This is a genomic window from Butyrivibrio sp. MC2021 (assembly GCF_000621605.1).
Lineage (GTDB): Bacteria > Bacillota > Clostridia > Lachnospirales > Lachnospiraceae > Butyrivibrio.
In genome coordinates, this window is the sequence record NZ_JHXX01000001.1 from 461371 (window position 1) to 576713 (window position 115343).

Genomic DNA, 115343 nt, shown 5'->3' on the forward strand with positions numbered 1-115343 from the left:
ACTGACGATAGTCTGGGAAATATCAAGAATATTGATTTTGGAATCTGCAAGATAACTGCAAACCTTTGCAATAATACCAACTGTGTCTTTACCAACAACTGTAATGATAGTCTTGTTCATAATTCCTCCCTATATAAAAACCTTTTGACTACAAAGTTAACAACTTATAAGGCAAAAGTCAATCGGATTATTTCTTATTTAATCGTGATTCCTTACAATCTGTCTGGAAAAGAAATATGTGTACAATAAAAAAAGAGCCCCCTTTTATCGGGGGCCCTGTAGTTTTATGAATAGCCGTTAAGTATAAGTCTGAGTCTGTATCCTGTTTTATTCTGAAATGCCTGCTGCAGATTGTCAATCTGTCCATCCATGAAAATTATTCGATTATCCTCATCGCTCTTGGATACAAGATTGCCGTTCTCATCATAGGTTGCTGCACTGGTAAAGTCCATAACTATCTCATTAGCTTTGACATTGCCTTCTCCGTAAATGGAAGGAAACAGAACATAGCTGAGTCTGTCATCATTCTTGTCATACATCAGCACATCGGGAAGGTAAGAAACAGCAAAATCCCTTGCTCTGTCCAAAAGTCTCTGGTCATCAGGATTCTCAAGAGCATTTTTCAGTTCATTTTTAACAGTATCATTCAGTCTGTCAATTCTGACGCAGGATCTTAAGAAAAAGTATTTGTATTCCATAAGATCAGTCTTTTGGAAATAACTCTTCCTATCTTCTTTTACTTCGAGGATGCCCATCTCATTCATCTTATTCTCGGTATCCTCAAAAACTCCCAGCTTGTGGAAATAGTCTCTCAGCAAAAATCTGTAAAACTGAGAAAGCTGCATATATTCTTCATCCAGCAGTTCCTCCGGAACGCCGCTTTTCTTATAAGCCTCTTTAAATTCATCCAGGCCTTTTACCTTAAATTTCTCTTCCAGTTCTATTCTCATTTTTTATTCCCTGTTAAATCCGCTTATTTTTTCCAGTTCCTGCAGTAAATCAGCGATTGAAGCATAGTCTACAAGATGATTGTCAATATAGACTGTGTTATCGTGGGTAAGGTCAATAGTATAGAGTCCGGCGCCGTTCTTGTCATATAAAGAAATCCTGTACCAGAGTTCTCCGGTTTGTTCGGAATTATCCAAGAATTTTACTGAGGAAATACCCTTTTTGATAACATCCAGGTCACTTCCCTTAAAATCATATGAAACACCCTGTACAAAATTATTCTCGGTAGCCTCTCTGAAATCAGCTTTGGCTGTCTCTGAAGCCATTGAAAGATATTGGGCCCCCGGAGTTCTGTGATATCCTGACACATATCCGTGGTCCTGTTCCAGCTTTTTGCAAAAGCTCTTAAGACCTTCAGTACACTCTAAATAAACCTCATCCTTAATGTTGAGGTTGTAGGATGAATCAACCAAAAACTCGTATGCAGCATTGCCGTCAGCATCATAGCAAACCAGCTTGTAATTGCAGTGCATTCCTGTATTTCCCGGCTTCTGCTTAAGCTCTGGAAGTATTCCCATAAGCGAGCTGACCTCATTAATACTGAGCATTTCATTAAGTTCATCCGCATACATCCCGGAAACACAGTCCTCAAGACATACGCTATCTATTTTCCCTCTGTCAATCATTACACCCTTATTCTTAACACCACATGAAATCATAAATGCCATCAATACACCAATAGAAAGAATAACTAAAAACTTTTTCATTTATTTGGAATCCTTTATATCATACTTAAAGTATGCGTAGTCAAACTTGCATCCTGATTCATTGGGATCGATATAATACTTCTTTCCCCATGATGAAACGATGATAAGTCCATCATCCGTAAATCCTGTAACAGTCATAGCATGTTCGCCTGTGGGATCCTTAAGAGGATTGCCTGTTGCAGGGTCAATAAGATGGAAGTTACCGGTCTGCAAAATAATATGTCCATCATCATAATTATGGAAGTTCTCAGGAGTGATCTGTACAGAATTATCAACCTTGACACTTACACCCTTATCCCTGAGGTACAGCTCTGTTCTGTACTTTCTCATAGCCTCAGTGGTTCCCCAGCCCTGAGTAGCCGATGAGTCCTCACCGGGTTTATAAGTATCGATTCCGAAGAACCAGCTCGCATTGTGGTTATCTGTGGAAGCGTAAATATCAGTGATAAGCATGTTGTAATTCAGAGTTCCGTCAGGTTTATACATATCAAAACCGAATTTCTGTTTGAAAAGATCCTCTTTTCCCTTGAACTCCTCAAAAATAGTATTGGCAATGGCAACGTAGCCACAGCCCTCACTGTTAAGCTTGGTAAGATAGTCAGCCACCTGCTGATCTGTGGTCAGTTCAGGATGATATTTTCTGACAAGATCATAAAGATCATCCTTCTCATCTCCGGTAGCATTCATGGGACCATGCTGTTTGCCGCCATACTGCTCGCCGGTCTCAACGTCAAAGGGGCCGGGATTTGGTGAACATGCACCGCCTGCGCCGGTTCCGTTGCCGTTTCCGTTACCGGTTGTATAACCTTTTCCGTCAGCCTTACTAATATTCCCCATAATATTCTGCTCGGCTTTGGAATAGGTGTTACAGATAATTACAAGCTGATTGCCAAGATTCTGAGTTTCAACAGCTCTTTTCAGTGTCAGATCCGCACAGGCCTTGAGAGCCACATCAATAGCTGCACTTGTCAAAATGCCGGTGGCAATCTGTCCCCTGAGGCTTTCAATCTCAGCACTGTAATTTCTAAGTTCGTTTTGAGCATTGTCAAATATCATTGCATTGCTCTTACATTTAGTCGGTTCAATCGAAAACATATGCACTCTCCCATCCAATACTAGTTTTTTACTTACTAATATTTTTAGCATATTTTCTGATAAAAATGCTGATTTTCTGACGAAATGCACTTGAAATCGGACGAATGACATGTTTAGTAGCAAAAAAGCGTGAATCAGAACTCCAAAACAGGAGATAATTCAGATCTGTTTGCAACTATGAGAGGGAAATCATTTCCTCTGTAGGGATTGTCTCCCATTTCAATTTCCACACGAACAGTTTCATATGCAAGCTCAGGAAGATTATTTTCTTTGGATAAATGTCCCAGAAATATACCCTGCATCTTATCGTTAAGGAGTCTGCAAAGAAGCTCTCCGCTCTTATCATTGGAAAGATGGCCCTTGTCACCCAAAATACGTCTCTTAAGCTGATATGGATAGGGGCCTGTCTGGAGCATTCTCACATCATGGTTTGCCTCCAGCAAAAGGGCGTCGCAATCCTTCAGACAGTCCACAGTATACTCGGTATAGCACCCAAGGTCTGTGGCCACGCCCACCTTTTTGTCTCCGCAATAAATCCTGTATCCGCAGGGGTCCAGAGCATCATGAGATATCTTCATAGGATTGATGATCATATCTCCCACACTTACCTGTTTGTCTGCGATAACAGGAATAAAACGAGATTCTGTCATCTCATTTTTCTTATCGCTGCAGCGAATACCCTCAATGGTTCCTGCTGTGGCATAGATCGGAATATCATATTTTTTCAAAATGGTATGAAGCGCAGAAATGTGGTCCACATGCTCGTGGGTCACAAAGATAGCGCTGATATCTGAAAGGCCCAGATCAAGGCCCTTAAGTCCTTCTTCAATTCTCTTTTTGCTGACTCCCGCATCAACTAAAATGTGGGTGTTATCGGAACCCACGTAGGTGCAGTTACCACTGCTACCGCTGGCAATACTTGTAAAACGCATAAAAAAATAACTCCCTTAAAACAAAACTCAATTCATAATAACATAAAGAATCGGTCTGTGGTTTAAAATATTAACCACAGACCGCCCTATTGGTTAAATCATCTTACTTCCAGTATACTTCTATCTTATCTCCCTCATGGATCGGCTCCATGTAGTCCGGTGTAGCACCATTTAATATGGTCACTATGCTTCTTCCTTCCGGCTTGGACAGGTCAAAATCGATGGCATCAAATATATCCACAAATACATAATTGGCCTTGCCATGAAGGGTTACCGCATCATTATTGACTATCAGGTGAAGATCATGGGCCAAAATATTCTTTACCGGCTCCTGTTCTTCCTTCTCATAAACATTATCTTCATCGGGAAGCTCATCAAAGGTAACCTGACCTGCTTCATTTGTCTTGATCTTGAGGCTCTCATCAAGATCCTCATAGGATTCCTCGTTTTCCTGGCTGATGGCAACTTCATCGGCGGTCTGGAAATCCTTATAGTAGTCCATAATGGCCTCTTCAGGATCCTTGAACTCAACCTTGAAGTTCTCATATACAGGAGTTCCGGCATCTCCACGCTCATTGTTTACTATGATCACGGTGTCCTCAGTCAGCTCAATATCCATAAGCTCAGCTATCTGGGCTGCGGTATTGTAATCAAGGACCTTGACCTCATCACCGGGTTTGATATTGTAAAATCCGGTCTGAGCCTCGCCGTTAACCGTGGCATATCTGGAAGCTTCCACATTTTTGCCGTTAACATTGACGTTAAACTTGGTCTTAAACTCCGGAATACTCTCTATAGTAGCCTTGCCCGGTGCTCCCGCTGTAGAAGGAGTCACGTTAATGATATCGTTGGCATGGATTTTGGAATGAATATCCGCAGGCTTTCCGTTAAGCTTGATAACAGCGGCTTCTCCCGGCTCTCCTCTGGAGGTTCTCTCTTTTCCGTTGACGGTGAACTTCAGCTCCTCGCCTCTCTTAGGGAAAAGATCTTCATTTGGGAATGCCATCTGCATGGCAGCATCCACGATCTGCAGCTTGCCGTTGTCGTAGAGCTTGGTCTGGGTTCCGTTAAAGGATACGAAGATAAAGTTGTTGGCCTCTTCGTAATAACTTATACAGATACCAAGAGGTGTAACAAGAAGGGAATCCCTCTCTATTCCGTCGTTATTAAGGAAGGTTATATTCTTCATAACCTCTTCGCCTCTCAAGGCTACACGCTCTTCAGGAATGTTCATATCCTTGGCAATAGCCTGGGTATAACCCGGAACACATCCGCCACCGCCAACTACGAATACAGCGCTGACCGCCTTATCGCCGTTGAGCTTCATGATTTCATCAGTGGCTCTCTGAGCCATCTCATCCACCTTGGGCTTTATTATCCTGGAAATCTCTTCAGCTGTGATAATCTTCTGAAGTCCCATGATATCGGTATATTCAACCTGATCACTGTGGCTGGCTTTTATCTTGATCTCATCAGCGGAGTTAAAATCCACCAGACAGTGCTGGGCAATGATCTCTGTTATATCGTCTCCGGCTATGGGAAGCATTCCGTAGGCTGTGATGGAACCGTTATCTGTAACACAGATATCAGATGTTCCGGCGCCCACGTCAACCAGAGCAAGATTCAGCATCCTGAATCTGTCGGGAATAGCAACCATCATTGCGGCAATAGGCTCGAGAGTTAAGTTCGCAACATTAAGATCAGCTCTCTCGCAGGCCTTGTAAAGACCGTCAACACAGTCGTCAGGAAGGAAGGTTGCAATAAGCTCAACGCTAACCTGACCGGCTTTATGTCCCTCAAGATTGGCTATCTGATAGCCATCCAGGTAATAGTGCATTACAGAATATCCAACCAGATAAAACTTAAGGTTGGAGGTGTTTTTTTCAAGGAATTCAGCGTAGGCTTTTTCCACGGCAGAAGAATCAAGATTGTAGATATCCTCATCAGTTATGGTATGTCCCTCAGGATATTCATAGTCATAGCTGATCCTGACAGTGCGAAGCACACGGCCCGCTGCTGCTATACATACATCAGTCAGATGAATGTCTGTCATCTGCTCAAGCTTTTCCTTGACCACTCTGACAGTGGCACCGACTTTTCCGATGTCATGAATCTGTCCGTCAAGCATGGCTCTGGTCTGATGCGTCTCAACAGCCTGCGCGATTACATTGAACTTATTGTCGTTCATATAACCCACAGTACCAACAACACTTCTTGTTCCGATATCCAGTCCGAATACTATTTTCTGATCTGCCTGTTCCAAACTAGCCATCACACTCTCCAATCCCCAATTTTTTTGTCTATCTGCCCTGCGGCTAAAGAGAGATCGCCGCTGTTGTCAATTACGAATTCGCAGTGTTTCCTGAAAGTTTCATCATCAAGCTGTTTTCCAAAGATGTCAGTAATCTTCTCGTCCGAATAGCCTCTGGAATCTTTAAGTCTCTGCCTCCTTGCATCCTCAGATGCATATACATACCAGAGCTCATCGGCTATCCGGTCATATCCGTTCTCTATAAGGAGCGCCGCTTCTACAAAAACAAAATCGTGCTCCTGCTTTTCTTTTTCACTCTCTATAATATTAATAATAAAGGTATTTACTGCAGGATGCAAAATATTATTTACTGTTTTTAGTTTATTTTCATCATTAAAAATAGCAGATGCCATTTTTGCCTTATCGATCTCGCCGTCATCCCCCAGAATTCCTTCTCCCAGGAAAGCCACCAGCTCGTCATAGGCGGGATATCCCTTTTTCTTGATATCATTGGCAACATCATCCGAAAATATCACGACACAGTTGTAATTCCTGCTGATATAGTCAAGAACCGTGCTCTTCCCCGCACCGATTCCTCCTGTAATACCTATAATGTTTGTTTTTCCCTTAGTCAGCACTTTTTCATCCCCTATTATTTAGCTTCATACCAGTCGGTGCCTGTATGGCATTCAACCTCAAGGGGCACTGACAGCCTTGCTGCGTTCTCCATCTCCTGCTGCAAAAGAGCTGTAACCACATCCTTCTCATCAGGAGATGTCTCTATAACAAGTTCATCATGAATCTGCAGAATAAGCCTTGATTTAAGCTGTTCCTTCCTGAGTCTGAAAAAGACATTGATCATGGCAATCTTCATGATGTCTGCAGCGGTACCCTGAATAGGCGCATTCATGGCAACTCGCTCTCCAAACTGTCTCATATTGAAATTGCTCATCTTAAGCTCAGGGATAGGTCTTCTCCTGCCATATAAAGTGATGCTGTAGCCGGTGTTCTTGGCATCCTGGATGACCTTCTCCTGATATGCCTTAACTCCCGGATAGGTCTCAAAATACTTATCCATATATTCCTTGGCTTCAGACCTTGAAATGGAAAGATCCTGGGAAAGGCCGAAGGAACTGATTCCGTATACAATACCGAAGTTAACTGCCTTGGCGTTTCTCCTCTGAAGAGGTGTAACCTCATTAAGGGGCACATGGAACACCTTGGAAGCAGTAATGCTGTGGATATCCTCACCTTCATGGTATGCGCTGATAAGTCCATGATCCTCAGACATATGAGCAAGAATACGAAGCTCGATCTGTGAATAGTCAGCATCTGCAAATACATATCCATCCTTCGGAACAAAGACCTTGCGGATAAGTCTTCCAAGCTCTGTTCTCATGGGTATGTTCTGGAGATTGGGCTCAGTGGAGCTGATTCTTCCGGTAGCGGTAATTGTCTGATTAAAGCTGGTGTGTATCCTTCCGTCTTCTTCAATGAAGGCTGCCAGTCCATCGGCATAGGTGGATTTAAGCTTGGCAAGCCCTCGGTATTCCAGCACATCTGCCACAATGGGATAATCCGGAGCCAGCTTATCAAGAACATCCGCCGCTGTAGAATATCCGGACTTGGTCTTCTTCTCGGCAGGAAGTCCCAGTCTCTCAAAAAGTATCTCTCCCAGCTGCTTGGGTGAATTGATGTTGAACTCACAGCCTGCTGATTCATAAATCTTCTTTTCAAGCTCGGTAATTCTCACCTGGAGCTTGTCACCGTAGGCCTTAAGCTCATCTCTTCTTGCAATGATTCCCTCTTTCTCCATGGCAAAAAGGATGTATGAAAGGGGCATCTCTATCTCATAGAAAAGTCTGTCCATGCCTGTCTTAACCAGCTTCTTCCTGATAAGGGGCGCTGCCAAAAAGCAGGTGTAGGCCGCCTTGCAGGCATATTCGGAAAGAGCCTTTTCATCCGCATCTCTCAAGGGTTCCTTGCCAAAATAGTCCTCTTTTTTCTTAAGGGTGAGCTTGAGATATTCTGCGGAAATATCCTCTATTCTGTAGTCATTCTTAATGGGATTGTTTACATAGGCACCGATCAAAGTATCAAAGCATCTTGCTCCGTCAGTAATACTCTCGTCAGAAGTGTATCCAGCGGTTCTGGAACTGATCTCACAGGGCTCGAAAAATCTGTAACTCTCCTTGATATCAAAGGTTGCCAGGGGCGCCTCTTTACTTAATTCTGCAAGTTTTGTGCCAAGGTAGTTCTCAGTGATAAATCCCTGAACCGGAATAAAATACGCGCTTTCCTTGTCAAAACAAAGGGCAAGGCCAAGAAGTTCCTTATCCTTGGAACCGGTTTGTTTGTATTCTGTAATGGGAAAATAACCTGTAAAATTCTCAGATCCTCCACGGCCGTATTCCAATGCCTTAGAGAATATCTTTTCAACCTCATTAAGATCTGAGGTGATTTCAATCTTAAGATTAAAAGAAATGCCGCTCTTAACATTCCCCATAGGTGAGATATCAGAAAGCACTGCTGTAAGTCTCTCTTTAAGTTCATCGGAAACAGGCGCACCCTCTGCCTCAGCATCGGTTCCTGCAAGGCTCTCATCAACTTTCTTTAAAGCGGCCAATAGTCCTTCAGCCTGGCGCTTGATATCTGTGACCTCTTCTTTTTCATTTTCACAAAAGCTGATATATACGGTATCGTACTCTCCGGAGCCTATCATTCCCGATAGTTTAAACAAAGCACCGTAAAGCCCGTTAATTGCATTGCCTTCGCTGTCACAAAACACAGGCAGCGCGTAATAAGCATCTCTTATAAGTTTGGTTCCGTCTGTTACAAGTTTTCTTTCTGCCATAATTCCTCGATCATCAAGTAGTTTTTAATATAGTGCCACTGTCAGAATAACAGTAGCCACTGTCATTGCTGCCACCAAAAGTTCCAAAAGAAGGCTCACCGCCACCAGATATTTTCTGACTTTGAGCTTTTTCCTGGCATCCCTTAGCATATTATCCAGTTCTTCTTTCAGATTGAAAGTATTGCCGTCCTCAAGTCTCTTCATACCAACCAGTACAAGAAACTGGATGGTCAGCTCCTCTTTGCACTCCGGACATCTGTCCATATGCTTAAGAAACTCCGCAAGATCTCTGTTATCCAGATCATCCTCCAGAAACGGCGATATCATCTTTTCAGCATCTTTACAATTCATATAGGAAATCCCAATATATTGTGTATTAAAAAGTAATTAAAGTATCTATTTCTACAACATATAGAATACTACAAAAAGTGTACATTTACAATGAAAAACAGGAGGTTGAAGCAGTATCAAACCTCCTGTTACAGCCCATATTTACTTGATTTATGAAGCGAAGCTGTCCTTGATCCAGGCCTTGATGTCAGATACGCCGTGAAGCTTCTTAAAGCCATCACCGCTAGCGATTACAAGGGTAGGCGCCTGCATGATTCCAAACTTCTCCACAAGATCCGGATTCTCATTGGCATCCAGGGCCTTGTAGATAACACCTGCCTTATCAAGCATTGTTCCTGCTATAACACAGTTAGGACAGGTCTGGGTCTTAAAGAGCATTACAGTGTCAGCTGTAAGATTGTCAAGACTCTCACCGGCTTCCTTGTTGGACTTCTTAACAGCAGCCTCTACAAAGCTCTCTGTCTTGGGGCCCTGATGGGTAAGCTGTGACTTGCCGATATTGTAAACCTTTCTGTCCTTATATTCCTGAGCCTTGCCGTCATTCCAGTTGGCAACCGGTCTGTAATAACCTGTGATTCGGCTGTAAACCTCAGTCTTCTGTCCGCAGTGAGGACATACTGCCTGCTCACCATTAAGATAACCGTGTTCCTTACATACGGAATACGTAGGTGACATGGTGTAGTAAGGGAGCTTGTAATTCTCAGCTATCTTCTTTACAAGGCTTGCAGCAGCCTTCCAATCCGGAAGCTTCTCTCCCAGGAACGCATGGAATACAGTTCCTGAAGTATAAAGAGTCTGGAGCTCATCCTGAATATCAAGGGCTGAGAAAATATCCTCAGTGTAGCCAACAGGAAGGTGTGATGAATTTGTATAGTAAGGTGTTCCGTTCATGTTGGCTGTGATGATCTCAGGGAACTCCTCCTTGTCATGTTTGGCAAATCTGTAGGTGGTGGACTCAGCAGGGGTTGCCTCCAGGTTGTAGAGGTCGCCGTACTTCTCCTGATAATCGGAGAGGCGCTCTCTCATATGATTCAGCACATCCTTGGTAAACTGCTGGGTTCTTATATCGGTCATGTCTGCGCCGATCCACTTGGCATTAAGTCCAACCTCGTTCATACCGATAAGGCCGATGGTTGAAAAATGGTTGGCGAAGGTTCCCAGGTATCTCTTGGTGTAAGGGTAAAGTCCCTGATCCAGGAGCTTGGTGATAACCTGTCTCTTGGTGTGAAGGCTTCGTGCAGCGATGTCCATAAGATGGTCAAGTCTTGCATAGAAGTCCTTCTCATCTTCTGCCTGATAAGCAATCCTTGGCATGTTTATGGTAACAACACCGATAGATCCTGTGGACTCTCCGGAGCCGAAGAAGCCGCCGGATTTCTTGCGGAGCTCTCTAAGGTCGAGACGAAGTCTGCAGCACATGGAACGAACGTCTGAGGGCTCCATGTCTGAATTGATATAGTTTGAAAAATACGGTGTGCCGTACTTAGCTGTCATTTCGAACAAAAGCTTGTTGTTCTCTGTCTCACTCCAGTCAAAATCACTGGTAATGGAGTATGTGGGAATAGGATACTGGAAGCCTCTTCCGTTGGCATCGCCCTCGATCATGATCTCGATGAAGGCCTTGTTGACCATATCCATTTCCTTCTGGCAGTCGCCGTAGGTGAAGTCTACTTCCTTGCCACCTACGATGGCATTGAGGTTCTTAAGGTCATTAGGCACTGTCCAGTCAAGGGTTATGTTGGAGAAAGGTGCCTGTGTGCCCCAGCGGCTGGGGGTATTAACGCCATATACAAAGGACTGGATGCACTGCTTAACCTCGTGCTGATCCAGATTGTCAATCTTAACAAAAGGCGCAAGATAAGTGTCGAAGGATGAAAAAGCCTGTGCTCCTGCCCACTCATTCTGCATGATTCCCAGGAAGTTAACCATCTGGTTGCAAAGGGTTGAAAGATGGCATGCCGGGGATGATGTGATCTTGCCGGGGATTCCGCCCAGTCCTTCCTGAATAAGCTGCTTAAGACTCCAGCCTGCGCAGTAGCCTGTGAGCATTGAAAGATCATGGATGTGGATAGCTGCGCTTCTGTGGGCAGCTGCTATCTCCTCATCATATACTTCTGAAAGCCAGTAATTAGCTGTGATAGCTCCTGAATTAGACAGAATAAGTCCGCCTACAGAGTATGTAACTGTGGAGTTCTCCTTAACTCTCCAGTCATTGATCTTGAGATAGTCGTCCACAAGATCCTTGTAATTAAGAAGGGCAGAGTTAACGTTACGAACCTTCTCTCTCTGCTTACGATAGAGAATATAGGCCTTGGCAACGTCAGCATAGCCGGACTCGGAGAGAACCTTCTCCACGCTGTCCTGTATCTGTTCAACTGTGATTTTTCCATTAGAGATTTTGCTCTCGAAATCTGATGCAACACGGAGAGCAACAAGATCTATAACGCTTGAATGATAGTCTTTATCCAAAGCAACGAAAGCCTTGGTTATAGCCGCAGAAATCTTGCTGATGTCAAAGTCAGCGACCTTGCCATCACGTTTTACAACCTGATACATATGAACCCCCTTATTTAGAAAAAACAACACATTTCTTTCTCAATTATTTTGTTACAAATAGGGTAACATTAATACGGCGAATCGTCAATATATAGTAAATAAATAAATACAAAATACTATATATTGTGTTTTAGCATTAAAAAAGCGGCCCATAAAGCCGCTTAATTAACAGATAATGATGTCTCAAACGCCCCTGAGTCGGGCATTTGGCACATTTTTGGAAAGAACCACAAGATATTGTTTCAGCTCCTCTTTAGATGGCGGATTTAGCGTTTGGTCGGGCACGGTATCACGACAAGTGTACTGTTGGAGGAAATATTTTTTTGCTCCCCGGATCATCTCGCCTATTTCTTCAAAATCTTTTTCATCATGAAACTCTTTTACGACTGTGGTCCTGAACTCGTAGTCCCTGTCGCTGTTCATGAGGATATCGATACTTCTTCTGACAGGCTCTGTATCAAGTTTTGGAACTCCCACAGTGATTCCGTATTTTGTAAAAGAGTTCTTGATGTCCATGGCCACGTAGTCCACCAGGTGCTCTTCTATGAGGCTTAACAGCATCTCGGGATGATAGCCGTTGGTATCCAGCTTTACAAGAAATCCCATGGCTCTGATCCTTCTGATAAAATCAGGCAGTTCCCTATGAAGGCAGGGTTCTCCGCCGCTTATGGCAATGCCGTCCAGGATGCCCTTTCTTTTTCCCAAAAATGAAAAGAACTCCTCCTCTTCCATCAAAGGCCGGGCTGTGCCATCCACCAGCTCAAAATTATGGCAATAGGGGCACTTAAAATCACAGCCATTTAAAAATACTGTGGCCGCCACATGTTCCGGATAATCAAGGAGTGTCATTTTCTGTAAACCATAGATTTGCATATCAAACCTCTTCATTTACTTTTTTCTCTATAATTAATACTTTACCAAACAAAAAGGCGCTCCGTAAAGGAACGCCTTAAAAGGATCATAATAATCAGATCTCTTCGCTGCCCTTGAGCTCTTTGATTCTGCCAAGGAGCTTCTTCTCGTTATAAGCAAAGAATAAAACAGCACCGATGAAGCAGGTGATAAGAGCAACAACAGCAGTTGTTCTGTAGCTTGCCTTGGTCTGAGATACTGTGATGGATGTGAATACAACCATGGCAATAGCCTGTCCCATCTTGAAAGCAAAGGTACGAGCTGCAAAGAACATTCCGGATCTGTCCTCTCCGGTCTCAAGTCTTGTGCACTCAGCCACGTCAGCAACGCAGGCCTGAGGAAGGATACCAAGGATAGCCATAGGAACAGCTGCTACAACAGCTACGATAAAGCCCCAGTAAAGCCCCTTTCCGCAGATAGCTGTGATAAGGAATACAACGCAGTATCCAAAGAAACCGATGATAATAAGAGGCTTCTTGCCAAGTCTCTTGGCAAATACATTAACAAAAGGATAGAGACAAACGCTGACAAATGTCATTGTAGCTGTAAGTACAAAGGTCCATGAATCCTCAATCTCCATAAGCTGTGTCTCGTAGAATGCAAGACCTGTCTGGAAAAGAGTAAGCGCAAAGAAGTAAATAACGTCACTGTATACAAAGCGTCTGAACTGTCCGTTGGAGAAGGTGCTGATAAGTGACTTGAAAGGCTGTGTCTGGCTGGGCTTACTGTCAATATAATCGCGCTCATTGATATAGAAAGCAGGGAAAAGCATAGCAAGGCATGCGATACCGGCCATAATAGCTACAGCCATTCTGATTCCGCCGGCCTGTCCGAAGCTTCCTTCAAGAGCACCTGCAACGTTGGGAAGAAGGAATGAAATACTCTGACCAACGATGAATGTAAAGGAAATAAATGTTGATACATTGATCCTGTGCTGCTGTGTATCACCAAGCTCTGCGATAAGTGCGTTATAAGGCGTGCAGAACATGGTCATGAACAGATAAAATACCATCAGAAGGATGAATAAAAGTGTATCGTTAAGCATGATGTTCATGGTCTGAGGCACTGTGAAAAGAGCTATTGTGCAAAGAGCAAAAGGAATAGCCATAACACGCATGAAAGGAATTCTTCTGCCGCCCTTATAGTTCGCTCTGTCAGACCAGCCTGCGATAAGAGGATCTGTGATTGCATCAAAGATACGACCGCATGCAAGAACAAGTCCAAAAAGTGTCAGTTTAAATACAATAGGATGCTGAGTAATACCGTTTGCAAAAATACCGGTATTGGGATTAAGCTCACTGGGAGCTCCTGTGTAATAGTAAACCATCCAGTTGGATACGATACCTGAAAGAAGGCTCCATCCAAACTGTCCCAAAGCAAAGATCCACAGTAATTTGTTAGTAATAGGTTTAAGCTGCTTCATTAGTTCTTTTCCTCCTTGAGCTTCATCGCAAGCTCGATTACTTTTTTCGCCCCGTCATAAATACCTGATTTCTTGTTCTCTACAATTGCTTCACACATCTCGTCCAAAAGTCTTGTCTCAAGGAACTGATCAAGCATCTGAACAGTATGTGGAATATCCCTGCACTCCAGGGTTCCGTCGCCAATCTCTGCAGAGTGGATAGCTCCCCACATTTCATGCTTTCCTACTCTCTTGATAAAGAGCTTGGGAACAGGGTAAAATGCCAATTCGCTGGGCTTGGTCACCAGAACATCGGCACTTCTCATAAGAAGGTTGGTGGCATATACAGCCTCAAAGATGTTCTTATGATAGAAGCCATGAATTCCTGTAACTTCAGTATCCTCCAAAAGAGCGTTTTTTGCAAACTTAAGTGTATCATCCCAGTTGTCCATATGCTCTGTTTTAAGTGATGCCATTTCAGGAATTTCCTTAATAAGCTCATCCCATACGTTTCTGTAGTCTCCTACATTGACATAGAGAGCTGCCTTCTTATCCTTGATAAAAGGAATAAGGTGTCTGATGATCTCAGCAAAGATCTCCTTCTGAGCACCGGCTCCTCCGATGGTAAGAAGGAATCTCATGGGCTTACCGTTCTTCTTGCGGTTAAGTCTTGCCTCGCAGTCCTTCTCAATGTTGCTGACCAGTTCGTAGTCGATGTAATGGCCGGTATAAACAAGATCATCCTGAGGCATAGGCTTGCACACATTCTTCTTGTCCATTCCGTTGAGGATACGATATCCCATATATGCATTTCTGCACTGGATGGTATGAAGTGATCCTTCGGAGAGGTGAAGCGCCATTGGCCAGTTATCCGGGATTGCATTTATAACGTACTTCATGCCGGCATGAATAGCTGCCTGGGCAGGCCATACGTGGGTTGCAACCACAGGAATATCCTTGGGAACATTCTTGTAAACCGGTGCCATAAGCTCAGCGTTCTTCTGATCTTTGGCATTATATGAAAGAGCCCTGAAGCCCTCATAATTCGTGGGCTCCCATACCAATTTGTTAAAAATCGGATTCTTTGAGAGCCTTGAACCTAAAGAATAAAGATCATTCTGATGTCCTATAACCTTGGTACAGGTTGTCTCCGGATAGGAATTAAGATCCATCCAGTAAGGAGTATATCCAAGATGATGTGCATAGGAAGCAATTGCCATGGATATGCGGTAATGGCCAAAGCCCATGCGAATATTACCAACGATAATGCCCTTATCTCTGTCCATCTCTCCCTCAGAAGATTTCGTAGACACATGAACATTCTTAACACCCATAATCGGACCGATAACATCATTATCAGTAACATTTATCTTGTAATCTGCACCAGAATCATCCCCAAACTTTTTTATATAACTCTTCTTGGATTTAATAGCAGCCTTGTAATCCTTGTCCTTAACTATATTTCCAAAAATCACTTTTGCCCTCTCTGTCATTTCCCCATCCTTATCTGCCGGCAAAACGCCGAATCCAAACATTTACAATAAATAAAATAGCGCTTGGAAACTCACTTTATTTTTTCAAGTTTCCACGCTCTCATAATATATTAGAATGCACGAAAAAACAAGAAACGCTTTTTACAATTTTCGTTTCCTCAATTTGTGCATTTTTACTTTTTATGGGCTTTTCAGACGATTGCAACTATAGACAGCTTCTTTTCAGCGGCAAGATCCACGAACTTATCTCCGCATTTGACCATAGGCCTTGAAAGATGCTCGGGATTAATAAAGACAATATCTCCCGTCTTGCCGTTGCTTAAAAGGACTCTGTTAGCTATGAAAGTATTTACGATATTAGTAAGAAATGTCATGATCGCATTGGGTTCGAATTTATACAGACCTTCTTCCTCAAACTGCGCTATGACATCAAAAGGACACATGCCCTCTCTGTAATTTCTCTTGGAAGTCATGTCGTCATAGATATTTGCCACCGTTACGATGGATGATATTTCATCTATCTGCTTATTTTTAAGATGTAAAGGATATCCTGATCCATCCCTGAGCTCATGGTGCATCAGAATAGTCTTTTTTATATGATCGTCAATTTCCAGATTTTTGACCAGCTGATATCCCTTGGTCACGTGCTCTCTCATGGCCCGCTGCTCATACTCTGTAAGCTCCTTCCTTTTATTCAGGATTTCTTCCGGCACATACATCTTTCCTATATCATGAAGAAGTCCCGCTGCAGTGGCCACCTGGATCTTATCCTCGGGAAGCCTCATCCAGGTCGCAAGGGTATTGCTTATAAGCGCCACATTAAGGGAATGAACATAAACTGCGTCACTGTTGTCCCTCAGATTGTGGAGCATGTCAAAAATGCCCGCAGTTCCGCCAGCCTCAACGAAAAGATGATAGACAGGCTCTGTAAGCTTATCCACATCAAGAACTGAGGTGTCGTTGACGATCATCTTGAAGGATTCTTCAAGTTTATCCGCGTATTCTTCAAGGTTTTCTTTGAATCTGATGAATTCCTCAGAGCTTTTAACTCTCTCGGCATAGGATGGAGTAGCTCCGGAAGCACTCTTTGGTTTCTCGGGTGCTTCCTTCTTCTGATCCTCCACAAAGATGTTATAAAGAGAATAGGCCTTTATCCTTGATATATCCTTATCATCAAGGACAGTTCCCTTAGGCAGAACAAGTCTGTCATCAATAGTATAAATATTTTCCGAGGCCACCATCCCCGGCTCTAACTTATCTACAGATACCAGTCTCATATTCGCCACCTAAAAACAGTCAGTATATAATGCTCCAACTATATTATAGCACCATTTTGACGTTTTTGCGTGCATTAGTCCACTGTGAACTTCCAATAGATGCCATAGCTTTCTTTATACTGATTATAGTGGGTAGTAAATGTAAGGGGCATGGATACACCGCTCATGTGAAACTCCATGGCATCATCTCTTTTTACAAGATACTGATCTATTTTTTCTATATAGTCTCTCACCGACTTTTCGTTTAACACCTTCAGAACATCTGATTCCACGGACTTAACTGCAGCAACAGACACAGCAACTCCATGGGATGTCTCTTTTATTTTGGTGTTCCCCAGCCTTGCCGAAAGTACAAAGGGGCCATAGCAGAACCCGTAGGTATTCTCTCCATCCTGAAGATTATGAGCTGTGATTCCCATGGGCAGCGTCAAAAGGATCTCCGCTCCATTCTCTATAGTTTCGGAGGAAATCACAAAAAAGCCTTCCACATCCTTAACTTCAGTTTCAAAGCCATTTAAACAAATCTGTGGTTTTCCCTTCAACCACTGAGGCTTTCTAAGATACAGATCGTCAGAAACCTTTTTCCCCTCAAAAGGTGTAATTACCAGCTTCACCTTATCAGATACAGCAAAATCGCAGGCCATAGATATCCTATATTCATCAGAACAATATTCCGATGCAAGGTACAAACCTATAAGAAGCGTTTTCCCGGACTTAAAATATATCCCCCTCTGAAGTTTGGTGAAATTCTCATAGCCTGTTCCTGTGCAGCACCAGAAGTTTCCTTCCAGGGTATTGAAAACCTTCTGATAGCCGGTGGCCATGGGCTGGAAATATGTGGTAAATCCCGTGTCATGATTAAAGGAAGCAACAATCGCATTTATAAAGGTATTGGCAGCATAATCCAGGTATCTCTTTTCCCCTGTTACGGCAAAAAGTCTTCTGGCCAGCTTCAGCATATTGTAGGTATTACAGGTCTCGTTGTTGACGTTGGTCCTTTCCTTATCAAGGATATTGTCAGGGCCGAAATGTTCATCTTCACTGTTGCCGCCGGTAATATAGGTGTGCCTTTGAACCACGTTATCAAAAAACGCCTTGGCATATTCAAGATATCTGTCACGGGATCTGTCGGCTTCATACCCGGCAAGAGCTCCGAGAAACTTAGGTATTGTGGTATTGGCGTGAACATTGTCAAATAAGTTATCGCCCCCCTGAAGCACCTTTTCAAATAAAGGCTCTTCATCAAAGCTGTGGGCGGCAGCCAGTATCCTTTCGGGATATTCCAGAGCAAGAGGACTGCCCTTTTGGGACAACTCTTTGTTTATTACATAAAGCTCATAGAGGCAGTCATTCATGCCGCCATATTCGATTCCAAGTACAGTTTTTCTGACCTCTTCATTCCAGCTCTCACATCTTTTGGCGATCCAAAGCCCCAGCATATTGTCCACCTTAAGAGCCTTCTCATTTCCAGCAAACCTGTAGGCGCTGTTCAATCCGCTCACTATCTTGTGCATGGTATACCACGGAACCCAGGCCTGGGTAAAAATCTCCCCAAGTCCCTTTTCCACATTATCAAACTGGAGGGTAGGATTCTTCCTGAAGTCCTCCGTTGGCAGTGTGGCAGCAAAGATAAAGCCCTCTTCTCCTGTCCCTTCTATCTTTTCCTGACACTCATACAGAGAATCGATAATATAATCAAGTCTTTCCCCAACCTTATCCTTAAGCTCCTTGGGAATCCCGGGATAGGCAAAGCCCTGGGAAAGAGCCGTGATATAGTGGCCCATGGTATGACCTCCTATAAGGCCATCCTCCCACATACCTCCGTAGCGTTCCTTTTTCTTCATAAAAAGAGAGATCTCATCTTCATCCATTTTCGCAATTCTTCCGGCAGTCTCGCGAAATCCCGCAAGAAGCCTGTCAGCGTCAAGAAAAAGGAGATTTTTTATCTCAGTCAAAAAGGCTTCCTCATAGTATTTATCAGTTACCTTTGCTCTGAAAAAGCCGTCATCGATCCAGTCATTCTTCATACTGTTCACCCCTGCAATAAAGTATTTATCACTACTGCTTTAGCATAGCATTACAAAATAAATATTTGGATGTTGTAAAGTTTGATACGGTATCATTTTGGCAGATGTTGCATAAAAAACGGGACAGCTGTCATGCTGCCCCGCCAAAGGATCAAATATTAAAATTGCTTGATGACCGAAATATTTACCTGGCCGCCCTTGATTGAAATCTTGATATCATCAGCCAGTTTGCGGAGAATGGACTGTTCATAGCGATCCCACTCATTATCCTCTACATATTTTCCGACAAAATCAGCGCTGTCTAAATCCACGCTATAATTACTTGTATCTGCTTCTGCCAGCATTGCCTCCTCAAAAGCATCTCTGAGCATTCCCAGGAAAGTCTTGGCTGCTTCATTCTTTCTTGAGCTGGCTGCTCCAAGAAGAAGATTTCTTTTCTCCTTGTCCATTACGGTTTGTGTAGACATATTGAGACAAAAAGTATCATCTTCACACTCAACCCAGTAAGAAGCATCCACTTCGCCTGTGATACTGCGTGCCATACTAAGAAGCTCTTCAGTGCATAACTGCAGATGTAATGAATCCTTTTCGTTCAGTCCTTTGAACTGCGCAATAGCTTTGGTTGCCTCTACTGCATCATTAAATCCCTTACCTTTATTATCAATGATAACAACATCAGATTTCATCTAAGGCACCCCTTTCTATTAATCACTCAACATCCAAAAGGTCTACGAAACCTGTAACATCAAATACTTCCTTAACAATAGAATTGGCATTTATTACCTTGACTGTTCCCTTATTATGGAGCTCTCTCTTAGCCACAAGAAGGGTACGAAGTCCTGCTGATGAAATATATTCAAGGCCTGCCATATCAAAAATAAGCACCTTGACACCGTCAAGTCCCCCATCCTTGATCTCTTTTTCAAGCTCCGGAGCAGATAAAGTATCCAGTCTGCCTTCCAAAGCGATACAAAGCTGCTCACCTTCAAGTTTTTTTGTAATGTTCATGTTGATCCTCCTCATAAAATGCGAAACAACAAATAAATAAAGTATTGTACTTTATTATAGCACAGAATTGTGCGCTATTTTGTAATATTATAATAAATTATTCTCTTTGCGTAAGATAACCTTCAGTGGCACTGGCCCAGGAATAAGAGCTCATGTACTCCCCTCTGAAGCTCTTTATGGCATTTTCCACCATAGGCTGAATGGTAAGGGGAGGAATAAGGAAATCATCATCCTCTATCTCATAATCAATTCAGAGCAAATAAAGTTTGTGTATTCGGATCAGCTTATATACTTTTTTCATCAGAGGATCCTGATATCCGTAAGGGCGCATCTGTCCCCGGTCAGCGCCACGTAAACCTTATCCGGAATTTCTTTCATGGTGGTAATGTTTTCAATGACAATTCCAAGGTTCTCCGTTGTAGTTATGACGCGGCCGCCTTTTCTTTCAAAGGTCATCTCGCAGTCAATTCCCGCTTTATTCTTCTCCTTCCATACTTCCCATCCGGGGAAGATGTCCTTTCTCTTCATGTAGAAGTTATTGTCTGCATGATCATACTTGTTTTCCAACTCTCCGTTTAACTTGATCAGTGCATAGCCTTTATAATTTCTGCCAAGAACCCTTCCGTTATCGGAGCTGAATATCACAGCATAAGGGCAATGCCAGACAAAATGTGCCACGGGAAGACTGGCAGCATGGAAGCTAAGCTCCAGTTTACCGTCTATTTCAATTCCCTCTGTAAAAACAGAGCAGGTCTGGTTAATCTGAATATTTGGTATATCGGATTCAAAGTGATCAATATAGCTGATCTCTTCAGATATTCTTGGAATATATGAGGCATCCACCACCTGATCGGTCTGTTCTGCAGCTATCTCAGTGATCACGCAGTGTTCGCCGGTGATTCCGATATAAACTGCAGTAGAACCGTCTGACAGAGCCACAATGACCTCTTTGGTATTTTCCGGACTTGTCATTATAAGTTTCAGATGGTCGTCATATTTGGCGGCGCTTATCTCATATACTTTTTCTTCGGAAGCGCCTTCCTCTCTGGCCATGATGGTTTCCACAATTTTTCTGGCTGCAGTGGTGATACTATGGTTATCGAACCAGACCTCGCCATACTCAAGATAATGATATGCATCAATGGCCTTCCGGTCGTCATGAACACGTCTGTCAAAGGAATCAAATAAAACGATTGAAGGGGCACTGTACTCACCCTCAAGAAGCTCTCCTTCTTCGCATTTAAAGGTGATCTTCGTTATCTTTTCATTTACAGGAATACCAAGGGATACATTTTCTCTGTATTTGCCACAGGTAATATCCTTTTCAACAAGGGACAGATCATCACGGATCCTCTCTCTGCTCTCCTCATCGATGATCCTAACCATCAGGTCCGCATACCGGGGATCAAATTCCGCCCCGCCGCCCTTTACAAGGGCTTCACGGGCAACGAAATCAGGCTTGGCCTCCCTGTATCTCTTAGGCATGGTCATGGTTACATAGGCATCTGCCACGGCAACGATCCTGGCAATCTCCGGGATCTCTTCGCCTTTAAGACCTTCAGGATAACCGGTTCCGTTGTATCTTTCGTGGCTGTACTCCGCTCCGATACTAAGAAATGGATATTCCGTGATATTAGACAGAATTTCCTTACCGATAAGAGGCTTTTGCCTCATAAGCTCATAATCCTGCTGGCTGGGGTTGGCATTGTTTTGGATGACGGAATCGGGGACACCGATAAGTCCTATATCATGAAGGAGGGCTGTGTAATAGATATTGTCGCAGAAGCTCTCATCTTTTCCTGCAAGTCTTGCCAGCTTTCTGGCATATTCCGCAACCTTAACTGATTTGTCCTCGGAAAAGACATCCTTTTTTTCAACAGCGGAAACAAAGGCCTTGGCAGTCTGGTCAAAGATCCTCTTCATACGCCTCTGCTCGCCCTGCATATTCTGTATCTCTATCTCGTGGGCATGCTCCACTGTGATATTGATATCCAAATAGTTAAAAACATAAAGACTGATTGAAACCGCCACCATTGCCATGTTCACAATAGAGATTCCATAGGCAAATATCTGAATTACTCCGCATATAATAGGCACATAGATATACAAAACCAGGGAAATATAAATAAGCCTTGAAATGAGCTTTCTGTACTTCCTCATGGCAGTGTACTGAACTATAGGGCATATAACAGGAATGATATAGGCAATTAGAAATCCATTTCCTCTGTGATAAACATTGTTGTCATCAAAATAGTAGTAAAGTCCCGTAAAGGCAGACACGATAGCAAGGAACATTCCCATCAGGGAAATGATGCCCACAGCCTTAAGCCTTATGGGCACCTCGGGCAGATGTCCTTCATGGGTTAGATAATCCGAAAGATACACATTGAAACACAGCACAACCGCAGAGGTAAGGAAGAACACAAGAAAATTACTGATCCTCACCATGAAAAAAGCGGTTCTTCCGGTATTACCGGCGTAAAGGTATGCTGTCCTGTCAAACCACAACAAGAAGAATGCCACTATTTCCATAAGGATCAGGGCATACTTTCTGCTCTTGGACAGGAACCTGGTGATACACAGAAGAAAAGTCAGTATTGCGCAGGCGCCGCACAAAAGAAGCATTATATTCAGTTGGTTATCTCGGATCCAGTCATACATAATAGCCTTTCCGTGGTTACTGTTACTTGTGCAGAATAAAGAATTCCTTCAGCTGTTTAAGGAGCTCCTCCTTCTGTATGGTCTTAAGGAAATACCCTTCAGGTTTAAGGGATACCACCGCCATAACGCTCTCTTTATCACTTTTTCCCGTAAGGAACATAACCGGTATAGTTCTGGTTTCATCGTCGCTTCTCAGCATTTCAAGAACCTGGGGGCCACTGGTGACAGGCATCTCATGATCAAGAAGAATAAGATCCACGGAATTCTTTCCGAGCCATTTAATAGCCTGAAGTCCGGAGCTCACCATGAATACCTTGTACTCATCCTTGAGCCACTCCCTTACAAGTCCCAGATAGTTGGGATCGTCATCCACCACCAGTATGCTTTTCTTAAATTCGCCCAGATTAAGCTTTTTGATATATTCACTAATTGTGGAGATATAGTTGGCATTGTCTACCGGGCGGGAAAAGACTGCGTATATCAACTCTTCCGGAATATGATTTCCAATTCTCTGAAGGTCTCGCTGTTCGCCAATGACAATCATTTCCATACCCTTTTCGTCCATTTTGTCCGTAAGGAAATGGATCACATCCTCCGGAGGCAGGGAATCATCTTCCATATAGAGGGTGATAAGGGAAGTACCCTCCAGCTTCTTATCGATCTCATTAACCTTAAAAGGCACATACTCACAGTTTATACCTGCATCCTGAGCCTTTCCGATAAGAACCCGGACAATAAATGATTCTTTTTCTCCAATAACAATCATTCGGTTATCTGACATCTCATTTCTCCTTGATCAATGTCTCCATTGATTCCCAGTCAAAGGTCTTAAGTAATCTTCCAAGCTCCGCAAAAACTTCCGCGTCCTCCTTTGGAAGCGAATATCCCTTGATCTCATTAAGGATAAGGTCGACAGCATCATAATCCATCTGAGGGATCACATCCTTAAGAGCCCCATAGGCATCCTTAAGCTCATCTGCGGATATTTCCTTTTTATTCTCCTGAGGCGCCTGCTCCTCTTCACCAAGTGGAGCAAGTTTCTCCTTATAACTATTATATATCGATAAAAGTTCATCTGTATGCAGATCAATAAACTCTTTATCATGTTTATTACCCGCATCCTCTAGACTGGCTGCCAGTTTCGAGAGCTCCTGGGCTCCGATTATCCTGGCAGAGCTCTTCAGGGCATGGACCTTAATGGTATAAAGCCTTATATCATCTGCCTCATAGGCATCACTGATTACCTTGGAATTGCCGTCAATGGTATCAAGGAACAGCTTGAGGGAGAAAATAAAGGATGAAATACCTCCTGAATTCTTTATTCCCTCTTCCACTGATATTCCCTGGGTCTCATTTATCCAGTCAAGATCCTTCGGCATAGTCTCAAGCTCAGGAACTGAATCCTCCTTCTCAGGCTTAAATACTATCTCCTCAGGAAGATGCTTCAAAATAGCCTTTTCCAGAGACTCGGAGTCGATGGGCTTGGTAAGATAACCGGTAAATCCCTTGGATAAATAGAAATCCTCTCCTACGGAGGTGTTGGCTGTCAGGGCATAAACCGGTATCTCTGTATCAGTCTCACGGATCTTCGCCACAGTCTCAACGCCGTCCATGCCGGGCATCATGTGATCCAGCAGCACCACGTTAAACCTGGTGGTCTTCATCTTCTCAAGACATTCCTCACCGCTTCCGGCTGTTGTGACAAATATCCTGGTGGCCTTCAGAAGTCCCTTGATAACATTCAGATTCATAGGATTGTCATCCACCACCAGAACATCAGCATCCGGTGCGATGAACTGCGGCACATAAGGTCCCTTTGCATTGGAATCGTCATGCTCCATAAACAGACCTATAGGTGTCTCATCCACTATTTTCTGCTTAATTGCCAGAATAAACTCAGAGCCTTCACCGTATACACTTTCGCAGGTGAGGCTTCCGCCCAAAAGCTCAGCAAATCTTCTTGATATATCAAGTCCCAGTCCTGTTCCCTGAATCGCGCTATTCTTCTGCTCATCAAGTCTTTCGTAGGCGGTAAAGAGCTTATCCATATCCTCTGCCTTTACGCCTATACCGGTGTCCTTAACGGAAAAACTGATTCCCGCCAAGTCATTATTTCTCTCATTCAGGGAAACGCTTAATACAAAGCCTCCCTTTTCTGTATATTTAACAGCATTGGTCAAAAGATTAAGAACTACCTGCTTGATCTTTCCGGCATCGCCGTAGAGCTTCACAGGCATGATCTCATCAACTACCACGTCAAAAATAAGCTCTTTTTCAGTACTCTTTACCCTGATCATGGAAACGATGGACCTAAGAAGCTCTGCCACATCATATTCCTGCTCCACCAGGTGCATTTTTCCTGATTCGATCTTGGAAATATCAAGAAGGTCATTGATAAGCCCCAGAAGGGACTCTGCGGCATTCTTGATATCAAAGGCATAGTTCATCATGGACATGAAATAGCCCTTGGGCACATTGGTGGCGTCCTCTCTCATGATCATCTCATCCATTCCCAGAATGGTATTGATGGGAGTCCTAATTTCATGAGAAATATTGGCAAGGAATCTTGTCTTGGCGGTGTTGGCTCTCTCGGCGTCGTCTCTTGCCTGTTTAATCTGATCATACTGCTTTCTGATAACAGTGCTCTTCATCACGAGCCATACGCCAAGTCCGGTAATGGCAGCGATAAGCACGAATCCCATGATCCTGAACCAGATAAGTTCTGAAATCTTGGGCTGCTTGACTATCACATAGGTCTCATCAACAATAGCCTGTGTATTGGTACCGGCAAGAACCTGAATATGCAGGTTGTAATTACCATGCTTCATGCCGGTATATTCCATGGCTGTCAGGTTACTCTTGGTGACCAGTGCCGCATCGTCCTCGTTGCCTTCCATAAAGACATGGACATAAGGGGCCACCAGAGTATAGTCAAGAACCGCTGTGTTTATCCTTACGCGGGCATCTTCAGGCGGAAGAACATAGCGCCCCTGTTCATCGGGAATTATCTTCTCATCACCAAAGTAAACGGATTTAAGAGTTGCCCTCATGTCCAGTTTTTCTTCAAAAAAGTGGTCAAGGTCAACCTTACTTACTCCATGCCTTCCTGAAATATATAGGATACCTTTATCATCAACAACGTTGTACGAATAAGATGTTGGTGTACTTACAACGCCGTTGGCCAGGGAAAAGAGTCTATAATCGTTGACTTCATTATTAAGCATCTGTTCCCTGTTGACCATACATACGCCATAAGGGGACAGCACCCATACATTATCATTATTGTCAAAGCAAAGATCATAGTTATTGTTATAAGGGAAACTGCTTACAGGGGAAATAACTCCCTTCCTCAGGTATTCGATGGAATTGGAGGTGATGATCCAGGTGATGTTCTCCTGGTTGTCATTTTTCACCCTGGTAACAACGTCACTGGTAAGGCCATGCTTTCTTCCTAACCGTTTTATCTGCCCCTTTTCCATGACAAATAGTCCGTCCCCGTCAGTGCCAGCCAGAACTACTCCGCTGGCGCTTTCTTCCAGGGTAAGGATTACCGCATTGTTTATTTCACTGCCTTCTTCAGCTATCCTTGTTACTACTCCATCTTTGATCACAGCAAGACCCTGGTTGGTTCCCACATAGATAGAGCCATCCATAGTTTCAAGGGTACATCTCACCTCATTGCTGGGAAGTCCCTCAAACATGGTATAATTTGTGATCTTTCCGGATCTTTCATAGCATACGACCCCCAGTCCATGGGTAAAGGTTGAAATCCACAGATTACCCATTCTGTCCTGCATAAGACATCTGACTCTGGCATTGGCTATATACTTGGTAAGGGCATTATCCAGCAGTTTTTCATTAACAACTATGTATAAACCGTTGTCAGTTCCAACATATAAAATGTTTCCGACCTTGCAGACAGAATTGGTGAGTTCCTTGGGGATTCCCACCTTGGCTGCGTAATCCACAAAGTTAGTGGATACTATCTTCATGACACCCTGGTTAGATGAGGCAAACCAGATATTCCCCTGATAATCAGAGGTCATCATCTCAATGCCACTATCCATGGCAAGGTTATTGAGAAAATGGAATTTATTGTTTCCATCCAGATATCCAACCATGCTGGTGGAAGCAACCCAGATTCTGCCGCACTCATAGGTCATCCAGTGAATATCCTGCAAAGGATTGACAGGTATTCGCTTCATTCCGTTGGTTCTGCTTCCGAATCTGCCGTAATAAAGCACATTGTCATTAGTTCCGAAATAGACATAATTACTGTTTTCCGGATCCGGAAAAATAGTTGTGATCTTACCAATTCCCAGGTCACTGCTATCAAAAAACTGATGGATCTTTCTGTTCTTTATGGAAAAGACCTTTCCTTCCTTGGTTGATCCGTAAATTGTGCCGTCTCTGCTGCGGATCAGCCTAAGTATCCTTTCTCCGTTAAGTCTTTCATCATCAACGTTTTGAATCTTCAACTCCGGATCTGCATAGCATAATCCTTCCGTTGTACCTATAAATACATTACCGTCGTGATCCTCGGCAAATACACGTATGGAAGAAGTCAGAAGGCCCTCCTTGTAGGTCAGCCAGGTTGCCTTTTCTCCTTCTATTACCACGACTCCGTTGTCATTGGTGCCAACCCAGATTCTGCCTTTGTTGTCCTCAAAGAGGCCCCTGGCATTGGTGAGGCCCTCCGAATAATCAATTTTGTCAAAAACAGTTCCGTCATATCTGAATACACCACTGTAATTTCCAACCCATATATAGCCCTTTTTATCCGAAAGAATATAGTTGGCATCTGAGGTAATAAGACCATTGCTCTCATCGTACAGGATTGAAGTATATCCCATGGATCCCGACTGTCCGGTAGCCGCATAACCGCCACCGGCAGACACCGCATTGATACTGTCCACGGACATCTTTGAGGCTATACCACCGCCCTTCTGTTCTCCCGCCAGGGCAGACTCTCCCCACAGAATAAAAATGATCAGTGCAAAGCAAAGAAACGCTGCTATTTTATTCAATTTTCTCAAACTTCGCAGCATGCTTCTTCTCCTTTACATGTTGTTATACTTCTTAAGGATAACCTTGACCTCAGGCAGTGATTCAAGGAATACTTCAACGCACTTGGGGTCAAACTGTTTTCCCGATTCCTCAGTTATGATGGCCAGGGCCTTATCCAGGGGGAATGCCGGTTTATATACTCTCGGCGAAGTCAATGCATCAAAAACGTCCGCTACTGCCATTATTCTGGCTGAAAGCGGAATAACCTCTCCGTGAAGTCCTTCGGGATAGCCATTTCCATCCCAGCGCTCATGATGATAGGCCGCCATATTTCTTGCTTCCTTCAGGTAATTTTCACCCTGTACGGTACTGATGGCATCCTCCATGATCTTTTTTCCTGCAGTGGCATGAGTCTTCATTATCTCAAACTCTTCCGGAGTAAGTTTGCCGGGTTTATTCAGGATCTCATCAGGAATATTGATCTTTCCTATGTCATGAAGAGGTGCTGATCTGACAACATCCGACATAAACTTTGGAGTTATCTTGCCTGCGTAGTAGCCTTTTCTCTGAAGACCCTCCACAATGATCTTCACATAAAGAGCTGTCTTCTGGATATGCTCACCGGTGTCGGAATCTCTTCTTTCAACCATATCCGCCATGGTGATGATAAGACCGTCCTGCATTTTGGCTGTTACTTCTGACAGACGGCGAAGGTCCCTCATCTGCTCCGCCAGATTCAGTGTCATTCTGCATATTGATTTATAAAGTTTTTCCAGCTCATCCTCGGTTTTGATCTCAAGGCTTCTGATACTCCTTACGTTCTGATCCAGCTGCTCCTGTTCATAACCAAGGTTGGAGAAATCATCCACGCACTTTGACAGACTTCTTATGGGATAAACCATAAGGGAATTGGTATACCACATATACAGGGCCATAACCAGAACAAAAAAGCCCATCAGAATCAGTATTGACCTGATCATGAAATCTTCCATGTAGTCAGCCATATATGTAACTGAAATATCCGCCACCACATAGCAGATAAGATTGCCGTTAGAGTCCTTAAGGGGCCTGAATACCGAGCGAACCCAGCTGTATATATCCCCATGTTCCACGGGAGGAATTTCTTCTCCTGCAAGAAGATCAGGAATAAAGGGAGTAATATTTTCATCATACTGTGCTGTGGCCATTTTCTTGATCAGAGGTTTATCTGATTTGGTCAGGGAAAAAACAGGCCTTGCTTCCTTTCCTGTAAAGCGGACCAGAGCCAGATTCTCAATGGACTCACTGTTTTCCATTATCATCTGAAGCATTGCTTCAGTTTTTTCATATTCTTCTCCTGAATAACCGTTGGCAATAAAACCTCTGATTTCCTCAGGGTCCACCAGCTCAGAAACCATCCTTGTAACATTGTAGGCATCAGTGGTCTTGCTTTCCTTGATTTTGGCAAAGTAAAGCCGGATTCCACTCCAGCCTGTAACCAGAACCAGAAGCACTGAGGTTGTGATTATCATAAGGGTGGTCCTTCGGCGCATGGAGTGCTTAAGGTCATTACCCCAGGAATTAAGCACAGAAATTTCCTCTGAATTAAGAGGGCGCTGTCTCCAGTTACCAACCTCAATATCATCAAGAACCTTTTGAGGCGTAAAGCAAATAACAAGCCATGCCACCAGCACCGCCACACCTTTGTCCAGAATATTTATCAAAATGTTGAAGGAAAAATAGGACCAGAACAGAGAAAGTCCCGTGGATGTTTCAATCAGTATTACAGTTTCAGAATTGGCCGCAGCCTCAGCTCCGTTGAGCAAAAACCACTTTATCAGGGTGCTTACGGAACCTGTAAACACTGCAAGAATGGCTATAAAAGCCAGAATATTCAGGACCTTCTTAAATGAATGTCTGCGAATAAACCAGGAAGTAAGAATCGCCACAATGGCATTCATAAAGCCAAAATATATGGCATACACGTCAAAAAGCGCACAAATAGCGTTGGTAGCAACAGCAGTCAGGATACCGGGAAAAAGACCGGTAATAGCAGAGACTGCCACTGTTCCTATAGTATCAAGGAACAGTGATAATCCCAACTTATTCATCACAAACGCCAAGGCTACATTGACTATGATTCCTAATACGGAAGTCAATATGCGTAGTATCATACTACTCTTTACAAATTTATGTGATCTATTTACGCCCATGATCCACCATAGAAATAAAATACGTTTTGTCGCATAAATATTTATGATATCACACTCGTAATTTTAATCACATTAAAAGAAAATAAACAAATTGTTTTCAGTGGTGAGAATAAGTTCCCGGATTAGGGAGAACGATCAGAAAAAAGAATAGTGCCGGCAGTGGGACTTGAACCCACACGTGGTTACCCACAACAGATTTTGAGTCTGCATCGTCTGCCATTCCGACATGCCGGCAAAAACTGTATTTAATGAAATACAGCTTTTTAAGTTTAGCATAGGCATCCGGTATATTCAAGTAGAAAATTTTCTTCAAACCTTATCACTGATTTCTATGTTTATACAGGAAATACGCCAACATATGGATTGTCTGCTTAAAGTCTCCATGGTAAATGCGATTTACAAGTTCCTGTTCGCTTACAAGCTCAACATTCAAAAACTCTGTATCATCAAGCTCCTGCCCTGTAACCTTATGGCAATTTTGAGCCAAGTAAATATGCACGTTGCTATTTAAAAGCGTTGCATTTGATGGAGTAGTTAAAAGATGTTCCCATTCATCTGAAACGTATCCTGTCTCTTCCTGTAATTCACGCTTGGCAGCTTCAAATGCCTCATCCTCAGTGGCAATCACATTTTCAAAAGTGATATAAGGGACATCACTTTTTTGCTTGTATTCTATTGCACCTGCAGGAAATTCCGTTGTTACATCGTCGATTCCATGTCTGTACTGACGAACGCAGATAAATTTACCATTTTCATCTGTAGCAACAACTACAGAAAAGCTATGCTTGGAGAAATTGTAAACAGGACCTATCACCTCGCCATTTGGCAGCTCATAGTCACAGGCCCTGAAATCTATCCATTCATCCTGAGCTAAATGTTTAGCTCTGATTAATTTCCATGTCAGATCTTTATTATCCAAAGTAATTCTCCGATTCCGATTTATTTATTGATTCCTAAAATGTCCTTGATCACTTCTCCGGCAATGGTAAGTCCTGCCACAGAAGGCACAAAGGATACGCTTCCCGGAGGAAGTTTCTTTCTTCCGGTGGTGTTGTCATCCTCTTCTTCTGAGCTGTCACCCTGGAAAGAATAGTCCGGCTTAAGGGCCTCTTCCTTGGAATATACCACCTTAAGCTTTTTTACTCCTCTCTTTTTCAGCTCTCTTCTCATAACCTTGGCAAGAGGATCCATCTCGGTCTTATATATGTCTGTGACCTGGATCTGAGTGGGATCCAGTTTATTGCCGGTTCCCATGGAACTGATGACAGGAACACCTTTTTCGATGCATTTAACAATGATGTCTATCTTGGCGGTCACCGTATCTATGGCATCTATAACGTAGTCATAGTCCTCAAAGACAAACTCATTACTGTTTTCCGGCAGGTAAAAGCACTTAAATACCTTCACACTGCAATCCGGGTTGATATCAAGGATCCTGTTTTTGCAGGCATCCACCTTGTCCATATCAAGAGTGCTGTGGAGGGCAATGATCTGTCTGTTGAGGTTGGATAAGCAGACTGTGTCGTTGTCCACAATATCTATCCTGCCAACGCCTGCTCTGGCGAGGCCTTCCACCACAAAGCCTCCTACTCCGCCCACTCCAAAAACAAGCACCTTGGCATCAGAGAGCTTTTTTACACCCTCTGCGCCAAGGAGCATAGCTGTTCGTGAAAACTGTTCATTCATAATAAACTCTTTCCAACTCATTTTCTTCCAGGACCTCTGTGTCATTGAACTCGCAGCCCGTGATCACATAGTCCGTTCCCTTAGCTCCCAGCATTCTTCTGCCATAGAGCATGAGATGTACTTTTTTATCCTCAGTCATGTACTCCTCTGACACTTCATCAGCGGAGCCTGACTTCTCCAATACAGATTTAAAATCCCCAAGAAAAGCCGGGATGATAACAGTTCCGATACCCTGGCCATACTTAGGTCCATATACCCCCATAATTTCGTGAAGAAGAATTTTCCGTAGTTCTTCCATACACTTTTACCTCTCATAATAATTGGATGAAGTTCTGCTCTCATCTTCGAAGAGCCAGAACAAAGTAGATTACTTTTATTGTTGGATAGTTTCAACTATTGCAGGAAGCAGCTGCTTCTTGCGGGAAACAACTCCTGCAAGCCTTGCGCTTCCACCACTAACTGTTGTTCCAAAGGCACTGTTTAAGGTATGCTCTGCCTTTGCTCCGGCGTAGACCACCTCTGAGGCCTCTTCGATAATATTGGTAAGCATAAAGAAAAGCATATCCAGTCCGTCATCGGAGGCAACCTTGGAAAGTTCCGGAGAAATCTTCTCCTTGATCTCCACCAGCTCCTCGGCACTCATGGAATTGATCTGTCCGATTCCTATGGTCATATCATCAACAGTAAATTTCTTGAAGTCCTGATGGAGGATCTCCTTGGCTGTCTTGCCGCTGAGGTTGGAGCCCGCATGGAACATCTCCTTGGCAAAGGCTTCAAAATCTATCTCTGCGATGCTTGCCAGTTCCTCTCCTGCCTTCTTGTCTATCTTGGTGCAGGTAGGCGATCTGAACATAAGAGTATCGGAAAGAATAGCCGCCAGTAACAGTCCTGCTATGGTCTTATCTATCTCGACTCCGTATTCCTTGTACATCAGATAAATGATGGTACAGGTGGAGCCAAGAGGCTGATTCCTGAAGAATACAGGGCCAGCGGTCTCAATGGTGCGAAGTCTGTGATGATCAATGATCTCCAGAATCTCCGCTCCGTCGGCGCCGTTAACAGCCTGGTTCTTCTCGTTGTGATCCACAAGAATAAGCTGTTTCTTCTTGGCACCCAGGAAATTTCTTCGGCTGATCATTCCGATATAATTATCATTCTTATCAAGAACCGGGAAGTATCTGTGCCTCATGGAAGCCATTACTTCCTGAATATCTTCAATAAAATCATCCATGTGGAAGCTCACAAGATTATCTGTCTTCATGATGTGTTCCACTGGCATACTCTGGTTTATAAGTCTCGCTACAACGAAGGTGTCATGAGGAGTCATGATGATCTTACAGCCATGCTCCTGAGCCTGGATCTGTATGGTCTTGGCAACGCTTGCTCCCTCGCAGACTATAATGCATCCGGCATTCATCTCAATGGCACAGAGCTGCATATCATATCTGTTTCCGAGAATTACCACATCTCCCTCTTCAATGACATTTTCCATCATATCGGGATTGGCTGCAGCAATTACAACCTTTCCTCTGGTGAGGACATCCTCCACATCTCCCACGATAAGTTCACCGTCCAGGGTCTCTACGATGTTCTTATAGCAAGTGCCTGCCTCTGAAAGAATCTTAGGATCTATAACATCCATATATGTCTCAACTATGTCATTGGTGGTTATAATACCTGACAGCTGATTTCCTTCTGTAACACAGAGGGTCACAACATTGGCATCCCTCATCTTAGCCCAGGCATTTTTAAGGGAAAGATTGGCTGAAGTACCCTCCAGCATACGAATCTCCATGTCCCTTACCTGAGTTCTAACGTCCTTAATATATGCAGGAACTTCCACCCCGAAATGAGAAAGCACGAACTGTGTCTCCTCATTGAGATGCCCGGCTCTGGCTGCAATGTAATCGCCGCCTGTGATCTCCCGCTTGAGATTGGCATAGGTAATGGCCGCGCATATGGAATCCGTATCAGGGTTCTTGTGCCCCATTACCAGAACTGGTCTGTTATTATCCATTTTATATCCCATTCTTAGTCCTCTTCGGTAAAATTAGTTCTCATTCCATCTTAACGCATTTAAACACACTTTATCTACAGTTTTCAATTTTTTTATATTACCATTCACAGTTTTTTCATGCGAACTGGCTGTTGTACAGTTCGTAGTAGAAGCCCTTCTTCTCAAGAAGCTCTCCGTGATTGCCCTGCTCCAGGATATGTCCGTCCTTCATAACCAGGATAACATCAGCTTCTCTGATGGTTGAAAGCCTGTGGGCTACGATAAAGCTGGTTCTGCCCTTCATCATCCTGTTAAAGGCCTTCTGGATCCTGATCTCAGTGCTGGTATCAATGGAGGAAGTAGCCTCATCAAGGATCAGCATAGGAGGAATGTCCAGCATAACCCTGGTGATGCAAAGAAGCTGCTTCTGTCCCTGAGACAGATTGCCTCCGTTCTCGGTGATAACGGTATCATAACCGTCGGGAAGTCTCTTGATAAAGCTATGGGCATGGGATGCCTTGGCAGCCTCTATTATCTGTTCATCGGTATAGCCCTCTCTTCCAAGAGTGATGTTATCACGAACGGTTCCGTTTCTGAGCCAGGTCTCCTGCAGCACCATTCCGTAGCAGTCCCTGATATCTCTTCTCTTGATATCTCTTATGTCGCGTCCGTCTACACTGATGGCACCCTTATCCACATCATAGAATCTCATCAAAAGATTGATAAGAGTGGTCTTTCCGCTACCTGTGGGACCGACAATGGCAACTCTCTGGCCCTTTTTGACCTTGAGGTTCAACTCTTTGATAAGCTCTTTTGTCTTATCATAGGAGAACTCCACGTTGTCAAAAGAAACCTCTCCTTCTGGAGTAAAGTTCTCCGGAGCGCTCTCTTTATCTGCTGTTTCAGGCTTTTCTTCTATGATTGCAAATACTCTCTCTGCGCAGGCGAGAGCATTCTGAAGCTCAGTTACAACGCCTGAAATCTCATTAAAGGGCTTGGTATACTGATTGGCGTAGCTAAGGAAAATGGTAAGTCCGCCCACAGTCATGCCCCCGGCGATACAAACAAATGCTCCGAACAGAGCAACCGCAGCATAAACAAGGTTGTTGACACATCTTGTGCTGGGATTGGTAAGGGAAGAAATGAAAGTTGCCTTAATACTGGTCTTTCTGAGTCTTTCATTTATTTCCCCGAAGGTCTCAAGATTCTCATCCTCATGGGCAAAGGCTTTGACAATTGAAAGATTGCCAACCATCTCATCAACAAAGGCTGTCTGATCAGCCCTGGACTGGCTCTGTTCCTTGAACAGCTTAAAGGATCTGTCAGCAATGAACTTGGCGATAAAAAGTGACAACGGTGTGAGTACCACCACCACTATTGCTATCTTAAAGTTCAGATAAAACATGAAAACCAGGGTTCCGACTATGGTCACAATTCCTGTAAAAAGCTGGGAAAATCCCATGAGAAGACCGTCAGCAAAAAGGTCTACATCTGAGATTATCCTGCTTACGATATCTCCGGTTTGTTTGGAATCCAGATATTCAAAGGGCAAGATCTGAAGCTTGTCAAATGCCTCTTTTCTAACATCTCTTACAACCTGGAAGGTTATCTTGTTGTTGGACTGATTCATGATCCACTGGCATATTGAAATAATGGCAATGGCAATGACCATTCTTATAATTATCGCTGCTATCCTGCCAAAATCCACAGCTCCGGGACCAACGATGCAATCAATGGCATCACCGGCCAGAATAGGTACATACAGCGAAAGAAGTGCTGTAACCACAGCCAGTGTCAAGGATACAAATATCAGAAAGCGATATTTTCCGGCATATTTAAGTACTTTTTTAAGGGTTCCCTTTTTCATACCGCTCCCTCCTTCTTATACTGTGAATCATAAATTTCTCTGTAGAGCTCGCATTCCGCCATCAGTTCTTCGTGAGTTCCGATGCCGGCTGCCTTTCCGTTATCAAGAACAATGATCTTGTCACAGTTAATTACAGAGGATGCACGCTGGGATACGATAAAGGTTGTAGGGGCATTGTCCATTTTAGCAATGGCCTCCCTGAGGTTCTTATCAGTCAGATAATCCAGTGCTGAGGCGCTGTCATCAAGGATAAGGATCTCAGGCTTTCTCACAAGGGCTCTTGCTATGGTAAGGCGCTGCTTCTGACCTCCGGAGAAATTCTTTCCTCCCTGAGCCACAACGTAGTCCAGCTCGTTCTCCTTGCCCTTCACAATTTCCTCAGCCTGGGCAATTCTGAGAGCCTCATAAATTTCTTCATCAGTGGCATCATTTTTGCCCCATTTTATATTGTCTCTTATAGTCCCATGGAAAAGAACAGCCTTCTGAGGCACAATGCCTATCCTCTCCCTGAGGGCTTCAAGGCTGTATTCCTTAACATCTTTACCGTCCAGTATCACACTGCCCTTAGAGGCATCATAAAATCTGGGAATAAGATTGATAAAGGTGGTTTTACCGCTGCCGGTTCCACCGATAACGCCGATCCTGTCTCCTCTTTTTACAGTGATGCTGATGTCTTCAAGGGAGTCCTCACTGTCTCCCTGATATCTCATGCTCACCTTATCAAATACAACATGATCTTCAGTCTTATCAAAGCTCTTTACGGTACCATCCTCCATGGATGACTTAAGCTCAAGAAGCTCCTGTACACGGTTACCGGAGGCAATGGCCTTGGTCACGGTAAGCACCAGATTGGCAAACTTGATAAGCTCCACCAGGATCTGAGACATGTAGTTATAAAGAGCAACTATCTGTCCCTGAGAAAGCTGTCCTTCGTGAACATAGATAGCGCCGCGGTAGATAAGGAAAACCAGCGCCATATTGAGTATTGCATAGGTCACAGGATTCATCAATGCAGTGACAGATCCTACAAACTCCTGAAGATTGAGAAGGGAATTGTTCTTTTCATGGAAGTTCTTTTTCTCCTTATCTTCAAGACCGAAGGCTCTTATAACCCTGACACCGGTGTGATTTTCTCTGGTGAGGCCCAAAAGAACGTCAAGACCGCTCTGGATCTTGCCATATCTTGGGATACTCCAGGTCATGATAAATCCCACAACAGCAAAAAGAAGAATTATTGTAAAAAGAAAAATAAGAGCCTGGCGGGCATCAATGGTAAAAGCCATCACCATAGCGCCAAATACAACGAAGGGCGATCTAAGGAGCAGTCTTATGGTGAGATTGACACCCTGCTGAACCTGATTGACATCGCTGCTCATTCTGGTGATCATGGTTGAGGTTCCAACCTTGTCCATATCTGCAAATGACAGCTTCTGAATATTCTCAAAAAGCGCCTTTTTTACCTTGGCTGCAAAGCCTGCGGCTGCCTTAGCTGCAAAAAACTGTGCTGTGATGGCACTGACGAATCCCACGAAGCAAAGGAGCACCAGTATAAGGCACATATGTATAACATGGGACTTGTCGCCGTTGGCAATTCCCTTATCTATAAGGGATGCGATAACCAGCGGAACCATCAACTCAAAGGAAGCCTCCAGGAGCTTGAACAGCGGTCCCAATATCGTTTCTTTTTTATAACCCTTCAAAAATACCAATAATTTTTTCATATTTTCCTCAATTACTCAAAGTCTGTATATAATAAATATTCCCTGCGCTTTTGCTTAAAGGTGCTTAGTTCATCGGCCCAGGCAGCCTTTATTTCTTCGGAAGAACGCCCTTCTTCTATCATAAGTCTGACAGAATCAGTGCCCATAAGATAATCGATCCAGTAGTGGCCGTCATTATACCTGCTTCCCCAGAATGAAACACTGCTGTCCATTGCGAAAACAGAACGATAAGCATCTATCAGATAATCAAGCTGAATCCCTTCATTTTGGATATCACTTAAGGATAATTCTCTCAGATCTTTTCCAAAGCAAGTTTTATCCTGATACATAGGACTAACGGCACCTTCCATGGACACCGGTGTAAAATTATAATCGTATTCCGGCATATCAGCAAGGTATGGACTTCCATAGGTCTCAAAGGGATTCTCTGTTCCTCTTCCCACAGATACCACAGTATTTTCAAAAAGGCAGGTAGACGGATACAGATACACAGCTCTCATGTCCTTAAGATTGGGTGATGGAGCCTTTATCAGATTATGTCTGGTGTTATGGTCATAGCCAAGGCATGGGATCACAGTCAGGTCACAGGAATCCTTGCCTGATCTGAGCCAGCCTTCGCCGTTTATCATCTGTGCCAGTTCTCCCAGGGTCATACCATGGGCAACCGGAATAGGAAGTTTACCCACATTGGAAATATACTCATCACGAAGAATGGGCCCATCAACAAAAAAGCCGTTGGGATTGGGCCTGTCCAGAATAATCACTGCCTTCCCCTGCTCTGCACAGGCATCCATAAGATCAAACATGGTGATATAGTAGGTGTAAAATCTAAGTCCCACATCCTGAATATCAACCACTAGAACATCAAATTTGTCCAAAGTCTCGTCGGAAACAGCCTTACTGCGGTTATCTTCATAGAGAGAAAGAAGCGGAACACCGGTCTTTGGGTCAATTGAGTCATCCACTCCTTCACCGGCATCCTTGGTTCCTCTAAAGCCATGCTCGGGAGATAAAACGCAGGCTACATCCACGTCCTGTCTGATAAGGGCATCCAGCTCATGTTCGCCGTAGGTCACATCCCCGCCCTGATCATCCTTGCCAAAGTGAATGAGATCAGTCCCCTCCCCGGCAGCATCATAATCAAAGGAACACTCATCCCCCACAATACCGGACTGATTTGAGAAAAGAGCTACTCTCTTGCCTTCAAGAAGAGGAAGGTATTCCTCAAAACGCTCATCCCCAAGAGTCAGAGCTTCTTCGATATTGTCATTATTATTTTCTTCCGCAGATACGTTGTCTGAAGCTTCATCAGCCGCAGATTCCGAAGCTTCTGAAATTTCAGTCGGAGCATCTTCTATGTTTTCAAAAACGCTGCCGGTATCAGCCTCATAAGAAACATTACTTACTTCAGATTCCCCACAGGCAGCGAAAGTTCCTGCGGCAATTATTGAAGCTAAGATAACACCTAGTTTTTTAGAGTATCCTCTTATCATAAATTGATCCTCAGTCCCTTAGGGTAATGGTTCTTGAGCATGCCTCCTGCGGCCTTGGCCCAGCCTATGCTGTAGCCATCCACAAGAATAAGACGCCAGCCCTTTTCCTTTTTATCAAGGCCTCGAAGGGTCTGTCCGTTTAAAAAGGCATCTATCTCAGAGGAGTCTCCCTCAAAGTCCACAGCTGCCTGTACCTCTTCTTTCTTAAGAGCCAGTGCCAGGGCATGGGAAGGTTCAAATCTATCCTTCTTGATGGTTCCCAAATGAAGTCCCGGTCTCATAACCTTGAGGCCATTGGGTGATGGCATGTTCTCCGGAGCCAGATACATCTGATCTCCGAACATAAAGATTGTTCCCTTGAGACTGTCAGAGTCCTTCAAAGTCTCTTTTGCAAACTCTTCAAAAACCTTCTTCTCTGAGTTGGAGGCCTCTTTCACCCTGCCTCCGGGCACGTATCTGTTGTGATCCGAGGAAGGAAGCTTGCCCTCTCTCTTAAGAACACATAAAAAATGACCTTCACCCTTTACCTTATGGGGCCAGAGTCTTACAGTCTTCGAAATCTCTTTAGATAAAGTCTCACCGGCATCAGTCCAGGAAGGTCTTCCGGCCTCCATGCCGCCCACAAGCTGAAGCTGTTCCACATGGAAGTCAGGATGCTTTTTCAAAAACTCAAGGATAGAATTCTCATTCTCATCCACAGAGAAGGTACAGGTTGAATAACAAAGAGTTCCTCCCGGAAGCAGCATTTTCTCTGCACAGTCCAGGATTTCAGCCTGCCTCTCGGCGCAGAGCTTCACATTTTCAGGGCTCCACTCTCCGAAAGCCACCTCATTTTTCCTGAACATACCCTCTCCGGAGCAGGGGGCATCCACCAGAATCTTGTCAAAATATCCATGAAAAACCTCTGAAAGATGCTGAGGTGTCTCATTGGTCACCAGGGCATTCTTTATCCCCAGCCTCTCTATATTGAGGGAAAGAATCTTGGCCCTGTCACGATTTATCTCATTGGTCACCAGGATTCCCTCGCCCTTCATGGCAACTGCTATCTGAGTTGACTTACCCCCGGGTGCCGCACAAAGGTCAAGTATCTTCTCTCCTGGCTGGGGATCAAGGAAATGCACCGGCGCCATGGCACTGGGTTCCTGAATATAATAAAGCCCCGCCTCATGATATGGGTGCTTGCCGGGAGTATCACTGTTTTCATAGTAGTAGCCGTTCTCCTCCCAGGGCACCTGCTCACTACAGGATGGGAACTTCTCTGTAACAGACTTATCAGCCTTAAGAGTGTTGATACGCAAAGCATGATATCTGGCATCATCCCCAAAGCTGTCTATAAACTCATCATATTCTTCATTAGACAGAGAATTTCTCATTCTCTCCTTAAACAATTCCGGTAACATATATCCTCTTTCCATAACTAAAAATCGACGAAAACACTTCTATTAGTATAACACTCTCCCCATAGAAAACGCCACCGCGTGAGCAGTGGCGCACATAAGCAATATTCAGTTTTACTTTTCTTCATGTTCCTTTATATACTTCTTGATTCCCTTAAAGGTCTCATGACTAATGATGTGCTCAATCCTGCAGGCATCTGCCTCAGCGATCTTCTCATTGACACCTGTAGTCATCATAAGGAACTTGGTGATGTTGGTGTGTTTGGCATAAACAGCCTTGGCAGTCTTAAGTCCCTCATCTGTAAGGTTAAGAGAGCCGTCATCCTCCATGACAATAAGTCCGTTTTCCTTGAGAATGCCTACAGCTCTTGAAACACTGGGTCTTGAAAAGCCCAGCTCTGTGGCAACATCTATAGAACGGACAACGCCCTTCTTTTTCTTAAGAAGGTAAATGGTCTCGATATAGTCTTCACCTGATTCGTGCATAACATACCCCCGTACATTATTCTTATTATTCTAATTGTATTGTACGCAACCCAAATATGCAAGAGTTTAATCAGATAAAATATATCACACTTCACATAAGCTATGATTGCTTTTAAGCCAAATCATAATTCATACCAGACACATCTCACCGAATAAATTCTGTTACTATACTCTTTTAATGTAGTATACGTATCTTTAAGCGGGTCCATACAGATATATTCCCCATTTTCAGCGCCTATGATCAGCACAAAATGATGGTAACTAAAAAGAGATTTTCTATGAATCTTCACTATTGGATACCTTCCCTTGGACAGGCATTCGTCTATGTATCCAGCATCTAGGCCGCTATATACTTCCGCATTAAATCCCGGCAACTGATCAATTGCTCCCCACTGCATATTCCCGGCAGCATCAAACACACCGTTTTCAGATAAATAGGTAACCAGTCCTCCTGGAGATAATGGATTGCTGCTACCGGAAATAGCTGAGGCTATACATGTTGTTATACACCCAGACGACTCCATAGTATATTTGGAGTCTCCCAAATGTAATTTTCTCCATCTGTCATCATCCTGTCGGTAATGAACCATTATTTCCGGCACTGGATAATCCACTTCACATTTCACATTAAGGCCACCGCGGTTCTTCACAACCTGTGATATATATACCAACATAAAAATTGCCAAGACTATTCCGCATACAATAATTATTTTTTTACGCATATCCTGTTAGTCCTTCTCCTCGTTGTAACAATCCCCAGAACCTAAAAGAGGCTATCCTTACGGATAGCCTCTCCACTACATTTTCATTTTAATGTGATGCAGCCTGATTACTTTGCATAATCTGTTGCTCTGCTCTCTCTGATAATATTGACCTTGATCTGTCCGGGATATTCCATCTCGTCCTCGATCTTCTTGGCAATATCGCGAGCCATAAGCACCATATCTGCATCTGAAACCTGCTCAGGAACAACCATTACTCTGACTTCTCTGCCGGCCTGAATAGCAAATGAGTGATCAACACCCTTAAAGCTATTAGTAATGTCCTCGAGTTCTTTAAGTCTGGATGTGTAAGTCTCAAGTGTCTCTCTTCTTGCTCCGGGTCTAGCTGATGAAATTGTGTCAGCAGCCTGTACCAGAACTGCAATAAGAGACTGGGGTTCAACGTCACCGTGGTGAGCTTCTACCGCATTGATAACAGTCTGTGATTCTTTATACTTCTTACATATTTCAACACCAAGCTGAATATGTGATCCTTCAAGTTCATGGTCTACAGCTTTTCCAATATCATGTAAGAGACCTGCTCTCTTAGCAACTCTAACATCAAGTCCAAGTTCTGATGCCAGGAGTCCGCAAAGCTGAGCAACCTCAACAGAATGCTTAAGGCAGTTCTGTCCATAACTGGTTCTGAATTTCATTCGTCCAAGAATCTTAACAACTTCCGGATGAAGTCCGTGAACACCTGCCTCAATAGCAGCATTTTCACCTTCCTCTTTGATCTTGGCAGCTACTTCTTTCTGCGCCTTCTCAACCATCTCTTCGATTCTAGCCGGATGAATACGTCCGTCTACAATAAGCTTCTCAAGAGCTATACGGGCAACTTCACGGCGGATAGGATCAAATCCGGAAATAACCACAGCTTCCGGTGTGTCATCGATTATAAGATCAACACCGGTCATTGTCTCAAGGGTTCTGATGTTTCTTCCCTCTCTACCAATGATTCGACCTTTCATCTCATCATTTGGCAGCTGTACTACAGATATTGTTGTCTCGGAAACGTGATCTGCTGCACAACGCTGAATTGCGTTTACAACGATTTCCTTGGCTCTCTTATCTGCTTCTTCCTTTGCCTCAGCTTCCATGTTTTTGATCATGAGAGCTGATTCATGCTTAACATCATCTTCTACGATCTTTAAAAGATACTCTTTTGCCTGCTCGGAGGTTAAGCCAGAGATTTTCTCAAGTTCCTGTACTCTCTGTTCGTTTAGTTTCGCAACCTCTTCACTCTTCTTGTTGATTGCCTCTTCACGGGCATTCAAACTCTGCTCTTTTCGCTCAATCGCTTCGGATCTCTTCTCGACGTTTTCCTCTTTCTGCTGAACTCTTCTTTCAGAACGCTGAACCTCATTTCTTCGGTCTTTGACTTCCTTCTCAAGATCGTTACGAGTTTTCAGTGCCTCTTCCTTTACTTCAAGAAGTTTCTCTCTCTTCGTATCTTCAGCAGTCTTGAGTGCTTCGTCAATAATCTTTCTTGCCCTCTCCTCAGCGCTACCGATCTTACCCTCAGTTACCTTTTTCTGGTAAGCAGTGGATAAAAACCATGTCACACATGCAGTCAGGAGAAGGGTTACTACTACTGCAATAACAGTACCGATCATTACAGGAGCACCTCCTTATTCAATTTTCATTGTACAATATTTTGTATATCAAGCATTGAAAATGCCTAGTCATATACAATTTTACAACATATAAATTTTACCTTTTCTATGATGTAGTGTCAAGGTAGCACTTCACAATTTCGTCATAATTTAGGCTTCTATATTAAGGGTTATGACAAATTGAAAAATAACCACAGGAAATTTTATCCTTCTCAGATTTAAACTTTCATTTTCAAATCAATTTGGCATTATTTTCTATTCCCACCAAAAACTCATTATGATATAAATATCACTAACGTAAAAACGTTTTATGAAGGGAGAGATAATATTGTCAGCAACAGATAGCAACGCACTGCTTTCACAGGCAGAAATAGATAAGCTCATCAAGCAGATGGAGGAAGAAAAGAAAGCTCAGTGAAACGGCTGATCCTTTTCACATCCTGTCCATTTCATGCCTGATGGCATCCATTGAATAGCCACGTCTCAAGAGAAAAGCCATCACCTTCTGCTTTTCCTTGAAATCCATATTTTTGTCAAAATGCTTTTTTATGAGGAGCTTCTGAATCTGAACCGACTCCACATCCTCCTCAGACTCCTCATAAATCTCAAGCATCAATTTCTCACAGAGATCCTTACTGATTCCCTTACCGCTTAAATCCTGAATAATTCGCTGTCTGCTGCGAAGTTCCATATGATAGGTTATGTAATCCCTGGCAAAACGCTCATCATCCAAATATCTGTAGGACTTCACATATTCAATTGCTGCGTCCATACACTCTGAGGAGTACATACCCTCTGAGAGCTTGTCCCGGAGCTGTTTTTCAGTATAATCTTTCTTCTGTAACAGATTCATAGCCCTCTTGGTGGCACGCTTGGGAAGTAGGTCCTCAGTGATGATCCTATAAGTAGCCGGATCCAGTTCCTGATCGGCCTTGATCTTATATTCTCGAAGCTCGGTGTTATAGAGAACAAAGGCAAATTCTCCATCAATAAATACCTTACTTCTCTTTTTGTCCAATGCTGAAATATCTGTAACTATCATAGTTCACCTATATTTTGTGATATTAGTATAATCCCCCGGCCAGCCAAAGCTTCCGGGGGTAATTTGCCGAGTACTGATTATTTAGATTTCTTCTTAGGTGCCTCTGTTGCTTCATCAGCAGCTGCAGATGAGCCACCCTGTACAGGAAGTCCGTAATGCTCTCTGACTCTCGCATCGATGTCAGCCAGGATAGCCGGATTGTTCTCGAGATAAAGCTTGGCATTCTCACGTCCCTGGCCAATCTTCTCTCCGTTGTACTGATACCATGCACCGCTCTTGTTAACGATATCGCAGTTAGCTGCAAGGTCCAGGATATCTCCGGTTGCTGAGATTCCCTTACCGAACATGATATCGAACTCAGCCTCCTTGAAAGGAGGAGCAATCTTGTTCTTAACAACCTTAACCCTTGTACGGTTACCGATGTTCTCACCGTTCTGCTTGATAGCCTCGATTCTGCGGACATCCATACGAACTGATGAATAGAACTTCAGAGCACGACCACCGGTAGTTGTCTCAGGGTTACCGAACATAACACCAACCTTCTCTCTGAGCTGGTTGATGAAGATAACAGTACAGTTGGACTTGCTGATAACTGCTGTAAGCTTACGAAGAGCCTGGGACATAAGTCTCGCCTGAAGACCTACATGTGAATCGCCCATGTCTCCATCGATCTCAGCCTTGGGAACAAGAGCTGCTACAGAGTCAACAACTACGATATCAATAGCTCCGGAGCGAACCATGGTCTCTGTGATCTCCAGAGCCTGCTCACCGCTGTCAGGCTGTGAAATGTAAAGGTTGTCTACATCTACGCCGATGTTCTTGGCATATACAGGGTCAAGAGCATGCTCAGCATCGATAAATCCTGCGATGCCGCCTCTCTTCTGAACTTCTGCAATCATGTGAAGAGTAACTGTGGTCTTACCACTACTCTCAGGTCCATATATTTCAACAATACGTCCCTTAGGGATACCGCCAAGTCCAAGGGCAATATCAAGGCTAAGAGATCCTGTGGGAATAGTCTCAATGTTCATGGTGTCTGATGAATCACCAAGTTTCATCACAGCACCCTTTCCGAACTGCTTCTCAATCTGTCCAAGTGCTGCTTCAAGTGCTTTTTGTTTTTCTTCTCTTTCCATACTTTTCTCCTTTTAAGAACGCCTGTTCGTTATAATAAAATAATAAAACAGATGTTCGGTTGTGTCAACATAAATTTTTCATATTTTTTCAAACAAAAATACAATTTGAAAATTCCGGCAGAAACGCCGATAAAATCGCTGCTCCCCGGCAGCTGAAAAGACAAAAACGATTAAAACATACATGAGTCATTGTCCAAGGATATGAACAATGACTCGTATACATTATCATATATAATTCTGATTTGCAAGCTGTGTCAGTTGATCATGCCCATGTTGTACTGCCTGCAAAGATCATCATATTCCTGATTGATAAGTCTCACCATCTCGGCATCTCCACAGATATTGTCCGGATGGAACATCTTCATAAGATCCTTATATCTCTTTTTGATGGCCAGTGGATTGTCAGCTCCTCTGAAGAGAAGATCCATGGCATCATACTCGTTCTCACGCTGGTATGATTTCTCTCTTTCGAGTCTTCTGAACTCGGCATCGATTCTCTTCCTGTCGCTGGTAAGCTGATCAAATCCGTTGTTCAGAATAGCAAGTCTCTGGTCAAATAATGCCTTGTCGTTGTTAAGCTTCTTGTTTGCAGTCTCAAGTTTGCGCTCAGCAGCATCCATTCTGTTCTTGAAGGCTATCTCATCAGCCTCAAGTCTGGCATATCTCTCAGCCAGAGAACTCTCCATATTTTCAAGACGAACACTCTCCTTAAACAGCCAGAGGCGAAGCTCCGCCAGTTCGTCCATACTCCCATTTGCAATTACTTCTTCAATCTTTCTCATATCTTCCATAAGGAACCCCCGCCTTCTGGACCTGAAACAGTATTACTCTTCTTCCTTCTTTTCCTCAGGAAAAGCGATATCTACCGCAGCCTCATCATCCATAAGGTTTTCTTTCTTGGCTGTAAAACGATCGGCAATATCAGGCACCAGATCAAGGATCTTGGTCACTGCATCCTGATTCTTGATATTAACAAGCTTGGTTGAACCATTCTTGATAACAAGAACCGCACTTGGTGACATCTTGGCACCAAAGCCGCCTACTCCGCCATTCTTTTTCTCTGCAACGCTTGATCCTGCACCTACGCCAAAAGACACATCCACAAGAGGAAGGATGATAGTATCACCAACCTGTGTTGCCTCTCCCACAACAGTCTTAGATGCCAGTACAGAATTCATTCCTTTAAGTAAAGACTCTACAACGCCGTTAAAATTGTTCTCTCCCATCATAGCCTCCAAAAACATTGTTTATCAGGTACTCAATATCTTCTTAAATCGCCTGATTACCTTCATAACATCCTTCTTAAGGTAACATATGAGCACGCTGTACAGAATAGTGAACACCGTCACATGCCCCTTGACCCGGGCTCTCACCATTACCACCTGCCGTTCGAAATCAGGCTCCACTATGACATTATCCATAGTAAGAGGATAAATAATGCCAAAGGCGGCCATAACTTCTGCTGTGGTGGCCGGATCCCCCAGCCCGTAAAGGATTTCTGCCTTGTATTTGTCAGGCAGGATCATTTTTATTACTTTGATAAGTCTGCCCTTTACCTGTGCATAAGCACGCTTGAAAATCTCACTTTCCAGGGTAGTTTTAATCATTTTTATCTTACCACAAACTCTAGATATTGTATATTGTGTTTTTTCAAACACATCTTGTGGCGTTTTTAGAATATTCTCAATCTTTTCGATAATATCCTGAATTATTTCTATAAGAGCTTTGCCTTCCTCTTCTTCCTCTTCGACCTCCATAGAATCCGAGGTGTCATTTTCCTGTGAAGAAGTATCATCCTGAGGAGCCTCCTCTGCAGGCTGGTTATTCTCAAGCTCCTGCATGTCGCTCATCTCTATTACGCCGCTCTCTTCTTTTTCAGTATTTTCTGTATTTTCTTCTTCAGCAGATTCCTCACTCTTTTTATCGGCATTTTCCTTCTCAGGGTTTTGCTTTCTCGGAAAAACTTTTATTCCGAAGACCTTTGCATAAAACTCCTTGTTATCAGGAAAATCGATTCCTCCGCTGATAATATGAAACAGCCAGGAATAACGCGCTGAAAACTGTATTTTTTCTGTATCAAAGCCCTTATCAAATTCTGTCTCAGGTATATAGAGGTTCGCCTTGTATCTCACCGGTACAAAAAGGATCAAAGCAAGAAGCAAAAGCAGAACCGCCAATATCACCAGAAGAACAATTCCAATGATCTTTAAAACTCCCAAAACTCCCGCCAACATAATCGCTCCAAAATAGTATTGTTAAGGTCAGCCCACAGATTCAAGGTACTCAAGAAGCTTGCCGCTCTTGCCGGCGATTGAAGCCTCCTGGGATATACGAAGTACGATATCCATTGCCTCCTGGTAGCCACCTGCAATTCCGTAAATATATACCGGGTGATATCTGAAATACGGCTGTTTCAAGTAAGCAGAGTTGATGATATCCAGCTGATCGACTCCATTGGTAGCCCTGGTAACACAAAAGATCCCGAACTGTCCGCTGCCGTGATACAGCTTCCACTTAACAACTGTGTGCTTCTTGACAGATTCTCCCCAATATAGCTTTTTATAAAACTCGCAAAAGCCCTTTTTACCCAAAATAATACTCCCCGTTAATAAATCCAAATCCGAAAAATCATAATATATTTTACCATATACCCATTTGTTATGGAATTGATACAGCTATCACTCCACTCCGAAATAAGCGTCAAAAATCCTCTTGGCAATAGGCACCGCATAGCTTCCGCCGCTGCCTGCGTTCTCAACGATTATGGTCACGCTGATCTCAGGATCTTCAGCCGGTGCAAAGCCTGTAAACCATGCGTGAGAATCTGATGTAAATGTATTGAACTCCGCAGAGCCGGTCTTACCTGCCGCTGTATAGGAAAGACCTTTTAGCTTGGTGGCGGTACCGTTTTCTACAACCTGTACCATCATTTTAGTCAGGATCTCAGCTTCTTCCTCGGTCATGAGTTTCTTTGACTTCTCCGGAGAATAGCTTTTTACCACCTTACCGTCCGCAGCCTTGATCTCTGTGACCAGATAAGGCTTCATAAGAACTCCCCCGTTGGCAACCGCATTGGTGATAAGGTTCATATGGATAGGTGAAACACCTGTTGTGCCCTGTCCAATGGAGAGCTGCATAACAGATGCCGATGTGGTGTCCTTGTTGTACTCAGCGCTGCTCTTGGAATGGGACAGGCTCACGGGAATGTCCTTGTTAAACATAAGGTCATCCAGGGTCCTGTTAAAGGTCTCCCTGCTGATATTCAGGCCCATATTGGCATAGGAAGAATTGCAGGACTTGGCAAAAGAGCTGTAGAAATCCACACTTCCGTGATTTTCCCCGTGGAAACAGGAAATGGATTCCCCGTCGTAGGTGAATCTGCCGTTGCAGCTGTATCTGTACTTCTCTATCTCATCGGGATGTTCCCTGAGATAAGCCAATGATGTGACGATCTTGAAGGTTGATCCGGGAGGATAAAGCCCCTGGGTTGCCCTGTTTACCAGCATGGCATTGCCGGAATTATCATTGATAAGGCTCTCCCACTGCTCCTGAATCATATTAGGATCAAAATCAGGCTTGGAAACCATGGCAAGTATCTGTCCTGTCTTAGGGTCAGAAACCACAATGGCTCCCTTCCTTGCTGACAGAGCATTGAAAGCCACCTCCTGGAGCTTAACGTCAAGAGATGTTATGACATTGTCACCGGGATATTTTTTACCCTCAAGGTCATATTCCACCTTCTCCGACAGCTCTGCGCTGGTGTTTATCAGGTAGTAGTTGGTAAGCGCCTCCAGTCCTGATTTTCCGTTGGAAGCATAGCCCACAACATGGGCAAATTCCTCCTTGTAGGGATAGATTCTTACATCCTTGCCATCCTCACCCTGTTGGGAATAAGCCAGCACATCGCCATCCCTTGAAAGGATGCTGCCTCTGGTGTTCTGCTTGGCCAGGATCTGCTGTCTTGTATTGTAATTGTTATTTAAAAGAACCTGCTTATTCTTGCTGGAATAGTTGCAGATATATACAAGCATGGAACCGAACAAAACCACATAAAATACCGTCAGAACAACTATTGGATAGGATCTGATCTTTTTAACTTTTTTCTTTTTCGGCTCCCTGTCCTTTTCCTCTTTTATTATTTCTTCACTCATAAACAGCTATATACTCCCCATGATCGAGATTTAATTCTTATCCGCAATGGCAGCCTTCTTTTGAGCTGCCTTTCTTCTCTGCATTCTCTCAATGGCTTCATAGCGCTCATCGGTTCTGATCATGCAGATTCCCTCAACTATCATCATCATTATGATCGTCACGAATACAGAGGTTCCGCCGTAGCTGACCAGCGGCAGTGTAACACCGGTCAGCGGAATGAACTTACAGCCTCCTCCGATCGTAAGGAAGGTCTGGAAAATATAGGCAACTCCGATTCCGCAAACCACCAGTCTGTAGAACTTATCCTTCAGAAAATATCCCTCCTGCATAATGGCAATAAAGGTGCTGACACAGATAAGGGCCATAAGAATGCCGAAAACAATACCCAGCTCCTCAGCAATGGCAGAGAAAATAAAGTCCTGCTCAACAAAGGGGATGGACTGTGGCGCTCCGCCGTAGAGTCCAAGGCCGAACCAGCTTCCGCAGCTGATTCCGAACAGGGACTGTGACAGCTGATATCCTGTGGACTCAATATCCGCAAAGGGATCGATCCAGGCCTGTACACGAACCTGAATATGTGAAAAAAGTCTGTATCCGATGGCGCTGGCCAAAGCTCCAAAACCTAGGCCTATAGCCAGATATCCGATATTCTCTGTGGCGATGTAGATCATTGCCAGATAGATGACAAAAAAGATAAGGGCGCTGCCCAGGTCTTTTGACAAAACAAGAATGATTACGTGAGCGGCGGCGATAATGGAATTGATCAGCAGCATCCAGATATTGTCACTCTCATATAGGGCTCCCGCCATAAAGAACAGAAATACTATCTTGACCACCTCGGAAGGCTGGAAAGTGATGCCCGCCAGAGTATAGGTAATCTTGGAGCCGTTGGTAACCGCACTGAAAAGCAGCACCACGCCTATGGCCAGAATACCAATTGCCGCGAAGATATAGGTCATCTTCTTGACGAAATTGAACCTGAACACCGCCTCAGGCACGAAAAATCCGATTACAAAGGATGCCGTGATGATAAAGAACTGCTTAACGGCCTTATCATAGGAAAGCCTTGTAAGAATGATCATTCCTATCATCAAAAGCATACAGGAATTGTTGATTATAAGCCTGTTCCCCTCCGGGTAAATGAAATAAAACAGCATCAGCACCGAGGCGAAAACAATTATCTGGAAGGCAAAAAAGAACAGGTACGCAGCCTTGCCCGTTCGGGCAATTATCTGCACGAAGCAGGCTATCTGCACCGCAAACATAAATATTATCTGTCTGATGTAAATGCCTTTTCTCTTTTTCTCGGTTTTGAATCTGAAGGCCATAAAGGCTTCCAGCGTGTAAAGAAAAAGAAAAGCGGCAATCACATATTTTGAAATCTCAGTAACGTATAGCTTCATCAGAGTTTACTCTACTCCCCGTTTATAATGTCCTGCAGTATAGCTGATCCTGTCAAAAATATCATCCTTGTCCGGACTTCCTTTTGCAAAGGCTTCATATACAGCCCCGGCAGTCTCCCCATCCTCAGTGGAAAAATCTATTCTGAGGCGATTAAATATCTCTAAATTCCTGATATTGTCATATTTCTTGTGAAGGGCTGTTGGATGCGCATTCCAGATCACGTTATAGCAATTGCGGCAGTTGGTGGTAATAACCAGCTCATTGTCCATTCGATCGACAATGGTCATCCTCTCGCTGTGATGGTTGTTCATCTTTCCTGAGCAATTGTCAGTGGTCTTCTTAACGCAGCCCGCACTTACCATCATGGGCACCTTGCCGTAGATGCTGTAAGAGACAGGAATTCCGGAGTTTTTTCTAACCTCTTTTACCAGTTCCTTAGCTTCGTGAATGGTCAGTTCCAGTGGAACGGATATCTCGGAAATACTACATTCAAGCAAAAGCTTAACCGCTTCGGCGTTCCAGTTATATACACCGTAATCAAGAATCAATCTGCCCTCAAAACCGGTCTTTTTATAGAATCCCAGCTGCTCCAGATTGCGGATAAGAACGCCGTCAAAGCCGCATTCCTTATATGTTTCCTGTATAAGTTCCAGATCCTTGGTGGCATCAAAGGTCTCTGACCTGGTGACATAAGGAAGGGCTACTATCAGCTCAGCATTTTCAAAGCTGCCCTTAAAACTCATTGCTCTGCTTTTTGCTTCTTCCTTGGCAGAAAAAAGCAGGTTGCTGTCCACATATATCCTTCCTGGGGCCTTAACATTCCCGGCAACCTCCAGGACGGCATCGAGCTGATCCAAAGTCATTACAAAAACATCCAGGACATTGATCGCATCCCCCGAACCGGTATCCATGTCCTTATAGTCCTGAACTTCATCAGAAAAAGTTCTGACAGCTGCAGCATTGGTATTTCCGTCAGCCTCCTCATTTACCTCCATAAGGGCCTGAACCTTCTCGCAGAGCTGTCTTCTGAGTTCATTGAGCTCGCTTACGGGGATAAAGATTCCGTTGCCGCTTCCGCCATCATTTATTTCGATATTGATATTCTCTGCTTCAAAAGGTGTATTACCAAGTCTGTCCAGCTGCTTAAGGACACTGTCTCTGTCCATAGGGCGCTTGGAAGCTGCCTCCACAACTTTGCCGGTGACAGATTCATATATGGTCCTGTCGCCCAGGTAGGCTGTCATGGATATAACTGCTTCTTCTCCCAGGGTAAGCCTGCAGTCGATATCACATTTCGTCTTGAGCTCATGGCCCAGATACTTCTCTTTTACCTGCTCAAGAACCTTGTCGGAGGTTCCGTTGTAGGCAGGGGAATCCAGAGTTACCATGTCTTTTCCGTTATGTTTGTGATAATATCCCTGACTTATGCCGGTCCTTAAGTACAGAGATTTCAGTATTTCCATATCTTCCTTTGAAATCTCATGCTTCTTGCCGGGCTCCTGATAATACAGATCGATATATTTTCTGTAAAGAGATGTTACTCCCGCGGAGTACTCGGGCTTTTTCATTCTGCCCTCAATCTTGAAGGAATCGATTCCTGCCTCGATAAGTTCAGGTATCATATCCACGGTGCACATATCCTTAAGACTCAAAGGATACTGCTCTCTGCCTGACTTATCTCCCAAAAGTCTGTAGGGAAGTCTGCAGGGCTGAGCACATCTTCCGCGATTACCGCTACGACCGCCCACCATACTGCTAAAAAGACATACTCCGGAGTAGCAATAGCACATAGCTCCATGGATAAAAGCCTCAACCTCTATATCCGCCTCTGTTCTTATTTTCTTCATTTCCTCAAGACTGAGCTCTCTTGCAGGAACAACTCTGCAGCATCCAAGCTCCTTTAAAAGCCTTGCTCCGTTGACACCGGTAACAGTCTGCTGAGTGCTGGCATGAAGCTCCACATTGGGAAACTCACGCCTGATAAGCCTCATTACGCCGTAGTCCTGCACGATGACTCCGTCCAGATTTTTCTCCGCAAAGGGGAGCATAAAATCATAGAGCTCACCGAACTCCCTCTCTTTAACCAGGGTGTTGACGGTCATATATATCTTTTTTCCATTGATATGAGCATAGGATATGGCGTCCAGAACCTGATCCCTGTCGAAGTTATCGGCATAGGCCCTTGCTCCGAACCTGCTTCCGCCAAGGTACACCGCATCCGCTCCGGCGTTAAACGCCCCTACCATGGTCTCATAATTTCCCGCAGGAGATAATAATTCTACTTTCTTCATATATCACCACTTATACTGCTCTAAAAAAAGAGGCTGAACATGCAGCCTCTTAATAATTATTTCTTACTTGCCTTGGCCTGTGCCTCAAGCTGAATGATCTTCTTGGATGACTCATCAAGCTTGGTCTGAAGGCTCTTGCCGTTCTTTTCACTGTTTTCGTACTTCATCTGGGTTGCTATGAGTTCATGCTTAATATCATAGAGCTCCTTCTCCTTCTCGGAGAGCTGCTCCTCCATGATCTCTATCTGCTTCTTGGCCTTGAAATAATCGTCTGCGATATTAAGCTGAAGAAGAACATTCTGTGTATCGATGGGCTGTTTCTTGAAGCCGTCTATCTTGTTGTATTCCGCTATCTTATTGTTGATATAAGATGCTACCTTCTGAAGGTATTCCTCGCTCTCATATCCGCTTAATGTAAATACTTTGCCGCCGATTATTACTTCGGTATCAGTTTTAGAAGCCATATTTTTCCCCCACTAAAGTTCGTTTTTTTGTATAAAAAACATTAAAACATAACATGATTATATATCGCCATCCCCGGGCATTTCAAGCCCCAAATGATGATAAGCATCCGCAGTAACCACGCGGCCCCTTGGGGTTCTGTTAATGAAGCCGTTCTTGATAAGATAGGGCTCATAAACGTCCTCAATGGTTCCGGAATCCTCTCCTATAGCTGCAGCCAGAGTATCCAGGCCCACCGGACCTCCGCCGAATTTGCCGATCATGGTCATAAGAAGGTTCCTGTCGGTATGATCAAGTCCCATCTTGTCTACATCCATAAGATCAAGAGCAGTCACTGCCACATCCTCTGTGATGACACCGTCATACTTAACCTGGGCAAAGTCCCTGACTCTCTTAAGGATCCTGTTGGCAAGTCTCGGGGTTCCGCGGCTTCTCTTGGCCATCTCCGCAGCACCCTTCTCGTCAACCTCCACATCAAGAACCTTGGCGGACTGCATAATAATCTCGCAAAGCTCATCTGTGTCGTAGTACTCCATCCTGTGGATCATTCCGAACCTGTCACGAAGAGGTGCAGAAAGCATTCCGGCCCTGGTGGTGGCACCGATAAGAGTAAACCTGGGAAGATCAAGTCTGATGGACCTGGCTGTAGGCCCCTTGCCGATCATGATATCAATGGCGTAATCCTCCATGGCAGGATAAAGAACCTCCTCCACCTGCCTGTTAAGGCGATGTATCTCATCTACAAAAAGCACATCCCCCTGTTGAAGGTTATTCAGAATAGCAGCCATATCACCGGGCTTCTCAATAGCCGGTCCGCTGGTGATCTTGATATTCACTCCCATCTCATTGGCAATGATTCCCGCCAATGTGGTCTTTCCAAGTCCGGGAGGGCCGTAAAAAAGCAGGTGATCAAGGCTGTCGCCCCTCTTTTTTGCCGCTTCTATATAGATCTTAAGGCTTTCCTTTATCTTTTTTTGACCGATGTAATTATCAAGGCTCTTGGGGCGAAGGGATCCTTCAATTCTGGAATCCTCGGGATTCTCCTGGGTATCCACGCTCCTGGCCGTTGTGTTTATCTTTCTTTTTTCCATAAGTTTCCCACCAACAATTATTTGTTAAAACATTTCCTTCAGCGCAAGCTTAAGAAGAAGCTCTGTATCCTCAGCTGCGGAAGGATTATTTGCAATGGCCTTCCTGACTGCTTTCATGGCATCGGATGAATTGTATCCGAGAGCCACCAGCGCTGCCACTGCCTCTCCCTTAGAAGAATCGCCGTCTCCGGCTGCCTCGTCCATGGAAACTGCGCCACCTCCACCAAGAAGCGTATCCTCTGTAGCCTTTATCTTATCACGAAGCTCCAGAGTTATCCTCTCAGCAGTCTTTTTGCCGATGCCGGGAGCCTTACTCAGGGACTTGCTGTCTCCTGCGATTATGGCAAATCTTAAGTCATCCGGTGACATAACGGAAAGAATGGCCAGGCCGCCCTTGGGACCTATGCCGTTTACCGTAATAAGAAGTTTAAAAAGATTAAGCTCATCCCTGGATAAAAAGCCGAACAGGGTGAAAGCGTCCTCTTTTACGTTAGTGTACGTATAGAGCTTGACCGCCTCTCCTATCCCCGGCATTCTGTCCATGGTGGAGCCTGAAATATTCACATTGTAGCCAACGCCGTTAACGTCTACAACGGCATTGCCCTCTTCAATACTCTCCAAAATACCATTTACATAAGCTATCAAATTTCTACCTCCCAACTAAAACCTTTAATATTTTATCACAACCGGCGGCTCAAAGGGATAGGAAACGGCATTTTGAATTGATAGTTTCCTAAAATTCACATATAATTCAAACTTTTATGCCACAGCATTGTTGGAGTTTCTAAATTGTTCTGATAAAATCTAAGATTGTAGCACTAAAAAGAAAGATTGTTGAGGAGATATCACATGTCATTCGAAGTAAAGCATTTGCAGAAAAAATTTGGGGACAAGCAGGCAGTTGAAGACCTTTCCTTCGAGCTGAGAGAGCCCGGAGTTTATGCACTTCTTGGAACCAACGGTGCAGGTAAATCCACTTCTATCCGCATGATACTGGGCATCCTTGCCAAGGATCACGGTGAAGTACTTTTAAACGGAGAGAATTTTGACACCCGCAAGGTAAATGTGGGATACCTTGCTGAGGAAAGAGGCTTATACCCTAAATATCCCATCATGGATCAGCTTTTATATTTCGCGGCTCTTAAAGGCTTATCCGCAGATGTTGCCATGGAACGCATCAAATATTGGGGCGACAGACTCAAAGTTACAGAATATCTTTTCCCTGAGAGAAAAAAGGGAAAGAAATTTAAGCCAACTCTGGCAGATCAGATGTCCAAAGGAAATCAGCAGAAGATCCAGCTTATGGCCGCTCTTATCTCAGAGCCTGAATTCCTTATTCTGGACGAACCTCTTTCAGGTCTTGATCCTGTAAATACAGATCTTTTCAAAAGCGTAATCCGCGAAGAAATCGACAAGAAAAAATATATCATCATGTCATCTCATCAGATGCCTGTAATTGAGGAATTCTGTGAAGATATTACTATTCTGAACAGAGGTAAGGCTGTTGTTCAGGGCAATCTCAATGAGATCAAAAAGTCCTACGGCCGCGTTAACCTCTTTGTTAAATGCGACGAGGATATCTCAGATACCATCAGCACTCTGGGCATCAAGGTTGTCAACGACACCCCCGCCGGAGTACAGCTAAAGGTTGGCAGCGAGGCTGAAGCCAAGAATCTCTTAAAGCAGCTCAGCGATGCCAATAAGACCATCGTGCGCTTCGAACTCAGAGAGCCTTCACTTCACGAGATTTTCATCGAAAGCGTAGGCGGAAGCCCCGAGGATAACACCCAGGATAATACAAAAAACAAGGCGGAGGAAAAATAAGTGAATAAAAGTGAATTCAGAGGCTTTAAACAAGTCTTTATGTTTGAGTTCATGACAGGCGTTAAAAAGCCGGCATTTGTCTGGTTTCTGATAATAATATGCTGCATTGCCTTTTTATCCACACCTCTCATGCTCATTATAGGAAACTCACAAAGCGACGATGAGACCTCCTCTGACGTGCCTCAAAAATCAGTTATAGAAACAGTATATGTTTACAACGAAACCGGTCTTTCCATAGACCATAACAATCTCAAGTCTTCAGAGAAATATTCAGAGGTTTCTTTTGTTACAGATAACACCGGTTCATATGACGATGCAGTGGAATCTCTCAAGAGCAATTCAGGCAGCAAAGACCTGGTCCTGAAGGAAGAATATGACGAGAAAAAGGGCTTCGAGATCACCATTGTTAGTTCCGGCAAATCCGGCATCAAGGATGCTGCTATCAAGAGCTTTAAGGAAGACTATACCGAGTTCTCCAGAGAAGAAACCCTCAAGAACCTTAATGTAAGCAGCGAAGACTACGACTACATGTCCAAGGACATCAATATCGCGATCATGGAAGAAAAAAAGGACGGCTCTTTCACAGCAGATGAAGGCTCTATTTCAGCCACTGATTACACCGTTCTTTTGGGCGGTCTTATGATATTATTCCTTTTCATAAATATGTCCGCAGGCAACGTCTCTACCTCAATCGCAACCGAGAAATCCTCCAGAGTTATCGAGTATCTGCTTACAGGCACAAGGCCTATGGCATTACTGTCAGGTAAGATTGCAGCAAGACTTGTGGAAACAGTTATCACAGCCGTTGCCAGTTTCTCCAGCTACTACCTGTCACAGGTTGTATGTCTGTTCTTCACAGTGGACAGAACTGCGGCAGCAAGCTCTTCCGACAATGTGGTTATGGTTTCATCAGTATGGGAAACAATCACTCTTCCCAAACTTTCCATTGCCATTGTGTACTTTCTTTTAGGACTTGCTCTTTTCTCTATACTTGGAGCTCTGGCAGGAGCAAGCGTATCCAAGCTGGATGAGCTGCAGGACGCATACAAGCTCTTTACCTTCATCATGATATTCAGCGTTTATGCAGACATGTTCCTTATCATCATGATGCTGAGCGCCAACGCCTCCGATGCTATGCGAAATTTCTTCACTATCTTCCCTTTCACCGGTGCCTTCCTTACTCCGGCCCTGATTCTGACAGGAAAGATAAGTACACTGACAGGAATAATTGCTCTGATAGTCATGATCATAGCAGCCGGCCTGATGTTTGTCCTGGCCGGTGCAATCTATGAGTCCATGCTTCTTTTCCAGGGCAAAAGACTACAGATAAAAGATATAATTGCACTTATGAAAAAGCAGGTGGTGGAATGAATAACTGGCTTAAAATATTAAAATTCACATTAAAACAGAACCTTCGAAGCAAAAAATTCTTAGGTTCCACAGTACTGGTTGGTATCGTCATCCTGGTAGGAACACTTATTACAAACATGCTTATATCAGGTGCCTTCAGCAAGGATACTCAGGTCAATAATCTTAAAGCCGTATATCTGGTTAACGAAACCGATCTTGATCTGGATACAGACTCATTTAAAACAAAAAATCAGAAGGATTATCCGGAACTTTTTATTTCCGAGCTTACAGGCATGACCGCTGAGAAAGCCGCATCTGATTCAAGCATCCTCGGTGAAAAAGAAGCCTACTCCATAGTTCTGGAGATCACAGAAAGCGAAGAAGGATGCGTTCTCACCGCTTTCATCCCTGGAAACAGTACTATCAGCGGCAATGAGAGCTACAAATTTGCAAGAAGATTCTCCGAGGCAATCAAAAACGCCAAAATTAAAAGCACCGGCGTATCCGAAGACAATCTTAAAATGGCCATCAGCGACATTAACATCACAGAAATCAAGGCAGAAGAATCCGATGAAGTCGAAGACGATTCTCTTTTGACAGGCTTTGCTCCGCTGATAATTATGATGTTCCTTTACTTCATGCTGATCTTCTACGGTCAGAGTATCGGTTCCATCATTAGCTCAGAAAAGACATCCAAGCTCATGGAATATATGCTTACACTGTCAGGCCCCACAGGCATTATTTTCGGTAAAGTAACCGCAGTCTTTTGCGAGGCTCTTTTCCAGATAATCATTTGGATCGCCTGTGGTTTCTGCGGACTCAGACTGAGCAACGTTTTTATCACAGAGCTCACCGGGGGAACAGGCAAAGATATCATTGCTCTTTTTGCTGAGTTATTGCCGGAGGGAGGCTTATCAAATAACTTCACAATCCTCTTTATCCTCTCTGTCATCGCTCTGCTGGTAGCATTCCTGTTCTACAGCTTTGTTTCAGCCCTGTTTGCTTCCTTTGCGGCAACAGCTGAGGAACTGACCCAGACCAATGCCATGTCCCTGATGACTATGATGGCAGGCTTTATCGCATCTTTGTATATACCTCTGTTCACTGACAATTCTCCCATAGGATTACTGATCGTTAAGGTTATTCCCTTCACAGCAGCCTTTGCTCTTCCGGGAGATGTATTGTGCGGCAGACTTAGCGTTATCGAATTTATACTGTATACAGGGCTTCTGCTGATCTTCACTGTTTTACTGGCAGTCCTCACAGGAAGGGTTTACAAGAACAGATTATTTAAGAGAGGCACAAAGGGAATCTTTGATGAAATCCTTTTTGCCATTACAGGAAAAGTTTCATCTAAAGCCAAAAACAATAACGAAGAAGAAATCAAAACTTCCGACAATGTACCGGACATGAACAGTTATGAAAACCATGACAGCGCAAAAAAGACTTATACTATCGTAGGCTTCGGTCTCCTTGCACTGATCCTGGGAGCCAACGCCATCGGAGGCGGTCTTATATCCGGTGTGGTTGCCAGTTTCATGGCTGCAAGGTCTCACGTAAGTCTTACTGAAGTGTATTCAGATGTGAATTTCCTTGCCACAGCCAATATCATTTCCATGTATCTGCTGGCATGCCCTGCCTGCGCACTGGTAATGCAGTTGGCCAACGATTCAAAGGTTAAGATCAAGGGACATATATCCATGAATCAGTATATACGATCTATTTTTATGATGTTCCCTATAGCTTTCGGACTTAATTACCTCAGTACTCTCCTGGCGTCTGCTTTATCAGGAGGTGAAGCAGAGAACTCAATAGGCCAGCTTCTTGGCGGTGATAACATTGCCGCAATGATCATGGTGGCAGTACTTGCGCCGATATTTGAAGAGCTGGTATTCAGAAAGCTTATTATCGACAGAACTATTCGCTACGGTGAGCTTATGTCAATCGTATTCTCATCCCTGGCCTTTGGATTATTCCACTGCAATCTCTACCAGGTATTCTATGCATTTGTACTGGGACTTATCCTGGGATATGTATATGTAAGAACCGGCAATATTATCCTGACCATAATAATGCATATGTGCGTAAATGCCTCATCCTCGGTTCTGGCGCCTTTGGCTCCTCAGGTTTATGAGTACTTCTTCTACGCCATGATAGGTCTTGGTATAGTTTCAATTCTCTATACCCTCATTAAAAGAGATGTAAAGATTGAAAAAGTAAACCATGAGCTGCCTTCAAAAGAGCTTTCCGGCATAGCATTTGCAAACGTTGGTACAATTCTCTTTACAGCAGTTTGCATTCTTATGATGATCTACGGGTTGTTTGTATCAACTCTCACATGATATTGAAAAGAGGCTGGATACTTTATTAAGTATCCAGCCCCTTTTTTGTCTACATAAATATCACAGAGGTTATTAAGTTATTAAACTATCTCGTCTGTAGTTCCATCCTTTCTTACTACTTCAAGCTTGCATCCAAGTCCGAAGGCTGCTACGGAACCTGCGATAAGTGCCCAGGGAGCTGTTGCAAGTCCAAGAACTCCACCAACGATTCCTACATTAACAGGAACGCTTAAAACAATCTGGTTGTCCTTGCGGATCTGAATCCTGTCAACATTTCCTTCCTTAACTTTCTTTTTAAGCTTATCTACCAATGACTTAACTTCTTCTCCGATATCAACAGTGTCAGGGCAAATAAGCTTAATTGCCTCATCAACGTTTCCGTCTGTCTTAGTAAGAGCATCCTTGGCAACCTTGTAATCAACACCTGTCTGCTCCATTACCTTTTCTACTGCTTCTAATGTGATTTCCATAATACTTTTTCCCCTTTCCTTAATGTTATGGCTTATATATGTAATTCAGTTTGATTAACTGATAAGAAGATTATAGATGTACGTTATATAGAATTATATACTATCTGCCGCATAATAGACGCTCATATTTCTCCTTTTAGTAAAAAAAGGCATAAAAAAAGCTCCTCAAGGGAGTCTGGTGAAAGGAGGAGACTACCTGCCCGCCTGAGCAGGTAGCCTGTAATTATGAAAAAGTTGTTTATCACTTACTTGTCTATATATACAATATAGACTCCTCCTTTGAACTTACAATTTCATTTTTGTAAACAAATTGTTAACATTTGTAATATTTCTTAACAACAATCAGTCGATGGTGTGGATCCATCCCTCAGGAGCCTCAACAGTACCCATCTGAATACCTGTAAGGGTATCGTAAAGCTTCTTGATAACAGGTCCCATATCCTCCATACCGCTGGCAAATGCGATCTCCTTGCCATGGTCATTGATCTTGCCTACAGGACTGATAACTGCTGCTGTTCCGCAAAGTCCCATCTCTACAAACTCAGGAACCTCTGAAAGCTTAACCGGTCTCTCCTCAACGTTGAGCTTCAGAATATCTCTTGCTACCTGCACGATGGATCTTCTGGTGATTGAAGGAAGGATTGAATCTGTGTGGGACTGAGGAACTACAAGACCACCGTCCTTGGTAACAAAGATGATGTTGGCTCCGCCGGTCTCCTCGATATAGGTTCTTGATTCTGCATCAAGGTATACATTCTCGGCAAATCCCTCGTCGTGGGCTGTAACAATTGCATGAAGGCTCATGGCATAGTTAAGTCCGGCCTTGATGTTACCTGTTCCGTGAGGTGCTGCTCTGTCAAAGTCAGAAATCTTAACAACGATAGGCTTAGCACCGCCCTTGAAGTAAGGTCCAACGGGTGTTACAAAGATTCTGAACTGATACTCATCAGCAGGCTTAACACCGATAACATTGCCTGTTGCGAACATTACAGGTCTGATATAAAGAGTTGCTCCTGATCCATAAGGAGGAACCCAGTCCTTATTGGCTGCTACTACTTCTTCTACAGCCTTGATAAATCTATCCTCTGGGAAAGGAGGCATCTCAAGCCTTTTAGCTGAGTCAACCATTCTCTTGGCATTGAGGTCAGGTCTGAAGGTTACAATCTTGCCATCCTCTGTCTCATATGCCTTAAGTCCCTCAAAGCACTCCTGCGCATAATGAAGAACACCTGCATCCTCACTCAAAGTAACGGTAGAATCCTTGGTAATGACGCCGTCATCCCATTTTCCATCCTTATAGTTGGAAACGTATCTGTAGTCAGCTACCATGTAGCTAAATCCAATATTTGCCCAGTCTAAATTCTTTTTACTCATAAACTCCTCACCCTTTCTATATAACTTTAGCACGTCAAAGCACTAATAAATCAATTATAATCCTTTATTTCATGCCGTCAAGAGCACTTAGTCATTCTTTTTATCTGAATTTCTCTTAGCAATATCTGCAATTTTTGACTTCTTAGCTTTGACCTTCATCTTGAATATTCTCTCAATGGTGTCGGGTTCTTTGCCTGCGTTATACTTGTTATTGTCGCTGTCGGCAAGGGACTTGAATTCACCGTATTCTATATAGGCCAGATCATCATAATCCGTTGTCTCAGTGCTCAAGTTCCTCTTAGTGAGATAAATATTGGTGATTCGTGCCACAAGAGCATAGAATACCGCAAATACCGGCACTCCCACGAAGAGTCCCAGAATTCCCCAAAGACCTCCGAACAGAGTGATGGCAAAAATAACCCAGAAGCTGGAAAGTCCTGTGGAATTTCCAAGAATAAGGGGACCTAAAATATTGCCGTCAAACTGCTGAAGTATAATGACAAAGATAAGGAATACAAGAGCCTTGATGGGATCGATCAACACCAACAAAAGCGCTCCTGCTGCTCCACCGATATATGGTCCAAAGAAAGGAATAATATTGGTGACGCCTACGATAACAGAAATCAGCACAGGGTATGATATCCCAAGGATTCTGCATCCAAAGTAGCATATAACACCGATAATAAGGGAATCAATAAGCTTGCCGCCCACAAATCCCGCAAAGGTGTTGTTAACAAATCTGAAGCCGCCGATGAGCTCGTTGGCATACTCTTCCTTAAGGAATGCGTAGGCCATCTTCTTACCCATGGTGGCAAATCTCTCTTTTGAATTAAGAACATATATTGCAACAATGAAGCCGACAATAAGATCGATAAGTACGCCCAGTACTGAGAAAAAGCTCCTTGATGCAACCTTTACAATGGTATTCACATTGGGAAGAAGGGGCATGAGCTTCTTGGTAAGGAAGCTGCTCAAGTTGGCATAGTACTGATCCAGCTGGGAATCTATTATCTTCTGCAGATCAGGGTTGTTTTCAAGCAAAAGATTGGAGTATTCATCAATGTTCCTGATATACAACGGAAGGTTATAAATAATCTCACGAATACTGCTGATAAGCTGCGGAATAATGATCCTGAAAAGTCCATATACAACCATAATGAAAATGCACATGGTCAGAACTACAGATATTGTTCTTATCTGCTTTCTTTTCTTCTTATCCTCAGAAGCATATATAGACACCTTGGCGCCCCTCTTCTTGTATAGAGGGATAAAGATTTTCTCCTCTATGCCCTCCAGAAGGGGAATAAGAACATATGCCATAACCAGACCGAATATGATCCCGGACAGGGAATTGGCAATCTTACCAAGCCCGGTAAACATTCCTTTATTATCAAAGATAATGGTGTAAGCAAACATAAGGCTCACAGCCACCAGAAAGATGGTAATGCCCCATGTCACTTGGTTTTTCTCAGGTTTAAGTCTCATGGCTTCTCTCCCTAATCCAGGTTACTCTTTTATCATTCCTTCAAGCACATATACAAGACTATCCAAATACTCATCCTCTATATTCTCTGCTTTGCCGCCGTCGCACAAAGAAGCGATCTCAGGATTAAGAGGAATCCTGCCAAGGATATCAAGTCCCTTGGAAGCTGCATAGCTCTCAATGCCGCTCTTGCCAAATACGAAGATAGGCTCATTGCAGTGAGGGCAGTTCATATAACTCATGTTCTCAACGATTCCAAGAACAGGAATATTCATCATGTTGGCCATGTTGATGGCCTTCTCAACGATCATTTCAACCAGCTCCTGAGGAGTTGATACAACGATGATTCCGTCAACAGGAAGGGACTGGAATACTGTAAGAGGAACATCTCCGGTTCCGGGAGGCATATCAACGAACATAAAGTCCACATCTCCCCAGTTAACATCTGACCAGAACTGCTTAACAATTCCGGCGATAACAGGACCTCTCCAGATAACAGGATCAGTCTCGTTGTCCATAAGCATATTGAGGGACATGATCTTCATGCCGCCCTCTGTAGATGCAGGAAGCATACCTGTCTCGTCAGCATAATTGCATTTGCCGATACCAAACATCTTTGGGATAGAAGGACCTGTAATATCAGCATCCATGATAGCTGTCTTATAGCCCTTTTTGCTCATGGCAACAGCAGAAAGGCCTGTTACAAGGCTCTTACCTACGCCGCCTTTGCCGCTGACGATACCAATTACTTTCTTAACATGTGAATGCTCTGAAGGCGCAACCTTGAAATTGTCCTCCATCTGCTTTTTGAATTCTTCGGGTTTCTTAGCCATTTCTCAATAAATCTCCATTCATTTCTTTTTATTTATTATTCTTGTAAATCTCTTCATCCTTGGAATCAGCGATATACTCTTCAATGATAAAACGAGGTCTTTCCTTGGTTTCAAGGTATATCTTACCAATGTACTCTCCTATTACTCCCAGGGAGATCATGATAAGTCCGCCGATGGCCCATACAGAAAGCACTGTGGTGGTCCATCCGGGAACGGTATGACCTGTAAAATGTCTCACAAGACTATAGATAAAAACTGCAATGCTCACCAGGAAAATAAAAAATCCGAGCCCTGTGATCATCTTGATAGGCTTGGTGCTAAGGCTGGTAATGCCTTCTACCGCAAAGCTGAGCATCTTCTTAAGAGGATACTTACTGGTGCCCGCAAAGCGCTCTGCCCTCTCGTAGTAAACCTTGTCTGTCTTAAAACCGATCATGGGAACAATTCCTCTGAGGAAAAGATTGACCTCCTTAAACTCAGAAAGAGCCTCAAGAGCCCGTCTGCTCATAAGCCTGTAATCAGCATGGTTGTAAACTGTGCCTGCTCCAAGGCCGTTCATAACCTTGTAATAGCCCTCTGCTGTAGCTCTTTTGAAAAAGGTATCTGTCTCCCTCTTGGATCTGACACCATAAACAATGTCTGCTCCCTCTGAATATTTCTGAATCATCTCATCGATGGCATTGATGTCATCCTGAAGATCTGAATCCATGGAAATAGCCATGTCGCACATATCCTTGGCAACCATAAGACCGGCAAGAAGGGCATTCTGATGCCCCATATTTTTGGACAGTTTGACACCCTGAAACAGTTCATCGGATTTGTGTAAGTTTTCTATGATTTCCCAGGTGGAATCCTTGGATCCGTCGTTAACCAGAAGTACACGACTATCTTTTGAAATAAGCCCTCTATCCATAAGGGATGAGAGTTTTTCTTTTAATCTCTTTGAAGTTTCATGAAGAACCTCCTGCTCATTGTAGCAGGGGATAACACAGAACAATCTATTATTCATACAATACATAATCTCCTCGCATATCTAATTAATAATAGTATAAAACTCGAGATTTTTAAAGGATTTGCATAAAAAATGGCGCCCAAGCTTTCGTTTCGGCGCCGTAAATGATCTGTGATCAGTTCTTGTTTATGTAGTTGATGAGGCCTTCGCTGTCTATGATCTTCTGCATGAATTCAGGGAATGCCTGCCCCTTGAAGGACTGTCCGGTGGTCTCATCTGTAATGATGCCTGTATCGAAATCGATACTTACCACATCTCCGGCTTTAATTGCCGCGGCGGCTTCCTCACACTCAATGATAGGAAGACCGATATTGATGGCATTGCGGTAAAAGATTCTGGCAAAACTCTTGGCGATGACACAGCTTACACCTGCGCATTTGATTGAAAGAGGGGCATGCTCTCTTGATGATCCGCAGCCGAAATTCTTGTCAGCCACAATAATGTCGCCCTGCTTTACTTTCGAAGCAAACTCCTTGTCGATATCCTCCATGCAGTGCTTGGCAAGTTCCATACCATCTGCAGTATTAAGATACCTTGCAGGAATGATTACGTCTGTATCTACATTGTCTCCGTATTTAAAAACTGTACCCTTGGCAGCTTTCATTTTTTCTCTCCTTATATGTAAAAATATTGGTCTATGATCTGTTTATTACAGTCCCAGCTCAGAAGGCTGTGAAACCTTACCGGTTACAGCGCTGGCTGCCGCTACCGCAGGTGATGCAAGATAGATCTCAGAATCTATTGCTCCCATTCTTCCGACGAAGTTACGGTTGGTGGTTGAAACGCATCTCTCCTTGGAAGCAAGAACTCCCATATATCCTCCGAGACATGGACCGCAGGTAGGAGTTGAAACAATGGCGCCTGCCTCGATAAATGTCTTAAGAAGTCCTTCTTCCATTGCCTGTAAGTAAATCTTCTGTGTGGCAGGAATAATGATGCATCTGATTCCCTCAGCCACATGGTGGTCAGTAAGAACCTCTGCAGTTATTCTGAGGTCATCAATTCGGCCGTTGGTACATGATCCGATAACAACCTGGTCAATCTTAATCTCATCGATATCGTCGAAGGTATGTGTATTCTCAGGAAGGTGAGGGAATGCCACTGTTGACTTCAGAGTGCTGAGGTCGATTGTGTACTCTTCATCATAAACCGCATCGGGATCAGCCTCATATACAGTAAATTCTCTGTTAGGCGCATGCTCCTTCATGTATGCAATGGCAATGTCGTCCACAGGGAAAATACCGTTCTTGCCGCCGGCCTCAATGGCCATGTTGGCAATAGTAAATCTGTCATCCATGGAAAGGTTCCTGATACCCTCTCCCACGAACTCCATTGACTTGTAAAGAGCGCCGTCAACGCCTATCATTCCGATGATATGAAGTATTACATCCTTTCCGCTTACCCATTTGGAGGGCTTGCCGACAATGTTGAACTTAATGGCGGAAGGAACCTTGAACCAGGCCTTTCCTGTTGCCATTCCGGCAGCCATATCGGTTGAGCCGATTCCTGTGGAGAATGCTCCCAGAGCGCCATAGGTACAGGTGTGTGAGTCAGCACCGATAATGAGATCACCTGCTACTGTAAGACCCTGCTCAGGTAAAAGAGCATGTTCAATACCCATCTGGCCAACTTCGAAATAGTTGGTTATCTTGTTGCGAAGAGCGAACTCCCTTACGCACTTGCAATTCTCTGCAGACTTAATGTCCTTATTTGGTACAAAGTGATCAGGTACAAGGGCAATCTTATCCTTGTCAAAAACCCCTTCTTTGTTGAATTTCTTCATCTCATTGATAGCAACAGGGCTTGTGATATCATTGCCAAGTACCAGGTCAAGATTTGCCTCGATCAGCTGACCTGCTTCCACCTTCTCAAGTCCTGCATGGGCTGCCAGTATCTTCTGGCTCATAGTCATTCCACTCATACCATATCTCCTTAATTTATATCAAAATTATAATAGTAAATATAACATAGCAAAATGAGATTTATAACATAACAAATTTAATCGTTTTTCTTGATATTTTTTAATGTCATTGCCACATATACCATTAAAATAATCAGTCCCAGACCGCTTAACGCAGCGCCGGCCTTCAAGCCTTCAGGTTCATAGTTAACTCTTATCTCATGGATACCGCCGGATACAGGAATTGCCATAAGACCGTAATCCGCCTTTAAAACAGGTGTGTCCTGGCCGTCTACGGTGCAGCTGAAGCCCTCTGTGCTTGGAACCGAGAAGAATACCAGCGTGTTGTCCTTAAGCATTGTGGTCATGGCAGTAAAGCCATAGGTATCTGTTTCAAAGCTCTGACAGGAGGTTTCTGCTCTCTTTCTGCACTCTTCCGCAAACTCATTATAAGAAAGACTGTTGTCTATAAGGTAATCCGCAGTTATCTCAGTCATCATCAGAGTATTACCATACTTATCAACCACATCATCCGGCAGGATCAGTGCTCTGACAAGGTCATAGTCATGGTCTGAAGCCTTCATGGTCTTCCATTCGGACTCTCTGATGTAATGATCAAAGGTAAATCCCATAGGTATAAAATTCAGATTTTCAAAAATATCAAAATCATCCTTATTGTCAGCAAAATAATAACCGTCAGTACCTTCACCGTTACTGTACACCCTGTTCTTGCTGATGATGGCGTTTTCAAAATAATATCTGGCAGACAGGATTGCCCTGGCACCTGCTCTGTTTACAGGAAGATTGGTCTCAACAGTTCTAGTGATTCCGCAGCTTCCCTTTAAGAAGTCAAATATCTCGGAAGGAACTGTACTTAAGAAGCAATGAATGGACGGAATTCCCCATACCATATCGTAGTTGGTGGAGGTACTGTCAACTTCTCCTCTGCAGAAATGGCTCTGGTCAACCTCAACTTTGTTAAAGAGCATCTGCTCCTGCCACTTCTCTTTTCCTCGGTCACTGATTATTGAGCTTCCGTTTTTGACAGGGATAAAGGTCGAAAGAATACAGCTGACAATGACCGCCGCAAGGATTATCTTATCCCTGAATCTGATAAGGGGACGCTTGATCTCGATGCCTTCGATGTTCTTCAGAGTCTTGTTTCTGGGAAGGACGAAAACAACCAGTATAAGCACAAGGCTCAGGATCGCAGAACCTATCATATCCCTGATAAAAATCTTGTTGTTGTCGGACATGTTAAAGAAAACAATCTTGCCGTCATCATTCTTTGAAGGAAGCAGATATATCACTACAAACATCAGGAACATGAAAACTGCTGTAAGCGCACCTTTTTTGAGCTGAGGAGACTTGCCTCTCTCCAGAACCTGTGCGGTCATAAGGCACATAAGAAGGATGGGCATATAGTACCATCTTGCATAATATGAGCTGTTAAACATTGAGAAAGATGCATTGAACACAGGGATAAAAGCAAACACAGCGCAAAGAATGAGCATGCTCTTTTCCCAGTTTCTCTTTTTGTTGAGAAGGAAAAATGCCACTACTCCCGAAATGCCAAAGAGCGGAATATATGCTGCCAATGATGCATTCTTAACTGTTCCGGTATAAAACAGAGTACCCTTGCCAATGATATCAGGCAGCATGGATACGCTTTTTACAATATCCCAGATAAGCTTCTCACTGGGATAGATCAGCATATCGTAGCCGGTGATGAAGTTATCAAGTCTTGAATTGCCCTGGATTCCAGCAAAGGCCTGGAGCAGGAAAAATGCTGCTATCATAACCCCCAGAATGCCTCCTGAAAGGGCCCTCAGGAACATCCTGCACACGTTTGTGAAGCTGTTGCCTCTGATATATCTGATGCAGAAATATATAACCAGAAAAAGTACCTGTCCGAAGAAGAAATAGTAGTTAACAACGGACATATACATGGTCATAATTACAAAGAATATGAACTTCTTTCCGGAAAGTCTAAATCTGCCCCTGCCCGCCTTGTCATCCACAGCCATAAGTTCCTCAAAGGTCATCAGGAACAAAGGGAAAAAGGCCACAGAATCCGTGAAATGATTAAATACTATATTGCAGGCATTGAAGCCGGAAAAAGCAAAAAGATAGCCTCCCATCATGGCATTGGTATATTTTCTCACGTAACGTCTGATATAGATATAAGCACAGGTGGCAGCTGACGCATACTTAAGAGCCATAAGAAAAGGCATAAGATATGGAATTGCACTCTCAGGGAAAAGCATTGTGATCCAGAAGAAGGGACTTCCCCAGAGGTAAAATGCAAAATCTCCGAACATGGTTCCGCCCAGGTCCACATTCCAGTTCCAGAAAAAATCGCCATTCTCTACCGCCCTGTGAGCAAGAATATAAAAGGGAACCTGCTGGATGTTGTAATCACCGTAATAGAAAAAGGGTAAGCCTCTTGATATAAAGATCGGAAGTAATGCAAGAATATACATCACATAAGAACTGGCAAACATGATCACAGGAACATACCACTTCTTTTCCACGTTTTCACTGCTTACCTTGTAGTCCTTAAAACCAAAATCTGACATTTCATAATCTCCTCAAATAACACGATAAAAGAGTGTCATTATATTTACATAAACATAATGACACTCTCATTAATTCTATTCTACTTTAAAGACATTTTCAAACAATATTAGTTGTTGATGAGCTTGTCTGACTCATTGTTCCAACTGTAGAGTTTACGAATCTCAGCACCAACCTGCTCAGCGGGATGCTCAGCTGCAAGCTTTCTCATTGCCTGGAAGTGTACCTGTCCGCCGGCCTCTGACATATCAAGAAGGAATTCCTTAGCAAATGTACCGTCCTGGATATCGGAAAGGATCTTCTTCATGGTCTTCTTGGTCTCTTCTGTAACAAGCTTAGGTCCTGTAATGTAATCACCGTACTCAGCTGTGTTGGAAATTGAATATCTCATTCCTGCAAAACCTGACTGATAGATAAGGTCAACGATAAGCTTCATCTCATGTACGCACTCGAAGTATGCGTTTCTTGGATCATAGCCTGCCTCAACAAGAGTCTCGAAACCAGCCTGCATAAGTGCGCAAACACCGCCACAAAGAACTGCCTGCTCGCCGAAGAGGTCAGTCTCTGTCTCTGTTCTGAAGGTTGTCTCAAGGATACCTGCTCTTGCACCGCCGATACCTGCGCCATAAGCAAGTGCAAGATCAAGAGCCTTACCTGTAGCATCCTGCTCAACAGCTACAAGACAAGGTGTTCCCTTACCGGCCTGATACTCACTGCGAACTGTGTGTCCGGGAGCCTTGGGAGCGATCATGGCAACGTCAACATCCTTGGGAGCCTTGATAAGTCCGAAGTGTACGTTGAAGCCGTGAGCGAACATAAGCATGTTGCCGGGCTGAAGGTTGGGCTCGATGTCCTCTTTGTACATCTTAGCCTGCTTCTCATCATTGATAAGGATCATGATGATATCTGCCATCTTGGCAGCCTCTTTTGTATTGTAAACCTTAAGTCCCTGAGACTCAGCCTTAGCCTTGCTCTTGGACCCCTCGTAAAGACCGATTACTACGTTGCAGCCTGAATCCTTCAGGTTGAGGGCATGAGCGTGTCCCTGTGAACCGTAACCGATGATGGCAATGGTCTTGCCCTCTAAGAGTGATAAATTACAATCTTCCTGATAAAAAATACGTGCATCCTGTGACATTAGTTTTTCCTCCATCTCTTTATTCATCAATTTAATTTATTAACATCATTCATCAAGGTAAATAACCTTGTCGGTACCTCTTCCAAGGCCTGCTATACCGGTTCTGGCAAGCTCTAAGATCTCATACCCCTCAAGGAGCTTGAGGAAAGCATCGATCTTGGACTGATTACCTGTGATCTCGATAATAAGTGAATCAGGGCTGACATCAACGATGTTGCCTCTGAAAATATTGGCTGTAGCCAGAATAGACTGTCTCTTGTCTGCCTCAGCTCTTACCTTGATCATGGCAAGTTCTCTGTAAACAGACTCCTCCGGCAAAAGTTCATGTATATCCCTGACATCCACAAGCTTGGCAACCTGCTTCTCAATCTGGTCAAGAATAATGTCGTCTCCGGAAGCTACAATTGTAATTCTGGTAAATCTCGGATCTGCCGTAACTCCCGCTGTAATACTCTCGATGTTATATCCACGTCTTGAAAAAAGACCTGATATTCTGGAAAGAACACCTGAAGTATTATCAACAAGAAGCTGAAATACTTTTTTCTGCATTTTCCTCTCCTCAAAACCCGCTGCAATCCAGTTATTAACTATATCCTTTAGCACTTTAATGTGCTAATTTATACTCTGTGTTTTTATCGTTTTATCGATATGTTTTCAGCAGGTTTTTTAATTTTTTGAACTAATTATTCTCAATTATAGCACCCTATAGATATAAGTCAACAACTTTTTATTTTGTGCTTTAAACTTGCAGTTTTTTAACGTATTAAAGCGCCGTGAATAAAAAGAAAAGGGCCCACAATGTGAGCCCTTAAGAGTTAATTCAACTGTAATCTTCTACAAACCGCCTGCTCTAAGGAGTTTCTCATATTCCTCATAGCTGATGCGCACTCCGCCCATACTCTCAAGATGAGGAGTATGGAACTGGCAGTCGATCATGAGATATCCGTTCTCAGCAAGAATCCGCGAAAGAAGGATCAATGCTATCTTGGATCCGTTCTCCTTATCAGAAAACATGCTCTCTCCGAAAAAGCACTTCCCAAGACTTACACCGTAGAGTCCTCCTGCCAGTTCTCCGTCCACAAAAGCCTCAACGCTTATGGCCAGGTTAAGGTCCGCCAGCTTCTTATAGGCGACCTCCATCTCATCTGTGATCCAGGTTCCTTCATTAAATTCACGTTTAAGCCTGCATCTGTGCATAGTGTCCGCAAAGTCTCTGTTTAACTTAGCTTCGATATCATGCTTTTTTGCAAACTTTTTCATGGAATGAGAAACATGGATCTCCGATGGCCTTATAATGAATCTCTCCTTGGGGCACCACCACATAATGGGTCCGTCCTTATCATACCAGGGAAAAATCCCGTTACTGTAGGCAAGGATAAGCCTTTCCACGGAAAGATCTCCGCCAACCGCCAGAAGACCGTCATCCTCTGCAAGCTGTGGCTTTGGAAAAAATATCTCATTTTCAACTAATTTATAAACAGGCATAGCAGAATATTTTTATCAGAAATCAACCTCGGTATCGTAGTAGCAGCACTTAAGGAGCTTCTCCATCTCTTCCTGGCTGGGCTGACGAGGATTGGAACCTGTGCAGGCGTCAAGAATAGCATTGGCTGCGATATCATGGAGTCTCTCAAGGAATACGTCCTCAGCAACGAAGCCCTGATCTGCAGGAAGTCCGTCAGCACCGTAGTTCTTAATGCCGTGAGGTATCTTGAGATCGTCGTTCATCTTGCGGAGGTACTCGATAAGGAGTTTAACCTTCTCATCATCACTGGATCCGCCCAGATGCATGTAATCAGCGATTACGCCGTAGCGCTTTTTAGCGGTCTCGTCCTTGGCGTTGAATGCGATAACCTTAGGAAGGTACATAGCATTGGCTGCGCCGTGGATGATGTGTGCTCCCTTGTCTGCAAAGGCAGCTCCTGTCTTATGAGCCATGGAGTGAACGATTCCCAGAAGCGCATTGGAGAAAGCCATACCTGCAAGACACTGAGCGTTATGCATCAGATCTCTTGACTCAAGGTCGCCGTTATAGGACTTAACCAGATTAGCCTGGATCATCTCGATAGCATGAATAGCAAGGCCGTCTGTATAATCGCAGTTAGCTGTTGAAACATAAGCCTCGATGGCATGAGTGATGGCATCCATTCCGGTATGAGCAACGAGCTTGATAGGCATTGTATGGGTAAGCTCGGGATCAACGATGGCAACATCAGGTGTGATCTCAAAATCAGCTATAGGATATTTGATTCCCTTTGAATAATCTGTGATGATAGAAAATGCTGTAACCTCTGTAGCTGTTCCGGATGTTGAAGGAATAGCGCAGAAATGAGCCTTTGTACGAAGCTTGGGAAGTCCGAATACCTTGCACATGTCTTCAAATGTGGTCTCAGGATATTCATATTTGATCCACATAGCCTTGGCAGCATCGATAGGTGAACCGCCACCAATAGCTACGATCCAGTCGGGCTGGAACTTCTGCATAGCCTCAGCGCCCTTCATAACTGTTTCAACAGAAGGATCAGGCTCGATGCCCTCAAACAACTCAACTTCCATACCAGCTTCCTTAAGGTAGTCTTCTACCTTCTGAAGGAATCCACCTTTTTTCATGGAGCTTCCTCCAACGCAAACGATGGCTCTCTTTCCCTCAAGAGTTTTAAGAGCTTCAAGAGCTCCCTTTCCATGATAGATGTCCCTTGGTAGTGTAAAACGTGCCATAAAGAAAAACCTCCTTAACTATATATTGTATTGTAAATTAAGTAACCCAAATACAATTATACAGTCAGGAGGTAATTAAGGTCTATAATTTTCTGAAAATTCGTCAATCCCTCACATCTGGATAATACCAAATACATTGAGAATAGCACTGACAAATATTATCACAACAAATACAGGGCAAAGGAAACGAATCATAAATGCAAAGATATTCTTTCTTCTGAAAGGATGTCCCCCGAGCTCAACCTCTTCCTGGAGCTTGGCAATTCCCATATATCTTGTGATAAGGAGACATGTGGCAAAAGCCGCAATAGGCATCATTACTGAGTTGGTAAGGAAATCAAAGAAATCCAGGAACTGCATGCCGATTATCTTAACCTCTGCAAGAGGACCGTTACCAAGGGATGAAAGACTTCCCAGGACTACCATGATGATCGCCATGATTATGGTTCCCCTTTTTCTGCTCCAACCGAATTCATCGGAAAATGTTGATACCGCGCTCTCTGTAAGGGCAATGGCACTGGTGAGGGCTGCAAAAAGCACAAGAGCAAAGAAAAGAATACCTATCACCTTGCCGAATCCCATGCTGGCAAAGATCTTGGGCATGGTAATAAACATAAGTGAAGGACCTGCTTTAAGCATGCTGGGATCTCCGTTGTAATATGAGAAAACAACAGGAATGATCATAAGGCTGGCAAGTATAGCAATTGCTGTATCAAACACTTCTACCTGAACAGTAGAATTATGGATGCTGACCTCTTTTTTTACATAAGAACCAAAGGTAATAAGGATTCCCATGGCAATGGACAGGGAATAAAACATCTGTCCCATGGCTGTAACCACTGTCATTATGGAGAAATCACTGACATTGGGCACAAAAAGGAATTTAACTCCCGCAAGAGCTCCGGGTCTTGTCACTGAATAGATGCAGATGATGATTGCAAGAACCACAAGTACAGGCATCATTATCTTGGACACTCTCTCGATACCGTTCTCAACGCCCATGAATATTACTCCAAGAACAAGAACCGCAAAGATAATAAACCAAAGCTCAGCCATCTGACCATTTGAAATGAAATCAACAAAGAATGTATCTGTAGCGATGGTATTCACATCAGATCTGATGTATTCGAATAAATATTTGCATACCCAGCCGCCGATAACTGAATAATAGGGCACGATAAGAATAGGGATAATGGCATTGATCCAGCCGCCCAGCCCCATGAGCTTATTGCCGCTGAGTGAATTAAAAGCTCCCACAGGACTCTTACCTGTGGATCTTCCCACTGCAGTCTCAGCTACTATCATGGTGTAGCCAAAGGTAACTGCCAGAAGGATATAAACGATAAGGAAGATTCCTCCGCCGTACTTGGCGCAAAGGTAAGGAAATCTCCAGATATTCCCCAGTCCTACCGATGCTCCCGCAGCCGAAAGCACAAAACCTATTTTCCCAGAAAATGTCCCACGATTATTCTCTATCACAATAAAATGACCTCCGTTCAATCATACACAGAGGTCATTATAGCATTAATCATTAAATTATGGATTAACTTTTCAGAGTTAACATTATTGTTCCTTACACTTGGTAAGGGCCACCGTACCGGTGCGGGCGATTTCTACGATGCTGACACTCTTGAGCATCTCGATGAAAAGCTCGATCCTGTCTGAAGTGTCGCAGATCTGGATGATCATCATATTCTTGGACATATCCACGATCTGGGCATGCATGATCTCGCAGTTCTCCATGATGTCGCGGCGGTTCTCCTTGTTATACTTAACCTTCATAAGCATCAGCTCTCTGTTGATACTCATGCTCTCCTTGAAGGTCTTGACCTTGATGACATCAATCTTTTTGTTGAGCTGCTTCTCGATCTGCTCTATGGTTCTCTCATCACCGCTGGATACAATGGTCATACAGGACACACTGTGATCCGCGGTCTCACCTACAACCAGTGAATCGATATTGAAATTTCTTCTTGAGAACAGGCCCGCTACCTTGGACAGTACACCTGCTCTGTTTTCTACAAGAACGGAATAGATTCTCTTCATGTTCAGTCCTCTTTAGTTTCTGTCAGAATTTTACAAGTTCCAAAGGATCAACTCTTACTTCCATAAGACAGGATTCATCATCTTTAAAGAACTCCTTGAGCTCTGCGTCCAGATCGCTGTTTCCGTTGACCTTCATATAGCCAAGACCGTAGGCTGCAGCAATAAGGGAAAGATCGGGATCTCCCTTGAGCTCTACCATGGAATAATTGTCATCATAAGCGTAATGCTGATGCTCTCTTACCATTCCAAGGAAACCGTTCTTCATAACAATTATCTTGATCTTGATTCCGTACTGTCTCATGGTGGCAAGCTCCATCATGGACATCTGGAAAGCTCCGTCTCCGATAACAGCCACCACCTGCTTGTTCTTGGCCGCAAGTTTGGCTCCCATGGCCGCCGGGATGGAGTATCCCATGGTTCCCATTCCGCCGGAGGTGAGGAATCTGCCGTTTCTCACCAGGTGATAGGCACAGGACCACATCTGATTCTGACCTACATCCGCCACATAAATAGCATCATCCTCCATGGCATTGGACAGTCTGGTAATAAAATCCTTGGGTTCCACATAGTCGCCCTGTCTCGGTATTCTGCCGGAGGCCATCTCTTTTTTGTAACTGTTAAGAAGCTCCAGCCAGTCGCTGTGATTGTCAGCGTGATCGTCCTGCTCCAGGAAATCCTGGAAAATATGCTTGATATCACCTACAAGAGGAATTGTAGGACCCACATTCTTACCAATCTCAGCAGGATCCACATCTATATGTACCATAACCTTATTCTCGGTGATAAGATCCGGTCTGTTGACAGCTCTGTCTGCCACCCTGGCACCAACCATAAGAAGAAGGTCGGATTCATTCATGGCTCTGTTGGCATAGGGCTGACCGTTATTGCCCACCATGCCGAAATAAAGAGGATGCTCTGATGGCATAACACCGATTCCCATCATAGTGGATACCACAGGCACGCTGTTAAGCTCAGCAAATTTTCTTATCTCCGCTGTGGCCTGGCTCAGATGAACACCGCCGCCCACACAGATGATAGGGCGCTTGGCCTCCTCAACTTCCTTTATAACTTTTTTGATCTGAACAATATTACCCTTGACGGTGGGCTTATAGCTTCTCATGGAGATTGATTCAGGATAGCTGAACTTCTCAGTGAACTCAGCATTCTGAACATCAAAGGGAATATCGATAAGGACAGGGCCTCTTCTGCCGGTTCCTGCGATGTAAAAGGCCTCCTTGATAATCCTGGGGATATCATTGACATCCCTGATGAGATAGCTGTATTTAACAAATGATTCCACAGCACCGGTGATATCAGCCTCCTGGAATACGTCACTGCCGATCATATCGCTGTTGACCTGGCCGGTGATGGCAACAAGAGGAATACTGTCAGCATAAGCTGTGGCGATTCCGGTTATAAGATTGGTGGCACCGGGGCCTGATGTAACAGCGCAAACGCCAACTTTACCGCTGATACGGGCAAAGCCGCTGGCAAGATGAGCTGCATTCTGCTCCGTTCTCACAAGAACTCTCTTGATGTTGCTCTTTAGCATCTCGTTCCAAAATGGATCGATGGCTACTCCTGAATATCCAAAAACAACCTCTGTTTTTTCTTTTTCAAGACATCTTACAATGGCTTCCGCACCTATCATACAAACCTCCGTATATCGGGTATCAAAATTTAGTCTAAATTCAGAATGTTCTTTATTACTCTTACAGCATCGGCAGCATCGGTAGAATAGCCGTCTGCGCCGATTTCCATTGCATAATCTCTGGTGACTACAGCACCACCTATTACTATTTTAGCATTAACTTTGTTCTCGTGTGCATACTCCACCACATTTTTCATTTCTTTCATGGTGGTGGTCATAAGAGCTGACAGTGCAATTATGCTGGCATTGTGCTCTATTGCGGCCTTCACGATTTCTTCCTTGGGAACATCCTTGCCAAGATCTATCACATCAAAACCGTAGTTTTTGAGCATAAGGGCCACCAGATTCTTGCCTATATCATGAATATCACCGTGAACAGTAGCGATAACCACGGTAGGAAGCTTGGGAGCGCCTTCAGCGTCCTTCTGAAGAAGGGGTTCCAGATATCCGATGGACATCTTCATGGCTTCTGCTCCTGATATGAGCTGAGGAAGGAAGTATTTTCCCTTGTCAAAAAGCTCTCCCACTTCGTTGATAGCGGGCATAAGCACATCATTAAGAATAGTCTTGGCTTCAATTCCGGTGTTTATGGCATTCTCGGTATCTCTTACGATGGTTCTCTTATTTCCTGTAAGAACATCCTTTTTTATCACAGCAAGAGCATCAGTCTCCGGACTTCCGGCAGCTGCTGCGGCAGCCTTATCACCGGATCCTGAAGCAGGGCTTGCACCGGTCCAGGTATTTCCTGTGTTTCCGGCCTTGGCAGATGCCTCCAAAGCCTTCAGTGCTGCTTCCTTCTCGGCATTTCTTTCGCTGATTATCTGCATTCTCTCGATATATCTGATGTCAGCCCCTTCCTTTTTCTTGAGAAGATCGGAAGCAAAAGCTGCATTCACCAAAAGCTCCTGGGAGGGATTGGCGATGGCCATGGTAAGACCTCTGTCTATGGCCATGGTAAGAAATGCGGTGTTAACATTCATTCTCTCCGGAAGACCGAAGGAAATATTGGAAAGTCCGCAAATGGTAGCAAAATCATTCTCGTAGCAGTAGTCAATGGTATCCAGAGTATTTATGGCTGCGGAAGGCTCCGCTCCCACTGTGGCCACAAGACCGTCCACCACGATATCCTCTTTAGTCATTCCCTGCTCATAGGCCATGGCGGACAATTTCTCTATATTGCCTATCTTCTCTTCACTGTCCTTGGGAAGTCCATCAGGATTTAAGGGTAAAAGAATAAACATTGCGCCATACTTCTTTGCCAGAGGAAGGAATACTTCAGCTTTGCCCTTCTCAAGTGAGATAGAATTCATGAGGGCTCTTCCGGGATAGATGCGAAGTGCCGCTTCCATAACCTCCGCAGAGCTGGTATCGATGCATAATGGAAGATCCGTAATAGACATAACTTCTTCCATAACCTTGAGCATCATGACCTTTTCATCAATGCCGCTCATTCCCACATTGATATCAAGAATGGATGCGCCTTCACTCTCCTGACTGGCGGCAAAGTCGCAGACCATATCGAGATTTCCCTCTCTAAGCTGTGCCTGAAGTTTCTTTTTACCGGTGGGATTGATTCTCTCTCCCACTATCATAAAAGGATCGTTCATTCCGAAGGAAAGACTCCTTCTCTCAGAAGAAAGATATCTTCTTCCGCAGATCTTTCTGGGAATGCTGTTTCCTTCTTTATCCCTTAATTCAGATAATACAAGTTGGCCGTATTCTTCTTTAAGTCCCTGTATATATTCCGGAGTTGTACCACAGCAGCCACCGATAATGGATGCTCCTGCAGTGATAAGTCTCTTCATCTCACTTCTGAAAGTATCCGAATCCATGTCATAGCCCGTTGTTCCGTCGGGATTCACAGAGGGAAGTCCCGCGTTAGGCTTGGCGATGATTGGAATATTGGTTACACAGGCCATGTTGCGGATGATCTCTTCCATCTTATCGGGACCTGTTGAGCAGTTGGCTCCTATGGCACAGGCGCCCAATGCCTCCAGGGTTATAGCGCTGGCTGCGGCATCAGAACCATATAGGGTTCTACCGTCAGCTTCAAAGGTAAGTGTCACCATAACTGCCAGGTCAGATACTTCCTTGGCCGCAATAAGTGCTGCTCTGCACTCCTGAAGGCTCATCATGGTCTCTACAACCAGAATGTCGCAGCCTGCCTTCTCCAGTATCTGTGTCTGCTCCTTATAAACCTCAATAAGTTCCTCAAAATCAAGATCACCGATGGGTCGCAGCTGTCTTCCTGTCATAGTAAGATCGCCTGCCACAAGCGCCTTATCACCTGCAGCCTCTTTAGCCAGCTTTACAAGGTCAGTATTTATCTCCTCAATCTTATCCCCCAAGCCGTAATCCGCCAGCTTGATCCTGTTACCGGTAAAAGTAGGTGCATATAAAATGTTGGTTCCTGCCTCCACATATCTCTTCTGAAGATCCAGCATCACATCTTTATGTTCAAGGATCCAGGCTTCAGGACACACTCCCGCGGGCATTCCTGCCTTCATGAGATTGGTGCCTGTAGCTCCGTCCAAAAATACAATTTTATCTCTGCTAAACTCAATAAATTCCTGTCTGTTCATCTAACTACCTCTGTAAAACGTACTGTTTACTACTATATAAGAAAAAAAGGTTAATTTACAAGTCATAGAATTAACCTTTTTTAACATTAATAACGCTACGATATAATTCCGGAATAAAGAAAAATAACAGTATCGAGATAACCATTATCGCCAAAGGCTTGATTCCTGCCGGTATGTTGCTGATAATCCCCATATCCGCCAGCAGATTAAGTACTGCCAGGATAAGGACATGGTAAAAGTAAATATTTGATGATGCTTTTTGACCCATCTTCCAGATATAGGTTCCTCTGTCGGCATAGGCTTCGGACAACAGCATTATCCCAAGAACCATAAGCAGTGAACCTATGTAAATATCCCTGTCTCCCATCAGGTAGGCCTCAACACAGGTAGAAAGGATACCTGTTGTAATAAAGCATATCCCGGGAATCTTCCAGAGTCTTGCTATTCTCTCATATTCTTCAGGGGTTCTGTCCGTTTTGACTTTCCTTACTATGTCAGCCCAGAGCATTCCCAGAAATACATAGGGAATACCTGTAAATAGCCAGCTTCTTGTCACATACCAGGTAGTAAAGCTGATGCCCAGGATCCTTATTTCACGGATTCCCTGCATGAATGTAAAGAAATGCAGAAAGAGCATCAGACAGATCATAACCGGCTTATAAGAACTTTTAAGTGCCGGAGCAAAAATAAATACAAACAGCAGCACATAGATCATGGCAAAAAGATACCACATATGGTCAAATGCGTAGCTGTCATCATATATTACTTTTCCTGAATTAAAAAGAAGAAATCTCTTGAATGAACCGAAATTGAACCTGTCTGAAATAACATTGGATAAGCTCACGCCGATTACCAAATGATAAATAACCGAGTACAGCTGGTAGATCAGATAAACCACTGCGGTGATCCCAAGAAGCTTTTTTAGAGAATGCCATGCTCTGACTCTTATATCCTCAGTGCTGCAGGCATCAGCCAGAAGAAATCTTCCCGATACCGCAAAGAAAAACGGCACCGCAAACCTTGCCAGTGCGGTAACATAAAGTCCCACAGGTGCCGGAAATCTCACGTGTATGGTGATAACCATAAGACATGCTATGAATTTTACAGCATATAAAAACTTATTCTGACTCATTCTAAAGCTTAATCATCTCCGATAGTTGAAAATTGACCCGCCTCCTGAGTTGTGACAATGACATTGTCCCCCTCGGGAATCTCTCCGTGAAGAACCTGAAGCATAACCTGAACACGGCTGTTGGCTCTCTCATAATACTGCCTTGCCAGATCTTCATTGTTCTCATCGAACTCTCCGTCGTAGGCAAGATGGTAATACTCGTTGGCACTCTGCATATAATCAGCCGCTTCCTTGGAGATATCAGCTATAGAATCAAATTCCTCGGGAACCTGATAATCAGCCATCAGCTTGTAGGCCTCATTCATCTGATCCATCAGTAAAAGAAGCTGGGCAGTTGCATCCTCACCTTCCGGGTCGATGGTATTAATTTCCGTATCATAATATGAAAGCTTGTTATAGAAGGTAGTCATATTCTCTTTGTAATCGGAAAGCTCCTGGGAGTTTTTCTTTCCACAGCCAAAGAGCATGCACATAAGAAGCACTGAAATCATCAGTGCGGAATATCTTTTAATGGAATTAAACAAAAATTTTCTCCTTATTACTCCAAATATATCAATCCGTATACTTACTGGCAGCCTTAAGTCTTGTAAGGGCTCTTGCCAGTCCCGCCTGGGACTTCTTGAACTCCTTGATAGACTGCTTCTGCTGAAGATGCTCAAGTGCGAATTCATAGGCCTCCTGGGCTCTTCTCTTATCAATATCCTCAGGCTTCTCAACTGTATTAACGATGACTGTACATCTGTTATCAGTGGTAACCTGCAATGATCCCAGACTTACGACTCCGTAAATCCAGTCTCCGCCCTTCTTCTTGATCTTGATGACGCCATCGCTGATGGCAAGGATCATCTCCTCGTGGTTGGCCAGGATAGCCAGTTCCCCATCCTCGCAGGGAAGAATGATCTCCTCAGCCTGATCATCAAAGAATATTCCATTGACGGATATCACCTTAAGTCCAAAGGTTGGAACATTTCTTTCACTCATAAATTACGCCTCAATCTGTTTAGCCTTCTCAATGACCTCATCTATGGTGCCCACATTAAAGAATGCAGATTCAGGATATCTGTCCATCTCTCCTGAAATAATGGCCTTGAAGCCCTTGATGGTCTCAGCAAGAGGTACATATTTACCCTTAAGTCCTGTAAACTGCTCTGCTACGTGGAAAGGCTGTGACAGGAATCTCTGGATCTTTCTGGCTCTATGTACTGTCATCTTGTCCTCGTCACTGAGCTCCTCCATACCAAGGATGGCAATGATATCCTGAAGTTCCTTGTACTTCTGAAGGATCTCCTGAACCTTGGTGGCTGTCTCATAGTGCTCCTGTCCCACAATGTCAGCCTCAAGAATACGGCTTGAGGATTCAAGGGGATCAACAGCAGGATAAATTCCCTGCTCAACAATCTTTCTGGAGAGTACCGTTGTAGCATCCAGATGGGCAAAAGTAGTTGCCGGAGCCGGGTCTGTAAGGTCATCCGCAGGAACATAGACAGCCTGTACGGAAGTAACGGAACCAAGTCTTGTGGAAGTGATCCTCTCCTGAAGCATTCCAAGATCTGTGGCCAGTGTGGGCTGATAACCAACGGCTGAGGGCATTCTTCCAAGAAGAGCTGATACCTCAGAACCCGCCTGAACAAAACGGAAAATATTATCAATAAACAAAAGCACATCCTGGTGCTTAACATCTCTGAAATACTCAGCCATGGTAAGTCCCGTCTCAGCAACTCGCATACGGGCTCCCGGTGGCTCATTCATCTGTCCGAAAACAAGGGCAGTCTTGGCTATAACTCCGGATTCAGTCATCTCAGACCAAAGGTCGTTACCCTCTCTGGAACGCTCTCCTACACCGGTAAAAATGGAATATCCGCCGTGCTCAGTGGCAATGTTCTGGATAAGCTCCTGAATAAGCACGGTCTTACCAACACCGGCACCTCCGAAAAGTCCGATTTTTCCGCCCTTGGCATAGGGGGCAAGAAGATCGATAACCTTGATTCCTGTTTCGAGGACCTCTACTACAGGGCTCTGATCCACAAGCTTGGGGGGTTCTCTGTGAATAGTCCATTTCTCCGCGGTGTTGCAATCTCCCTTATGATCAATGGTTTCGCCCAAAACATTAAATAGCCTGCCCAGAACTTCATTTCCTACAGGAACAGATATAGATCCCCCTGTGTGAATGACCTCCATATCCTTGGCAAGTCCCTCACTGGGAGAAAGCATGATACAGCGCACCGTATCGTGTCCTATATGCTGTGCAACCTCCATAACGCGCTTGCTGTCTTCAACATATACCTCAAGAGCATCACTAATGTAGGGGAGATCAGTGTCCTCATATTTTACATCTACTACAGGCCCCATGACCTGAATTATCTTGCCGTTTTTCAAAGATGTGTCCTCGTTTCATCAATGTATTTTGCATCGCCTGCTCTCAGGATCTGATCGTTCTTGGCAGCCTTCTGCATCTTGGCACGTTTAAGTGCCTTGGCTCCGCTGACAACCTCCGTTATCTCCTGGGTTATCATGGCCTGTCTCTGTCTGTTATAAGTTCTCTGGAGATTGGAGATCATCTTCTCCGCATTCTTGTTGGCTGCGTCCATTGCCATCATTCTGGAACTCTGGACACTACAGAAAGACTCAACCAATGCTCCGTAAATAAATCCTGTTATATAGTTAGGGACAATATTGTCCAAAATAGCTGACGGACTGGGTTCCATAAGGAATTCATCCAGGATTGCCCCCGGTGTCAGCGACTTCTTTCGAATGTCTGTAATGATATCCAGAGGCAGAAGCTTCTCGAATCTGGTCTCGCAGGTAGTTCCATGAACGGTAGTATAGACTATATAAAACTCGTCTATCTGTCTGGAATAATAGTAGTCGAGAATCTCAGCCGCTATTTTCCTGGCTCGATGAAGTGTCGGGTTCTGAGAAGTAAACATGAAGGACTCTTCGATAGGCATATTCTTTGTTAAAAAGTGGAATCTTCCCACTTCACCTATAACGAAGAGCTTCCATTTATCTCCGTCGCTTCTGATATGCTCCTCCGCCACAGATAACACATCGTGGTTGAAGGCCCCGGCCAGTCCTTTATCATCTGTAAAAATGATGTAGCCTTTTCTTCTTTCCTTTTCGGGGATATCAAGCCTTGACTCCAGGAAAATATTATCAACACCCTCAGGAAGATTACTTACAACCCTTTTGATCATAGCTATGGTGGAGAAAAAGAAGGGCTCTGTATCCGTGAGCATTTTCCTTGCCTTCCTAAGCTTGGTAGAGGATATAAGGTACATCGCATTTGTAATTTTACGGGTATCGTTAACGGAATTAATACGATCCCTTATTTCCTTGATCGTCGCCATTACTCTTTCTCATCTTCCATAAATGAATCTACAGCATCAAGGATACGTCTCTTGAGCTGATCTGACATTTCTCCGCTTCTCTCAAGTTCTCCGCAGATATCGGCATGCTCCGATTCAAAGAACTTAAGGAGTTTCTCTTTACACTCTCTTACCTTAGGAACCGGAACCATATCAAGCCTGCCGGAACCTGCAGCCACAAGTATGATTACCTGCTGATGCATAGAAAGAGGATGCTCCAGGGGCTGTTTAAGTAGCTCCATAAGAACATTGCCGTGACGAAGCTGATTCTTGGTGGTCTCATCAAGGTCTGAGCTAAACTGGGTAAATACTGCCATTTCTCTGTACTGTGCCAGGTCAACTCTGATGCTTCCCGCAGCCTTCTTCATGGCCTTTGTCTGAGCGGCACTACCTACACGGGATACAGAAAGTCCTACATTGACAGCAGGTCTCATACCCTCGAAGAACAGATCACTCTCAAGGAAAATCTGTCCGTCTGTAATAGAGATAACATTGGTAGGAATGTATGAAGAAACATCTCCTGCCTGGGTCTCAATAATAGGAAGAGCTGTAATAGAGCCTCCTCCCAATTCCGATGAAAGCTTGCTTGATCTCTCAAGAAGCCTTGAATGCAGATAAAATACGTCTCCGGGATATGCTTCTCGTCCCGGTGGTCTCTCCAGCAGGAGTGAAATTGCTCTGTAAGCAACCGCATGCTTGGAAAGATCGTCATATACCACAAGTACGGCCTTGCCCTGGAGCATAAAATACTCAGCAAGGGCTGTTCCTGAATAAGGTGCAATATACTGTAGAGGTGCCATGTCCGCAGCTGTTGAGCTGACAACTATGGTGTAGTCCATGGCTCCTGTCTTTTTAAGAGTCTGTACCAGCTTGGCAACGGTTGATGCCTTCTGTCCGATGGCAACATAAATACAGATAACATCCTTGCCCTTCTGGTTGATGATGGTATCTAACGCAATGGAAGTCTTACCGGTCTGTCTGTCACCGATAATGAGCTCTCGTTGTCCTCTTCCGATAGGGAACATAGTATCAATAGAAAGAATACCTGTCTGAAGAGGTTCATTAACAGACTGTCTCTCGATGATTCCGGGAGCCCTTCCCTCTACGGATCTGTATCCTGATTCTTTGATATCTCCGAGTCCGTCAAGGGGCATACCAAGAGCATCTACAACTCTTCCTATAAATGCTTCTCCCACAGGAATACCGGCTTCTTTGTAGGTCCTGACAGCTCTTGTTCCCTGTCTGATTCCTGCATCGTTGCCAAAAAGGATACAACCTATATGATCCTCTCTGATATCCTGAGCCATGCCTCTGGTTCCATCTTCAAATTCTATGATCTCACCGTAAAATGCATGCTCGATTCCTGTTACATTGGCTATGCCATCGCCTACCCAGTCAACAAATCCCACTTCTCTGTTGCCCACAGAAGTATCAAAATCTTCAACCTTCTGGCTGAACATGGAAATGATCCTGCCGGGATCTGTGTCATCACTGCGGGTATTTATTAGCTCAGAGCGAAGCTGTTTGGCTCTTCCGGCATCACTCCAGTCATATTCAAAATTACCGCATGAAACAATAAAGCCGCCTCCGATGGAAGAATCTTCCCGGATCTCCACTTCGATATCAGAAGCACTGACACCGAATTTTCCGCAAAGGACAGACTTGATCTTCTCAATCTGTTCCCCGCTGGGAGCTGTGGCAGCATATCGTAATGTTGCCTTAAGATTCTTACTCATTTTCCTGCCCCTGCTTCATTTATAAATTTGTCATAGAGTTCTCTGTCCTGTGCAGTGCTGTGTTTGGTTGCAGCAATCTTGGAAGCTGCCTCCACAACCATATCAGCAAGCTGAGCTGCATATACTTCCTTGGCTCTCTCGTTCTCAACTTCTGCATTGTGCCTTGCCTCAGTGACGATCTGCTCGCCCTTCTTCCTGGCCTCGCCCACAATGCGCTCGTACTCGTCATAGCCCTGCTTCTTGATGTCGGCAAGGATCTGCTCCTTCTCCTCATCAGCAAGCTCTATTCTCTGCTGGTATTCAGCCTTGGCCTTCTTGGCCTCCTCGATCATCTCGTCAGCTGCCTTTGAAGCCTCTTCCACCTCAGCTCTTCTCTTTTCAAGAATTTCATCAACTCTTCCGAAAAGAAATTTTTTGATGAGAAAATAGAGAATAAGTAAATTTACAACTGTCCATAAAATATTCCAAAGATTAACGTTTAGCACGGTTTTCCCCTTTGTATAAATGACTTATCATCCAAGAAACAGAATAATCATGATAGCTACTACGAAACCGTAAATAGCTGTAGCCTCTGCAAGGGCACATCCCAAAAGAAGAAGCTTCATGATCTTGCCGTCAGCCTCAGGCTGTCTTGCAACAGCATCTGTAGCCTTGGCTGTGGCTATACCGATGCCAAGACCTGCTCCCAATCCTGTAAATGCAGCAATAGCTGCTCCGATCGCTGTTAAACTCATTTTTTTATTTCCCCTTTCTAATATTATTCAACTGCCTCTTTTATATACAATGATGTTAAAAACACAAATACATATGCCTGGATAAGGCCATCAAAGATATCAAAATATAAACTGAAGGGCACCGGGAATCCCACAGGGATCAGGTGCTTAAGAAGCTCCATGATAACAGTAGCTCCAAGAATATTACCGAAGAGTCGCATGCACAGTGACAAAGGTCTGATGGCAAGCTCCAACACATTCATGGGTGCAATGACTGCCATGGGCTGTGCAAAGGCCTTGGCCCATCCCTTAACTCCCTTGCTCCTGATGCCGGCCACCTCAACCATAACTATGCTCACAAGAGCCAGCGCAACAGTGACATTCAGGTCCATTGTCGGAGGCACTACGCCAAACAATCCCATTACATTGGAGCATGCAAGAAATACCAGCACCGATATGATGTAGGTGGCATAATCCTTGCCCTCTTCTCCCAACATTCCTACAGCCAGTCCTCTTATCCAGAGCACAAAACCCTCCACGGCTGCCTGCCTTTTGGAGATATTATGAACTTTCATATTGTGGGTAAAAATCAGAATCAAAATAAAGACAACTAAAATAAACACCCAGGACAGTACAATGGACTTGTTAAAATCACAGTTGCCATTGCCAAAGGGCATGTGGATCAGTGTCTTATCTTCAAGTAGCAGTTCCTTCAAAACTTCCTTTATTTCCATACCTTCAATCCCCCAAAAAATCTACCTTTCTATTATAAAAAACATAGGCTGAATGTGCAATGAAAACTTGCCTCATTCAGCCCTAAAATCCTGCTAATTGTTACTTACTTTTTGCTTTTTTGTCTTCTACGTTTTTTCTTCCCGGATTCATTTTGGGATTCCTGTTTATCTACCTGACCGGTTAAAGATTTTTTATACTCTTCAATTTCCTTCTTCAGGATATCGTCCTGGGAATCATCATAGAAAAGCTGTTCCTTGTTTTCGATTTTCTCTGATACGCTGGTCCTTAGTATCTTCAGGGCCGTAGGAAGCTTTTTACTGTGCTTTCTTATATTCCATATAACAACAATTAGAATGATCAGTGCCAGCAGTATTGCGATTACAAGTGCGGCCACCATCAGAACAAGCACTTTGTCGCTGTTATATATGCCAATTGATATAACAAACTCATTGCCTTCTATGTCATAGGTGGAATATCCGCCCATGGACCCTGTTTTCTCAAGACGGATTCTCTCATTCCCTTTTACAAGATAAAGAACATGCTGCTCCTTGAATATTCCCGGAAACATCTCATAAAGCTTGCCAAGATCATCCCTCAGTCTGAACCTTATCTGATGAATACTGTTTCCGTCGTCGGGAACCTTTACAGTAAGTATCTCGTAGTTATCAAGGAAATCAGAAAAGCTCATTTCCGGAGTTTTCTCAAAATTCCTCTTAACCTCCAGTCTGTCATCCTCTTTAAAAGAGCCGTCCACCAGAAGCTCTGACTGATAAAAGCCCTCCTGTCTGTTGTCCTCGGCAATAGTGGTACGATACCTCTTATAGCCGGCTTTAACAGTAATATCACTGGTGATCTTGTCCACATGATCGATGTCCCAGACCACATAATTGCCTTCCTTGGGATCCACGGAAGGATACTCCTCCTCTGACAAAGTCTGGCCATATTCCTTGTATATCTGTCCTATCTTTTTACTGCCACCCTCAAGGTCCTCATCCTCAAGAATGAAGGTGACCTTCAGATTGCTGAATTCATAGGGAAGTTCTCTGTACACCGGTTCCTGTTCATGCTTTTCTTCAGTCTCTTCTTCAAGCTCAATAAATACCTTATTCTGGGAAACCGCATCATATCTGATGGGCTCAGCCTTCATGGTATAGCTGACTCTGTCTATTCCGCAGAGATCATCACTGACAAAATAGTTATCTCTTACTTCTCCGTCCTCGGCAACATGTCCCGCAATGGCGCCGTACCAGTTCTTGGCATTTCCAACAGTAACAATGGTCAGACACTCCCTGATATGTTTGCCGTCACCGGTTATTCCGCCAACATAATCGTTGCCTTCCAGTTCTCCCTTGGCATAGGACTTCACTATATGAGAAATTGATGAACCGGCAACACCACCTACATAATTACCTGATGTAGAAATAACCTTCGCATAACTTCCGCAATCAATAATGGTTCCCATCTCCTGAAGACCGCACACTCCGCCGGCGTAGTTCTTGAGCGACTTTATATCTCCGTAGTTCCTGTTATCCCTGAGAACACATTTGGTGAGATATGAGGTGTTGAGAGGATTGTCCTTGTTACCGGTGATATCGCTCTCCTTGTCAAAATCATACTCGATAGCCATTGTTCCTGCGATTCCCGAACAGTCGATATCACCTTCACACTCTCCGAAGTTAAAACAGGAATCGATGGTTGCATCGGTGGTATGCTCTGCTGCCGCGTAGGATTCATCAGTAAAAAGATTCGTGTAGTCTTTTTCCAAAACTCCATCAATGGCGTCGGTATACAGCTCAAGGATATTGGTAAACTGATCGCTCATATTCAAAAGATCATCTACCAGAACACCGTTACCATCCCTTATCTCAGAAGCAAGAAGACCGAAGTTGTCATTCATGCCCTGCATATTGTCTGCAAGACTGGCTGTATGGGCCTTATATTCTGAGGAGAACTGCGGGAAGGTTATATTACTTCTTCCTGCGATGTTACCCACTATGTCTTTTGTCTGGGCTCCGGCTCTTCTGAAATCACTTGCTGCCGCTTCAATATCATTCATGGCATTCTGGGCATCTACCCTTGCCGCATCTGTCATTTCCGGAAGATGCTTCTCATAGATACTAATAAGCACTGAGGTCTGGGTGATGATGTCCTCTGTATAGGTTCCCTTTGTTCCTGTGACAGGATTTACATAATTCTCCCTGGCATAGGCATCGCTCTTGGAATCAGCTTCTCCCTGGGCAATGGCATGAAGCTGGGTATCTTCGGAATTGCCGCTTACAGGGAATTCTTCACCTGAACCATGCTGCCATTTTCCCTGGGCGTCGGCATTGGTGCCGGTTCCTATATTATCCTGGCTCCAGCCGGAATAGTCCGTTATGACATTTCCCACAGAGTCCACAAATTGCAGATCCGTGGTGCCATCATAGCTTCCCTTGTAATTCATGATGGCCAGATTGTAAAAGGTCCTCTTGGATCTCTCGGTAAGCTCGCTGTACTGGGCAGAGGCACTTTCAAGAATGAGTTTTGCCTGTCTGTACTGCCTAAGCTCATCCTCATCCCTTATGTATTTTTCAATATCAATGTCTCCCACTGTCCTTTTTATATCTTTGGAAGCCTCACCGATATTTTCCACGGCTGAGCCTGCGTTATCCATGGGACCGCCGTTTTTGGAGGCCTCATCAAGAATGTAATCTATCCTGGAAAAAGCCTCAGTGGTGGCGCTTGTAACGCCATTTGCAAAGTCCACGGTACCTGCTGCCAGATACCTTGTATCATCGATGGCACCTGCAGTAAACCTTGATATCACCGCCAGTCTGTTGGTCACGGTGTCAGACTCACTTTTTGCATCCTTAAGGGTTACCGTAACACTGTCATGGAGTTTCTCCATTGCCTGCTGCAGCTGGAAAGCAACATCTGAGCTAAGATCCACAGTAATAAAGGGCTCAGCCTGGCCTACGATTCCGCCCACATCCTTGCGGCCCTTGACCTTGCCGTTATTGGAGCAGCGAAGAACATAGCCTGACTGTCTTCCCGCAATTCCTCCCACGTTATAGCCAACGTGGTCATAGCCGATCTCTCCGTTGTTGATGCAATGGGAGATAATACCAATGCTCACACCGGCAATTCCGCCTATATCAGAAACAGTCACGTCGGATTTGGCTTCCTCACGGCTCTGATTAAAGCCGTCCCTTAAAAGATTAAGCACCGAATTGAGCTTTTCAAAAGAATCAATGGTGATCTCAGTGTCGGTATTGGTGGTATTTACAAGAGCATCATTTCTGCAGTTGGACAGATTGCCATCGTTCTTACCTGCAATGCCTCCGATAAAGTGCATGCCGCTGATGAAGCCTTCCATTCTGCAGGAGGTGATGCTTCCTGTCAGCTCGTTGATACCGACAATTCCTCCTATATAATCATTGCCGCATACTATTCCCTTAAAGGAACAGTCATGAATGGTTCCGCAATTATCTCCCGCTATTCCGCCGATAATGGTGGTATTACCGTCGGGCTGAACAATGCCTGTCACATTCAGGCTCTCTACAACCGCACCCTTTTGAATATAGGTAAAAAGGCCTGCGTAGGAAAGACCTTTACTGATATTAACCTCAGATATGGTATGGCCCTGACCGTCAAAATATCCACCGAAGGAAGGTATGCCCCTGAAGTCTTTTCCCAGCAAAGAGATGTTCTCCATAAGAACAACCTTTTTATTCACCGACCAGGTATCAAGGCTGCAGTTTCTGGCAAATTCCAGAAACTCATCCGCGGTGCTGATCTTTATTTCCTGAATAACCTTGGGAATAGACTCCTCAATATCAGCTCTTATATCCTCATCAACATCAACGACTTTTTCCTCAGCTTTTTTCTGGGAAGCCGTGGTAAGCTCCGAAGTGCTCTCGGTCTCCTCTTGGGCAGGGGTATCATTTTCCGCAAAAGAGACTGTAACTGAAGCAGAGAACATCATAATAGCCATAAGGGCTGCCAAATATCTTTTTTTCATATTACACGCCCTCCCTGCTTGTCATATCCGTTCCTGTCTCCAGCTCCTCTTCTGACTCATCCAGCTTGTGGACTTCTCCGTTATCTATAAAGGCACTGACATTTCCTCTTACCGTTGCATGGACAATACCATTTACAGTACCTTCGATCCTTCCTCTTACCATGCCGTCAATTCGCATAGCTCCGGAGATCTGTTTCGTCTGAATAGGCATGTTCATAACAAAGGCAGTAAGCTCTATGACCTTATCACCCACAAGAAGAATCTGAGGCAGTACAAACATGGTAACAAAGATGGAAATGATGGTTCCTCGACCAAGGCATTTTCCAATACCGTAGATGGCGCAGTCGGAGGTCATGTTACCGATAAGCGTACCTGCCACCGCCAGCATGGTTCCTGAAGTAATAATTGTAGGGAAGGAAAGATTCATAGTGTCGATGATGGCTTCCTTCTTTCCTCTGGTGCTTCTAAGCTCTGTATATCTGCCGGCTATAACAATGGCATAGTCGATATTGGCACCCATCTGAATGGAGCTGACGATAAGGTATCCCAGGAAAAACAGATTGTCATGCTGTATTGCAGGGAAGGAGAAGTTGATCCAGATACATCCCTGAATAACAGCGATAAGCAGCACCGGCATACCTGCTGATTTGAAGGTAAAAAGAAGTACGATAAGTACCGCCAGTATTGATATCACACTGGTCACAGTGTTGTCCCTGGCAAAACATTTCTTAAGGTCATACTGGCTGACGGATTCTCCTACTACATATATCTTGTCTTCATCATAATATTTCTCAGTGATCCTATGGAGCTCCTGTATAAAGTCAAAGGTCTCCTCCGATTCCTGGGGAAGATCAACATAAACCAGGACACGTGAATAGTTCTCACCCTGAAGCTGCTTCTTTGCAAAATTCATCATTCTGTCGGCATCATTGAGTTTTTCCATAAGGGAATCGTCAAGAGTTACGTAGCCCTCTTCCACCTCCTGATACACGAACATAAACATCTCTATAAGAGGCACCTTGTAATTGGCCAGGCCATTGACAACCTTGGCGTAGTCCGAGTCATTAACGGCGTATGCTGCATAAACAAGCTCTGCCACCTCGTAGTCCACATCCAGAAGCTCTGAAAACTGTCTTGGGGTAAGCTTATCAGTAAGAGTATATCCTCCGATGGCTTCTGCATTGGCAAGGCCTGTAACAGAGGTCACATGCTGATTGTTCTCAAGGTCGTCTATAAGTCTTTTTTCCCTCTCATAATCCCCTGAAGGGAAAACAAGGGCCATCATATTATCAGAATAGAAATTTTCATTCTGAAGATTCTGTGCCTTCTGAACGTCGTTAATCAGGGGCGGCGTAATCTGACTGTAACCATATACATAAGGAGTTCCCGAAGACAGCCTCTGGGCAATAATAATGGCCACCACAAAGGCCGGGGCAACTATATATCTGGTGGCATAGGCAAATTTGCCGACGAAGGGAATCTGTGGAATGAAATTCTTATGCTTTGTCTTTTCCATGAGATCGGCAAAAAGCATAATGATTCCGGGCATCAAAAGGAATACGGACAAAAGGCTTAACAGAATTGCTTTTATAAGTACAATGCCAAGATCCTTACCTATTCCAAACTGCATGAACAGCATGGCAATAAGACCACCCATGGTGGTAAGGGAGCTTCCGGAGATCTCGGGGATAGCCTTGGACAAAGAGACAATGCAGGCTTCGCGGGCCTCCATCTTCTGTCTCTCCTCCTTGAATCTGTTTAGGAAAATAACGGCATAGTCAACAGACAGTGCCAGCTGAAGAACGATAGTAACGGAATTGGAAACGAAGGATATGGTGCCAAAAAGGAAGTTGGTTCCCATCTGAACCAGGGCCGCGGAGCCGAAGGTAAGAAGCAGCACCGGCACTTCCGCATAGGCCTGGGAGGTCAAAAGAAGAACTCCCACTACAATAAATACAACAATAACAGAGATGACATCCATCTCCTTTGCAATAAGTTCAGGCTGAATATCTCCAAGTGTGGTTGATTCATAGGAATCATAATCCGTGAAATATTCTCTTACCTGAGCCAGTGAAACAAGACACTCCTCGTCGTTTTCATCATAGTCAAAGGTGATATTAAAAAGGGCTGAGCCATTGGCGTAGTGGTCGCTGCTGTCATCAACTTCGCAGGAAAAAACGCCCTCGATGTTCTGTATGTCTTTCTGTATCATAAGTGCCTGATCATAGGATATGTTAGCCACCATGGTCTTTACAGAGCCATAGGTAGTAAACTCTTCCTCCATAAGATCCAGACCCTGCCTGGTCTCACAGTCAGAAGGCAGATAATATGCCAGGTCATTCTCAACCTTGACCCATCCATTTGCAATCACTGAAAATATACACAGAATAGCGTAAATAAGAAAAAAGAGATTTCGCTTGTCGACGATAAAGCCACAGATCTTCAGCATAAAGCTGTTGCCTGCGTTCCCCTGCTTGTTTGCCATATTATATTCCCCCCGCGGTATTACATACCATTTTTATTATAATACATATAAATGCTCATGGCACACAAAAAAACGGGCAAGCGATAATTTGCCTGCCCGTTATCTGTTTAGATCGCTACGATGGACTCACTTTCAATGTCCGCTTTAAATGTAAGATTTCCGTATGCCTTTCTGTCCTCCTCTATCTTTAGCTTTATTCCCGCAATGATAAAGAAGGTTCCTGCATATACAACTTCAGTTACTTTGACTCTGGCACCTCTTCCCTTATTGATCTCAGCCTCCAGAGCCTCTTTTTTCTCCCTCATCTGTTTAATATGAAGTTCCTTGGAGCTTACGGCAGCATTGATCTTGATCTTCCACTGCATAATACGCTTATCACCGGCCCCCAGTTCCTGAAGACGGAGCTTCTCGGATTCCAGAGCGTTAAGTTCATCTTCTTCTCTGCTAAGGTCCTTACAGATGGCGTTATACTGAGTCAGAATCTGGTTATTAACACCTATATTGACTATAGTCTTTACGCCGCTCTTGTTTCCAAGATGGGCAACTTCCATGCCATACAGAGAATTGGCTGAGCCTCCGTAAATAATACCGGCTCTTCCATAGGTCTTAAGCATTCCGGTGGCCTGAACCTCACAGTTGATAAAGAAGTTGGCGGTAATATTTCTGCCTTTTACCACCGCGCCTTCGAAGTACTTGGCGGATACATCGCCCTTGGCCTCTACACCGCCTCTGAGAGGACAGGTGCAGCCTCCCTTGATGATGACATTGCCTCCGCTGATGATGCTGGAGGATTCCATATGTCCTCCGATGAGCACATCTCCGGTAGCTTCAATCTCACTTCCGGAATTTACATTTTCCGTTACATATACTGTTCCGTCATATTTGATCTTTTTATCTGTAATATTTACTTCAGGAACCACCAGGAGTTTCTGGATATGTACCTCTCCATCCTCCATTCTGATAGCTCCGCTGTAGGTGGCAACGTAGGTCACTCTGTCATTTAGGATCATGAAGCCTGTTCCCTTAAGGATAGGAACCTCCTTGCCCGGTTTGGCCACAAGAGTTCTTCCGAAAACATCATATCCGTCTTCGCCCTTGGTAGCCTTGTGGTATACCGCCACCTTATCGCCCACCTTTATCTGTTTGAGCATTTCGATATTTGAAAGATCTGCGGTACCGTCCTTAAGGATTATGGGCTCCGCCAGATCCGAGGTGTCGAAGAAGAACTCGTAATGTCCGTCCTGACCGTTGACGGGTTCCTTGCCAACAGCTGCCACGAATTTATGGCCAATCTTCTTGTTTTTTACCACATCTGCAATGGCATTATAATCAATTCCAAAGGCAACTCTTGCCCTTGTCAAAAAGCCAAGTACAGCCTTTTCTGTGTAAGCTGCCCCGTCCTGTCTGATAGGAAGAGTCATGTAACAGATCATATTGTTTGATTCAATGGAGATGATCTGATCCCTTCTAAGGAGCATCTCCTCAGCTACGCGGTCGTCCTCAGTCCTTCCTTCAGGCTTGGAGTAAAGGCCGTCCTGACTCTCTATAATCTCGCCGTTGGGTCCCACAGATTTTTTGAGCTTATAAGCTCCGGAATCAAGAAGCTTCTGTCTTATTCTGTGCATGTCCCTGGCGGTATACATCATGGATGAGAATTTGCTTATATCAAGGCCTTCTTCTATGCCCATCCTTATTTCAAACATCTGATCCGCCTGGTACAGGGGCTTACAATAAGGAGTGATATCTATCTGATGCTCAAGGCCAAGGCGCATTTCACGCATTTGCTGCCAGCTGTAGGCCGCATCAGCATATTTTCCAACTTCAACACCAACCTCAAGGCCAAGACGCACTTCTCTTATGGCGTCGCCTCTCATGTTTACGGATATATAGCGGTCAATGGGCAGATTATTATTAAGGGCTATTCTGACCTGCTCCAGCTGTTCCTCGTCGAATCTCTGTCCCACATAGGAGGAAATATCTACTTTATCCAGGTAAGCAAGATGCATCTGTTGCAATATGCTTGCATTATATTTATCTATTGTCCCTTGATCAAAAACGAGACCATCCTCAGCAGCTTTTCTGATGGCGCGCATCTTGAGATAAGGCATCTCAACCTTAGCATATACTGAGATATCAAGACTTGCCTGTAAGCCCTTTCGTATTTCTCTCATCTGCTGGGAGCTGAAGGCTGGATCCAGGTAAAAAATTACAGGAACGCCGTCAGTCTTACTAAGGCCCAGCCTTATCTGCTTCATCTGGTCCGCAAAATACTCTTTTTTTGCATAGGTTGACACATCAACATCATCAAGGATTCCCTGCCTGATCTGAGAAAGCTGCTGGGTATCAAAGCCCTGCTTCCTGTACTCAGTCATATCCACCTTCTGCTGCATCTCAAGTCTCATCTCTTCCATGGCTGTCCAGGAGAGCTTGGGATTAAAATATTTGGAAACATCAACCTTCGCCAAAATACCTTTTCTGATCTCTGATAATTGGAGCGCATTAAACTTAAGGGCCTTCAGTTTCTCAACATCAGCCCCTGCCTCTTTGCATAGCTGTAACTCCTTCTCATACGCCTTGGTATCAAAGGAGTCCAGACCCGCATTAATATTAAGTTCATCGATCATTTCAATATCAGATGCCATATCAATATTATAAACCATTTTCAGGTCATCTACTATCAATATACAGTATATGTCAGTCAGTATTTATTGAATTTTTAGAATTAGGTATACAACTTAGCGTTTATCCATGAAACGAAATGACATTTTGACCAAATTTGCCCCCGGAAATTTCTACGTTTTCACATAATGAAAGCGCTTTCATTCCCAGTATCCGTGTGCTATGATACTATCGTGTTTTGGTTTGGGAGGCTTAAACATTTTTCAGAATATTGGGAGGACAAACAAATGTTACGTAGGTATGCAAAAAAGCTATTGGTAGCCATACTGACGGCAGCTGTGGTAGTATCTACAGCCAACGTGGCTACAACGGGGAAAACCGCTGAGGCGGGATCAAACATCATTGCAGACGGATGGTATTACATCAAGGACATAGGCAGCCAGAAATACCTTGATGTTGCAGGAGGCAATGACTCCAACGGGGCCAATGTTCAGCAGTACAAGGGCATTGGTGGAGATCCTCAGAAATGGTATGTAACTAATCAGGGAAGTAATTATATCACTATCAGAAGCGGTCTTAAGGGTGGCCGCATGCTGGATGTTAACGGTGGTAAGGCTGACAATGGCACAAATATTCAGATCTGGGTTGCCAACGGCAGAGATTCACAGACCTTTAAGGTTAAAAAAATCTCCAGCGGTGTGGTAGCACTTCAGACAAAATGCAGCAATAACAAGCAGGCTGTTGATGTTAACGGCTCATCTTCTTCAGACGGTGCCAATGTTATCACAATGAAATACACCGGAAAAGCCTGTCAGCAGTTCAAATTTGAAGCCTGCAATCAGGGTTCAAGCGGTTCAGGTTCAAGCGGCGGCTCAGGCTCAGGCAGTGGCTCAGGTTCAGGCAGTGGTTCAGGAAGTGGTTCCGGATCAGGTTCAACAACACCTTCCGGCAACACCATCACAGTTAAAAATGGTGGAACAACTCTTGAGTCAGCAATCAGCAAGGCTTCAGCAGGAACAACCATTATTATCGATGGTACTGTAAAGAGCGGCGCTGTTAAGCTTAAGAGCGGAGTACATATTTCAGGTAAGAACAATGCAACAATCGACTTCTCTTCTACCAGTGGCAGCTCAGGAAGAGGAATTACAATCTCAGGAAGCGGCAGCAAGCTTGAGAACTTTACAGTTAAGAACGCAGCCGACAACGGTATCTTCATCGACGGAAACAACAACACCTTCACCAATGTGACCTGCTGCTACAACAAGGATGCAGGCTTCCAGGTAAGCAACGGCGGTGCCAACAACAAGTTCTACAGCTGCCATTCACACCACAACGCAGATCCTAAGGGTGAGAACGCAGACGGATTTGCTGTTAAGCTTCATTCAGGTGTAGGCAACTACTTCGAGAACTGTGTAGCCGAATACAACAGTGATGACGGATGGGACTGCTATGCAGCTCACGGTGCAGTTACACTTAAGAACTGCAAGGCTAACTACAACGGCTATTGCAATGGTATTTACGGTGATGGCAACGGATTCAAAATGGGTGGTGTAGACAACAAGACATCAGGCGTTGCAGCTCACCTTGATCCTCTTAACCACTATCTTGAGGGATGTCAGGCAATCGGCAACTATGCCAGCGGATTCGACAGAAACAACCAGAACGGTGTTGTAACCATGAAGAACTGCCTTGCAGACGGCAACAAGAAATACAACTACAACTGGCCTAAGGAAGGAACTCCTTCAGCTCTTGGCAAAAAGGTAACCTTCGGTACAGCTATTATCGACAGCTGCACATCCAAGAACGGAAAGAACAACATCAAGGGCGCTTCATTAAAGGGAACTTGCGTTGGATTCTAATTTATCAGTCAAAAAATAAGCGCAGCTCTCCCATACCGGAAACTAAAACAACAATAAAGAAATATGATAAATGCAGGAAAAAACATTCCTGCATTTATTTTTTTACGTACATGTAATATAATAAAAATCATTTTAAAAACACATTAACAAGGAGTATATAACGTTTGAAAAAATACAATAAGAAAGACATAATCCTACTATCGGTCGTATTATTGTCAGCGATTGGCGTATTGATTGCAGGGACTATTTTCATAGTTGGTCAGCTTAAGTCTCCTCCCCCATCAGACTATTCTGAAGAAGCTGAAGGATCTGATTATGCCTCGGAAGAATTCTCAGATGAATACTCAGATGAAGTTTCAGAAGATGATGATACTCAGGTACGGGAGATCAGTTATGATATACCGGCGTACAATGAAGCGGACAGCACTTTTTCCTTTAACCTCTATGATATAGATTACTCTATTCCTGTCAGCCTGGAAGCTCTTTTGGACAGAGGTTGGAACTTCTTTGAAGATACTGACGAAGATATAACACTGGAAGCCGATGAAGCTAAATATATTGACCTTTCCTGCCCCGGTGATCATAGCCAGCACTTCCAGATAAATGCCAGGAACTTTTCATCATCTCCCGCAAATATACGTGATTGTCAGGTGGTATGTATCTCGATCTTCTCCAGTTCTCTGGAGAAGCTTGGCACTGATGCCACATTCTATGACGGCAAACTTTCTTTGGCGTCAACTACCCGTGAGGAAGTTCTTGCCACCATGGGTGAGCCGAAATATACCAATGACAGCAGTTATTCCACCGCCTATACATTTCGGTTTGATGACGACTTCAACAGTACCATAACCGTTAGTTTCAACCAGGGTAAAGAGCATCCCCAGTGGGTCAGAATCCTTCATGAGGTTAATCCATAACAAGTTAATTACTTTTATTGCATAACAAAAGGGCTGCCGATTCGGCAGCCCTCTTTATATATCCATTTCAGAATATTATTTATTTCTGTTATCGTTGTAAACCTTCTTAGCCTCTTCAAGACCAGCCTTAAGTCCGGCAAGTCCAGCCTTAGCAACCTCAGCAGATGTCTCTGCGAGCTCCTTAGCGATAACCTGAGCCTTCTCAGCAGCCTCTTTAAGCTTCTCCTTGGTCTCATCATCTACGAAAGACTTTGAACCCTCGCAAGAACACTTAGCGCTCTTCTCAGCGATAGCAGCCTGAGCAGCAGCAAGTCTTGCAACAGGAACACGGAAAGGTGAGCATGATACATAGTCAAGTCCGATCTTGTGGCAGAACTCAACTGATGAAGGATCTCCACCGTGCTCGCCGCAAATACCAACATGAAGTGAAGGATTTACAGGCTTACCAAGCTTAAGTGACATCTCCATAAGCTTACCAACACCAGTCTGGTCAAGCTTAGCAAATGGATCGTTCTCGAAGATCTTTGTGTCATAGTAAGCATTGAGGAACTTACCGGCATCATCACGAGAGAATCCGAATGTCATCTGTGTAAGGTCGTTAGTACCGAAGCAGAAGAAATCAGCTTCCTTAGCGATCTCATCAGCTGTAAGAGCAGCTCTTGGGATCTCGATCATTGTACCAACTTCGTACTCAAGCTTAGCACCGGCAGCTGCGATCTCAGCATCAGCTGTCTCAACAACTACCTTCTTAACGTACTTAAGCTCCTTAACTTCGCATACAAGAGGAATCATGATCTCAGGCTTAACATTCCACTGAGGGTGCTCCTTCTGTACTTCAAGAGCAGCGCGGATAACAGCCTTAGTCTGCATCTTAGCAATTTCAGGATATGTAACTGCAAGACGGCATCCTCTGTGACCCATCATAGGGTTGAACTCGTGAAGAGATGTGATGATAGCCTTGATCTCTTCTACGCTCTTATTCTTTGCCTCTGCAAGCTTCTTGATCTCGTCCTCTGTTGTAGGAACGAACTCGTGAAGCGGAGGATCAAGGAATCTGATTGTAACAGGGCATCCCTCAAGTGCCTCATAGAGAGCCTTGAAGTCTGACTGCTGGTAAGGAAGGATTTTATCAAGAGCTTCCTCTCTCTCTTCTACTGTATCTGAGCAGATCATCTCACGGAAAGCAGCGATTCTGTCTTCCTCGAAGAACATGTGCTCTGTACGGCAAAGACCAATACCCTCAGCACCAAGCTCTCTAGCCTTCTTAGCATCTGCAGGTGTATCAGCGTTTGTACGAACCTTAAGTCTTCTGAACTCATCAGCCCATGCCATGATACGTCCGAACTCGCCGGCGATCTGAGCATCAACTGTTGCGATCTGGCCATCATAGATGTTACCTGTTGTACCATCGATTGAAATGAAGTCTCCCTCGTGGAACTCTTTTCCTGCAAGAGTGAACTTTTTGTTCTCTTCGTCCATGTTGATGTCGCCACAACCTGATACGCAGCACTCACCCATACCACGAGCAACTACGGCAGCGTGTGATGTCATACCACCACGAACTGTAAGGATACCCTGAGCAGCCTTCATACCTGTGATATCCTCAGGTGAAGTCTCAAGACGAACAAGTACAACCTTCTCGCCTCTTGCAGCCCATTCTACAGCGTCATCAGCTGTGAATACAACCTTACCGCAAGCAGCTCCGGGTGAAGCACCAAGACCCTTTCCGATAGGTGTTGCAGCCTTAAGAGCAGCAGCATCGAACTGAGGGTGAAGAAGTGTATCAAGGTTACGAGGATCGATCATTGCTACAGCTTCTTCAGGAGTCTTGTGTCCCTCATCAACAAGGTCACAAGCGATCTTAAGAGCAGCAGGAGCTGTTCTCTTACCGTTACGGCACTGAAGCATGTAGAGCTTCTTGTTCTCTACTGTGAACTCCATATCCTGCATATCATGGTAGTGATTCTCAAGAGTCTCACAAACCTTGATGAACTCAGCATATGCCTCAGGGAATTCCTTCTCCATCTGAGCGATAGGCATAGGTGTACGAACACCGGCAACTACGTCCTCACCCTGAGCGTTGATAAGGAACTCACCCATAAGTTTATTCTCACCTGTTGCAGGGTCACGTGTGAAAGCAACACCTGTACCAGACTCATTATTAAGGTTACCGAATACCATAGGCATTACGTTAACAGCTGTTCCCCATGAATAAGGGATATCGTTATCACGACGATATACGTTAGCACGAGGGTTATCCCATGAACGGAATACAGCCTCGATAGCGAGCTTAAGCTGCTCTACAGGATCTGAAGGGAAGTCCTTGCCAAGCTGGCTCTTGTACTCAGCCTTGAACTGTGTAGCAAGTTCCTTAAGATCTGCTGCTGTAAGGTCAACATCGAACTTAACACCCTTCTCCTCTTTCATCTTGTCGATGAGCTGCTCGAAGTACTTCTTACCAACCTCCATAACAACGTCAGAGAACATCTGGATGAAACGACGATATGAATCGTAAACAAAACGCTCGAATGCAGGATCAGGATTGCCCTTGATCATTGCATCTACAACCTCGTCATTAAGACCAAGGTTAAGGATTGTGTCCATCATACCGGGCATTGAAGCACGAGCACCTGAACGAACTGATACAAGAAGAGGATTCTGAAGATTGCCAAACTTCTTGCCGTTGATCTCCTCCATCTTCTTAACGCCTTCCATAGCCTGAGCCATGATCTCGTCGTTGATCTTACGACCATCCTCGTAGTACTGTGTGCAAGCCTCAGTTGTGATTGTGAAGCCCTGTGGTACAGGAAGACCAATGCTTGTCATCTCAGCAAGGTTAGCACCCTTACCACCAAGAAGGTTACGCATTGTCATGTCACCTTCGCTGAACATATAAACCCACTTGTTCGCCATGTTTTTACCTTTCTTACCGACCTCTAAATCGGTAACCTTTCTATTTGCATATTATAACCACCACAACATTATCATGTACGGACGCTTCCGCAATGACATATATGTATTCAAGCAACTGTTTGAGTACATATACATCACGGCGGTAGCAAGACATTGATAAGCTATGGATAATTATCAAACCCTGTTCCCCTGTTTGGGAATGAAGCTGTCAAAAATATAAATGTCAAAGTTCTTTTTGGCCCTGGTCAGCTCTTCCTCACTCTTGATGGTCCAGCCTGCGGCCACGTTCCCGTACAAATGTCTGCAGAGCCAAAGCGAATGGCTTCTGGGGAACTTATGATTAAATGCTATAAAATCCGGTTTGGTCAGGAAATTAAGCAATAATTTCGTAAGAATAAAATACAGCGGTCCCTTGAACTCCTCAGGCTTGTCCTTGTGGAATTCATCCGAAAGCTGTCCTCTCATAACATCGGGGCGATTCTTCCTATACCAGAAAACCCCCAGCGGATTAAATGATTCTATGCAGTAAACCCCTTTGTAATCCTTGAGAAGCTCGTTGACCTTGGGACATACGGAAACGTCCTTAAGCTCTATCTTGAGCTCAATGATAAGCGGAACTCTTCCGTCTACCATCCTGATAAAATCTTCAAATCTTGGAATCTTCTCATCAGAAGAAAGAAGGTGAAACTGTTGCAATTCCTGGAAAGTATAGTCTATTACCTTGCCGGTAACTCCTATTGAACCATCAGGGTTTTTGACACCTTCTTCTGAACAGCCTTCATTGTATCTGGCAACTCTGGCAAGTGTGAAATCGTGGAAAATAACGGGAATCCCGTCCTTAGTCAGCTGGACATCACATTCTATGCCATATCCGCCCTCCACAGCCTTCTTAAAAGCAGCCATGGAATTCTCAGGAGCCTGGGAAGTATTATCATGTAAGCCCCGGTGCGCATACAGCACCTGCGTATAAGGCTCTCTTGATGGCTTATGCAGCATTCTGGGCATTATCATAAGAAAATATAACACCGCCAGTGCCAGTAAAATAAAGCATAAAACCTCAAAGAAAAACATTAAATCACTTCCTACTGATAATTTTTTAACTAATCCGCTACATATTTTACACACTATTTGTTAATTTAGCAACAAAAAAAGTCCCGAAAATACATAAATTTCTCGGAACTTTTTATTATTGTTATATAATTAACGCAATTTTGTGATAACTCTTATCCTGTATCAGTGAGCAGGGTGAACTCCTGTATCGTCAGGAAGCGCTGTTCCTATAGATTCAGTGAGATCCACCATTCGTGCAAGACCTCTGTAGGCAACTGCTCTGGAAATATACGGGCATCCGGCATGCTTGTAATCCGACTCCTCCGAATCTGTCTCATCACAGAAATCAAATTCGTTCTCATTGTCCTTACAGATATCTCCTATGATATCCAGCTCATAAGCCCTTCTGAGGCACTCTTCCATAGAAATATTTCTCTTGTTCTTATCCTTTTCCATGGCTCTTATCAAAAAGCTGGCGTATTCCCCGTAGGATAAGGCATCATCAGGTCTGAAGAAAAGCTTATCTCCTATCTTCTTGATGGTAATGTCATCTATAAGATTCTCATCAATCAGAGCCTGAACATAAGCCGAATCCCATTCATCCACTTCCAGATCGGCGTATTTTTTATGATAGGGCCTTACTCCGTCCTTATGGATAGCCTTGAACATTGTCATAAGGAATTGGCCTCTCGGCATCTCTTCATCAGGGTGAAGATGCATTACACAGGGATCCAAAATGCCATATTTAAACGCCTCATTGATAAAAATGCAATCCCTTATCTTGGGAATGTCAACATAAGGAAGTTCCATAACCGGATATTCCGGATCATAAACCTGTGCCGGTGCCTGCTGCATATCCGAAGCTGTAACGGATATACCGGAGTCAGCATCATTATCGAAATCGTTAATAGGATTGGAAGAAACTCTTCTGCACTCCTCCATAAACATACCTGCGATCAGCATTGATCCGATGTCATTGGTATGGGTTATATCGCCGTTTATAAAATAATTCCGGCACTCATCCTCAAGCCTTACCCACTCGTTGAAGGTAAGCTCATGAAGATTGGCAAAGGAAACACCGCTGTCCAGGGCTGCCTTTTTAGCCGCCTTAGCGAAGCTATCAAGCAGTGAATATCTGCAAGGCATATCAAGCTCACGGGATTCCTTATCCGAAAGTGAAAAAGGAATGCGACTGACAGGTGAGCAGATGATAACTCTGACCTTTGCTTTCTTAGCCTCTGCGGCATACCTGAGCAGATTGTTGTAATATCCCTTAAAGGGCTTGAGATTTCTTCTCTTCTGATCGTTATGGCCAAACTGAAGAATCAGCACATCGTCAGGCTTCATAAACTCCAGAAAAATCTCGTAGTGTCCGTCATCCCTGAAGCAGTTGGTTGTAAGTCCTGAATGAGCCAGATTGCAAACAGCAGCGCCTCTGATAAACATCGGAAACACCTGTCCCCATCCGCCGAAACTATCTCTGGGGAAATACGGTATTCCTGCACTCTGCTCAGTGAGAGTCGAATCACCGGCCAACCAGATAACAGGGACCTGCTCTTCACTGATCTCCACTGATACTGTTATTCCATCCTTGAGTTCAGGAGAACGACCATCCTCGCCGATGTATAAAAGATTCTTTCCGCAAAGACTTATAAACAGGGACTTGTCGTTGCATCTGTCAGAGGAAAGTTCAGGAATGTATGGCATTACAGCAGCATAAAACTCATTTTCACAAAAAGAGCCTGCATCTACAATATTGCCTCTGCTGATCATATTCCTTCTGCCGGAGAAAATGATCAGATCCTCCAAATGAACATACTCGGAAGATATCCTTACCTTAACCTTGTAGGTTCCGAAAGAAGGAACCTCGGTCTTGATAATAAATACTTCCCTATCCGGCAGCGAAAGCTTTTTCTCAAAAACTCTTCTGCTCCAGCCTCCGCTCTTGATCGCGGTGCCTGAAGCGGTAGGCATAAGATTTTTTTCAATATGAGGCTCCCATGTACCATAGCCTTTTTCGGTAGTAAAACCATTATCGGCAGCGCCGCCGCTGATAGTAAAATTCTTAAAAAACATTGCTTTACTCCTATAATCTTTCATATTCATATTACAATAAAGTTTATATTTTATAAAGCAAATTTTTATAGAATTTTAATAATTTTCAATTATCAGTCATCCACGTCAAAATGCTCAAGAATAGTCTTCTTTTTATCGGGTCTTGTATCTCCGTGCTTAACCATAAGCATTGTTACAAAGGCCAGAGCCGAGAAAATAAATGCGTATGGGAAAAGCGTCTTATAGGATACATGCTCCAAAAGAAAGCCTGAAAAGATCGGAGTGAACACCTGGGCTGCCATGGAAAAAGTATAATAGGTACCTGTGAACTTACCGATATCCCCGGACTTACTCATCTCAACCACCATGGGATAGGAATTGACATTAATGGCTGCCCAGCCTATTCCCACCAACGCAAAGAATATATTAATGGAGGTGGAAAAATGAGGATACAATCCGGTTATGATAAAGCTTGCTGCCATTATGCATATTCCGATAAGAATAGTTTTCTTTCTGCCAAGTTTGCCGGAAATAAGCGCGATAGGAACATAACTGAGGGTCGCTGCACCGGTAGCCACAAGAAGACAGGTTGCATAGGCGTTGTCATGAAGGTCCCATACTTCCACCACAAAACGTGAGAATGCGGTTGTTACAGCGTTATAAGCGGTAAACCATAAAAATACAGATAAAAGAAGGAATAACAGGCTTCGTTTTACATCCTTGGGCATATCCTGTTTTCCGTCTCCGGAGGCCTTATCTTCTCCCTCCTCAAAGGTCTCACCCAATGAATGAAGTCCACCTTCTTTTTCTATTTTTTTCTTAATCTTTTTCTCATCAATAGTGACAAATACCACAAGGACTGCCACCAGCATGATACCGATAAGACTCAGCATCAGTGGAATATAATTGGTCTGAGCGGGATCCGCAGCCTCTTTTAACAGGAACTTGATCATAACAAGAATATAGATACCACCCAGGGTTCCCATAAGATTGATTATAGCATTGGCACTGCTTCTGAAAGGAGCCGGCGTAAGGTCGGGCATAAGTGATACCGCCGGGGATCTGTAGGTTCCCATAGCCACAAGAAGAAGCAAAAGCACAATGATAAAAAACGGAAGGCTTCTGCTGGGCCTTGCCACCGTTATAAGTACAAATAAAAGGATTGTGGAAAGAAGTGTTCCCAAAAGAATAAAGGGCATTCTCTTACCCATTCTGGTATCCATCCTGTCGGATAGACTTCCGAAAAACGGCAGAAGAAACAGAGCCAGCACATTATCAAGAGCCATAACCACGCCGGTTGCCGTCTCGCCCAGATTAAAGGTATATTTCAGTATCTTAGGGATCTCGTTGTCATAGAATTGCCAAAATGCACAGATAGAAAAGAACGCAAAACCAATAAGTATAGTACGTTTGTAATTGAGCTTCATATTTGATTCCCCCAATCTTTTTTCACTAAATATTATATTAAGGAAATAAGCTGCTTTCTGCAATGTGAAAAAGCCACAATACGAATGGTTGCATTTTATAGAAGATTCTCATATAATACGAAATGTTGCAAAGGATAGATTAATTGAATTTTTGAGAGGTTATTTTTTAAATGATTAGTGCAAATAACGTAACCTTAAGAGTTGGTAAAAAAGCTCTTTTTGAAGAAGTAAACATCAAGTTCACTCCCGGTAACTGCTACGGTATCATCGGAGCCAACGGTGCCGGCAAGTCAACTTTCCTTAAGATCCTTTCAGGACAGATCGAGACCACCAACGGTGATGTAGTCATCTCCGACGGCGAGCGTCTCTCCTTCCTTGAGCAGGATCACTTTAAATATGACGAGGACGTTGTTCTTGATACTGTAATTGCAGGTAACGCCCGTCTTTTCGAAGTTAAGAACGAGAAAGATGCCATTTATGCCAAAGAGGATTTCACTGATGAGGACGGAATCCGTGCCAGCGAGCTGGAGGCAGAATTCGCCGAGATGAACGGCTGGGAAGCTGAGTCAGATGCAGAGAGCCTTCTTAACGGCCTTGGAATCGAAACAGAATATCACTACAAGCTTATGAAGGAGCTTGACGGTGCTCAGAAGGTTAAGGTTCTTCTTGCAAGAGCCCTCTTCGGTAATCCCGATATCCTGCTTCTGGACGAGCCTACCAACCACCTGGATCTGGACGCTATCGCATGGCTCGAGGAGTTCCTTATCAACTTCGAGAACACAGTCATCGTAGTATCCCATGACCGTTACTTCCTTAATAAGGTTTGCACATACATCGCAGATATAGATTACGGCAAGATTCAGCTCTATGCCGGTAACTACGACTTCTGGTACGAGTCATCCCAGCTGATGATCCGTCAGATGAAGGAAGCCAACAAGAAGAAAGAGGAACAGATCAAGGAACTTAAAGAGTTCATCGCTCGTTTCTCTGCTAACGCAAGTAAGAGTAAGCAGGCTACTTCCAGAAAGAAGGCTCTCGAGAAAATCGAGCTTGATACCATCAAGCCTTCCAGCAGAAAGTATCCTTACATTGATTTCAGACCTAACCGTGAGATCGGTAACGAGGTTCTTACAGTTGAGGGGCTTACCAAGACAATCAACGGCGAGAAGGTTCTCGATAACATCTCCTTCGTGATCCAGAGAGAGGACAAGGTTGCATTTGTAGGCGGTAACGAGCTTGCTAAGACTACCCTCTTCCAGATCCTTGCAGGAGAGCTTGAGCCCGATGCAGGAACCTATAAATGGGGTGTAACAACATCACAGGCTTACTTCCCCAAGGACAACACTAAGGAATTCGACAACGACTACACCATCACCGAATGGCTTACAGGCTATTCAGAAGTTAAGGATGCTACCTATGTAAGAGGCTTCCTTGGCCGTATGCTCTTTGCCGGTGAGGACGGTGTTAAAAAGGTTAAGGTTTTATCCGGAGGAGAAAAGGTAAGATGCCTTCTTTCCAAGATGATGATAAGCGGTGCCAACTGCCTTATCTTCGATGAGCCCACTAACCACCTTGATATGGAATCAATCTCAGCTCTTAACGACGGAATGATCAAATTCCCGGGAGTAGAGCTCTTTGCCTGCCGTGACCACCAGGTTGTGCAGACAACAGCCAACAGAATCATGGAGATTCTGCCGGACGGATCACTTATTGATAAGCGCTCCACCTATGATGAGTACCTTGAAAATGACGAAATGGCCAGAAAGCGTACAGTTTACAACACTGTTGCTGAAGAGGAAGAAGACGATTAATGTAGTCTGTACCCCGCTCTATTGCGAGTACATATAATAACAAAGTTTTATCGGAGGAGAAAAAGCATGCAGACATTTAGTCCCGTAAAAGAAGGTAAGGTAAGAGAGATCTATGATATAGGTGAGAACCTTATCATGGTAGCAACTGACAGAATTTCAGCTTTTGATGTTATCTTAAAAAACAAGGTTACTAAGAAGGGCGCTGTTCTTACACAGATGTCAAAATTCTGGTTTGACCTGACAAAGGATATTGTTAAGAACCACATGGTCAGCGTTGATACAGCTGATATGCCCGAATATTTCAGAACTCCTGAATTTACAGGAAACAGCATGCTTTGCAAAAAGCTCACAATGATCCCCGTTGAGTGTATCGTTCGTGGCTATATAACAGGTAGCGGTTGGAAGAGCTATCAGGAAAACGGAACCGTTTGCGGTATCAAGCTTCCTGAAGGTCTCAAGGAATGCGGTAAGCTCCCTGAACCCATCTACACCCCCAGCACCAAGGCTGAGATCGGTGATCACGATGAGAACATCGACTTCGACCGCAGCGTAGAAGTTCTTGAGAAGGCTTTCCCGGGACATGGTCAGGAATACGCCACCAAGATCAGAGACTACACACTTGCTCTTTACAAGAAGTGCGCTGACTACGCTCTCACCCGCGGCATCATCATTGCAGATACCAAGTTTGAGTTCGGTATCGATGAGAACGGCGAGGTTGTTATCGGTGATGAGATGCTCACTCCCGACAGCTCACGTTTCTGGCCTGTAGAGGGCTATGAAGAGGGACATGATCAGCCTTCCTTCGACAAACAGTTCGTACGTAACTGGCTCAAGGCCAACCCCGACAGTGACTACAACCTTCCTCAGGATGTAATCGACAAGACTATTGATAAGTATCTTGAAGCTTACAGACTTCTTACAGGATCAGAACTTCAGGCATAATTCATAAAAATAAGGCTTTGCCGGATGAATATCATTCCGGCAAAGCCTTTTTGATTACATATTATTACGATCAAAGAGCTGCTTTAATAGCTGCAAGGAAATCACTGTATTCCTCAAATGCAGGAAGCTCAGGATGATCTGCCTTGATCTTCTCAGTTGTTCTGAAGAGGAAACCTGCCTTGGAAGCCTGGATCATACCAAGGTCATTGTAGCTGTCTCCTGCTGCGATGGTCTCATATCCGATGGACTGAAGAGCCTTAACAGTTGTGAGCTTGGAGTTCTCTATTCTCATCTTGAAATCTGTGATCTCGCCGTTGTCAGCAACCACAAGACTGTTGCAGAAAATTGTGGGCCAGCCCAGTTTCTCCATAAGCGGGGTTGCAAACTGAGTAAAGGTATCACTTATGATAATGACCTGAGTCTCTTTTCTGAGTTCATCCAGGAACTCCTTAGCTCCGGGAAGGGGATCGATCTTGGCTATTGTTTCCTGAATCTCCTTAAGTCCAAGGCCGTGCTCCTTCAGGATTCCAAGTCTCCATTTCATAAGCTTGTTATAATCAGGTTCGTCTCTGGTGGTTCTCTTAAGCTCCGGAATCCCACTGGCCTCTGAAAAGGCGATCCATATCTCCGGTACAAGTACTCCCTCAAGGTCCAAACAAACGATGTTCATAAAATATACTCCTCCATAAAAGATACTTTAACACATTAAATCCATAAAGATTTTAGCAGATATTGTCTGCAAAGTCTATTTATTTTCCTGCAGCCACCTTGATTGGAGGAAGAAGTTCCTCGGGAACAAAGAGTTTTCCTCTTCCGGTTCCAAGGTCGATATCCTTCTTGTTGGTGCCGTGGAAATCAGAACCTCCGCTGACAAGAAGGTCGTATTTTCCCGCAAGGGCCTTCATATCCCGTTCTTCTCTTGTCTCATAGGTTGAATAGATTGCCTCAAGGCCCATAAGTCCTGCTGCCTTGAGACGCTTAACCAGAGCATCAAGTCTCTCATCGCTCATGCGGTAAAGAATAGGATGCGCCAGTATCGGCACCCCGCCCGCCTGAAGAATATGCTCAATGGCCTGCTCAGGAGTAATCTTTTCCCTGGGCACAAAATAAGGACAGTGGTCTCCAATCAGTCTGTCAAAGACCTCCTGATTACTCTTGGCAAAGCCCTTCTCTACAATAAGCTTGGCATAGTGAGCTCTTGTTATGACAGCTCCGGGATTTCTCTGTGTAAGTTCCTCGAAGGTGATAGGGATCCCCGCCTCCTCACTGAGCTTTTTGCACATCTTGATATTTCTGTTTATTCTGGAATCCTTGAATTCCTGAAGCTTCTTCTTGTAGGCATCATCGTTATGATTGATATACAGACCAACAATATGGACATCCTTGCCTTCTTCCACTGTTGAGTACTCTATACCTGGAACAAATTCCATATCGGGATATTTCTCTGCGGTATAGCTGATAGCTTCATCCAGACCTGCCACAGTGTCGTGGTCGGTGAGGGCTATGGCAGCCAGTCCCTTTTCATGGGCATAATCTATAAGTTCCTTAACAGAGAAGCTTCCGTCTGAGCAGGTTGAATGTGTATGTAAATCTATTGGTCTCATAGTTTCATCTCCATATACTGATTCTAAAATCATATTGCTCTTAAAATATACTCCGCAAGGCCGTCATTATTGTTATCAAACGATGTTATCTCATCTGCGCTGGCCTTAACTATATCTGTGCCGTTAATCATAGCAATGCCATGTCCTGCTGCCTCTATCATGGAAATATCATTCTGCTCATCCCCGGCAGCATAAGTATTCTCTATAGGTATGTCCAGATACTCAGCCAGCCTCTTTACAGCGCTGCCCTTCCCCGCAATGGAAGGAAAAATCTCCATGTAATATGGATTGGAATACAAAAGAGTAAGCTCATCTCCCACCATTTCCTGAAGGGCGATTCTGAATCTCTCCTGCTTCTCATGGTCGTGAAGCTCAATGGCTATCATTTTAGAGGGCGGAGTTGAAATGTACTTCATAACGCTGTCGGTCACTATAAGAGGAGTCTTGATCACTCTTCTGTAATAGTCCATGCACTCGCCGTTCCATCTGCTGATGATATGGGTCTCGTTGTAGGTATGACAGTGAATATCATATTCCTCCGCAAGATCCAGTATCCTGGGAACCAGAGCTAACCTTATCCCTGTCTTGAAAACATATTTTTCATCATCGATACTGTAGATCTCAGTGCCGTTGGATCCGCAGATAAAGCTGCCCTTAAAGTCCAGCCCCAGTCCGTTGTATACAGCCCTTGCACTGTCTATAGCCCTTCCGGTATTGATGCAAAAATGATTGCCTGCCTCAGTAAAAGCCCTGAGGGCATCCATTGTTTTATCCGTAATCTTCTTCTCTTTGTTCAAAAGTGTTCCGTCAAGATCAAAGAAAAAGATCTTTTCGTTATTCATCCTGTGTTTCTCCAATTATTCTAAAGCATAAAAATAATCCCATAGTAGACCTGTCTATTCTACCATGGGATCTTACATTCTGAACAAAAAAGTTTATCCCTCAACTATAAGGTATCTGCCGTCGCCGATATCGAATACTTCGTCAGCATCAAGAACATTGCCGCCCTCGGTGTCGATTCCGGTCTCTTCGAAATATTCCTCTACCTCGTCGGGGCCATCAACCACTACAGCCATGCAGTCCTCTAAGAAAGCCTCAGCCTCTTCCATATTCTCTGCCACATCCTCAGGAAAAAGCTGCCCCTGATTCTCCAAAAAGCATTTTAATACTGCCTCATCATACTCGTGCATAACTATAAACCTCCAAACCCTATAATAATTTATTTTCTTTCAGTTCATGATAGAGTCTAGCAATCGGAAGCCCCACAACATTATAATAATCACCCTTAATTCCGGTTATGAAAATTCCAAACAGTCCCTGAACGCCATAGGCACCTGCCTTGTCATCAGCTTCTCCCGTCGCAACATAGGAAGCAATTTCTTCTTCCGTCATGGGTGCGACGTCAACCAGCGTCTCCTCATGGAAGGTAAAGCTAAAGGGCTTTCCGTCCCTGAGTGTAAAGACCGTCACCCCAGTATAAACCGCGTGTGAATCTCCCTGAAATGCCCTTATCATATTCGCAGCATCTGTGCGGTCTGTGGGTTTACCAAGTACTCTTCGTTTATATGATACAATGGTGTCCGCGCCGATTACAACGGGGATATCTGTAGAATTGGTTAAAACTTTATTAAAAATCTCGGAAGCTTTTTGATAAGACAGCTCCTCAACTATCTCCTCAGGAAGCACTTTGCTTGTGCTTTCTTCACCTATGGCAGGTATAACTTCATATTCCGGTACCACCTTTGCAAGGAGTTCCTTTCTTCTTGGCGATCCCGAAGCAAGTATATATTTCACTTTATTTTTCTCCTATTATCAAACATGTTTCTCAGGTACAAATACCCTGGTGTTCTGTGTTGTCATAACCTTGGCAGCACTTGCCGCTTCTTCTCCGAATATCTTCTGGGAATTGATGCTCTCCTCAAAACCGTCGGATGAGATCTTTTCTTTTACAAATCTGCCGTCAGGATTCATGATGTGAGCCTTCTCATTGTCCTTAAGCTCTGTATCCAGAATGTGCCACAGCTTGTTTCGAAGCTTTTCATTTTCCACAGGGAAAAGGATCTCAACTCTTCGCTCCAGGTTTCTTGGCATCCAGTCAGCACTGGAAGCATAAAACTCAGGGCTGGTGCCGTTCTCAAAATAGAAAATCCTGCTGTGCTCAAGGAAGTTACCTACAATGGATCTGACGGTAATATTCTCGCTGACACCTGGAATTCCGGCTTTGAGACAGCATATGCCTCTTACTATCAGATCGATCTTAACTCCCATGCTACTGGCTCTGTACAGCTCCGCAATGACCTCTTTGTGGCAGATGGAATTCATCTTGGCAATGATCCTTGCAGGCTCTCCGGCCTTGGCATGTTCCTCTTCTCTCTTGATAAGATCTAATATTCTGTCCTTGAGCCACAGGGGTGCAAGAGACAGCTTGTTCCATCCAAGGGGCTCCGAATATCCGGAAAGCATATTAAAGACCGCAGTGGCATCCTCGCCAAAGGCAGGAGCGCAGGTAAATAGTCCCACGTCTGTATACTGCTTGGCAGTGGAGTCGTTGTAGTTACCAGTAGCAAGATGAACGTATCTCTTGATACCGTCCTCCTCACGTCTTACTACCAGGGTGATCTTACAGTGGGTCTTAAGGCCCACAAGACCATAGATAACATGGCAGCCGGCTTTCTCAAGCATCTTGGCCCAGACGATATTGTTTTCCTCATCAAACCTTGCCTTGAGCTCAACAAGAACCGTGACCTGCTTGCCATTGTCTGCTGCCTTGGCCAGAGCTGCAATGATGGGCGAGTTACCACTTACTCTGTACAGTGTCTGCTTGATAGCCAGAACATCCGGATCCACCGCTGCCTTTTCTACAAATTTAACCACATTTTCAAAGGTCTCGTAGGGGTGGTGCATCAGAACGTCGCCCTCCCTTATGACCTCAAATATATCCTTGTCACCGCTGAAGGCCACCACAGGCTGCGGCGGTTTGTAGCTGTGCTCCTTGAGATGCTCGAAGTCATCCAGCTTGTACACCTTCATAAGGAAGGTCAGGTCAAGAGGTCCGTCGATCCTGTATATCTCGTTGTCCTCCACACCCAGATCTTCGGATATGAGCTTAAGAAGCTTTTTATCCATATCCTCGGATACTTCAAGCCTGATGGCCTGTCCCCACTGACGGAGTTTGAGCTGTTTTTCAATCTCCTTAAGAAGATCCTCCGCCTCATCCTCGTCGATTGAAAGGTCGGCATTTCTTCCTGCTCTGTAGGGAGCACTGGTTATAATATCATAGTTCATAAAGAGCTTACTTAAGTTTCTCTCGATTATCTGCTCCAAGAGAACTATTTTGCGAAGTCCCGTATCAGAATCTGTGGCGGGAATCTCCAGTATTCTTGGGAGCACATCAGGCACCTGAACCGTGGCAAAATCAACACCGTCCTTGCCCTCTTTTTTCTTGAGCAGAGCTCCTATATTCAAAGTCTTGTTTCTGATAAGAGGAAAAGGTCTCGAGGAGTCCACCGCCATCGGTGTGAGAACAGGGAAAACGAACTCATCGAAATACCTGTCCACATATTCCCCTTCCTTTTTGGTGAGCTCAGAGACATCACTGATCCTGAGCCCCTTGTCCACAAGAAGCGGCATCAGATATTTATTGTATATCTCATACTGTTTATCCACGAAGTCATGAACAGCGATAAGGACCGCATCCAGCTGCTCCGTGGCAGTCATTCCTGCAATATCAAGCTTTTTGTAGCCTGCGTTTATCATATCCTTCAGGGATGCAACTCTTACCATGAAGAATTCATCAAGGTTGCTGGCGGTGATAGCCAGAAACTTAAGGCGCTCAAATAGCGGATTCTTTTCATCCTCAGCCTCCGATAAAACTCTTTCATTAAATGAAAGCCAGCTGAGCTCTCTGTTGATATAGAGACTTGAATCCTCAAAATTGATTGAATTGTTATTCTTTTTATCCTTAGTTTTTCCCATATCAGATGATCCTCTTTTGCCTGATAACAGGTCTTATACCGAACACTTCCTCAAAAAAGCTTGCTCTGTTTCCAAAAAGTCCTTTTTCCAAAGTGATATCTGCATTGGTATCAACAAATATCTCCAGTTCCCTGTCCTTGACGGTAACGGTGACATCCTTAAACTTCTGCTTATGGGTTCTGTCCAGGCCGTTGGCTATCCTGAGGATCGCAGTGAGCTTGGCCACCCTCAGATAGTCCTCTCTGGTGAAGCCCTCAAAGAACTTGCTGTTGGCGGTGTAATACTCAAACTCCTCGTGGTTGAACCTGACAACGTTGGCAACGATCTCCCTCTCTCTGTGGGACAGTCCGATGATCTCCGTTGACATGATG

Annotated in this window: 90 protein-coding genes, 1 tRNA gene and 1 pseudogene (2 of these 92 only partly in view); 8 read left to right on the top strand and 84 right to left on the bottom strand. The window is 44.1% G+C overall.

Annotated features, from left to right (window positions below):
• From T359_RS0101870 to ruvA, 45 genes are all read right to left on the bottom strand, one after another.
• Positions 1-120, bottom strand: the beginning of a protein-coding gene (locus T359_RS0101870) for an ACT domain-containing protein (protein WP_026516004.1). It extends 153 nt beyond the left edge of the window; the window shows 120 of its 273 coding nt (coding positions 1-120); its start codon is at positions 118-120; its stop codon lies beyond the left edge, outside the window.
• A 164-nt stretch (positions 121-284) separates the two neighbouring features.
• On the bottom strand, positions 285-950 hold the full coding sequence (locus T359_RS0101875) for a hypothetical protein (protein ID WP_026516005.1): 666 nt from the start codon (positions 948-950) through the stop codon (positions 285-287).
• Between the two features lie 3 nt (positions 951-953).
• Entirely contained in the window at positions 954-1715 is a 762-nt protein-coding gene (locus T359_RS0101880; protein WP_026516006.1) for a hypothetical protein, read from the bottom strand.
• The gene (locus T359_RS0101885; RefSeq protein ID WP_155839950.1) at positions 1716-2810 is read right to left on the bottom strand and encodes a hypothetical protein; all 1095 of its coding nucleotides are present in this window, start codon (positions 2808-2810) and stop codon (positions 1716-1718) included.
• Between the two features lie 134 nt (positions 2811-2944).
• Positions 2945-3742, bottom strand: coding sequence for an MBL fold metallo-hydrolase (locus tag T359_RS0101890; RefSeq protein WP_026516008.1), 798 nt, complete (start codon positions 3740-3742; stop codon positions 2945-2947).
• Positions 3743-3845: 103 nt separating this feature from the next.
• Positions 3846-6014, bottom strand: coding sequence for a cell division protein FtsA (locus T359_RS0101895; RefSeq protein ID WP_026516009.1), 2169 nt, complete (start codon positions 6012-6014; stop codon positions 3846-3848).
• A complete protein-coding gene (coaE, locus tag T359_RS0101900; RefSeq protein WP_242839023.1) occupies positions 6014-6631 on the bottom strand; it encodes a dephospho-CoA kinase in 618 nt (205 codons plus the stop codon). Before coaE ends, T359_RS0101895 begins: the two co-directional genes overlap by 1 nt.
• Positions 6632-6645: 14 nt before the next feature.
• The gene (polA, locus tag T359_RS18975) at positions 6646-8847 is read right to left on the bottom strand and encodes a DNA polymerase I (RefSeq protein WP_026516011.1); all 2202 of its coding nucleotides are present in this window, start codon (positions 8845-8847) and stop codon (positions 6646-6648) included.
• Between the two features lie 24 nt (positions 8848-8871).
• Positions 8872-9198, bottom strand: coding sequence for an anti-sigma factor family protein (locus T359_RS18980; protein WP_051544860.1), 327 nt, complete (start codon positions 9196-9198; stop codon positions 8872-8874).
• Between the two features lie 150 nt (positions 9199-9348).
• Positions 9349-11754, bottom strand: a complete 2406-nt coding sequence (locus T359_RS0101915; RefSeq protein WP_026516012.1) for a ribonucleoside triphosphate reductase — start codon at positions 11752-11754, stop codon at positions 9349-9351.
• 183 nt (positions 11755-11937) lie between these two features.
• Positions 11938-12627 carry an anaerobic ribonucleoside-triphosphate reductase activating protein gene (locus T359_RS0101920; RefSeq protein WP_026516013.1) on the bottom strand — a complete coding sequence of 230 codons (690 nt, stop codon included), beginning with the start codon at positions 12625-12627 and terminating at the stop codon, positions 11938-11940.
• A 94-nt stretch (positions 12628-12721) separates the two neighbouring features.
• Entirely contained in the window at positions 12722-14089 is a 1368-nt protein-coding gene (locus tag T359_RS0101925) for an MFS transporter (protein ID WP_026516014.1), read from the bottom strand.
• Positions 14089-15561: a DUF6937 domain-containing protein gene (locus T359_RS0101930; protein WP_026516015.1), complete on the bottom strand. Its 1473-nt coding sequence runs from the start codon at positions 15559-15561 to the stop codon at positions 14089-14091. The genes T359_RS0101925 and T359_RS0101930 overlap by 1 nt, the downstream gene beginning before the upstream one ends.
• A 191-nt stretch (positions 15562-15752) precedes the next feature.
• Positions 15753-16838, bottom strand: coding sequence for an HD-GYP domain-containing protein (locus tag T359_RS0101935; protein WP_026516016.1), 1086 nt, complete (start codon positions 16836-16838; stop codon positions 15753-15755).
• A 74-nt stretch (positions 16839-16912) separates the two neighbouring features.
• Positions 16913-18865 carry a beta-L-arabinofuranosidase domain-containing protein gene (locus T359_RS18985; protein ID WP_051544861.1) on the bottom strand — a complete coding sequence of 651 codons (1953 nt, stop codon included), beginning with the start codon at positions 18863-18865 and terminating at the stop codon, positions 16913-16915.
• A gap of 158 nt (positions 18866-19023) precedes the next feature.
• On the bottom strand, positions 19024-19551 hold the full coding sequence (locus T359_RS0101945) for a hypothetical protein (protein WP_026516017.1): 528 nt from the start codon (positions 19549-19551) through the stop codon (positions 19024-19026).
• Between the two features lie 22 nt (positions 19552-19573).
• Positions 19574-19873: an STAS domain-containing protein gene (locus T359_RS0101950; RefSeq protein WP_026516018.1), complete on the bottom strand. Its 300-nt coding sequence runs from the start codon at positions 19871-19873 to the stop codon at positions 19574-19576.
• A gap of 300 nt (positions 19874-20173) precedes the next feature.
• The gene (locus T359_RS0101955) at positions 20174-22534 is read right to left on the bottom strand and encodes an HD-GYP domain-containing protein (protein WP_026516019.1); all 2361 of its coding nucleotides are present in this window, start codon (positions 22532-22534) and stop codon (positions 20174-20176) included.
• 22 nt (positions 22535-22556) lie between these two features.
• Positions 22557-23315, bottom strand: a complete 759-nt coding sequence (locus T359_RS0101960; RefSeq protein ID WP_026516020.1) for a response regulator — start codon at positions 23313-23315, stop codon at positions 22557-22559.
• Between the two features lies 1 nt (position 23316).
• Positions 23317-27582 (bottom strand): hybrid sensor histidine kinase/response regulator, encoded by a 4266-nt coding sequence (locus T359_RS0101965; RefSeq protein ID WP_026516021.1) that lies wholly within the window; start codon positions 27580-27582, stop codon positions 23317-23319.
• Positions 27583-27594: 12 nt separating this feature from the next.
• On the bottom strand, positions 27595-29631 hold the full coding sequence (locus T359_RS18990) for an HD domain-containing phosphohydrolase (RefSeq protein ID WP_051544862.1): 2037 nt from the start codon (positions 29629-29631) through the stop codon (positions 27595-27597).
• A 253-nt stretch (positions 29632-29884) separates the two neighbouring features.
• Positions 29885-29967 (bottom strand) — tRNA-Leu (locus T359_RS0101975).
• 85 nt (positions 29968-30052) lie between these two features.
• Complete coding sequence (locus tag T359_RS0101980) at positions 30053-30652, bottom strand: NUDIX hydrolase (RefSeq protein ID WP_242839024.1); 600 nt, start codon at positions 30650-30652, stop codon at positions 30053-30055.
• Between the two features lie 20 nt (positions 30653-30672).
• Positions 30673-31419 carry a tRNA threonylcarbamoyladenosine dehydratase gene (locus T359_RS0101985; RefSeq protein WP_026516023.1) on the bottom strand — a complete coding sequence of 249 codons (747 nt, stop codon included), beginning with the start codon at positions 31417-31419 and terminating at the stop codon, positions 30673-30675.
• Positions 31412-31717, bottom strand: a complete 306-nt coding sequence (locus tag T359_RS0101990; protein ID WP_155839952.1) for a hypothetical protein — start codon at positions 31715-31717, stop codon at positions 31412-31414. Before T359_RS0101990 ends, T359_RS0101985 begins: the two co-directional genes overlap by 8 nt.
• Positions 31718-31792: 75 nt before the next feature.
• Positions 31793-33448 (bottom strand): putative manganese-dependent inorganic diphosphatase, encoded by a 1656-nt coding sequence (locus tag T359_RS0101995; RefSeq protein ID WP_026516025.1) that lies wholly within the window; start codon positions 33446-33448, stop codon positions 31793-31795.
• A gap of 103 nt (positions 33449-33551) precedes the next feature.
• A complete protein-coding gene (locus tag T359_RS0102000) occupies positions 33552-35282 on the bottom strand; it encodes an ABC transporter ATP-binding protein (protein WP_026516026.1) in 1731 nt (576 codons plus the stop codon).
• Positions 35279-37003, bottom strand: coding sequence for an ABC transporter ATP-binding protein (locus T359_RS0102005; protein WP_026516027.1), 1725 nt, complete (start codon positions 37001-37003; stop codon positions 35279-35281). The genes T359_RS0102000 and T359_RS0102005 overlap by 4 nt, the downstream gene beginning before the upstream one ends.
• Before the next feature lie 11 nt (positions 37004-37014).
• Entirely contained in the window at positions 37015-38496 is a 1482-nt protein-coding gene (locus T359_RS18995; RefSeq protein WP_081795305.1) for an exo-beta-N-acetylmuramidase NamZ family protein, read from the bottom strand.
• Positions 38493-39896 carry an RsmF rRNA methyltransferase first C-terminal domain-containing protein gene (locus T359_RS0102015; protein WP_026516028.1) on the bottom strand — a complete coding sequence of 468 codons (1404 nt, stop codon included), beginning with the start codon at positions 39894-39896 and terminating at the stop codon, positions 38493-38495. The genes T359_RS18995 and T359_RS0102015 overlap by 4 nt, the downstream gene beginning before the upstream one ends.
• Positions 39897-40007: 111 nt before the next feature.
• On the bottom strand, positions 40008-40379 hold the full coding sequence (locus T359_RS0102020) for a metal-dependent transcriptional regulator (protein ID WP_026516029.1): 372 nt from the start codon (positions 40377-40379) through the stop codon (positions 40008-40010).
• Positions 40380-40501: 122 nt separating this feature from the next.
• The gene (locus tag T359_RS0102025) at positions 40502-41101 is read right to left on the bottom strand and encodes a hypothetical protein (protein WP_026516030.1); all 600 of its coding nucleotides are present in this window, start codon (positions 41099-41101) and stop codon (positions 40502-40504) included.
• Between the two features lie 107 nt (positions 41102-41208).
• Positions 41209-42756 carry a ribonuclease Y gene (gene rny / locus T359_RS0102030; RefSeq protein ID WP_026516031.1) on the bottom strand — a complete coding sequence of 516 codons (1548 nt, stop codon included), beginning with the start codon at positions 42754-42756 and terminating at the stop codon, positions 41209-41211.
• 433 nt (positions 42757-43189) lie between these two features.
• The gene (locus T359_RS0102040) at positions 43190-43798 is read right to left on the bottom strand and encodes a regulatory protein RecX (protein ID WP_026516032.1); all 609 of its coding nucleotides are present in this window, start codon (positions 43796-43798) and stop codon (positions 43190-43192) included.
• 77 nt (positions 43799-43875) lie between these two features.
• Positions 43876-44934 (bottom strand): recombinase RecA, encoded by a 1059-nt coding sequence (gene recA, locus T359_RS0102045; protein WP_026516033.1) that lies wholly within the window; start codon positions 44932-44934, stop codon positions 43876-43878.
• Between the two features lie 254 nt (positions 44935-45188).
• Positions 45189-45725 (bottom strand): hypothetical protein, encoded by a 537-nt coding sequence (locus tag T359_RS0102050; protein ID WP_026516034.1) that lies wholly within the window; start codon positions 45723-45725, stop codon positions 45189-45191.
• 33 nt (positions 45726-45758) lie between these two features.
• Complete coding sequence (locus T359_RS0102055) at positions 45759-46160, bottom strand: GerW family sporulation protein (protein ID WP_026516035.1); 402 nt, start codon at positions 46158-46160, stop codon at positions 45759-45761.
• Between the two features lie 24 nt (positions 46161-46184).
• The gene (locus T359_RS0102060; RefSeq protein ID WP_026516036.1) at positions 46185-47168 is read right to left on the bottom strand and encodes a DUF2953 domain-containing protein; all 984 of its coding nucleotides are present in this window, start codon (positions 47166-47168) and stop codon (positions 46185-46187) included.
• 27 nt (positions 47169-47195) lie between these two features.
• Positions 47196-47525, bottom strand: coding sequence for a hypothetical protein (locus tag T359_RS0102065; protein ID WP_026516037.1), 330 nt, complete (start codon positions 47523-47525; stop codon positions 47196-47198).
• A gap of 87 nt (positions 47526-47612) precedes the next feature.
• Positions 47613-49085, bottom strand: coding sequence for a peptidoglycan D,D-transpeptidase FtsI family protein (locus tag T359_RS0102070; RefSeq protein ID WP_035783464.1), 1473 nt, complete (start codon positions 49083-49085; stop codon positions 47613-47615).
• A gap of 30 nt (positions 49086-49115) precedes the next feature.
• Positions 49116-50489 carry an FtsW/RodA/SpoVE family cell cycle protein gene (locus T359_RS0102075; protein ID WP_026516039.1) on the bottom strand — a complete coding sequence of 458 codons (1374 nt, stop codon included), beginning with the start codon at positions 50487-50489 and terminating at the stop codon, positions 49116-49118.
• A 6-nt stretch (positions 50490-50495) separates the two neighbouring features.
• Positions 50496-52781 (bottom strand): U32 family peptidase, encoded by a 2286-nt coding sequence (locus T359_RS0102080; protein WP_026516040.1) that lies wholly within the window; start codon positions 52779-52781, stop codon positions 50496-50498.
• Positions 52782-52837: 56 nt separating this feature from the next.
• Entirely contained in the window at positions 52838-53245 is a 408-nt protein-coding gene (locus T359_RS0102085; protein WP_026516041.1) for a cell division protein ZapA, read from the bottom strand.
• A gap of 57 nt (positions 53246-53302) precedes the next feature.
• Entirely contained in the window at positions 53303-54334 is a 1032-nt protein-coding gene (gene ruvB, locus T359_RS0102090; RefSeq protein WP_026516042.1) for a Holliday junction branch migration DNA helicase RuvB, read from the bottom strand.
• Positions 54335-54358: 24 nt separating this feature from the next.
• On the bottom strand, positions 54359-54979 hold the full coding sequence (ruvA, locus tag T359_RS0102095) for a Holliday junction branch migration protein RuvA (protein ID WP_026516043.1): 621 nt from the start codon (positions 54977-54979) through the stop codon (positions 54359-54361).
• 204 nt (positions 54980-55183) lie between these two features.
• Here ruvA and T359_RS0102100 point away from each other — a divergent pair, with 204 nt between their 5' ends.
• The 4 genes and pseudogenes from T359_RS0102100 (at position 55184) to T359_RS23405 (ending at position 59850) form a co-directional block, all read left to right on the top strand.
• Positions 55184-56158 (top strand): ABC transporter ATP-binding protein, encoded by a 975-nt coding sequence (locus T359_RS0102100; protein WP_026516044.1) that lies wholly within the window; start codon positions 55184-55186, stop codon positions 56156-56158.
• Entirely contained in the window at positions 56159-57529 is a 1371-nt protein-coding gene (locus T359_RS0102105) for an ABC transporter permease (protein ID WP_026516045.1), read from the top strand.
• A pseudogene (locus tag T359_RS23400) lies at positions 57526-58761 on the top strand (ABC transporter permease); the annotation flags it as partial. The gene T359_RS0102105 and the pseudogene T359_RS23400, both read left to right, overlap by 4 nt.
• A gap of 594 nt (positions 58762-59355) precedes the next feature.
• Positions 59356-59850 (top strand): CPBP family intramembrane glutamic endopeptidase, encoded by a 495-nt coding sequence (locus T359_RS23405; protein WP_442856211.1) that lies wholly within the window; start codon positions 59356-59358, stop codon positions 59848-59850.
• A gap of 80 nt (positions 59851-59930) precedes the next feature.
• Here T359_RS23405 and T359_RS0102115 read toward each other — a convergent pair whose 3' ends face one another.
• The 28 genes from T359_RS0102115 to T359_RS0102250 form a co-directional block, all read right to left on the bottom strand.
• Entirely contained in the window at positions 59931-60320 is a 390-nt protein-coding gene (locus tag T359_RS0102115; RefSeq protein ID WP_026516046.1) for a DUF4342 domain-containing protein, read from the bottom strand.
• 342 nt (positions 60321-60662) lie between these two features.
• Positions 60663-61694: a branched-chain amino acid aminotransferase gene (locus T359_RS0102120; protein WP_026516047.1), complete on the bottom strand. Its 1032-nt coding sequence runs from the start codon at positions 61692-61694 to the stop codon at positions 60663-60665.
• Positions 61695-61781: 87 nt separating this feature from the next.
• Positions 61782-63179, bottom strand: a complete 1398-nt coding sequence (locus T359_RS19005; RefSeq protein ID WP_051544864.1) for an AI-2E family transporter — start codon at positions 63177-63179, stop codon at positions 61782-61784.
• A gap of 21 nt (positions 63180-63200) precedes the next feature.
• A complete protein-coding gene (locus T359_RS0102130; protein WP_026516048.1) occupies positions 63201-64010 on the bottom strand; it encodes a P-loop NTPase in 810 nt (269 codons plus the stop codon).
• A gap of 28 nt (positions 64011-64038) precedes the next feature.
• Positions 64039-65019 (bottom strand): glycosyltransferase family 2 protein, encoded by a 981-nt coding sequence (locus T359_RS0102135; protein WP_026516049.1) that lies wholly within the window; start codon positions 65017-65019, stop codon positions 64039-64041.
• Positions 65020-65137: 118 nt separating this feature from the next.
• Complete coding sequence (gene leuD, locus T359_RS0102140; RefSeq protein ID WP_026516050.1) at positions 65138-65626, bottom strand: 3-isopropylmalate dehydratase small subunit; 489 nt, start codon at positions 65624-65626, stop codon at positions 65138-65140.
• 45 nt (positions 65627-65671) lie between these two features.
• A complete protein-coding gene (leuC, locus tag T359_RS0102145; protein ID WP_026516051.1) occupies positions 65672-66943 on the bottom strand; it encodes a 3-isopropylmalate dehydratase large subunit in 1272 nt (423 codons plus the stop codon).
• 77 nt (positions 66944-67020) lie between these two features.
• Positions 67021-69501, bottom strand: a complete 2481-nt coding sequence (locus T359_RS0102150; RefSeq protein ID WP_026516052.1) for a YfhO family protein — start codon at positions 69499-69501, stop codon at positions 67021-67023.
• A gap of 107 nt (positions 69502-69608) precedes the next feature.
• A complete protein-coding gene (gene ilvC / locus T359_RS0102155; RefSeq protein ID WP_026516053.1) occupies positions 69609-70637 on the bottom strand; it encodes a ketol-acid reductoisomerase in 1029 nt (342 codons plus the stop codon).
• Positions 70638-70682: 45 nt separating this feature from the next.
• On the bottom strand, positions 70683-71186 hold the full coding sequence (gene ilvN, locus T359_RS0102160) for an acetolactate synthase small subunit (protein ID WP_026516054.1): 504 nt from the start codon (positions 71184-71186) through the stop codon (positions 70683-70685).
• A gap of 285 nt (positions 71187-71471) precedes the next feature.
• The gene (gene aat, locus T359_RS0102165; protein ID WP_026516055.1) at positions 71472-72122 is read right to left on the bottom strand and encodes a leucyl/phenylalanyl-tRNA--protein transferase; all 651 of its coding nucleotides are present in this window, start codon (positions 72120-72122) and stop codon (positions 71472-71474) included.
• 15 nt (positions 72123-72137) lie between these two features.
• The gene (locus tag T359_RS0102170; protein WP_026516056.1) at positions 72138-73355 is read right to left on the bottom strand and encodes an iron-containing alcohol dehydrogenase; all 1218 of its coding nucleotides are present in this window, start codon (positions 73353-73355) and stop codon (positions 72138-72140) included.
• Between the two features lie 111 nt (positions 73356-73466).
• On the bottom strand, positions 73467-74834 hold the full coding sequence (locus T359_RS0102175; RefSeq protein WP_155839953.1) for a sodium-dependent transporter: 1368 nt from the start codon (positions 74832-74834) through the stop codon (positions 73467-73469).
• 84 nt (positions 74835-74918) lie between these two features.
• The gene (gene ilvN / locus T359_RS0102180; protein WP_022776756.1) at positions 74919-75401 is read right to left on the bottom strand and encodes an acetolactate synthase small subunit; all 483 of its coding nucleotides are present in this window, start codon (positions 75399-75401) and stop codon (positions 74919-74921) included.
• 22 nt (positions 75402-75423) lie between these two features.
• Positions 75424-77052 (bottom strand): biosynthetic-type acetolactate synthase large subunit, encoded by a 1629-nt coding sequence (gene ilvB, locus T359_RS0102185; RefSeq protein WP_026516058.1) that lies wholly within the window; start codon positions 77050-77052, stop codon positions 75424-75426.
• Positions 77053-77081: 29 nt separating this feature from the next.
• On the bottom strand, positions 77082-79634 hold the full coding sequence (locus tag T359_RS0102190; protein WP_026516059.1) for a homocysteine S-methyltransferase family protein: 2553 nt from the start codon (positions 79632-79634) through the stop codon (positions 77082-77084).
• A gap of 70 nt (positions 79635-79704) precedes the next feature.
• Positions 79705-80766 (bottom strand): acyltransferase family protein, encoded by a 1062-nt coding sequence (locus T359_RS0102195; RefSeq protein ID WP_026516060.1) that lies wholly within the window; start codon positions 80764-80766, stop codon positions 79705-79707.
• Positions 80767-80774: 8 nt separating this feature from the next.
• The gene (locus T359_RS0102200; RefSeq protein WP_026516061.1) at positions 80775-81290 is read right to left on the bottom strand and encodes a hypothetical protein; all 516 of its coding nucleotides are present in this window, start codon (positions 81288-81290) and stop codon (positions 80775-80777) included.
• Between the two features lie 28 nt (positions 81291-81318).
• Positions 81319-81747, bottom strand: a complete 429-nt coding sequence (atpC, locus tag T359_RS0102205) for an ATP synthase F1 subunit epsilon (RefSeq protein ID WP_026516062.1) — start codon at positions 81745-81747, stop codon at positions 81319-81321.
• A gap of 3 nt (positions 81748-81750) precedes the next feature.
• Entirely contained in the window at positions 81751-83142 is a 1392-nt protein-coding gene (gene atpD, locus T359_RS0102210) for a F0F1 ATP synthase subunit beta (RefSeq protein WP_026516063.1), read from the bottom strand.
• The gene (gene atpG, locus T359_RS0102215; protein ID WP_026516064.1) at positions 83139-84113 is read right to left on the bottom strand and encodes an ATP synthase F1 subunit gamma; all 975 of its coding nucleotides are present in this window, start codon (positions 84111-84113) and stop codon (positions 83139-83141) included. The genes atpD and atpG overlap by 4 nt, the downstream gene beginning before the upstream one ends.
• Complete coding sequence (atpA, locus tag T359_RS19010; RefSeq protein WP_035783467.1) at positions 84113-85867, bottom strand: F0F1 ATP synthase subunit alpha; 1755 nt, start codon at positions 85865-85867, stop codon at positions 84113-84115. The genes atpG and atpA overlap by 1 nt, the downstream gene beginning before the upstream one ends.
• Positions 85864-86352: a F0F1 ATP synthase subunit B gene (atpF, locus tag T359_RS0102225; protein ID WP_026516065.1), complete on the bottom strand. Its 489-nt coding sequence runs from the start codon at positions 86350-86352 to the stop codon at positions 85864-85866. Before atpF ends, atpA begins: the two co-directional genes overlap by 4 nt.
• Positions 86353-86379: 27 nt before the next feature.
• Positions 86380-86601: an ATP synthase F0 subunit C gene (atpE, locus tag T359_RS0102230; RefSeq protein WP_022776764.1), complete on the bottom strand. Its 222-nt coding sequence runs from the start codon at positions 86599-86601 to the stop codon at positions 86380-86382.
• A 23-nt stretch (positions 86602-86624) separates the two neighbouring features.
• On the bottom strand, positions 86625-87314 hold the full coding sequence (locus T359_RS0102235; RefSeq protein ID WP_035783469.1) for a F0F1 ATP synthase subunit A: 690 nt from the start codon (positions 87312-87314) through the stop codon (positions 86625-86627).
• A gap of 104 nt (positions 87315-87418) precedes the next feature.
• Positions 87419-91315: a hypothetical protein gene (locus tag T359_RS0102240; RefSeq protein ID WP_026516067.1), complete on the bottom strand. Its 3897-nt coding sequence runs from the start codon at positions 91313-91315 to the stop codon at positions 87419-87421.
• 1 nt (position 91316) lies between these two features.
• Positions 91317-93800 carry an MMPL family transporter gene (locus T359_RS0102245; RefSeq protein ID WP_026516068.1) on the bottom strand — a complete coding sequence of 828 codons (2484 nt, stop codon included), beginning with the start codon at positions 93798-93800 and terminating at the stop codon, positions 91317-91319.
• Positions 93801-93907: 107 nt separating this feature from the next.
• Positions 93908-96460: a DUF342 domain-containing protein gene (locus T359_RS0102250; protein WP_026516069.1), complete on the bottom strand. Its 2553-nt coding sequence runs from the start codon at positions 96458-96460 to the stop codon at positions 93908-93910.
• Between the two features lie 246 nt (positions 96461-96706).
• Between T359_RS0102250 and T359_RS0102255 the strand changes: the two genes are divergently transcribed.
• Both T359_RS0102255 and T359_RS0102260 read left to right on the top strand, forming a co-directional pair.
• The gene (locus tag T359_RS0102255) at positions 96707-98278 is read left to right on the top strand and encodes an RICIN domain-containing protein (RefSeq protein ID WP_026516070.1); all 1572 of its coding nucleotides are present in this window, start codon (positions 96707-96709) and stop codon (positions 98276-98278) included.
• Positions 98279-98442: 164 nt separating this feature from the next.
• Positions 98443-99195: a hypothetical protein gene (locus T359_RS0102260; protein WP_155839955.1), complete on the top strand. Its 753-nt coding sequence runs from the start codon at positions 98443-98445 to the stop codon at positions 99193-99195.
• A 75-nt stretch (positions 99196-99270) separates the two neighbouring features.
• On the opposite strand, the gene ppdK is transcribed toward T359_RS0102260, so the two are convergent.
• The 4 genes from ppdK to T359_RS0102280 form a co-directional block, all read right to left on the bottom strand.
• Positions 99271-102108, bottom strand: a complete 2838-nt coding sequence (ppdK, locus tag T359_RS0102265; protein ID WP_026516072.1) for a pyruvate, phosphate dikinase — start codon at positions 102106-102108, stop codon at positions 99271-99273.
• Positions 102109-102282: 174 nt separating this feature from the next.
• Entirely contained in the window at positions 102283-103179 is an 897-nt protein-coding gene (locus tag T359_RS0102270; RefSeq protein WP_026516073.1) for a glycerophosphodiester phosphodiesterase family protein, read from the bottom strand.
• Between the two features lie 162 nt (positions 103180-103341).
• On the bottom strand, positions 103342-105234 hold the full coding sequence (locus T359_RS0102275; protein ID WP_026516074.1) for a GDSL-type esterase/lipase family protein: 1893 nt from the start codon (positions 105232-105234) through the stop codon (positions 103342-103344).
• Positions 105235-105326: 92 nt separating this feature from the next.
• Positions 105327-106640 carry an MFS transporter gene (locus T359_RS0102280; RefSeq protein ID WP_026516075.1) on the bottom strand — a complete coding sequence of 438 codons (1314 nt, stop codon included), beginning with the start codon at positions 106638-106640 and terminating at the stop codon, positions 105327-105329.
• 170 nt (positions 106641-106810) lie between these two features.
• Here T359_RS0102280 and T359_RS0102285 point away from each other — a divergent pair, with 170 nt between their 5' ends.
• Complete coding sequence (locus T359_RS0102285) at positions 106811-108451, top strand: ABC-F family ATP-binding cassette domain-containing protein (protein ID WP_026516076.1); 1641 nt, start codon at positions 106811-106813, stop codon at positions 108449-108451.
• Between the two features lie 66 nt (positions 108452-108517).
• Complete coding sequence (locus tag T359_RS0102290) at positions 108518-109393, top strand: phosphoribosylaminoimidazolesuccinocarboxamide synthase (protein ID WP_026516077.1); 876 nt, start codon at positions 108518-108520, stop codon at positions 109391-109393.
• Positions 109394-109463: 70 nt separating this feature from the next.
• Here the strand turns inward: T359_RS0102290 and thrH are convergent, their stop codons facing one another.
• The 7 genes from thrH to T359_RS0102325 all read right to left on the bottom strand — a co-directional run.
• On the bottom strand, positions 109464-110063 hold the full coding sequence (thrH, locus tag T359_RS0102295; protein ID WP_026516078.1) for a bifunctional phosphoserine phosphatase/homoserine phosphotransferase ThrH: 600 nt from the start codon (positions 110061-110063) through the stop codon (positions 109464-109466).
• A gap of 79 nt (positions 110064-110142) precedes the next feature.
• The gene (locus T359_RS0102300) at positions 110143-110997 is read right to left on the bottom strand and encodes a PHP domain-containing protein (protein ID WP_026516079.1); all 855 of its coding nucleotides are present in this window, start codon (positions 110995-110997) and stop codon (positions 110143-110145) included.
• Positions 110998-111026: 29 nt separating this feature from the next.
• Positions 111027-111839 (bottom strand): Cof-type HAD-IIB family hydrolase, encoded by an 813-nt coding sequence (locus tag T359_RS0102305; protein ID WP_026516080.1) that lies wholly within the window; start codon positions 111837-111839, stop codon positions 111027-111029.
• A gap of 93 nt (positions 111840-111932) precedes the next feature.
• Positions 111933-112187: a hypothetical protein gene (locus tag T359_RS0102310; RefSeq protein ID WP_026516081.1), complete on the bottom strand. Its 255-nt coding sequence runs from the start codon at positions 112185-112187 to the stop codon at positions 111933-111935.
• Between the two features lie 19 nt (positions 112188-112206).
• A complete protein-coding gene (locus T359_RS0102315; RefSeq protein WP_026516082.1) occupies positions 112207-112791 on the bottom strand; it encodes a Maf family protein in 585 nt (194 codons plus the stop codon).
• A gap of 18 nt (positions 112792-112809) precedes the next feature.
• The gene (locus tag T359_RS0102320; protein ID WP_051544865.1) at positions 112810-114972 is read right to left on the bottom strand and encodes an RNA degradosome polyphosphate kinase; all 2163 of its coding nucleotides are present in this window, start codon (positions 114970-114972) and stop codon (positions 112810-112812) included.
• A gap of 1 nt (position 114973) precedes the next feature.
• A protein-coding gene (locus T359_RS0102325; RefSeq protein WP_026516084.1) for a Ppx/GppA phosphatase family protein crosses the window boundary here: on the bottom strand, positions 114974-115343 show its 3' end. 1178 nt of this gene lie beyond the right edge of the window; 370 of the gene's 1548 nt are visible here — the last part of the coding sequence; its start codon lies off the right edge, out of view — the gene reads right to left on this strand; its stop codon occupies positions 114974-114976.

Coding starts and splice junctions, on each gene's coding strand:
- T359_RS0101875 (WP_026516005.1), bottom strand. CDS start 950: ATGAGAATAGAACTGGAAGAGAAATTTAAGGTAAAAGGCCTGGATGAA.
- T359_RS0101880 (WP_026516006.1), bottom strand. CDS start 1,715: ATGAAAAAGTTTTTAGTTATTCTTTCTATTGGTGTATTGATGGCATTT.
- T359_RS0101885 (WP_155839950.1), bottom strand. CDS start 2,810: ATGTTTTCGATTGAACCGACTAAATGTAAGAGCAATGCAATGATATTT.
- T359_RS0101890 (WP_026516008.1), bottom strand. CDS start 3,742: ATGCGTTTTACAAGTATTGCCAGCGGTAGCAGTGGTAACTGCACCTAC.
- T359_RS0101895 (WP_026516009.1), bottom strand. CDS start 6,014: ATGGCTAGTTTGGAACAGGCAGATCAGAAAATAGTATTCGGACTGGAT.
- polA (WP_026516011.1), bottom strand. CDS start 8,847: ATGGCAGAAAGAAAACTTGTAACAGACGGAACCAAACTTATAAGAGAT.
- T359_RS18980 (WP_051544860.1), bottom strand. CDS start 9,198: ATGAATTGTAAAGATGCTGAAAAGATGATATCGCCGTTTCTGGAGGAT.
- T359_RS0101915 (WP_026516012.1), bottom strand. CDS start 11,754: ATGTATCAGGTTGTAAAACGTGATGGCAAGGTCGCTGACTTTGACATC.
- T359_RS0101920 (WP_026516013.1), bottom strand. CDS start 12,627: ATGCAAATCTATGGTTTACAGAAAATGACACTCCTTGATTATCCGGAA.
- T359_RS0101925 (WP_026516014.1), bottom strand. CDS start 14,089: ATGAAGCAGCTTAAACCTATTACTAACAAATTACTGTGGATCTTTGCT.
- T359_RS0101930 (WP_026516015.1), bottom strand. CDS start 15,561: ATGACAGAGAGGGCAAAAGTGATTTTTGGAAATATAGTTAAGGACAAG.
- T359_RS0101935 (WP_026516016.1), bottom strand. CDS start 16,838: ATGAGACTGGTATCTGTAGATAAGTTAGAGCCGGGGATGGTGGCCTCG.
- T359_RS18985 (WP_051544861.1), bottom strand. CDS start 18,865: ATGAAGAATGACTGGATCGATGACGGCTTTTTCAGAGCAAAGGTAACT.
- T359_RS0101945 (WP_026516017.1), bottom strand. CDS start 19,551: ATGAAATCTGATGTTGTTATCATTGATAATAAAGGTAAGGGATTTAAT.
- T359_RS0101950 (WP_026516018.1), bottom strand. CDS start 19,873: ATGAACATTACAAAAAAACTTGAAGGTGAGCAGCTTTGTATCGCTTTG.
- T359_RS0101955 (WP_026516019.1), bottom strand. CDS start 22,534: ATGTATGACTGGATCCGAGATAACCAACTGAATATAATGCTTCTTTTG.
- T359_RS0101960 (WP_026516020.1), bottom strand. CDS start 23,315: ATGTCAGATAACCGAATGATTGTTATTGGAGAAAAAGAATCATTTATT.
- T359_RS0101965 (WP_026516021.1), bottom strand. CDS start 27,582: ATGCTGCGAAGTTTGAGAAAATTGAATAAAATAGCAGCGTTTCTTTGC.
- T359_RS18990 (WP_051544862.1), bottom strand. CDS start 29,631: ATGAATAAGTTGGGATTATCACTGTTCCTTGATACTATAGGAACAGTG.
- T359_RS0101985 (WP_026516023.1), bottom strand. CDS start 31,419: ATGAATGAACAGTTTTCACGAACAGCTATGCTCCTTGGCGCAGAGGGT.
- T359_RS0101990 (WP_155839952.1), bottom strand. CDS start 31,717: ATGGAAGAACTACGGAAAATTCTTCTTCACGAAATTATGGGGGTATAT.
- T359_RS0101995 (WP_026516025.1), bottom strand. CDS start 33,448: ATGGGATATAAAATGGATAATAACAGACCAGTTCTGGTAATGGGGCAC.
- T359_RS0102000 (WP_026516026.1), bottom strand. CDS start 35,282: ATGAAAAAGGGAACCCTTAAAAAAGTACTTAAATATGCCGGAAAATAT.
- T359_RS0102005 (WP_026516027.1), bottom strand. CDS start 37,003: ATGAAAAAATTATTGGTATTTTTGAAGGGTTATAAAAAAGAAACGATA.
- T359_RS18995 (WP_081795305.1), bottom strand. CDS start 38,496: ATGATAAGAGGATACTCTAAAAAACTAGGTGTTATCTTAGCTTCAATA.
- T359_RS0102015 (WP_026516028.1), bottom strand. CDS start 39,896: ATGTTACCGGAATTGTTTAAGGAGAGAATGAGAAATTCTCTGTCTAAT.
- T359_RS0102020 (WP_026516029.1), bottom strand. CDS start 40,379: ATGCACGAATCAGGTGAAGACTATATCGAGACCATTTACCTTCTTAAG.
- T359_RS0102025 (WP_026516030.1), bottom strand. CDS start 41,101: ATGCGTAAAAAAATAATTATTGTATGCGGAATAGTCTTGGCAATTTTT.
- rny (WP_026516031.1), bottom strand. CDS start 42,756: ATGATCGGTACTGTTATTGCAGTAGTAGTAACCCTTCTCCTGACTGCA.
- T359_RS0102040 (WP_026516032.1), bottom strand. CDS start 43,798: ATGATAGTTACAGATATTTCAGCATTGGACAAAAAGAGAAGTAAGGTA.
- recA (WP_026516033.1), bottom strand. CDS start 44,934: ATGGAAAGAGAAGAAAAACAAAAAGCACTTGAAGCAGCACTTGGACAG.
- T359_RS0102050 (WP_026516034.1), bottom strand. CDS start 45,725: ATGGAAGATATGAGAAAGATTGAAGAAGTAATTGCAAATGGGAGTATG.
- T359_RS0102055 (WP_026516035.1), bottom strand. CDS start 46,160: ATGGGAGAGAACAATTTTAACGGCGTTGTAGAGTCTTTACTTAAAGGA.
- T359_RS0102060 (WP_026516036.1), bottom strand. CDS start 47,168: ATGTTGGCGGGAGTTTTGGGAGTTTTAAAGATCATTGGAATTGTTCTT.
- T359_RS0102070 (WP_035783464.1), bottom strand. CDS start 49,085: ATGAGTGAAGAAATAATAAAAGAGGAAAAGGACAGGGAGCCGAAAAAG.
- T359_RS0102075 (WP_026516039.1), bottom strand. CDS start 50,489: ATGAAGCTATACGTTACTGAGATTTCAAAATATGTGATTGCCGCTTTT.
- T359_RS0102080 (WP_026516040.1), bottom strand. CDS start 52,781: ATGAAGAAAGTAGAATTATTATCTCCTGCGGGAAATTATGAGACCATG.
- T359_RS0102085 (WP_026516041.1), bottom strand. CDS start 53,245: ATGGCTTCTAAAACTGATACCGAAGTAATAATCGGCGGCAAAGTATTT.
- ruvB (WP_026516042.1), bottom strand. CDS start 54,334: ATGGAAAAAAGAAAGATAAACACAACGGCCAGGAGCGTGGATACCCAG.
- T359_RS0102100 (WP_026516044.1), top strand. CDS start 55,184: ATGTCATTCGAAGTAAAGCATTTGCAGAAAAAATTTGGGGACAAGCAG.
- T359_RS23405 (WP_442856211.1), top strand. CDS start 59,356: ATGATCATGGTGGCAGTACTTGCGCCGATATTTGAAGAGCTGGTATTC.
- T359_RS0102115 (WP_026516046.1), bottom strand. CDS start 60,320: ATGGAAATCACATTAGAAGCAGTAGAAAAGGTAATGGAGCAGACAGGT.
- T359_RS0102120 (WP_026516047.1), bottom strand. CDS start 61,694: ATGAGTAAAAAGAATTTAGACTGGGCAAATATTGGATTTAGCTACATG.
- T359_RS19005 (WP_051544864.1), bottom strand. CDS start 63,179: ATGAGACTTAAACCTGAGAAAAACCAAGTGACATGGGGCATTACCATC.
- T359_RS0102130 (WP_026516048.1), bottom strand. CDS start 64,010: ATGGCTAAGAAACCCGAAGAATTCAAAAAGCAGATGGAGGACAATTTC.
- T359_RS0102135 (WP_026516049.1), bottom strand. CDS start 65,019: ATGAATAATAGATTGTTCTGTGTTATCCCCTGCTACAATGAGCAGGAG.
- leuD (WP_026516050.1), bottom strand. CDS start 65,626: ATGAAAGCTGCCAAGGGTACAGTTTTTAAATACGGAGACAATGTAGAT.
- leuC (WP_026516051.1), bottom strand. CDS start 66,943: ATGAGTGGAATGACTATGAGCCAGAAGATACTGGCAGCCCATGCAGGA.
- T359_RS0102150 (WP_026516052.1), bottom strand. CDS start 69,501: ATGTCAGATTTTGGTTTTAAGGACTACAAGGTAAGCAGTGAAAACGTG.
- ilvC (WP_026516053.1), bottom strand. CDS start 70,637: ATGTCACAGGATGCACGTATTTTTTATCAGGAAGATTGTAATTTATCA.
- ilvN (WP_026516054.1), bottom strand. CDS start 71,186: ATGCAGAAAAAAGTATTTCAGCTTCTTGTTGATAATACTTCAGGTGTT.
- aat (WP_026516055.1), bottom strand. CDS start 72,122: ATGCCTGTTTATAAATTAGTTGAAAATGAGATATTTTTTCCAAAGCCA.
- T359_RS0102170 (WP_026516056.1), bottom strand. CDS start 73,355: ATGGCACGTTTTACACTACCAAGGGACATCTATCATGGAAAGGGAGCT.
- ilvN (WP_022776756.1), bottom strand. CDS start 75,401: ATGAAGAGAATCTATTCCGTTCTTGTAGAAAACAGAGCAGGTGTACTG.
- ilvB (WP_026516058.1), bottom strand. CDS start 77,052: ATGATAGGTGCGGAAGCCATTGTAAGATGTCTTGAAAAAGAAAAAACA.
- T359_RS0102190 (WP_026516059.1), bottom strand. CDS start 79,634: ATGAACAGACAGGAATTTATTGAGTTTAGCAGAGATAAAATTGTATTT.
- T359_RS0102195 (WP_026516060.1), bottom strand. CDS start 80,766: ATGAGTCAGAATAAGTTTTTATATGCTGTAAAATTCATAGCATGTCTT.
- atpC (WP_026516062.1), bottom strand. CDS start 81,747: ATGAGTGAAAGAAATGTTCCAACCTTTGGACTTAAGGTGATATCCGTC.
- atpG (WP_026516064.1), bottom strand. CDS start 84,113: ATGGCGACGATCAAGGAAATAAGGGATCGTATTAATTCCGTTAACGAT.
- atpA (WP_035783467.1), bottom strand. CDS start 85,867: ATGAGTAAGAATCTTAAGGCAACATTACGATATGCTGCCACAGCTCCC.
- atpE (WP_022776764.1), bottom strand. CDS start 86,601: ATGAGTTTAACAGCGATCGGAGCAGCTATTGCTGCATTTACAGGATTG.
- T359_RS0102235 (WP_035783469.1), bottom strand. CDS start 87,314: ATGGAAATAAAGGAAGTTTTGAAGGAACTGCTACTTGAAGATAAGACA.
- T359_RS0102240 (WP_026516067.1), bottom strand. CDS start 91,315: ATGAAAAAAAGATATTTGGCAGCCCTTATGGCTATTATGATGTTCTCT.
- T359_RS0102245 (WP_026516068.1), bottom strand. CDS start 93,800: ATGGCAAACAAGCAGGGGAACGCAGGCAACAGCTTTATGCTGAAGATC.
- T359_RS0102250 (WP_026516069.1), bottom strand. CDS start 96,460: ATGGTTTATAATATTGATATGGCATCTGATATTGAAATGATCGATGAA.
- T359_RS0102255 (WP_026516070.1), top strand. CDS start 96,707: ATGTTACGTAGGTATGCAAAAAAGCTATTGGTAGCCATACTGACGGCA.
- ppdK (WP_026516072.1), bottom strand. CDS start 102,108: ATGGCGAACAAGTGGGTTTATATGTTCAGCGAAGGTGACATGACAATG.
- T359_RS0102270 (WP_026516073.1), bottom strand. CDS start 103,179: ATGTTTTTCTTTGAGGTTTTATGCTTTATTTTACTGGCACTGGCGGTG.
- T359_RS0102275 (WP_026516074.1), bottom strand. CDS start 105,234: ATGTTTTTTAAGAATTTTACTATCAGCGGCGGCGCTGCCGATAATGGT.
- T359_RS0102280 (WP_026516075.1), bottom strand. CDS start 106,640: ATGAAGCTCAATTACAAACGTACTATACTTATTGGTTTTGCGTTCTTT.
- T359_RS0102285 (WP_026516076.1), top strand. CDS start 106,811: ATGATTAGTGCAAATAACGTAACCTTAAGAGTTGGTAAAAAAGCTCTT.
- T359_RS0102290 (WP_026516077.1), top strand. CDS start 108,518: ATGCAGACATTTAGTCCCGTAAAAGAAGGTAAGGTAAGAGAGATCTAT.
- thrH (WP_026516078.1), bottom strand. CDS start 110,063: ATGAACATCGTTTGTTTGGACCTTGAGGGAGTACTTGTACCGGAGATA.
- T359_RS0102300 (WP_026516079.1), bottom strand. CDS start 110,997: ATGAGACCAATAGATTTACATACACATTCAACCTGCTCAGACGGAAGC.
- T359_RS0102305 (WP_026516080.1), bottom strand. CDS start 111,839: ATGAATAACGAAAAGATCTTTTTCTTTGATCTTGACGGAACACTTTTG.
- T359_RS0102310 (WP_026516081.1), bottom strand. CDS start 112,187: ATGCACGAGTATGATGAGGCAGTATTAAAATGCTTTTTGGAGAATCAG.
- T359_RS0102320 (WP_051544865.1), bottom strand. CDS start 114,972: ATGGGAAAAACTAAGGATAAAAAGAATAACAATTCAATCAATTTTGAG.